Raw genomic sequence first — 115343 nt, forward strand, 5'->3', positions numbered from 1 at the left:
TATAGCGATCTTTTTTTTCGACAGCTTTTCCTATCTTGCGCAACTCTTTAATCATATCGCTCATATAATGAAAAGTAGGTGCTGTGGAAATCGATAAAAAAGAGACATCCGTTGTCGCTGTAAAATAAACTTCTTGCTCTAAGTTTTTTGCCGAAAAGCAATCATGTGCTTTAAGTAACCGTTTTTCGTTATCTATCTCTACTTCCATCTGTCCCTCTAGAATATAGTAGAATTCTTGGACAGTATCGTTCTCTCCTGGAAAAAGAATAATTAGCGTATCTTTTAAAAAGGCTTGTTTCATCAGTTCAATTCCTTCACCACGACCTAATAGGCTAAGCGTCGTACTTCCGTTATTAACTTGTTCAAGAAACCCATTCTCTAATATTTCCAAGCCTTTCATAAGTCCACTTCCTTATATATAAAAAATAAAAGCATAGAAAGCTCTATGCTTTTATTTTACACTTTTATTAATTTTTTAGGAAATAATTTTCACCAACCAACGCCGACCATTGGATCAATATTTGCTTCGCGATCAGCAAATTGTACTGTAATCCATACTACTTCAACTGTAACTCCTGCACTTTTAGCTTTTTCTACTTCTTTTTTCGTAATGCTTTGTGTTTTTGCATCTAAACTTTTAATCATCTCATTAATTTTTTCATCATATTTTTTCCACAACATTGCTTTTTGTGTTTCATCTTGAGTAGCCTCTAAGTCTTCAAGGTATTTTTTGTACAAACTGTTAGTCTCACCTTGTACTTTATAGATTTCTGTATAAATCTTTACATTCGCTTTTTCGATACTTTCAATAATTGCAGCAATTTCTGGTGTCATTTCTTTTGAAGTATCGTATTCAACAGGTGGTACATTCAGTTCTGCAAGTACGTTCATGCCCATTCCCATTGCCATAAGTACAGAAAGTATTGCAACGATTAAACCTTTTTTAAACATATTTATTCCTCCTAATTTCTATTTTGTAAGAGAGTGTACAATTTCAGTTTGCCTTCAAGTAAAATAATGTATATTATTTATATTTTTTTACTATAAATTCCAACTCTTTACTCATATAGTATATACATTTTATCGAATTTCTACAACGACTTATTAAATATCTTGGCTTAAAACATATTTTCTGTAAAAAAGCTGCGAATAACCTCGAAGTCGAAGTTATTCACAGCTTAAAAATGTGTAATTAGTTGTTTAAGGTAATACAGTGGTACCCATTAAGAATCGATCACATTCTCGTGCAGCTTCTCGGCCTTCGTTTATCGCCCAAACAATTAAACTTTGACCGCGACGTACATCGCCTGCTGCAAAAATGCCTTCTACACTCGTATTGTATTTGCCATACTCTGCTTTTGCTCGTGAATTCGGTTCTGTTTCAATCTCCAATTGTTGTAGCAGTTCTTGTTCAGGACCGCTAAAGCCAATAGCAATCAACACCAAATCTGCTTTCCAAACTTTTTCAGTGCCTGGAATTTCTTCACGGATTCGATTGCCTTGCTCATCAATTTTCAATTTCACATTGACGGTATGCACTTCTTTCAATTCACCTTGTTCGTTGCCAACAAATTTCTTAGTCATAACCGCATAAGCTCGTGGGTCTTCTCCGAAAGTTGCCGCCGCTTCTTTGTGACCATATTCAATACGGTGAACTTTTGGATATTGCGGCCAAGGATTTCCTTTTTCATCACGAATAGCGCCTTTTTTATCATATACATCAAACTGAACCAGGCTCTTACATTCGTGACGGACGGAAGTAGCCAAACAATCTGTTCCGGTATCTCCGCCTCCGATAACGATAACATTTTTGTCTTTTGCAGAAATATACTTGCCATCTTCAAAGTTTGAATCTAGCAGACTTTTTGTACTAGCGTGTAAAAAGTCCATTGCAAAGTGAACACCCTTTAATTCGCGGCCTTCCACATCAATATTTCGGTGCACAGTCGCTCCTGTACACATAATAACTGCATCAAAGTCTTCTTTTAGTTTAGCAGAAGGGTAGTTTTTCCCTACTTCTACACTTGTTATAAACGTAATGCCTTCTTGCTTAAGAATATCCACACGTCTTGTCACCATGTCATATGGCAGCTTCATTTCCGGAATGCCATATGTTAGCAAACCTCCAACACGGTCACTTTTCTCAAAGACTGTTACTAAGTGGCCTGCCTTATTTAACTGAGCTGCGGCAGCAAGACCTGCGGGACCCGAACCAATAACGGCAACTTTTTTGCCAGTCCGTGTTTTAGGTGGTTCTGGCACTACCCAACCTTCTGCAAATCCACGCTCGATAATTGAGCGCTCAACCGTACGAATCGCTACAGGTGGTTCGTTAATGCCTAATACACAGGCACCTTCACAAGGTGCTGGACATGCTACTCCGGTAAACTCTGGGAAATTGTTTTTCAAATGCTCTCGGTGCAATGCTTCTTTCCACTGGTCACGATAGACAAGATCATTCCATTCCGGAATGAGATGGTTTACAGGACATCCTGTCGTTACATTATCCAGTTCCATTCCCGTATGACATGTTGGCACGCCACAATCCATACATCGTGCACCTTGCTTTGCGACTTCTTCATTTGATAAAGGGATGGTGTAATCGTTCCAGTCTTTTGTCCGTTCAGCCGGTTGGCGCTCTTTAACCGTTTGCCTATCGTATTCCATAAATCCTGTTGGTTTCCCCATAGTTTCCCTCCTATACACAATTGCTCATTTTAAAAATCATTGGGTTAAATCATTTTTGAGCGGGAACAGACTTACTTCCCTGCTCCGGCCATTTTACTTTCTTCAAATGCCGCCATTTCAGCTTCGTCTCTTGTCATTCCGCCGCTTTGCAACTTATCGATTCTTTCATTGATTTGAAGATAAGCTTTTGGAATAACACGTACAAATTTAGCCGAATAAATATCCCAATTTGCTAATAAACGTTCTCCGTTTCGACTGCTAGTATAGTGCACATGTTTTTTAATCATTTCGCGTAACTCTTCAATTTCTGCTGGTTCAGCAAGCGGTTGTAAATGAACCATTTCCGCATTGCATCGTTCGCTAAATGTTCCTTCTTCATCAAGGACGTATGCTACGCCTCCTGACATACCTGCTGCGAAGTTTTTGCCGGTTTGTCCTAAAATCGCAACTCGACCGCCAGTCATATATTCACAGCCATGGTCACCAACACCTTCTACAACAATGTTTGCTCCACTGTTTCTAACTGCAAAACGCTCGCCTGCTACCCCATAAATATATGCTTCACCGGCAGATGCTCCATAAAACGAAACATTCCCGATAATAATATTTTTTTCTGGGAGGAAGGTTGAGTCTAATGCTGGGTAAACCAGTATTTTACCACCTGATAATCCTTTTCCAACAAAATCATTGGCATCTCCGATTAAGTTCATCGTCATTCCTTTTGGAATAAATGCTCCGAAACTTTGTCCGGCTGATCCTTGGAAATTCAAATTGATGGTATCTTCTGGCAACCCTTCCGCACCGTAACGCTTAGAAATAGCACTACCCACAATAGTTCCAGTTGCTCGATGAATATTTCGAATTGCTGTTGCCACTTCGACACGTTCTCCTGTTTCAATTGCTTTTTTACAACGCGGCAATAATTCTTGATAATCTAAAGTTTTTTCCAATTCGTGGTTTTGTTTGATTGTTGCATAGCGCCCTACTTTTTCCGGTAAGTCTGGCTGATACAACAGAGCCGTTAAATCAATGCCGCCCGCTTTCCAATGATCAATCGCTTGGTTCGCTTCGATAACATCTGTGCGGCCAATCATTTCATCAATTGTACGGAAACCAAGCTCTGCCATTAACTCGCGTGCTTCTCTTGCGATAAAGCGCATAAAGTTAACGACATGCTCTGGATCTCCGCCGTATTTTTCACGCAACTCAGGATTTTGAGTGGCAATACCAACCGGACATGTATCTAAGTGACATACGCGCATCATGACGCAACCAAGCACTACTAAAGGCGCAGTCGAGAATCCAAATTCTTCAGCTCCAAGTAGAGCTGCTGTTACAACATCGCGACCCGTCATCATTTTGCCGTCTGTTTCAACAACAATGCGATCACGCAAGCCATTTAACAACAGCGTTTGATGCGTTTCCGCTAAACCGATTTCCCAAGGCAAGCCGGTATGCTTCAAACTTGTTTTAGGTGCCGCTCCAGTTCCTCCGTCATAACCACTAATTAATACGACATCCGCACGACCTTTTGCAACACCCGCTGCAATCGTTCCGACACCGACAGCCGATACCAATTTAACGCTAATACGTGCCGTAGGATTAGCATTTTTCAAGTTAAAAATCAATTCCGCTAAATCTTCAATTGAATAAATATCATGATGTGGTGGAGGTGAAATCAGTTCTACACCTGGAGTAGAACCACGAACTTCTGCAATCCAAGGATAAACTTTTTTCCCTGGTAAATGTCCGCCTTCTCCTGGTTTAGCTCCTTGTGCTACTTTAATTTGAATTTCATCTGCGTTCACTAAATAATGGCTTGTTACGCCAAAACGACCAGAAGCGACTTGTTTAATCGCACTACGACGGTTATCTCCATTTTCATCCTGGATAAAACGTGAAGTTTCTTCTCCGCCTTCTCCTGAATTACTTCTTCCCCCAATGCGGTTCATCGCAACCGCAAGAGCTTCGTGCGCTTCTTTACTAATAGAACCATAAGACATGGCACCCGTTTTAAAGCGCGCACAAATTTCTTCAACCGTTTCGACTTCGTCAATCGGTACTGGCGTTCGTTTTTTAAAGGACATTAAGCCGCGTAATGATTGAAGATTTGCTTTTTCATCAGTTAGTAAATTCGTATATTTTTTAAAGACATCGTAGTTATTTGTACGACATGCATGTTGCAGTGTATGAATAGTTTTCGGGTTGTATTGATGATTTTCTCCATTTTCACGGTATTGGAACTCATCCCCCGATTCTAGCGCTTGATCGTCTCCTTGAGCTACAGGATAAGCTGCTGCATGTCTCATAAGAACTTCTTTTGCAATAATATCAAGACCAATTCCGCCTAAACGTGAAGACGTACGAGTAAAGTATTTGTTAATAACATCCATATGGATACCGATAGCTTCAAAAATTTGAGCCCCTCGATAACTTTGAATCGTTGAAATTCCCATCTTAGACAATACTTTGATAATGCCATCTGTAACAGCTTTAACGTATGTCGTTTCTGCTTCTTCAAAGCTAACATTCGGAATATCGCCTATCTCGATTAAGTTCTCAATCGTATCAAAAGCTAAATAAGGATTAATGCCTTCTGCACCATACCCAAGAAGAGCCGCAAAATGATGCACTTCACGAGGTTCTGCAGATTCTAGCAAGATGCTCATTTGCACACGCGTTTCTTGACGAATCAAATAATGATGTAAACCTGAAACAGCTAAAAGTGCAGGAATGGCTGCATATTCTTCATTTACGCCACGGTCAGACAAAATAATTAGTTTTGCGCCTTCTTTAATGGCTTGATCCGCTTCTTTAAAAACAGCTTCTAATCTTTCTTCCATCGCTGCTGTGCCTTCGGATTTTTTGAATAAAATTGAAATTGTAGCAGGCTTAAAGGCCGGAAGATCTTGCTGACGCAATTTTTCAAGTTCTGCATTTGTTAAAATGGGTGTTTCTAATCGAATATGACGCGCACTTTCTGCTGTTGGTTGAACCAAGTTAGCTTCTGCACCAATAGTGGTCCGTGCAGCTGTAATAATATATTCACGAATCGCATCAATCGGCGGATTCGTTACTTGTGCAAACAATTGTTTAAAATAATTGTAAAGAAGCTGCGGTTTTTTCGATAAAACAGCTAGTGGGGAATCATAGCCCATCGAACCTACAGGATCTTTCCCTTCAGTCGCTAGCGGTTTAATGATTTTCTGAACTTCTTCCATTGTGTAACCAAAAGCTAACTGCCTTTTGATTAACGGTTCCGCATCATTAGATTTAGATGGCATTACCGGTTCTGGAAGATCTTCCATATCAAACATATTTTTCTCGATAAAATCTTTATAAGGCATTTCTGCCGCTATTTGCAGTTTGATTTCTTCATCGGGAATGATTTTGCCTTCTTCTAAATCAACTAACAACATCTTGCCTGGACGTAAGCGATCTTTGTAAATAATATCGTCAGCAAAAATATCCAATGCACCGACTTCTGAACCCATAACGATCATTCCACTTTTCGTCACATAATAACGAGCAGGGCGGAGGCCATTGCGATCCAGACAAGCCGCTATTTGCTTGCCATCTGTAAAGACGAGAGCAGCTGGGCCATCCCATGGTTCCATTAACGTACTATGGTATTCATAGAAATCTCTTTTTTCTTTTTTGATTGTTGGGTCATTAACCCATGGTTCTGGCACCATCATCATTGCTGTATGAGCAAGGGATCTTCCAGATAAATGCAAAAATTCAAAACAGTTATCGAACATAGAAGAGTCACTACCCGTTTCATCAATTACAGGCAAAACTTTTTTAAGATCGTCTTTATTAAATGCAGGTGATTCACACAGCACTTGACGGGCACGCATCCAATTGACGTTTCCTCTCAATGTATTAAATTCACCATTGTGGATTGAGTAACGATTCGGGTGCGAACGCTGCCAACTTGGGAAGGTGTTCGTACTAAAACGAGAGTGGACGAGAGCTAACGCTGATTTGAATTCAGGGTGGTTGAGGTCTATATAAAACGAATCTAATTGTTCTGGGATAAGCATGCCTTTGTAAACAATTGTACCTGCTGAAAGACTGCTAAAATACACGTCTTTAAAATCGTCTTTTCCGAGCATCGCCTGTTCGATTCGCTTCCGAATAATATAAAGTCGTCGCTCGAGATCAATTCGGTTTTCTAAACCTTGCGCCGCACCGATAAATACTTGTCGGATAACCGGCTTGGTTTTTGAAGCTACTTTACCAACAAATGAATCATTGACTGGGACCGGACGCCATCCTAAACAAATTTGTCCTTCTTCTTGGATAATTTGATGAATCATTTCTTTTGTCTTCATGCGTAACTCATAGTCTTGGGGCATAAAGAGCATACCAATGCCGTACTTTCCTTCTTCCGGCAAAGTAATTCCTTCTTTTTCACATTGCTTAAGGAAAAAACGATGTGGAATTTGAGTCAAAATTCCAGCGCCATCTCCAGTGCTAGTATCTGAGGATTGTCCGCCACGGTGCTCTAGGTTACACAGTATATTTATCGCATTCTGTACAATTGCGTGTGATTTTTCCCCATTGATATTGGCGATCATCCCTATTCCGCACGCCTCATGCTCTTGATCTGGATGATAAAGTCCTTGTGGGATTGGATACTCTTTTTTACTCATCAAACCGCCTCCTTCACAACACTCATGTGTCATAATATTTTGATAGTATATCATAAGTCTGAATATATATACAATTCCCTCGAGTAAAAAAATATTAATAATAGTACTGAATCCCCACCACACCAATGAAACCGTTTCCAATTCCTGATTATTAAACAAAATACCCCTATAATAAAACATTGCATGTTTATACAAGTCAGACAATTTAAAAATTAAAAAACCCCATTTTATATGGGGTTTTTTCACTTATATTTATTCACCTGTTATAGTCTTAAAAGAATGGATTGCATGCAAAAATGCTTCTCCGTATTTTTCTAACTTATTAGCACCTACACCGTTCACTTCTAAAAATTCAATTTCATTTTGCGGTTTTCTTGCCACCATATCTTGTAAGGTTTTATCAGAAAAAATAACGAAAGGCGGAACACCTGCTTCATCTGCCAATCCTTTACGAATAACACGTAACTCTTCGAATAAGGGGTCGTTGGTAGCAATTTGCTTTGTTACTACTGCACCTTTTCTTAGTACTTGTCGTTTACCTAACAAGACATCTCTTCCACCATCTGGAACGTAAATCGTCGGGAACGAGCCTTGTTCGACGGCTAGCAATTCTTGAGAAATCATAAATTCGATTAAATTTGACACTTCTTTTGAATTTTGATGCTTTAAAATGCCATAAGTCGAGAGTTTATCAAAACCAAAATCCAGCACTTTTTTATTGCGCGACCCTGTTAACACTTGAGCCGTCATAACTTTCCCAAATTTTTGCCCCATTCGAATCACACAAGATAGCACCATTTGGACATCTTTTGTGACATCTAAACTTTCTCGGTCATCCAAACAATTCCCGCAATGTCCACAAAGTTCAGCCGACGTATCTCCAAAATAGTGGATGATAAATTGCTGTAAGCAATTTTCAGTATGACAATAGTCCACCATCCCTTGTAATTTCACAAGTTCTCCAGGGATTCGACTAGGATCTTGCGCTTGATCGATTAAAAATCGTTGCGTTTGAACATCTTGCGACGCATACAGTACAATACATTCACTTGGCAAACCATCTCGTCCTGCACGTCCGGCTTCTTGATAATAGCTTTCCATGTTTTTTGGCACTTGGTAATGAATAACAAAGCGAATATTCGATTTGTCGATACCCATACCAAATGCATTTGTCGCTACCATAACAGTAACTTCATCATTTAAAAAACGTTCTTGACCACTTTTTCTTTCATGATCCGACATGCCTGCGTGGTACTTGGCCGCTTTAATGCCTTTTTTTATGAGCATCTCATAAACCGCATCTACTGTTTTGCGTGTAGCAGCATAAATTATACCGGCTTCTTTATCATTTTTTGCTACATACTCTTTTACAAATCGCTCTCGGTCTTGCCCTCGCACGACTGAAAAAGTTAAGTTTGCTCGTTCAAAACCGGTCATGACAGTATGTTGTTCTTCTATATTCAAAATCCGACAAATATCTTCGCGAACTTGAGGAGTTGCTGTGGCAGTCAGCGCCAATACCGTCGGATTATTTGGAAACAATTCCGTCATTCGGCTAATCAAACGGTAACTCGGACGGAAATCATGACCCCATTGTGAAATACAGTGAGCTTCATCAACCGCTATCAATGGAACATGAACTCCTTGTAATTCGTTCAAGAACATTTCTGAATCCAATCGTTCCGGGGCAATGTAGAGCAATTTAATCGCTCCACGTTGAACGTCCATTAACGTTTCGCGGACTTCATCAAAATCGAGAGAACTATTTATATAAGCAGCCGGAATACCCGCTGCTAAAAGTGCATCCACTTGGTCTTTCATTAACGAAATCAAAGGAGACACCACAATCGTGGTCCCTTCCATCACAAGCGCCGGAATTTGATAGCACATTGACTTGCCTCCACCTGTCGGCATGACACAAATTGAATTATGCCCTTCAAAAACTTGCGTAATGGCTTGCTCCTGACCGACCCGGAATGACTCATAGCCAAAGTGAGACTGTAGTAATTTTTTTGCGCTTTCCAACAAAATAGAACACTCCTAATACTCGTATCGTATGAGTTAGCTTACCACATTTCTATATCTTTTTCTGTGCCAAAAACTTGAGTAGAGCTTCTATAATTAGGGTCAAAAAAAATCGCCCTTCAAGGTTGCAGTTGAAGGACGTTTCTTTTATTCCTATTTAGTTCAAGAAATACCCTGCGCTTTAGGAGTTATTTCACACTTAATCTGACTATCCTTTTAACTCTCTCTTTTAAATTTCCATATTCCACCGTTGCTCTTGTTCTTCTTTCATTTGTTCCGCTGTTTCATCTGGGAAAACAGTACGGAATTTATGTGTATCAAGAGGAATAACTTCTACCATCTTCTCAATCATTTCAACAGGATCATATTGATTTTCTAGAGCTTGATCCGCTTCGGCCATGTCTTCTTTGCGCGTAAAGTGAATAGCTTCGTCGTACCACTTCCATTTCGCCTCTGCACTACGATCATTAAACCCTGTTGCAAAAGCACCTGGATTAATCGTAGCTACCTGAACACCGTGGTCTTTTAATTCCTTTTGCATAGTAGCTGCAATTCCTTCTATGGCATGTTTAGTTGCGGTATAAGGTCCTACATAAGGGGTTGCTGTAACACCAGCCATCGAAGACATAAAAATAATCTTCCCTTTTCCTTTTTCCACAAATTTTCGTGCAGCAATTTGCGCAGTTTCCAAAGTGCTGAAGACATTCACTTCAAACAACTCTCTGAAATTCGCCATTGGTACTTCTGCAAGAGGTCCACCTTCGTTCACTGCAGCGTTCGCTACGAAAACATCAAAATCATATTCAAGCATTTGTGCTAAATCTTGGGGATTTTTTATGTCCATTTTAAAAACTTCTAATTCTAGCCCTTTTGACGCCGCTTCCTCTCGTAAAGCTGTGACTTGTGGAGCTGTTTCAACCGGCGCGATTACTTTATGCCCTTTTTCCGCAAGGCCGAAAGCAGTTCCTTTCGCCAAACCACTTCCCGCACCTGTGATAAATACCGTCTTAGTCATCAAATCCATCCTTCCTAAGTTTGTTCTACTATGTTTTCTGTTTTCCCAGAAGAAGAGGAACTAAACACAAAGCACAATTAATCAAAAAAACCCCACTCTTTTAAAAGAGTGGGGTTTTTATATCGGCCTTTTGACAATTATGAAGTAGCTGCACCATAACTGCCCATACGGCGTTTAACTTGGATGAATGAAGCAGCCTCAGCAATCTCAGTTTGGTTTAGTGGCTGGTCATCTAGCATTAAATTGTAGTCATTTAAGAAACTAGTATTTTGAAGATCCACATTAATAGTCCGTTCGTCGCGATCCAACAAACTGTCGACCGAAATCTCAAAATAATCAGCAAGTCTTTCAAGATGTACTACAGAGACCTGTTTTTTCCCACTTTCATAAGCCCAAACCGTGCTTTTCGCAAAGCCGATTGCTTCTGCCAATTCTTCAGTAGATAGTCCTTTAGCTTCTCTTAAGTCCTTGATTCGTTTGCTTAACTGTTTCATTTACATTCCTGCTCCCTAAATAATATTCTAACTATTTTAAATATACTGCACTTTGAGTTTTTTCGCAATATATTTATGGTTATTATTTAAAAAAATTGTGAATAATTAGTGAACAACAACTAAAGATTACTAAAAATGGTAATTTTATAGGTTATATTATTTACTTATTTTAACATTATGAAAATTATTTCAAATAACAGGTAAATAGACACTTTAAAGCAAAAACCTATCCTTCAAACCAAAATCACTTTTTGTAAAACACTTCATATTTAATAAATTGAAAGCAAATATAGATTTAAAAGATGAAGAAACTGCCCGTAATGACTTTCTTCTATATAAACTAATTGCCAGTGAAATACCTTAAATCAGTAAATGATCCTCTACAAAAGAATAACAGAAAGCTTCCATATTCCGAATTTAATAATTATTTTAAAAAAACAAAAAGTAAAATTAAAAGACTAATAGAATTGAAAAAAAGCTATTTTTGTTGATTATAAAATTAATTTTGATTTTTTTAACCAAAAAAAGTATTATGTTAGAATAAACAAATTGGAGGTTAGTACGATGTCTGAAAAATATTCTCGTCAAGAGATTGTTAAAAGCGTTCCACAAAAAGGCTTTTTTGGTCATCCAAAAGGGTTGTTCACACTATTCTTCACTGAGTTCTGGGAACGGTTCTCTTATTACGGAATGAGAGCCATCCTCGTTTTCTATATGTATTATGAAATGTCTGAAGGTGGACTTGGTCTTGATCAGACGACAGCTTTATCGATCATGTCTATTTATGGATCACTGGTTTACATGTCTGGAATTATCGGTGGTTGGTTAGCCGACAGGATATTTGGTACTTCTAAAGCTGTATTTTACGGTGGAATACTTATTATGCTTGGGCATATTGCTCTAGCAATCCCTGGAAATCTTGCTTTATTCTTTGTTTCAATGGTCTTAATTGTACTGGGTACCGGTTTATTAAAACCGAACGTATCGAGTGTAGTTGGTGAAATTTATGCCGAAAACGATGACCGCCGTGATGCAGGCTTCAGTATTTTCTATATGGGGATTAACATGGGTGGTTTCTTAGCTCCTTTAATCGTTGGTACGGTCGGAATGAAGATCAGCTTCCACTTAGGTTTTAGTATTGCCGCTATTGGGATGTTCCTTGGTCTAGTAACCTTTGTTCTTACAAAGAAAAAAAATCTTGGCTTGGCAGGAACTGTTGTGCCAAACCCATTATTGCCTTCAGAACGTAAAGCAACGATTAAAACTTTCACTATTGTTGCGTTGGTAATTGCAGCAGCAATCGCAGTTGGGATTCCAACAGGGTTGTTAACATTTAATAGTTTTGTTGGGATTGTCGGGATTTTCGGTATCTTAATTCCAGTTTTGTACTTCACCGTCATGTATCGCAGCAAAAAAACAACAGATGTGGAACGCTCACATCTATTGGCTTATATTCCGCTATTCATCGCTTCAGTAATGTTCTGGGCGATTCAAGAGCAAGGTTCTACGATTCTTGCTGCATACGCAGATACGCGTACAAATCTTGAGTTTGCAGGAATCACCATTTCTCCTGCTTGGTTCCAATCATTAAATCCATTATTCATCATCATGTTAGCACCAGTTTTTGCTTGGATGTGGGTTAAGCTCGGAAGCAAACAGCCTTCAATTCCGCAAAAGTTCTCTCTTGGATTGCTATTTGCCGGTTTATCTTTCTTAGTTATTTTGTTACCAGCTTATTTCGGAGGACCATCAGCATTGGTAAATCCACTTTGGCTCGTTCTTAGTTATTTCATCGTTGTATTAGGTGAACTCTGCCTATCTCCAGTTGGATTATCTGCAACAACAAAGCTGGCTCCTACTGCTTTCTCAGCTCAAACAATGAGCTTATGGTTCCTTTCTAACGCTGCCGCTCAAGCAATTAACGCGCAATTGGTTAAGTTCTACACAGTTGAAAACGAAATGATGTATTTCGGAATCATCGGTGGTGTATCAATCGTTCTAAGTATTGCGTTGTTCGCCTTTGCACCACGCATTCAAAGCTTCATGAAAGGTGTTCGCTAATAGTTAGAAGAGTAAAGACAAAACCCCGACAGTTTTTTAAACTGTCGGGGTTTTGTCTTTACTTGAAAAAATCTTCTCATTTCATTTCGCATCATGCAGCTTCATTTAAAAAAACCGCTTACTCGTCAAGTGTGCTATAAAAATATGCCTCTTTAAAAGTTTCTTCTATAATATTAGCCATTTGCTATAATCATTCCCATTTGACGGGCGAAAGCGATTGCTTGGTCTGTGGAGACGGTACATCCTTGAAGTTTGTCTATCGACACTTGAATACTTTCAAACGAATTGGTGCTAAGATCGATTCCATTAAGACTCGTTTGCGTAAAGTTAATCTCATTCATATCGCATAACCGGAATTCGCTACTCTTTAGTTCCATCTCATAAAAGTCTGCAAATCGCATAGCAGAAGAAACAAAGCTCACCGTATTACATAAAGTAAAACCAAAAGTGGCATAATTTAAAATACACTCTTCAAAAAGCGTATGGCGAATTCCTGCTTCGGCGAAATTTGCGCCCATCAATTTGGAGTTCCGGAATTCCGTTCGGTGGAAAACTGCACGACTCATGTCCATATTGGATAAATCACAATTTAGAAAAATTACGTCTACAAACTCGGAACGCGGCCAACTAGCTTCTACAAACTTAACGTTTTCAAATACAACTCTGTCGATATGTAGCGCTTCTTCTGTAGTAAAATCAATGGTTTCTTGGGAAATGCGGCAATTGCTTATGTAGTGATCATCTAACGCCTCAACAAAAGAGCGCGTCTCTAACTTTTTTGGGAGTATCGGTATTAACCTTTTCATTTTCTTCATTATATATCCTCTCCTCTTAAATAGATAAAAGACTGCTTCCATGACGAAGCAGTCTTTTATTGTACTGTATTTATTTTTTCACTAATTCTTTACCCAAACATTCATCAATAATTTCAGGCAATTCGATTCGATCTTCTGTTACTTCAACTTGGTATATTTTATTGTCGTGCATGAATTTAAAGATTCCGTTATCAAAATCGGTACCAATTTCTTTAAAGAAAATCCCTTCAAGCTGACAATTTTTCGATTGTGTAAAGTTGACCTTGTAGGTATCGCCGTCTTTCATCAAGTAACAGCGGACCCCTTTTTCAAATTCATCACCTTCAACGCCTTTAACTGTGCGCGCTACAGAAACAACGTGCAAGTCTACAAAAGGAATTTCACGAAGCAACAAGTTCAAGAACGAACCTTTGGTAATTTCTTCCCATCTACTTCTCGCAGTCTGCCCCATGACAATTTGCGTAATGTTGCAATCATGTGCAACATCTCCGATGACTTTTGCAGTCGGGCGCTTTTCATTATCACGAACAATAAATTCCTCCGCACCATATTCTTCAGCAAGTTCTCTCCATCGTTCAATATATGAGGCTTTTTCAGCATCAAATTCATCAACAGGCCTCGAATCTACCGTTAAAATATACAACGGACAATCCAGCATAGTAGCAAGCTTATTACCCCGATTGATCAAACGTTCACCATTCGGTCCGTAAAAAACACATACCAAAATACTTTCATCCATTCGTCCTCTGATTTTCTTCATTTATGTTCACCTCACTGAAAATATGATCTATATACTGACATTCAAAACTATGAAATTATACTTCTTCCTATAGAGAAAATCAAGTTCTGCAAGCTTCTTTTGGAATTATCATCCAGTCTTCACATTATAGATCTCCAGTCGCCATGAGCTGACAAATGAAAATCACACTGATTTCCTGTATAATTTAGATTGATTGCTTTACGAACTCCTTACTATAGTACAAGACGGGACAAGCGTAAACCTTTTGTCCTCATTATATACCCGCTTTGTGACTTTTACATTCAAACATACTTAACTAGTCTATTAACAGGAGGTTTTGCTGTGTATCTATTGATTTTAGCCATTCTTATCCCTTTTTTCTTTACTGCCCTTATTCCACTTATACATAACCGAGTTGGATCAATTCACCTTGGCTGGCTCGTGCTAATTGTGCCATTAACCTTGTTTAGTATTTTCGCAGTACATATCCCCGCTATTTCTAATAGTGACACATTAATGCAAACTGTTCATTGGATTCCTTCACTAGGCATTAACTTTACTGTTTACCTTGATGGCCTCAGTTTAATTATGGCTTTACTCATTACAGGTATGGGAGCTCTTGTCGTTCTCTACTCCATCTACTATTTGTCATCATCCGATTCTTTTCCGCATTTTTACGCCTACCTATTGCTCTTTATGGGCGCAATGCTAGGGGTTGTTTTATCCGATAACCTTCTTGTATTGTATGTCTTCTGGGAACTCACGAGTATTTCTTCTTTCCTGTTAATCGCTTTTTGGTACCATCGTAAAAATTCACGCTATGGGGCACAGAAATCATTATTAATTACAGTGTTCGGTGGATTGGGTATGCTCGCTGGTTTCTTAATGTTGCACACTATCACCGGAACTTTCAGCATTCGGGAAATTATCGCGACAATCGGTCAATATACAGATCATGCCTTGTTTTATCCAACGATGTTTTTAATACTGCTTGGCGCATTTACTAAATCAGCACAATTTCCTTTTCATATTTGGCTGCCTGATGCAATGGAAGCACCGACACCGGTTAGCGCTTATTTGCATTCAGCCACAATGGTGAAAGCCGGTATTTATCTAGTTGCTCGCTTTACTCCCATTTTCGCTGGCAATGCAGCATGGTTTTGGACCGTTACACTTGTTGGACTTGTGACCTTATTCTGGGGGGCCTATTGCGCTGTCCGGCAAACCGATTTAAAAGCGTTGCTGGCTTATTCAACAATTAGCCAATTGGGATTAATTATGAGTTTGTTTGGTCTTGGTTCAGCAGCGTTGCATTTTGGTGATGGTGAGCAAGGTGCTCTCTACGGTTTAGCTATTTTTGCTGCTTTATTCCATATGGTTAACCACTCTACATTTAAAGGTGCTCTTTTTATGGTAGTTGGTATTGTCGATCACCAAGTAGGAACACGTGATATACGGCGCTTAGGCGGACTAATGGCCGCTCTGCCAATCACTTTCACATTTGCTGTAATTGGAAGCTTTTCAATGGCTGGTCTACCATTTTTAAATGGCTTTTTAAGTAAAGAAATGTTTTTTACAGCTTCAGTTAATGCGGCTAGACTACCTATATTTGGCGCTTCAACTTGGGGATTAGTGATTCCGATTATCGCGTGGGTCGCTTCGGTATTTACTTTTGTTTACTGCATGATTTTCGTATTTCGCACTTTTTTCGGGACACCTCAATCGAAAAAGGCCGATAGAAAACCGGTAGAACCTACGCTAGGTATGCTTGTTTCTCCAGCTATACTTTGTGTATTTATTATTGGCTTGTTTTTTGCTCCGAATTTATTGGGTGATCATTTGCTAAGACCTGCATTAAACGGCATCATTCCAGAAATTTCTGGAGCTACCCCTCACATTTATGCATGGCATGGTTTTAATACAGAATTATTTATGACATTAGGCATTGTAATGGTTGGAACCGTTCTTTTCCTTACTTTCCGCAGTTGGATTAAAATCATCCGCTTTCAACCAGCAGGATGGACTTTCACTGCTATTTACAACTCATTTCTGAAGAATTTAAAAAGAGTATCTAACTGGATTACCACACATTATATGACAGGACACTTACCTTCATATTTTGCTTATATCTTTATATTCTTTACCTTAATAGCTGGTGGTGTGCTGATCTATACAGGAGCATTATCCATTGATGTAACTTCAGACTCACCTGTTAGTGTTTATGAAGGGTTGTTGACAGCCGTAATGGTGATTGCGGCAATTAGCATCTTGTTTGCCAAGTCACACCTTTCCGCCGTTTTATTAAATGGGGTTTTAGGATTTTCCATCGCTATTTTCTTTGTTCTCTTCCGCGCACCCGATTTGGCACTGACACAACTTGTGATCGAAACCGTGACCACTGTACTATTTCTGTTATGTTTTCTTTTTTTACCGGAATGGACGGCAGAAGATTCGTCAAAACGAACAAAATTTCGAAATGCCTTGATTGCGATTGGTGCTGGCGTTACCATCACGTTGATTGGTCTGACCGTCAATAGCGGAAAGTTATTCGAAAGCATTTCAGGTTATTTCGAAAATTCCTATGAACTTGCGGGCGGAGACAATATTGTCAATGCGATTCTTGGAGACTTCCGGGCTTTTGATACAATGCTTGAATCTCTCGTGTTGTTTATCGCTGGTCTCGGGGTTTACACACTGATTCGCCTTAAGCTTGGAAAGGGGTCCGGAAAAGATGAACATCAATGATGTGATATTAAAAACGGTATCAAAAGCTGTTGTTTTGATCATTTTAACGTTCGGCATTTATTTGTTTTTTTCCGGACATAATCATCCAGGCGGTGGATTTATCGGTGGCTTAGTGATTGCCTCTGCTTTTGTATTGATGTTCTTATCCTACGATTCTGAAACCGTTAGTGAGGCATTGCCGATCGATTTCAAAAAGCTTTCTGGGCTTGGCGTACTTCTTGCCATGACAAGTGGAATAGCGCCAATGTTTTTAGGTGGCGCTTTTCTAAGTCAAAGTTTCGGTTATTTTGATTTGCCGATTTTCGGTAAAACTGAATTGGCCACTGTTACCATATTCGAAGCCGGCATCGCATTAACTGTCATCGGCGTTGTCGTGAATATTATTCTTAGCATAAGTGAGGATGAGTAGCCTGTGGAATCATTGATCATTATTTTGGTCGGCGTCCTTACCACGGTCGCCATCTACCTTGTTTTATCAAAAAACGTGGTTCGCGTCATACTAGGAACAGCCATTTTATCTCATGCAGTCCACCTTCTCATTCTATCAATGGGTGGTTTAAAACTTGGGACTGTCCCTCTCCTTGGGGAAGAAGCCGTCAAGTATGCAGATGCCTTGCCTCAAGCTTTGATTTTAACGGCTATTGTCATTAGCTTTGCTGTTACCGCATTTATACTTGTTCTTGCTTATCGTGCCTATCAGGAATTGGGAACTGATAATTTAGGGGCTATGCGAGGTTCTGATGATGAATAATCTATTAGTTCTTCCAATGCTACTGCCGATTATTGTAGGTGTGTTGCTTATTTTCCTTCGGACTTTCGGTCGGATTCAAGCTTGGATCAGTTTAACCACCATGGCATTAACCGCTGGTATTTCAGGCTATCTTCTTCAAAAGGTTCAAACGGATGGCATTATCCGATTAGACTTTGGAGGGTGGAAACCGCCTTTTGGTATTTTGTTTGTCGCTGATTCTTTTGCTATTTTGCTCGTACTGACCTCTAGTATTATTACAGCTATCTGTTTGAGTTACGCACTTATTTCTACTAGCAAAGAGTTACAAACCATGTATTTTTATCCTACCGTGCTGTTTTTGATAGCCGGTGTTAATGGATCTTTCTTGACTGGAGATTTGTTTAATTTATTTGTTTGTTTTGAAGTTATGTTGCTGTCTTCGTATGTGTTACTGACTTTGGGCAACTCCAAACGCCAACTACGCGAAGCGATTAAATATGTATCCATCAATATTGTTTCTTCATGGTTTTTCTTAGTCGCCTTAGCCTTTCTTTATGGAGCTGTCGGTACTTTAAACATGGCACATTTGGCTGATCGTGTAGCAGAAGTAGGACAAACTCCATTACTCACTACCATCAGCATCGTCTTTTTAATTGTGTTCAGCTTAAAAGCTGGATTGCTTCTTTATTTCTGGTTGCCAGGCTCTTATAGTTCACCGCCTATCGTCACTTCTGCACTTTTCGGTGCACTGCTGACAAAAGTCGGGATTTACGCTTTGTTCCGTGTTTTTTCACTGATTTTTCACCACCAGCCAGAAATCACACACACCATCATCGGAATTATGGCTGCATTAACGTTAATCGGCGGAAGTCTCGGTGCGATTTCCTTTAATGATCTGCGTAGCATTGCCGCTTATAACGTTGTCGTTGCAGTTGGATTTATATTGGTCGGTTTAGCTATTGCGACACCCGCCGCAATTGAAGGATCTATTTACTACATCATCCACGACATGGTTGCAAAAGCACTGCTATTTCTACTTATCGGGACGATGATTACGTTGAGCGGCACATCAAAAATGGCAGGAATGAGTGGCCTTATGAAAAACTACCCCCTACTAGGATGGTCCTTCTTTATCGCCATGCTATCACTTACCGGAATTCCTCCACTCAGTGGTTTTATCGGCAAAGTCCTGATTTCAAGTGCTGCTATCGACAATGGTTCGTATGTGTTGTTAGCTTTATCTTTGCTTTCCAGTATTTTTGTCCTTTACTCTTTGCTTCGCGTCTTTAAGAATTGCTTTTGGGGCGAAACCATTGTTAGTAAAGAAGAACAATTGCCATTACGTAGAGGCGTAGTAATCCCATGCTTAGTATTAGTCGGTTTAACGATTCTTATCGGCTTAGGTACAGAAAGCATGACTCCTTATGTGACCAATGCTGCGGAAACATTAGTAAACCCTAGCATTTATATTGAGGCAGTCTTAGGTAAAATTCAGTGATCCACTTTCTATTGAAAGGAGTGAAGTAAAGTGCCGGCACAGTTTTTATTAAATATGACGATTGCCTTTTTATGGACATTGTTGATGGATGAAGATGCTTTTTATGTCACAACTTTTTTAACAGGTTATTTGATTGGAATCGGAATTCTTTTCTTGATGCATCGTTTTTTTGGCACAAAGTTTTACTTATTGCGTTTATATTCCACCATTAAATTATTATTGATTTTCATTTCGGAACTTTTTCAATCGAGTCTGCTAATTATGAAACAAATTTTAAGCCCTAGATTAAAAATCAAGCCCGGCATCTTCACTTACGAACATAGCATGGAAGGTGATTACGAATTAACGACACTTGCACTTTTGTTAACCTTGACCCCTGGTTCTGTTGTGATGGAAGTATCACCTGACGGAAAAACGTTCTATATTCATGCAATGGATGTGGAAAGTTCTCGAGAAGCTGTATTAAAGTCGATTAAAGTATTTGAAAAAGCAATTATGGAGGTGACGAGAAATTGATTGAGACGATATTGACGATTGCCCTCTCTCTTTTTATCCTATCTATTATTTTGGCTTTGTATCGTATTATCCGTGGTCCTTCTATGCCAGACCGTGTAGTAGCCCTAGACATGATAGGCGTGAATCTAATTTCAGGTGTAGCGGTGTTTTCTGTCGTTCTCAGTACGCACGCATTTCTCGAAGTCATCTTAATTGTTGGCATTTTGGCCTTTATCAGTACTCTTGCGTTAGCGCGCTTTGTTGAAAGGGGCGATATCGTTGAGCATAAACGCAATCGGTGAATATTTTGGTGTTTTTCTTATTTTAATCGGTAGCATCATGGCGGTTATTAGCGCGATTGGCATTCTTCGTTTGCCAGATGTTTACACGCGTTCCCATGCAGCTACTAAAAGTTCCACCTTGGCTGTATTGTTGTCACTATCGGGCACGTTTATTTATTTTTGGGCAACGGAAAACTTCATCAGTGTCCGACTTCTACTCGGAATAACGTTTGTTTTTTTAACGGCTCCTGTCTCAGGCCATTTAATCACCCGAGCCGCTTATCGATCGAACGTTAAATTAGCCAACGCCTCCACAGAAGACGCATTGGAAAAGTTATTTAAAAAATAAACAATTGCTCTACCTATAAACTATAAACACATTCGATTTATTCGAGTTGTTTGTAGTTTTTTATTTAGAAAACTCGCCCTGAACATTTTTTTATCACTAAATCAAAAGTTTATCAAAAACAACGATAGGGAATAATGAGAGAAAAAGCAGTTAAGAAGGGATAATCGATGGACAATGTGAGAGACACTTTTAAAGAAGTTGCCGCCGCAATCCTTCCGGTTACCACCGTTGTTATTTTATTACAGCTTATTTTTATCCGAATTCCTTTTGAAGCGCTAATCCAATTTCTTGTTGGTGTCGCGTTTGTTAGCGTTGGATTTTTCTTATTTCTTCTTGGTGTGAATGCCGGACTCCTGCCCATTGGTGAGATGATCGGTAGAAAACTTCCCAGCACGAAGAATGTCGGATTAATTATCGCAACGGGGTTTTTGCTTGGGCTTGTAGTAACAATTGCAGAACCTGACGTCCGTATCCTCGCAAAACAAATCGACCAGACTTCTGAAGGGACTGTTAGTGCCACAATCCTTATTTGGTCGGTCTCACTTGGACTCGCTATTTTCGTAGCATTAGCCATGATTCGCACCATTTTCAGAATTCCCCTCCATTACTTGCTTATCGGTGGTTACACTTTGGTTTTTCTATTATCTTTTTTTGTTCCAAAAGATTTTATCGCTATTTCATTTGATGCAGGAGGTGTAACTACAGGCCCAATGGCAGTTCCTTTCATTTTAGCGCTCGGGATTGGTGTTGCATCTGTTTTGCGTCTAGAGACTGAGAACTCGGGCGAGAAATTCGGGTTAATCGGACTGGCATCTATCGGTCCTATTTTGGCAGTGATGTTGCTGGGGGTGTTATTCAGGTGAACATCCAAGTTTTCGAAGGATTTCAAACGGTCATGCTCGAAGTTAGTATTGCACTACTTCCTTTGATAGCATTTTTTGCCGCTTTTCAAATTTTCTTATTAAAGCTACCTATGCAACGTGTCCTTCAAGTGGGAATCGGGTTTATTTTGACCTTTTTTGGTCTTTCTTTTTTTATCCAAGGCGTTCATGTCGGATTTATGCCGATTGGAACAATGATTGGCGAAAGACTTGGCAGTCGAGATTATAAGTGGGTGTTGATCCCGATTGGCTTTGTCCTTGGATTTTCCGCTACTTTTGCAGAGCCGGCCGTGAGCATTATGACAGATGAAGTTGACCAAGAAACAGGTGGCTATATTTCTCGCAAAATGATGCTTTACACCTTGTCCATGGGTGTCGGAATTTCTATCGCCTTATCCATGTTGCGAATTTTGACGGGTTGGTCGCTTTGGTATTTCATCATTCCTGGTTATTTACTGGCTTTTATCCTCGTATTTTTTTCAACCCAAACTTTTATCGGCATTGCTTTTGATTCAGGAGGAGTCGCAACGGGTCCAATGACAGTTACATTTCTCGTTGCTGTTTCTGTAGGGATTTCATCTGTTATTGAAGGGAGCAACCCTTTGACTGACGGTTTTGGCATGATCGCTCTTGTTGCTCTTACTCCAATCATCGCGGTACTTATATTGGGTATCATTTTCACTAAAAAAGGTGGGAAAAGCAAATGATTCTTAATCATAGATTAATGATCGCCATCGTTAAAAGGGGGCAATCGCGTGATGTAATTGCTGCGGCTAAAAAAGCGGGAGTAGACGGGGCGACTATTATATATGGAGAAGGAATAGGACGAAATGAAAAACCAACGTTTCTTGGCTTACCAGTGACGCATGAAAAAGATATTATCTTATTTGCATTGGATGGTGGCAGTGAGCACGCTGTGGCAGATGCTGTATGTAAAGCCGGTAGCTTAGGCAAGTCTGGTCATGGTCTTGGATTCACTATTCACTTGAGCAAATTGCTCGGTGTCCCCCATCTTTCTCACCGAAAAGACGATCGGAAAAGAAAGAGAGGTTTAACCAATTTGGATTCTGAAATGACAGCTTTCCAACTAATCGTAACCATAGTAAATTCAGGAGATTCTGCAGCTGTTGTAAAAGCTGCTGCAGAAGCCGGTGCAGAAGGCGGAACCATCTTAAATGGCCGTGGTACAGGCGTCAATGAACAACAGAAATTTTTAAATTTCACAATTGACCCTGAAAAAGATATTGTGCTTACATTAATCCCTACTAGCTATGCGGAACAAGTGGTTAAAAGTATCGAACAAGCGATTGATTTAAACGCACCTGGGAAAGGGATTTCTTTTTTAATTGATGTTGAAAACGTATTTGGCGTTAACCACTCTTCTTTAAGAAATCAGAATCCGGATGTCTAACTCACTAATTTAGACGCCCGTTAATATAGCTTAAAAGCCGACAAGCCAAGGGTGGCTCGCCGGCTTTTTCCAGCATGTATTTGATGGATTAACTGGCCACTCATACTCAATAATTTGCGTGAAGTCAAAATAGACAAAGAGCACAATATATGAAAAACTAAAGAGATGATAACTAGCAGAAAGCAGGGTTTTAAATGAGTGTAGAATTAAAGGATAAAGGCCGCTTAGATGCCTTAACTATATTTTTCAAAGTATCAGCTGCCTATACCCTGTCTTTGTTTACCAAAAAGAAAGACAGCAAGAAAATTGTATTGGTTGGAGGAAATCTAGGAGAGAAATACGAGGATAATGCCGCGGTTTACCACAACTACTTAATAACCAATCATAAAGAACAAGTAACCGCTTATTGGATGTATGATCCGAAAACTACATATGCCAAAGATCAAAAAATCGAAAATGCAGTACCGCTTGGAAGCTTTAAAAACTACTTACTGTTTTTCCAAGCTGATTACACATTTCATGGCCATTCTCTTCTTTACGATATTGCTCCAGCAGCGGATAAATTTCTTTTTCTTAACCGCAAAACAATCATTACTCACATTAGTCATGGTATTGAAGGATTTAAGAAAATACTTATCCAAAAAGAAGATGTTCCTTTATTAAAAAGAACCGATTATTTTAATTGCGCTTCTCAGTACGAATACAATTTGAAGCTACATGAATGGAAAATGCCTGAACATAAATTGATTGTTACAGGTTTTCCTCGGTTTGATCGTTATCCCCCTCAACAACCCGTTAAAGAAGTTAAAAATATTTTGATGATGATGACTTGGCGTGAATGGCTTTTTGACTTAACAAAAGAGGAATTTATCGACAGTCCTTATTTTAAAAGCATGACGGGTATATTGCAGCATGAAGGTATTAAAAAACTATTAACTGAACATGATATTCATTTAAATATCGCGTTGCATCCTTTTATGAAAAAGTTTGAAAACTATTTTACCAATCTGACGAACGATGAACAGCGTGTTCGATTCCTCGATTTCAACAAACAAACAATTGCACAATCTATTGATAAAAACGATATGTTATTAACCGATATCACAAGCGTCTCATGGGATTTTCTCTACTTAAACAAACCGATTATTTTCTATATGTTTGATCAACAAGAATATTTAGAGAAACGTGGATCCTATTTAAACATGGATACCGACCTTTCTGGATACAAGGCAAATTCCATCGAACACGTTTATGAATATTTGAAAAAAATAGTTGAAGAAAAAATTACTTGGAATGAATGGTATCCAAAAGCAACCGATTATATCGACTACTTCGATCAAGACAATTGTAAACGTTTGACTCATCGTGTCATGAGTTTACAATAGTTCCACGTGAAACGATTAAACTAAAATAAAAGGACGTAGAAAAGCGACAGGCTTTTCTGCGTCCTTTTAACATTCTATTTGTAACTCAACAGGGCAATGATCAGAACCCCATATATCTTTGTGTATTTTCGCATTTTGAAGTTCTGGCACTAGTCGTTGAGATGCTAAGAAATAATCGATTCGCCATCCGACATTTTTCTCACGACAGTTAGAACGGTAAGACCACCAAGAATAATGTCCTTCTTCTTCTGGGTAAAAATAACGGAACGTGTCGACAAATCCACTTTCTAAAAACTGTGTCATCTTGCCTCGTTCTTCAGGTGTAAACCCAGAATTCTTTTTATTAGCTTTTGGATTTTTCAAATCGATTTCTTTGTGTGCCACGTTTAAATCTCCACATAACAATACTGGCTTATGATTGTCTAATGTTTTTACGAATGACAAAATAGCCTCTTCCCACAATAACCGATAGTCCAATCGCAACAAGCCATGCTGAGAGTTTGGTGTATAAACAGTGATCATATAATGGTTCTCAAATTCCAATGTAATAATTCGCCCTTCTTTATCAAGTTCCTCTACCCCGAGACCATATTGAATCGATAAAGGCTCTTTTTTCGTAAAAATGGCTGTTCCTGAATAGCCTTTTTTATGAGCGTAATTCCAATATGTATAATAACCAGGAAGGTCCATTTCAATTTGTCCTTCTTGTAATTTTATTTCTTGTAAACAAAAAATATCCGCATTTACTTCCGTAAAAAAATCCATAAATCCTTTTTTCATAACCGCCCGAAGGCCGTTTACATTCCACGAAATTAACTTCAACAATTACCCCTTCTTTCTCTTTCTCAATTCTAAACGAAGCTTTACTCAGACTCAACAAATCGCTAGTCGCTACTCTAAATATGTAAAATTTCTGTATTTTCTTAAATATTCTGCATCATTCATATGGAACTTCTTGTACAATAAAACTATCTTACAAAGTACAGTGTCAGTCGTCGCAAATTTGCGTCTCTTGAATGTTGCGTGTTCAATCGAGCTCTTTAGAGACAAAGGGGATTAAACCATGAAAAAGTATTCAAAAGAAGAGAAAAGTTGGGCATTATACGATTGGGGAAGTTCTGCTTATTCTATTATAATTACGACAGCCGTTTTCCCGATTTACTATAAAGCTTCAGCTACTGGAGCGGGTGTCAGTTTATCCGACTCGACAGCTTATTTAGGGTATACGATTGCGATCTTCACGTTCATACTGGCGATGATTGGACCTATATTAGGTACGATCGCTGATTACGAAGGTATGAAAAAGCGCTTTTTTGTTGGCTTTTTCCTATTAGGAACCATTTCAACAGCTCTACTCGCTTTTATACCAAACGAAAATTGGTTATTGATGTTAATTTGTTATGTATTTGCTGCTCTTGGCGCGACCGGTGCTAATTTGTTTTATGACGCATTTATTGTGGACGTAACGACAGAAAAACGAATGAACAGCGTCTCTTCTTTCGGTTACGGATTAGGATATATCGGCTCAACAATTCCATTTATCTTGTCAATTGCCATTATTCTACTCTCCCAAAATGGGGTGCTTCCCATTTCTGTAACCATTGCTAGTCGAATCGCCTTTTTAATCACAGCCATTTGGTGGGGTGTTTTCTCAATTCCAATGTTCCGTCATGTGAAACAAGTTCACTTTATTAAACGAGAACCACGTCTTGTCCGTCAGAGCTTTAAGCGCTTAGGTAAAACAATTCGAGAAATCCGCCAGTACCGTGCATTAGTGTTGTTTTTAATCGCGTATTTCTTTTATATTGACGGGGTCGGAACGATTATTGCTTTATCAACTGCTTATGGAACCGACTTAGGTTTGGATTCATCAAGCCTGTTAATTGTCCTGTTTGTTACACAAGTAGTCGCCGCTCCATTTGCTATTCTTTATGGTCGTTTGGCTAACCGATTTACAGGTAAAAAGATGCTTTATGTCGGCATTTGCGTTTATATCTTTATTTGCATTTACGCCTTTTTCCTAGAAACCATTACAGATTTTTGGATTCTCGCTATGCTAGTAGCAACGAGTCAAGGAGGCATTCAAGCACTCAGCCGTTCTTATTTCGGCAAGCTTGTTCCGAAAGAAAATTCCAATGAATTTTTCGGCTTTTATAACGTTTTCGGGAAGTTTGCTGCTATTCTAGGACCATTGCTTGTAGCCGTCACTTCTCAAATAACGGGTAAATCCAATATGGGCGTGTTCAGCCTCGTCGTGTTGTTTGTAATCGGACTTATCGTTTTGTCCCGCGTACCGGAACCAAAACCTCATGAATCCATAGATGAAGTATCCAGCATCTAAATTTATTAGCTTAAACTTAAAAAAGGTGCCTTCCAACTTAGTTGGAGGGCACCTTTTAATGATTATTTTTTATTAGGATCTTCAGCTTTTACGGTTACGTTGCCTGCATTGTCTTTTGTGACAGTCGCATCTTTTAAATCAACAACTTCCGTTCCGCTTTCTTCTTTGCCTGCTTCTTTATTAGCTTTTTTAATTTCTTTTTCTACTGTTTTTTCAGCTTTTTCATGTTCTTTTTCAGCTTTTTCTTCTTGTTTTTCTTCTTTTTTCATAGCTTTCTCTTGCTCTTTTACTTCTTTTTCAATTGCTTTTTCTTGTTTTTTCACTTCTTTTTCTTCTTGTTTTTCCATCCGTTTTGCTTTAAGTTCATCAGCTTTGCCTTTAGCTGTTTCTTTAATATCATTTGTTCTTTCTTTTAGTTGAGTGGCTTTTTCTTTTACTTGGTCTATTGCGCCACCTGAACCTTCAGCATTTTCTTCTTTTAACGCAACCGCTTTTTCTTTAACGATTTCTTGAAGTTCTTTGCCGCTTTTCGGTGCTAATAATAGTCCTGCTGCCGCTCCGATAACTGCGCCCGTTGCAGCACCGATTAGGAATCCGCCACCTCCGCCACTTTCTTTGCGCTCGGCTTCTGTAGGTTGTGGGTTATCGATTTTCCCACCGCGCACAAGACGTTCTTCTACTTCTTCTACGATTTCATATAATGTACGTCCTTTAGCTTCAACAAGCGATACGCTCATGTGATAATCAGCTAAATCTTCCTGATCTCGTACAACGATTACGTCATAATCAGTCGAATCTGCTTTATCCTCTAGCATATCTGCCTGATAACCCTTTTTCTCCAATGCTTCACGTACTGATGTAAATGGATGCTCAACTGCAACTTTTGCCATATTCTGTCCACTCCCTTTAATAAAGTCTATATCTATTCAGTTTCCCTAATTGGAAAATAATAAACATTCACTTAAATCCGGATCCCCATTGCCAGACTTCGAGTGTATTGACTTTGCGCAATCGCACGATCAATACCATACCTAATAGGGCCCCCGTCAAACTAGAGATGAAAAAAGGAGGGATAAAAAACAAAGCTCCAAATTCTGTGCCTAATAAAAGTCGGGCGTATGGTACTGCGATGACAGAAGCAATCAGACCTGTCCCTATTACTTCACCGAGTGCAGCGAACCAAACTTTTCCGAACTTGATATACAGAACGCCTGCCAAAAATGCACCAATCATGCCTCCAGGAAAAGCTAACAATGAACCTGTACCGGTTAATACGCGAACAACACCGGTCAAAAAAGCGATTAATACCGCAGGCCCTGGCCCAAAGAGAACTGCCGCAATCACATTAATTGCGTGTTGAATTGGATACGCACGGGCAATACCCGCAGGAAAATATACAAAAGCAGAACCCGCCACACCTATCGCAACAAACATAGCCATTAAGATTAGTTTTTTTGTGTTCATCTTCCAATCCCTACTTTACAAGATAGTTGAAAAGCCTTTACTTGCTCGACAACATCTTTTGCGTTCGCTATAGCTGAAATAACCGCAACCCCTGATACACCTGCTCGCCACACTTGATCAGCGTTTTCTGGAATAATCCCTCCAATTCCTACAATTGGCAATTGCGGATATTCACGTTTGACTGCTTTAATCTCCTCTACTCCTGCAGGCTTTTTTGCATCCGCTTTAGACGTCGTACCAAAAACTGGGCCCATTCCAACATAATCAGCACCCGCTTGAATAGCCAGCCTTGCTTCTTCTACAGAATGAACAGAAACACCTAACAACTTTTCTTCTCCAATCAATTGACGAACTTGAAAAGCTGTTTCGTCATCTTGACCTACATGAACGCCATCAGCATCGATACTACACGCTAATTCCACATCATCATTAACGATAAATGGCACTGAATAGTTTTGGCATACTTGCTGACACCTCAATGCGAAATTTCGTAAAGCATAACCCGTTAAAGCTCCCGATCCTTTTTCACGCAACTGAAAATGTGTGATGCCTCCTTGGAGCGCTTCTTCTAATATTGTGAAAGGGTCTTTTGTCTCCGAATTTCGAGAACCCATTACAAAGTAAATGGCGGGTTTATTGGAAAACTTCAATTTTAGTTACCTCCATCTTTTCACTTCTTCTCAGTTGGTAAGCTCCGTGATTTGTAGGACCGTGCCCATTACCAATATTCAGTGGATCGCTAAGCGCCGCTTGGATAAATTCCTTCGCTGTCAAAATTGCTTTTTTAAGGTCCTGACCTTTAGCAAGCTGTGCCGTTACTGCCGCTGCGAATGTGCAGCCTGTACCATGTGTTTGGTTTGTCGAAATGCGAGCGGCGCGGTACACTGCCGATTCGCCGTTCACATGCAGAAAATAATCTTCTGCATGTTCTGGATCAGTTGCATGTCCGCCTTTAATGACCACCGCTTGTGCTCCTAATGATAAAATCTTCTCGGCTGCTCGGCGTCGACTGAAAACATCTGTAATCGAAATACCAGTTAATGCTTCTGCTTCCGGAATGTTCGGTGTGACAAGAAATGCTAAAGGCAATAAATAGTTTTTTAATGCTTCTACTGCGACAGGCTGCAATAAATTTGCACCCCCTTTAGCAATCATGACTGGATCGACGACTAAATTTCCCCACCCATAGTGTCGGATTGCATTAGCGGTTTCTTGAATAATTTCAGGATTAAATAGCATGCCTGTTTTCAAAGCGCTGATGTCAAAATCATCACCTACTGCTGCTAATTGAGTTTGAATCGCTTGTGTCGACATCGGATAAATTGCGCTAATACCCATTGTGTTTTGAGCTGTGACCGCTGTGATGGCAGAAGTCCCGTAAACACCTAGTTCTTGAAAGGTTTTTAAATCGGCTTGAATGCCAGCTCCTCCTCCTGAATCTGAACCCGCTATTGTCAAAGTTTGTGGTGTTTTCTTCATACTGTCTCCTCCTGTAAAGAAATTCGCGCGCTTACTTCCCTGTCGGTCAAGCTAGCTATACGATTCATAAAAGCTTGCTGAAAATCTCCAGGGAGCTGGGCCTCTCGACGAGCTTGTTCTCCCGCAATTGCGTAAAAACGTAAAACATCACGAACAGTTTCTATCGGTTTTTTAGTAGAAACAGCTAGACCTGCAGCAACTACACTACTCAATAAACAACCTGTACCTGTGATAGACGCCATAAGTGGATCTCCATAAGGAATTTCAATAACAGATTCTCCGTCCGTCACAATATCTATTGGCCCTGTGACCGCTATGACCACTCCTAATTTTTTTGAAGTGACAACAGCAAGCGCTTTAACGTCTAAGAGCCCTTCTCCTGCGTCCACACCTTTTGACTTCCATTGTTCCCCAGCTATTGCCGCAAGCTCTCCTGCGTTGCATCGAAGCACATTAACGTATACTGTACCTAAAATTTCACGAACTGCTTGTAGACGAAAGCCACTTGCCCCTGCTCCAACGGGATCTAACACAACTGGAATGCCCAATTGATTGGCTCGTTTTCCCGCAAGCAACATGCTTTTTAATGACTCTGTATGCAAGGTTCCGATATTTAATGACAGCGCTTGAGATAATGAAGCCAGTTCTGCTGCTTCTTCTGGTGCTTCTCCCATAATCGGCGACGCACCAATTGCTAAAAGGCCATTCGCTTGAAAATTGGATACCACATGATTGGTAATACAATGCACCACTGGATTTTGCTCTTTTATCAGCTGAATCATATTAGACACCTACTTTTTCAATCGCATCTATAGACCACGTTTCTTTTCTCCATGCTTGGTCCCAAAAATTTAATTCGTAATAACTGCTCTTTAGAAAATGGTCTTTTAGTTCTTTGCGGCGAGCTTCTGGCAGTTCTTCAGCCAAACGATTCATCCGTTCGATTTGTTCATTGACAAGTTCCCCAAATTCCTCGGAACCGTAAGTTTCAATCCAACGGTCATAAATCGGATGATCCGGTTTGGCATTTTTCAACCGTTCGCCGATTTCATAATACAGCCAATAACAAGGCAAAATGGCCGCTAGGACGTCTGCTAAATCCCCTGCAGATGCTCGGTACATATGAGATACATATGCATATGCAGTCGGAGAAGGTTGAAATGCTAACCAATCTTTTTCCGTAACATCTAACATTTTCATAAAGGATTGGTGTAAAGATAATTCAGCCGTACTTGTATGTGATGCATGAATCGCAAAACGTTGCGTTGTTTCTAAGTCTTTTGCTTTTGATGCACCAAGTGCTTGAATTTTCGCGAAATGTGATAAGTAATAAGCATCTTGCATGACGTAAAAACGGAATACATCGACCGGCAATGTCCCATCTTCAATTCCTTTAACAAATGGATGATCAAAACTCGCCTGCCATAGGTGGTCACATTCTTTTCTTACTTCTTTACAAAAAGTCATTTCTCCATCTCCCTTTTCCTATTCATTTACACAACATAAAAACGCCGCTCCCCAATAAAGGGAAGCGGCGTATGCAGTCGATAAAAAATAGCAGACAATCCGCCACTTCCCTCCGCTGGTATGATCCAGATCAGGTTCAAAGGGTCCGAGCTTATGCTCGTCTCAGCCGATATCCGGCTCCCCTAGTGGTGTTTTTATTTATGTTTTCGAAATCACTATATCACAGATTTTGTTAATACTATAGTCTTTATAAAATTCTTCTTAAAGATAAAAGGTACAAAACTAAATTTTATCGCTAATACTCTACCATCGATTTTACTAGATGTTAATCAAGTAACACTTCTATTTTTTCTTTATTTTCTTCTACCAATTTTTCTATTAAATCATTGTATTCTTCTCCAAATTTCTCACTCCATTTTGGATCGTTAATGTCCCCTCCACCTAATTTCTCTTCAAGATATGTATTGATATAAGCATTTTGGTGATTGAGTTTTTTAGCATACTGCTTTTGAAATTCTTCGGGTGTCATACCTAATTTTTCCGCTTGAGCGATGGCATATTTACGAACTTGCTTACTGCCTTCATCTTTTGTGTTTTCAGGAGGAAGTTTTTCAAAATCATCCTGATTTTCTTCAGCCATTAAATGCGGGGAAATATCGAGATTCATTTCTTGTACTTGTTGTTTGATCAGTTTTGCCACTATTACCGAATCCAGATAATCTAATGCCGTTTCATCAGCATACAAAAAACGCAAATCACCTATTGTAATCTCATGACCGTCTACAGTAGCCGCTACTTCATTATCACCGTATGTTGAAACATCGCTGCAACCAGCTAAAACGATTGTTCCAAGTAAAAGTACTATGAACAGAATCTTCTTCAATCCCTCACTCCCCTTATTAGCTTAAAGTTAACTAATTCATCCTATAAAGCTGAATACGCTCTTAACGTTCGATAAGTTTCATAAATTAAATAAAAAAGACCACAAACAACTCGAGTTGTTTGTGGTCTGAGGTTCCTAATCATTAGGAATGCGGTTATTTATTAAACTGTTACTTCTTTTTTATCTTTTTTGATTTGTTTGCTTCGTAATTGACCACAAGCAGCATCGATGTCTGCGCCTTGTTCGTGACGTACGCCACAGTTGATGCCTTTTTTCTTCAATGCATCATAGAAAGCACTGATTGCTTCTGGTGTACTTTGTTGATATTGATCGTGCTCATCAACAGAATTGTACGGAATCAAGTTCACGTATGACAAGTGACGCTTATCTTCTAGCAATTTCGCCAGTTGATTTGCTTCTTCAACATGGTCATTCACATCACGCAATAAAATATACTCAAACGTGATACGACGGTTCGATTTCTCCAAATAGTAATCGATAGAAGCCATTAGCTTCTCGATTGGATATGCTTTGTTAATTTTCATGATACGCGTACGCAATTCATTTGTTGGCGCATGAATTGAAATTGCAAGGTTTACTTGCAAGCCTTCGTCTGCATAGTCATAAATTTTCGGCACAATCCCACTAGTAGAAACCGTGATGTGGCGAGCTCCAATAGCCAAGCCTTTTTGAGAATTGACAACTTTTAAGAAGTCCATCAAATTCGTATAGTTATCGAATGGTTCACCAATCCCCATAACTACGATATGACTTACACGTTCTTCTTTTTGTTGTGCATCAAAATGCGCTTGTACTTGCATAATTTGCTCAACAATTTCGCCCGCGTTTAAATCGCGGCTCTTTTTCAATAATCCGCTGGCACAGAAACTACAGCCAATGTTACAACCAACTTGCGTTGTTACACAGACAGAATTTCCGTATTTAAAGCGCATCAATACCGTCTCGATCAAGTTGCCATCTTGCATTTGGAAAAGAAACTTGATCGTACCGTCTGCAGATTCTTGTTTAACCGTTTCTTTTAACGTACGAATCACAAAGTTGTCTTCAAGTAGTTGAATACAATCTTTCGAAAGATTGTTCATTTCCGCAAATTCAGTGACACGTTTAATATACAACCAATCCCATACCTGCTCCGCACGGTACTTTTTCTGGCCGTTTTCTAAAAACCATTCTTTTAACTGGTCTATCGTTAATCCATAGATGGAATTTTTCATTTTAGAACCCTCATTTCAAATTTCACAATTGCTTATTATAATACTAAAAATAACGCTTGACAACAACTATTTTTGTTTAGACAGAAAAATCTGATTAAATAATCGAGTCATATCAAGGGTTTAAGAAATAACTTGGGTAAAAAGAATTGAACTCCCTGAGCTCAATTTCCTATTTTGAGCATACATGTTGAATGTGGATCTAATGTTCTATAGGATGCACATTGGCGCTAAACGATTCTTGGAGAATGAAGTTCAAAATTTTGAAATGAGTTTTTATTTGTTCCAGATTTTTTTGTGATGGACGTTTGTCAGAGTTACCGAAATTTCATCAGAAAACAATTCTCCCATGACAGCCAGTAGCGAACCCAGTGTAAAGCTTTCCATCATAACCCTCGCGTTTCGAATCTATGCTTCGATTATACATGAAAATATTTTTCTACATAAAAAACCAGCCCCAAAAGGCTGGTTTTAACAGTTATTCTGATAGCAACATACTGCCGTTAGTTGCTAAATTCGCATGCCACGAAAATGCTTTTTCTAAAACGTGCGGGGTTTGACCACCACGCAATAATGCTTCGGCATAGTAAGCACGCATTTGTTCACGATACATCGGGTGAACACAATTTTCAATAATAACAGGCACTCGCTCACGCGGAGCCAGTCCACGCAAATCTGCATAGCCCTGCTCAGTCACCACAATATCTACATCGTGTTCCGTATGATCGACATGCGATACAAATGGCACCACACTTGAAATAATGCCTTCTTTAGCAATCGACTTTGTGACAAAGATGGACAATCGTGCATTCCGCGCAAAGTCTCCGGATCCACCAATACCGTTCATCATTCTTGTACCAGACACATGTGTGGAATTTACATTGCCATAAATATCAAACTCTAGCGCCGTATTAATCGAAATCAATCCAAGTCGACGAATAAGTCCGGGATGATTTGTGATTTCTTGTGGTCGTAAAAGAATTTTATCGCGATATTTTTCAAAATCTCCAAATACTTGTGCCATTTTTTCTTTTGATAAAGTAATGGAAGAAGCCGATGCAACCTTCACTTTCCCTGCATCAATCAAATCAAAAACGGCATCTTGAAGCACTTCTGAATAAACTTCCATATCGTGAAACTCCGAATCAACCAACCCGTGGAGAACTGCGTTCGCTACTGAACCGATACCGGATTGTAAAGGGGCAAGCTGGTTAGTCAATCGCCCTGATGCTACTTCTGCACGCAAGAAATCCAACAAATGTCCGGCCATCGTTTCCGTTTCCTCATCTGACGGTAAAATCGTTGAGGGTGAATCGGCTTGATCAGTAAACACAATCCCTTTTACTTTTTCCAAGTCCACCGGTATACCGATTGTTCCAATGCGGTCATTCACACCCGTTAACGGAATCGGCGAGCGTTGTCCTTGTTTTCCAGGTTCATAAATATCGTGAACTCCTCTAAATAGCTCTGGTTGTGAAAGATTAATTTCAATAATGACGTTTTTCGCATGCTTCACGAAAACCGATGAGTTCCCAACTGAAGTTGTGGGAATAATCATGCCATCTTCTGTTATCTCCAATGCTTCAATCACAGCAAAATCGATGGGTTCGATGACGCCTGCTCGAATCCATTCAGCTGTTTGAGACAAATGATGGTCGACAAACATGATGTCGCCATTGTTTATTTTTCTACGCATGGCGGGGTCGGCCTGAAATGGTAACCGCTTATGAACGATTCCTGCTTCTGCCATTAATTTATCAACGTCTGAGCCTAAAGAAGCTCCCGTAAAAACATTTACTTTAAACTGCTCTGTTTCGGCACGTCGAACCAACGCATAAGGAATTGCTTTTGCATCTCCTGCACGCGTGAATCCACTTAATCCAAGGGTCATTCCGTCTTTGATCCAAGAAGCTGCTTCATCCGCAGATACAACTCGGTCCTGTAATTCCGTGACTTTAATACGATGAAGTTTATTGTCCATCCTTATCACCTTTCGAAGGCTTGAGTTTTTGTTAGCCTATACATTAATTATATCTTATTGGTCTCATTTTCAAGACTAGCTAGACTCCACCAAACAGGTTTCTGTTCATTTTTCTTCACATTCCTGCAACAATCTAATACGCAAGCCCCTGAACTGAAACCTTATTTCTTGCAATAGATGTGGGAGCTATCTCTCTTTAATTCTAACTGGAAAAAATATCAAGTCTATTCTATTGACAATCGTTTTACAGCTGAAATAATATAGAAAAGTTGTAGAAAATAAATTCGAATAATTTTATATAGAAGAAAAGAGGCTAACTGCCATGTCGCCAGACCAAAAGAAAAAGATTTTTATTTTGATGATTAATATGTTTATTGCGGTTGCAAGTTTCGGAATTGTTATACCCATTATGCCTTCTTATCTTGTATCCATTAACCAAGGTGGTATGGCAGCCGGTTTAATGATTGCTATTTTCGCCGCCTCTCAATTTCTTTTTTCGCCGATTGCTGGAAAATGGGCCGATCAATACGGTCGTCGAAAAATGATTATTTATGGGCTGCTCGGCTTAACTCTTTCCATGTTTGTTTTTTATGCTTCTGATTCTATTTGGATATTGTATTTCTCTCGTGTTATAGGTGGTATCGGAGCCGCTATGCTAATTCCCGCCATTTTTGCTTATATCGCAGACATCACGACTTTTGATCAGCGCGCAAAAGGCACAAGTCTCGTTTCTGCCTCGATGTCTCTCGGCATTGTTGTGGGGCCTGGTATTGGTGGATTTTTAGCAGACTACTCGTTGAAGCTGCCTTTTCTTGTTTCTGCACTGGTCTCTTTGGCTGCGGTTATTTTTTCTGTCTTATGGTTAAAAGAATATGATGCAACTGATGCCAACCCTGCACTTGCTGCTAAGCTCACAGACGAAGAATCTATGTTTACTAAAATCGGACGCTCTACGAAAATGCCGTATTTTATTCCATTGATTATTACGCTTGTTATGAGTTTTGGTTTACTCGCATATGAATCCGTCGTTGGGCTGTATTTAGACAATCAATTCGATTCTACCGCGAAAGATATCGCCTTTATGATTACCGCAACTGGAATTGTCAGCGTGATTGTGCAATTGTTCGTGGTGGACCGCATCGTTCGTCGTTACGGTGAAGTGGCGATTCTTGTCGCATTTCTTGGAGTCGCAGCATTTGGTTTCTTATTATCTCTTTTTGCTGGAAACTATGCGATGTTCTTCGCTGTTTCGCTTGTGATTTTCTTAGCTACTTCAATTTTACGCCCTGTTTTGAATACGTTAATCTCAAAAATGGCTGAAGGCGAAGTTGGCTTTGCGATGGGGATGAACAACGCCTATATGAGCATTGGCAATGTCGTCGGTCCTTTACTTGCCGGAATTTTATACGATGTCAATATCGTCTTTCCGTTTATTTTAGGATTGGTGATGTTGTTGCTGACCCTATCAATTACAGTTGTTTGGCAACGTTCGCTTGCTATAAAAGCATCTACTATTGGGTAGTCACGGGTTCTCTCAGGAGAACCTGTTTTTTTTATCTATCAAAGATAATTTTGAAAAATTTTCTATTTTCGGAAGCTTAGCTTGCGTCCAGCTTTACGGGTCTATTTATCCGTTGTATAATATTTGTACAACATCAACTATAAATCTATAGAATGAAGGTAATGCTATGTACAACATTAAAGCAGCTGCCAAAATCTTAGATATGCCGAAAGTGACAATTCGTTCGTGGGAAACGCGTTACAGTGCGATCACTCCAGCTCGTACAGAATCTGGACATCGCTTGTATTCGGATCAAAATCTGGAAGATTTGAAATGGCTTAAAATACAAGTACAGAACAACGGCATGAAAATCAGTGAAGCTGTAAAAAAATTACACGCTTCACGTAAACAATTTATTACTCCTACAGGAGATTTTTCTCAAAGCAATAACTCGGAATATAGTGAACAAATAAATCAGCTTTTTCAAGCAGCAGCCGAAATGGATGCTGAACGCTTTAATTATTTATTGGATTTGCACTTTTCTTTGTTTCATCACCAAAAAGTCTTTTTCTCAATTATCGCACCGTTGATGATTCGCATCGGAGAAGCTTGGGAAGATGGAGTCATTAGTGTTGCTCACGAGCACATGATTACACATATTGTTCAACAACGTTTTAACCAGTTTTTCCGTGTGTTTCCAACTTCACCCACCTTACCAAAAGTCATGGCGCTAAGCCCAAGTGGCGAGCAACACCAGTTAGGATTGCTTTTGTTTACTTTGTTCTTGAGAGAAAATGGTTTTTCCGTTGTTTATATTGGACCTGATACCCCACTTGATGGGTTAGAGGAAATGGTCGTTAAACACAATTTTAAACTCATGTGTCTATCAATTGCTTCTCCTGCCTTGATGGGAGTCGCGAATCAGTATATGGACACACTTTCAAAAGCTAAGCCAGAAATGCAATTTATTCTTGGAGGTCAAGGTGTCGTCGAGCAAAAGAACAACTCCAATCGTTGGTATCTGGGTACCGATTTAAAAGTTTGGCAACAGTGGCTCGCTGAACAAAATTTTTAATCTTTCATAAAAACGCCCTCAATAATTAAATTGAGGGCGTTTTTATATGCTTTTATTGCCAGTCAAGATCTTGGTAGTCTTTTTGGTAAGGTCCATTGTCTGTGACTTCTGAGTGATAAAGCGCTTTTAACGCAAAGCCTTTTTCAAGCTCCATGTCTTTCATCAGCACTTTCAACCGTTTCTTCAATTCCGGATGATCACTGACCAATTGCTCCATTTTGGATTTGGTGTATTTCATCTGTATCCGCTCCTTTTGAATCTTCTTGTCTTTATTGTACACTGCTGCAGAAAAAATCGCACTTGCTCAGCAAGTGCGTTACTGTGTATCGATTATCCTAAATAATGAAAAATGAAGTTCGCTAAAAACAAACTAGCGATAACATAAAGCGTCGGAGAAACTTCGCGTCCTCTACCGACAGCAATTTTTAAAATCGGGTACATAATAAAACCGATCGCGATTCCATCAGCAATGCTGTACGTAAACGGAATTAACGCTACAATCAGCAAAGCCGGAAAGCTTTCGCTCATGTCTTTCATATCGAGGTTTTTAATGTTTTGAAGCATCAAAAAGCCGATGATGATCAAGATGGGCGCAATTGCACTATCTGGAATCAGTTTAATAACAGGAATGAAAAACGAAGCAATAAGAAATAACAGTCCAGCCGTAATCGACGTTAATCCAGTACGACCGCCCGCTGTCATGCCTGCTGCACTTTCAACTGTTGCTACAGTTGGACTCGTCCCAAAAATACCAGACGTCATTGCAGACACAGACGTCGCCTGAAAAGCCCGACTGAACTTTTCAGGACGCTCGATAAACGCCACTTGCCCATGAACCAGTCCAATGTTTTCAAATACCAGCACCATAGTCAGAGAAAATACCGCCACCCAAAACGTTGTGGACAGGATATTGCCAAAAGACAAAGCACCAAACACCGCAAAAGCTTCTGTCGCATTGATCGAAGACTCGTTCATACTGCCAAAATCGATAAGTCCGAAAAATGCGGCAATGATGGTTCCAACAACAATCGTAATCAGGAAATTCCCTGGCACGTTGCGAATAAACAACACAACCGCAATAATGACGGTCAGCACGGTAGCTAGTACGTGTGCATCAGCTAGTGAACCGAGTGCCAAAATCGAACTCGTGCCACGCTCAACAATGCCGCCCTTTTCTAGACCAATCAGCATTAAAAACAAGCCCAGTCCAACAGTGATGGCTTCTTTTAGTGAATGTGGTACTGCAGCGCTCAGCATTTTTGCAAAACGCGTAAATGCTACTGCCACAAAAATCACGCCGGAAACAAATACAACCGCTAGCGCTTCTTGCCAAGACAAGCCCATTGACTGAACCATCGTGTACGAAAATAGCGCATTAATGCCCATACCCGGCACTAACAAAATCGGTGCATTGCCCCAAAAGCCCATAAGCAAACAGCCAAAAACCGATGCCACAATCGTCGCAACAATCGCTGCTTCAAGTGGCATGCCCGCTTCCGACAAAATCAGTGCATTGACGGCAATAATGTAGACTACCGTAAAAAAGCCGATCAAGCCCGCTGTCATTTCACGCTTAACTGTCGTGTCATTTTCCTGAAGACCGAAATACCGATCCATCCAATTAAACATAGTCATAACCTTCTATTAAATTAGCCCTCTCCCTACCCGCTCTGCCTATCGAAATAGGTAAGCCAAGCTAGGAGTGTAATCTAAAAAGAAGGCGCTGTCAAGATGGCTCGCTTTATGGTTCTTTTCTGTGCGTGCGTATTTGGCGTGGAGCGTGCATATTTCCTCTTTACCGCGCGTATCTCTCGCGAAGCGTGCGTATTTTCTCTTCACCGCGCGTATTTCTCACTGAGCGTGCGTATTTCCTCTTCACCGCGCGTATCTCTCACTGAGCGTGCGTATTCACCACCGACCGTGCGTATTTCCCGGGAAACGTGCATAAGGCAACGCCGTTTGATTTTGTCGCTTTTCGCTAGCGAAAAGCCGGTAATTAAGGTCTTCAAAATAAACTTTTGCAGGACCGCTGTGAGTGCTATAATTTTGGTAATTCATACAAAGGAGGAATTCATATAACAAAAACAATTGATTTATTGTCACAAACAGAAGCTTTAACATTATTGCTTACTAGGCTTAGCCCTCAACATCCACAGCGTCAATTTCTTGAGCAACAACTCTCCCGGACGACCGCCGGTAAACGTGGCGAAGAACGCATTAAAAGAAAGTTTAATGAGTTTTACATGGAGGAAGATTTCCGTATTTTATGGGATGTAAATTTGAAAATCGGTACTTGGTCTGTGCAAATGGACGGACTCTTGCTTACTGAAAAAGGAGCAATTATTATCGAGTCCAAAAACATTAGTGGACAGCTACATTTCGATGAGAAGACGGGCGAATTTTCTCGCGTTAATTTAGCAGGCGAACGCTCCGTTATGGAAAACCCAAAAATCCAACTCCGGAAACACATTCGCTTCCTCACACATTATTTTAAAATGAAAAAAATTAATTTACCCATTTCTGGACTGATCGTTTTTACTGCGAAAGATTGTGAGTTTATTTCCAAGCCGCATGGCGTTTATGTATGCAAAACCTATCAAATGATTGAATACTTGTTAAGAATTCTACAGGCTTTCCCCCTTGAAGCCGAAGATTGCAAACTGGCGAAAATCCAGAAAATGATTTTGACCACTCAAACCCCTTATGAACAAACCCCTTTATGTAGCTATTACTTTATTGATCCCAAAGAATTGCAGTCTGGTATATTTTGCTCTTCTTGCCAATCGCTCAGTATGCAGCGACTAAACAAAAGCTGGCTGTGCAAAAATTGCGGCTTTCAGAACCCTTTAGCTCATATTTTAGCGATTCAAGAATACTTCAGCTTTGTCGAAACCACTATCACCAATCAAAAACTTCGCGCATTTTGCGGATTCGAATCCAGATCCGTGGCGACAAGGTTGTTATGTCAGCTCGATTTGAAAAGAGTGGGACAATCAAAATCTCGCTCTTACCAATTGCGCAAATAATGAGGAAGCCTCTCACTTAGGTGGGAGGCTTTTTTGCGTTTCATCGACCGTTCGTGCGTATTTTTTGTGGAACGCGCGTAAACGCCTCTCCACCGCGCGTAAGTTTATTCCTGCGCGCGTATCTACCCCCGGAACGCGCGTATTTCTCTAGAACCGTACGTAAGTGTGCGCCCAACGTGCGTATACCGCCGCGCAGCCTACACCAAAACCTAAACTCTCTTCCCACCAAAACAAAACCACCAATTGCCCCGCTTTTCGCGAGCGAAAAGCACTAACACCTACACTTCGTCGGTTGTCGCTACGCTCTATGCAGAAAAAATTCTCATCGTGAGAGCCGTTCGCGCGTATTTTTTGCGGAACGCGCATAAACGCCTCTCCACCGCGCGTAAATTTTTTCCTGCGCGCATATCTACCCCTGGACCGCGCGTATTTCTCTAGAACCGTGCGTAAGCACACGCTCATCGCACATATGCTGCCACCAAGCCTACTCCCGCCCCCTAGTCTACCCTCGAAAAACAAAAAAGAGACCTGCATTTTCTGCAGGTCTCATCTCATCTTATGGTTAATTTCTTAAACGAACATTCCTGCGATAGCTGCACTCAATAATGACGCAAGCATACCTGCTGCAACAGCACGAATACCGAGGCGCGCGATGTCAGGACGACGGTTTGGTGCAATGGCACCAAGTCCACCAAGTAAAATGGCTAACGAGCTTAAGTTTGCGAATCCACAAAGTGCAAAACTGATTACAATTACAGTTTTAGGAGACAGGTTTGCAATTTCTGGTGCAAACGCTGAGTACGCTACAAATTCGTTGAGTACTAATTTTTGTCCGATAAAGCTACCTGCTTGTACAGCTTCAGCCCACGGCACACCGATTGCCCATGCAAGTGGCGCGAAAATAACACCTAAAATACTTTGAATAGTCAAGCCACCGAATCCGAACCAGTTGCCAATACCACCAAGCATACCATTTAACAATGCGATTAATGCGATAAATGCCAGTAGCATCGCACCAACGTTTAATGCCAATTGCAGACCGTCAGCTGCACCACGTGCTGCTGCATCGACAACGTTAACTGAAGTTTGATCTTTTTCCATAACGAAGTCTTTTTCTTCGACTTCTTCTGTTTCTGGAATCATCATTTTAGCCATGATTAAACCAGCTGGCGCAGCCATAAAGCTTGCTGCCAATAAGTATTCAAGAGGGACACCCAAAAGCGCATATCCTGCCAATGTTGAACCAGCTACTGAAGCCAGTCCACCAGTCATAACTGCGAACAATTCCGATTTCGTCATCCCCGCAATAAACGGACGAATAACAAGCGGTGCTTCTGTTTGACCAACGAAAATATTCGCTGCTGCTGAAATCGACTCTGCTTTACTTGTTCCTAGAAGTTTTGCCAAAGCTCCTCCAAGAAGCTTGATAATAATTTGCATAATGCCTAAGTAATAAAGTACTGAAATTAAAGAAGAAAAGAAAATAATAACTGTCAATACTTGAAAAGCAAAGACAAATCCAAAACCGCCTATATCAGCCGCAGGACCGAATAAGAAACCAATCCCTTCGCCCGCATAATTGATTACGTTCTGGACTTTATTCGAAATAAATAATAATATTTTTTTCCCGAATTCCCATTCCAACACCATAAATGCAAACGTAATTTGGATGGCTAATCCGCCGAGAATTGTCCGTGGCTTAATAGACTTCTTGCCGCTTGATAACAGGAAGGCAATTCCAAGAACAACGAATATACCAAAGATGCCCCACAATAAATTCACAACTTCACCTCATCGATAGATTTTTATCAGAAAATTAAGCAAATAATTTGTTTAACTCAACTGTCGTCAGACATCTTACCAAATCTAAAAGGAGAAGTAAATGGCTATTGTGTGAAGAAATGAGAACGCATTCACAAATACTACTTTGTACCTTTAACTCTGATTTTTTAACTTCCATCCTATTCCACTAAAGGTTTTATTGTCCTGAGAATAAAGATTAAAAAAACAACAAAAAAACGCAACCCGAAGGCTGCGTAGTTGAGAATTATGCTGTAATTTTATTTCTCCGACGATTCACTCGATAAAATACTAAGTAAAGCGCTGGAATCATCACTAAGGTGAACAAACTTGAGAACGCGAGTCCGGCGATGATCGTAATCGCCAATGGTTCAAATAACGGATCCCCTGAAACTGCGATTGGGACAAGGGCAATAATCGAAGTAATCGACGTTAACAAGATTGGTTTGATACGAGCATAGCCTGATTCGATAATGGCTTCCTTAATATCAAGCTCTCCTGATAAACGACGAACTTCTACAAAGTCGATCAAGACGACTGCGTTTCGAACAACAATCCCTGTGAGTGAAACAATCCCCATTACACCTAGGAAACTTAACGGTGTTTGCGTTAAGAATAGTCCAAGTATCGCACCGGAAATACCTAAGTACACGGCAATCAATACTAAGAACGGCAAGCTGAACGATTTAAACTGGAAGGCAATAACTAAATACACCAGTAAAATGACGACTAAGAACAATACACCAATTTCCGCAAAGAAAGCTTCTTGATCTGAGTTTTCTCCACCCGTCGATAATTCATAGCCTTCAGGCAATGAATCACGTGCTGCATCGACGACATCTAACATTTTGTTTTCAAAGTCATCCGCATCGCCAAATGCGCGAAGAGTAATGGAACGATCTCCTTCTTTATGCGGAACTTGCGCCAATTTCGTCGTATCTTCTGCTGTTAACAGTTCATTCATCGGCACCAATATCGGTGGTCCTTGTTCACTAAGTGCCGGAACTTCAAATTGAGACAAATCAATTGATTGTCCTTCATCAATTCCGGATTGCTTCAAGAACACTTGGTACGGCATTTGACCTTCGTAAATGGTGTATAAAGGAACACCCTGCGTCAACAATTGAAGCTGATTCGTGACTGAGCTTAGTGCAATTTTGTTTTCTTGTAATGCCTCTTGGTTTGGCACATACTCAATTGCCGGAACCGGATCACCTAAATTATCCGTGACAATCGTTGCGCCACTCGCAAGCATTTGCTCTTTTAGTTGATCGCGAAGAGTAGCTAATTCTTCAATATCTTCGCCTGTAATGTCAACCGTAACTGGAGCTCCTACAGGTGGCCCTTGAACAATCGTATCTAAGAAAATTTCAGCTTCTGGGAAACGCTCACGTAACTCAGGCTGCCATTTCTCGATAAAATCTGCGGACGTCGTCTTATCCCGGTCAATTCGGAAGACAACTTGGCCCGTGTTGCCACCTGTATTATTCATTGAAGAAGCAAACAAATTTGGTAACCCTTCTCCGGAGAAAATAGAGATCTCAGCGATATTGTCATCTTCAGATCCAACTTCCTCTGTTAAGTTAGCAAGAAATTCGTCGGTATCTTCAATTGTTGTGCCTTCTGCAAGACGGACGTTCATCGTCACTTCTTGACGATCAGCTGCTGGGAAAAATTCAAACGGCGTAAAGAGCGCAAGCGATAATAACCCTGTCGCGATTAACAAACCGCCGCCCCCAACAAGTATTGGGCGTTTTAATACACTACGCAAAACTTTATTGGAATAAAACAAAGCCATTTTCTCGAGTGGCTTCCCTAAAAACCCAGGAGTTTTTGATACTTTGTTTGCTTTTCGTTTTGTTTTTAAATATTGCATCATTGGGACAAGAGTAATCGACAAGATTGTTGATGCAATGATTGTGGTGATTAAAATACTTGGTAAGGCTTTGATAAAAGCTCCATTGCCACCTGATAGTAACAATAGCGGTGTAAACGTAACAACAATCGCCAAACTAGAAGCAATGATAGATGGATACACCTCGCGGACTCCTGTAATCGCGCCATTGAGGGCGGAATCCCCTAGTTTATATCTTCGTTGGATATTATCGTTTACAACAATACTGTCATCGACTAAAATCCCGATGGCAATAATGAGACCAATCACGGAAATTTGGTTTAAATCGACACCCAACCACGGAATGGGAATCATCCCGATTAACACGGAAGCCAGTACCGTCAATGCAACCGCAAACGAACCAAACAACGTCAATCCGGCTGTCGTGACGATCAATACGGCAAGTACTGCAATTGCCAATGAAACATACAAGCTGTCAAAGATGTTATTGACGCTTTCTGCTTGAGATACGTATTTTTCAGCTTGAACGCCCGCCGGTAATTCTGTGGTAAATTCGTCAATGATGCTAGAGACTTTTTGATCAACTGCAGGAACATCTTGGGCTGTTTGCAAAAACACGGTGTATGAAATAGCGTTTTCGCCTTCAAATGTTACAATATCTTTCGTTTGTTGATCGACTATTTCAATCGTTGCAACATTTGCAAGTGGCACTGCAGCAGTGCCGACTTGTAATTCTTTTAGTTTTTCAATGCCTTGACCTTGTTGCACAGTTAAACTGATTTGCTCATTGCCGTTATCATGCGTACCAAGAGACAATGGCTGATTTGCTTGTTGCAGAGATTCGAGCACTTCAAATGGTTGAAGCTGATTAGCTGCTAGTTCTTCACTATTCAACTCGATTAACACTTCTTGTGAATTCAATCCTTTAACAGTCGTTCCAGCAACACCAGAAACGGTCTCTACTTCTTTAGACAATGCTGACAAAGCTTCTGCCATATTTGCCAACTCTTCTTTATCTCCATAAAACATATACGATACTAAAGGAGAAGTGAAGCTTAGTTTTTCTACATTTGGTTCTTGCGCGTTATCGGGGAACCCTGAAGTTGCGTTAATCGCTTGTTGCTGGAGGCTATTCACCACTTCATCCGGGTTTTCGCCATCCTCTATTTCTAACGTAATAATAGAAGCGGAATTAGAAGAAATCGATTGCAATGATGCAATGCCCTCAACTTTTTGAATTTCACGCTCGAGCGGGTTCGTAATAGAAGTTTCAACTTCCTCAGGTCCCGCACCTGGCAAAATTGTTGATATTAATACGAGGCTTGACGGTGTTTCGGGAATTTCACGTTGTGGCAATGTAATGAAAACATACGCTCCCACAATCGACAGAATTAAAATTAAAAATATGAATAATTTGCTTCGTTCTAGTATGTAGTTCATTATTCTGCCCCCCTAACTTTTGTATAACAATTGTATAACTTCGAGACTGAAAACACTAGTGGAAAGCTCGAAAAAAAACCAGATGGATCTCTCCATCTGGTTTACAAACTTGGCATTTGCTGTTGCTTCATCCAATAGGCGGCTACAAATAACAACAGCGGTAGTACAATGGATACTCGGAACCAAATGCCTTCTCCACCCCAAAAAATCAGCGCCATCGGGGCCAAAAGTGCAATTCCGCTCCAAGCCAGCGCTTTCCATGATCGTTTCCACAGACCGATAATCGCCAAGACAACTGCCCCAATCACCAGAGACCACAGCAAAATTCCAACTAGAAAAAAGCTCATGTTTATGCGCCTCCGTTCATCCTATTCCTCAATTAATCTATACCCGATTTTCAAAATAAACATACGTCCTCACAAAAAAAGACAGCCTTTTAGGCTGCCTTCTCACATACATTTTATAGGTTTTGGAAAAACAATCGAATAACATCTAAGCCGCCAATAACGTTCCCAGCTGCCGTGCCTAAATTCGTCAGTACCACAACCAATAAAACACGTGTTACTTTATTGTCCCAAAATCCTTTGAGCGTAAAAACGTCTTTCGACAAGGTTTGGAAATCTCCAACATTGGGACGACGAACATAGGCTTGGGCCAGTCCCGAAAACCATCCGGCAGCCAAAAGAGGATGTAAGGCGCCAATTGGCCCGCCGACAAACGCTGTTAAAATTGCTAATGGGTGACCAAAAGCAATTGCTGCACCAATTGCGCCAAGACAGGCTGTCCACAAAATCCAACTAACGGTTTGGTCAATTCCTGCTGCTGGGTTGTTCATGAACGTAATAGCGATCATCGCAACCAACGCCAATGGAATGGCCCACCCAATAACTTTTGGCCATTTCGATTTAGGTGGAACTTCTGAGAGTTTCTTTAAATCGTGGTCGTTATGCACTTCTTTAATGATTCCTGGCACATGAGCGGCACCCAAAACAGCGACGATTTTTTTACCAGGAGCTTCTTTTATTTTTTGTGCCAAATACTGATCACGTTCATCAATAAGTGGTGTTTTTAGTTTTGGAAAAACTTGGGTAAAATCATCCATCACCGCGTTCAACGTATCTTGTGACTTCATCTTTTCCAAGTCTTCTTCTGAAATAGTTTCTTTGCTAAAAATGCTAAAGAATACAGAAGTGAGCAGTTGCGCTTTTCCCATAAAGCCGATATTGCCCCAAATACGTGAAAACGTCACTTGAATATTGCGATCCGCTAATACAAGTTCTGCTCCAGCTTCTTTAGCAGAGGCAATTCCTTGAATCATTTCTTGACCAGGTTTAATGCCAAACTGATCGGCTAACCGATTTTGAAACGAAGAAATCGCTAAGTTCATCAACAATAAACTCGCCTTTTTGTCTTTGATCACTTTAAAAATATCGGTTTCTTTCCATTTGCTATCTTGCGTTACCGATTCATAGCGTTGTGCATCCAATTCGATACAAACCGAATCAGGCTGTTCTGCTTCAATAACTGCCTTCACCTGTTCAGCACTTGCTTTAGAAACGTGTGCCGTCCCGATTAGGATTAATTCTTTTTCGCCGTATTCTATGCGTGTAATATTATCCTCAATCATGTTGTACTTCCTTCGTAGAACTATATTTCCCCTCATCTCAGATGAAAAGACTGTCTATTCTTTATAATGAATCAGAATTGCAAAAATATCAACGTTGCACCCTTTTGTTTCACGGAGAAAAGCAGAAAAAGATCACAAATCAGGCGCATTGAACGTATCGCCATCTTTTAAATTACCGGATTGAAATCCTTTTTTAAACCAGCGTTGTCGTTGTTCTGAACTCCCGTGTGTAAAACTTTCAGGAACGACGTACCCACGCGCACGTTGTTGAATGGTATCGTCTCCTACAGCACTTGCTGCCGTTAATGCTTCTTGCAAGTCACCTTCTTCTAAATATCCCATGCCTTGCGCATGATGAGCCCACACACCTGATAAATAATCCGCTTGAAGTTCTAAGCGAACCTGCACTTTATTGTATTCTTCTTCACTTAATTGATTGCGCAGCGGTTGTACTTCTTCCATCACGCCAAGTAAATTTTGAACATGGTGACCAACTTCATGTGCCACGACGTATGCCATCGCGAAATCGCCCGGTGCTTGGAATTGCGTTTGTAATTCATTGTAGAAACTTAAATCGATGTAAAGTTTGTAATCGCCTGGACAATAAAACGGTCCAATCGATGCTCCCGCTGTTCCGCAAGCCGATTCAACACTGCCTGTGTACAGGACGAGTGTTGGTTCTACATATTCCATGCCTTCTTCAGCAAAAACTTCTGTCCAAACGTCTTCCGTATCTGCAAGGACGACTGAGACAAATTCAGCCAACTCTTCTTCTTCGGGTGTGGCTTCGTAAGGCTGATTGGAAGTAGTTCCTGAAGATCCACCTAATTGATCCATAATAACTCCTGGGTCGCCACCTAAAAAAGCGACGAGTAGGACGATTAGAATACCCCCGATACCTCCTCCGGCTACAATCGCTCCACCTTTGCCTCTTCGATCTTCAACGTTCCTGCTGGCTTTTCTGCCTTTCCAGTCCATAAAAGGTCCCTCGTTTCACTATGATTTTATAGTTAAGCATACCCGTTATCGACTTAGTTTAAATCCATTTTACATAGGCGATAAATTAAAAATCGTTCACGCGGTTCTTTATGGAAATCGGGCAACTGAATTTCTTTTACTAATAGAAAAGCTGTGCTCGTTTCTAAGTACTCGCTATACTCTTGTGGGGCAAAAAATAAAACGATATCGACTGTTCGCGGAGCCTCTTCAGCAGAGCGCAAAACATTATTGAGAAAAGAGATGAATACTTGCACTGAAAAAGGATTAAAAAAGTAAAATTTATTGTCTTGGTCTGCGACTTGGTAGTCTTGTGCTAAGCAATTATAGAAGCTAATGCTCGACTCAGCGTCTTCGTGCTGCTCAAGATACCTTTTTTTATTTTCAAGAGCTTCAGCGTAAAATACCGGATTCATCTCAATTCCAGCACTTTTTGTTCCAAAGAAATGATAAACATAAAAGTTTAAACGTCCTTTGCCACATCCAACATCGACAAGTTGATCTTCTGAAATCACCGGATAATGTGTGAACAACACATCGAGTAAATCATACGGAGTTGGCTCATAGCGATGATGATGTAGAGAATCGGTAAATCCTTGTTGGTGCCCCACAGTTATGATGTTTAGGTGATTGTCATACACTTGCTCGTCCATTTCGTCCCACTTCCTTCCTCACTAAAATTTTACGTTTTCATCTTGCAATTAACAGAGATATTTGTTATAGTACAGCTAATTCAATATTTCTTGCTCCATTTTTATGGAGTAGGATAGAGGCGCAAAAACCATCAGTACGCAAAATGAGGACGATGAGGTCCATTGACGTTTGCCGAAAGGGGGATTTGCCGAAGTGACGGAAAGCTCATATTTCCGTGCGCTGGGTCTGTATTTAACAAATGCAGGACTGTCATATAGGTAACTATATGGAGGGCTATCTGATGCACAGGAACGAATGGTAAACATTGTTTCTACTGCAGCAACAGGACCCCCTGTTGCTGCTTTTTTGTTTATTCCTGACTGGCCCCTCACCTCTAAGCTACGAAAAAAATTAGAAAAGGGTGTGTTGTTTATGAATTTCGGCCAAATTATTACAGCAATGGTAACACCGTTCGACCAACAAGGAGAAATCGATTTCCCAGCAACCAAAAAACTAATCGAGCATTTAATCGCGAACGGCTCTGATGGCCTTGTTGTTGCCGGTACAACAGGTGAATCACCTACCTTATCAATCGAGGAGAAAGTAGAGTTATTCCAATTTACCGTAAACACAGTCGCGGGTCGAATTCCGGTTATTGCAGGAACGGGATCGAATAATACGCGTGCTTCTATTTCATTGACGCAACAAGCAGAAGAAGTCGGTGTTGACGGCGTCATGCTTGTAACGCCATATTACAATAAACCTTCACAAGAAGGCATGTACCAACATTTCCAAGCGATCGCCGAGTCTACGAATTTGCCTGTGATGCTTTATAACATTCCTGGTCGCAGCGTAGTTAATTTGTCTCCTGAGACAATCATTCGCTTATCCCAAATTAGCAATATTGTTTCCGTTAAAGAAGCGAGTGGCGATTTAGACGCCGCAGCACAAATTATCGAAAATACGCCTGACTCTTTTACTGTTTACAGCGGTGATGATAGCTTAACACTGCCAATGCTATCAATCGGTGGAACTGGAATTGTTTCGGTTTCTGCACACATTATTGGCAACGATATGCAAGACATGATCACAAGCTTTAAAACAGGTGATGTAAAAACAGCAGCAGCTATTCACAGACGCTTAGTGCCTACGATGAAAGCATTGTTTGCTGCACCAAATCCAACTCCAGTTAAAGCAGCTCTTAACATTACGGGCGTTCAAGTAGGCGGCGTTCGCTTGCCAATGATTCCATTAACAGTAGAAGAAACCGTGACGTTACGTGCATCTTTACCTGATTTGCATTCAAAAGCAGTAACAAACTAAAGCCGAAAAAACGCTGAAGTTCATCATGAACTTCAGCGTTTTTTTGATTTGATTTATATTAGTCCGTAAGCACAATTTCTGCCGTCTGCTTTTGCTTTGTAAAGGTAACTGTCTGCCCGCGACAGCCAGCTGCTAGTATCATCACCAGGCAAATATACCGCGACTCCAATACTGACAGTAACCGATACACTCTGCCAATTAGCTACCTCCATATGCTTGCATATGGCATCGCCTGTAGCCAATCCTTCTTCTGCACCCATATCTGGCATAATAATCACAAATTCTTCTCCACCAAGACGTGTCACAATGCCAGTTGATCCGACAACTTCTTCTAAACGTCTAGCTAACTCTTGTAACACTTCGTCACCTGTTTGATGACCATGGGTATCATTAACTCGCTTGAAATGATCGATATCTAACAGGAGAATAGTAACTTTGCGCCCTTTTTCTGCTTGCACTAAAAAATGAGTTAGCCGTTCTTCCAGATAGCGCCGGTTTTTTGAACCGGTTAGTGAGTCTGTAATAGCTAACTGTTGGAGTTCTAAATTTAAAGCTAACAACTCTTGCTGCTTGTCTTCAACTTCATGCATTAAATTTTGTAATTGATCGTAAGCATCTATTGTCTCGCGATTAATTTCTTCAGCATTGCGTTTAGCACGCAATAATTCTTTTTCATACTCTCCCCGAACGCTCATCTGTATTAAAGCGCACTCGTAAAATCCATCGTACTCTACTGCATTCATTAACGCCGGCATAGATCCTGTTGAGCTTTTCAAGGTTAAAAACATCTCATTGACAGTGCCGTGCATTTTAATAGAAGGAGTAAAGTAAGTTTGAAAATACATTCGTGATGCGATTGTTAGCAACTCATGAATATGTTGCGGATTTTCTACACCTGTTAAATTCCGCAATGTGCTGTTGATTTCAACTATACGCAAGTCCCGGTCCAGAACTAAATACCCGCAAGGTGCTCTATCGAGTTGCTGTTCCATTGTCTTCACTCCTACTCCGCCAAGTACCCCTTGATGCATGCTACGGTCTCCTCAACATCGCTTAAATGCGGGTTATGTCCCACCGCTTCCATTATCACCAAACGACTGTCAGCGATTTTTTCGTGAATGTACGCACCAATTTCTACAGGTACAATCGCGTCAAATTTCGGCTGAAGAATTAAGGTTGGGATTGTTACTTTATCCAATTGATCGCGAAGATCTGAAGTAAAAGTCACTTCAGCAAATTGGCGTGCAATCATCGGATCATTAGAGCATAATATCTCCTCAAAGTTTTCCGCCAGTTGAGGTCGCTCCTCATTTAACATCACTACAGGAGCCAAATATTTTGCCCATTCTTTATAATTTATCTCCATCATGTCTAATAATTCATCAATGTCCGATCGCTCAAACCCTCCATTATAGCCAGGTTCGTTCATATAATAAGGCGATGGCCCAATCATAATCATTTTTTCCATCAACTCCGGTTGTTCAATCGATGCGAGCAACCCAATCATCGAACTAACGGAATGTCCAACAAAAATCAGCTTTTCAAGTTCGAGTGCAGCACACACTTCTAATAAATCTTGCTTATAACCATCTAGCGTACTGTAACGCTCTTTCGAGTAGGCCGATTTATCACTATTTCCTGATCCAACATAATCAAACGTCACAACGCGATAATTCATTTGAAATTTCATAATGGTATTGTTCCAAACTTGTTGGTCACACCCAAATCCGTGACCAAATACTAGCGTTTTTTCGCCTTGTCCCGTCACTCGTACATTGTTACGCTTTAAAATATCCATTTTCACTGTTGCTCCGCCTTTTTTTGCTTCTCATGATGAGAAAAATTAGATTAGTTAAAAATTAAATATACTTAATCATAGCATCAATACATGAATTTTAAAGAGCTTGAACTAAAAAATATCTTGGCAAAAAGCACTAATCACCAACAATAAATTTTATAACAAAAAAAATACAGCAGACAAAAGTCTGCTGTATGGCATATTTTCACAGTATAAACTAATAGAAATTAAATGAACAACTACTTTTTTGCTCTGCCTAACGACAGATATTTCAATACCTACCAGCTTGCCTTTTTAACACCCGGAATCTGCCCTTTATGTGCCAGTTCTCGGAAAGTGATACGTGAGATCCCAAATTTGCGCATAAAACTACGCGGTCTTCCTGTCACTACGCAACGATTGTTCAAACGAGTTGGCGATGAATCTTTTGGTAACTTAGCTAATGCTACAAAGTCGCCTTTTTCTTTTAATTCTTGTCGCTTTTCTGCAAATTTGGCAACTAGCGCTTGCTGCTTCTTGTGACGTGCCACTTTTGATTTTTTAGCCATTTATCCACCTCTTCAAATTAGTAATGATTACGATTTATAGAACAAAAAAATTATTTCGTTTCACGATGAAGCGTTACTTTTCTCAGACGTGGACTGTATTTCTTTAATTCGATGCGTTCGGGATTTGTACGCTTGTTTTTTGTTGTACTGTAATTCCGGTCCCCAGTTTCTGTACACGCTAATGTTATGTTGACTCTCATCTTTTTTTCCTCCTAAACAAGTAATTGAAATTTTGGTAGTGGATCGTTAAACTTTGTCCAATCCTGTTCTTTTTCCTCATCAGTCAGCAAACAAAGGTCTAGTTCTTTTACGATGGATGACTGATCCATGTCAATTCCAATCAGCACTAGCTCCGTCATTTTTATGCCATTTTCTAAATCCCATTGTCCCGCATATTCAATCCCTAGTGAAGGTCCTGCTTGTGACAATAGAACAGCTGTCTCACTTCTTGTGGCCAACCACAAAAATCCTTTAGCACGGACGATTTCCGCTGGCCATTGCAAAATCCAATCCATCAACCGCTGCGGATGGAACGGCTGCTGACTTCGGTAAACAAATGACGCAATGCCATATTCTTCAGATTCCGGAATATGCTCTTCATTCAATTCCTTTATCCAGCCCGCACTTTGGCTTGATTTTTCAAAATCGAACAAGCCTGTATTGATCACTTTGTCTAGAGCTACTTTTGAATGAATCGTTTCAATAATTTCGGCATCCGGATTTAAAGTTGCTAGCAATTCTTTCAACTGATTTTTTTCTTTTTGTGGGATTAAGTCGAGTTTGTTTAATAAGATAACGTTGGCAAACTCTATCTGATCAATTAGCAAGTCTGATATATCACGAATATCGTCTTCGGTCGCTTCTTGACTTCTATCAAGTAACGACTCACCTGACGCAAAATCCTTCCAAAAAGCATATCCGTCAACCACAGTGACCAAAGTATCCAATCGGCAACTTTTCGATAAATCGATTCCTACTACCTCGTCTTGATATGTAAAAGTTTGCGCAACGGGCAGCGGCTCACTAATTCCCGATGATTCAATAACGATACAATCAATTTCACCACGGTTTACCAGCTTTTCAACCTCTATCATAAGATCTTCTCGCAACGTGCAACAAATACAACCATTCTGCAGTTGGACTAGCTTTTCAGTAGTTTTTGAAAAACCACCTTGTTCTATTAAACTTGCATCAATATTCACTTCACTCATATCGTTAACAATTACAGCCACTTTCAAGTTTTCTCGATTAGAAAGTAAATGATTTAGTAAAGTTGTTTTACCGGCTCCTAAGTAGCCACTTAGCACCGTAATTGGAACTGGACTCCTCATGCATCCACCAGCTTTCTTTTTTTAAATAGTAATGATTACGTTTTACATTGTATAAAAAAAGAAACAAGAACGCAAGCTTTTATTTTAAGACCTCTAGGTTTGCTTCTAAAACCAACAGGGTACATTATCATTACCTTGCTTTACAGGTGATTTATCACTATTTAGGAGGAACTTGAAATGACTAACGAAGGAACTACATTAATTCAGTCATATGATGTCCAAGCAGAAGTTTTGCACAAAATTAACGAATTAAAAGCACAAGGCTTTAAAGAAGAAGATATGTACGTAATTGCCAAGTATGACAATCAATTATCGATGGTTCAAGGGCAAACGAATGTTCATTTGGATGCACAAGAAGAGGAAAACATTATGAGTAAATTCAAAGCATTTATTTCTGGCGAAGATTCTACACGCCATGCTTTTACACAAATGGGATTAGCGAGCACCGAAGCAGACGATTACTACCAACAAGTAGAAAATGGCAAACTTGTTCTTTATGTAAACAGTGAATATAGTGCATCTTATGAGCCTCAAACGAACACATCTACAACTGCTCGAATGACAACTGCCGAAGAAGTACATCTGCGTTCTGAACCAGAGTCACTTAATCGCAAGCAAGAAACTAACCCTAGCAAACGCAATATTCAAGATACAGAAGCGATCAATACAAACCATCACCGAAATGAATCAGATATTACAAACATGGTAGAAGCCAAAAAGAACCAACATCATTTATATTAGATACCAAAGACGTATCCGAATGAGTATTCGGATACGTCTTTTCTCCTATCGACAGGTTTATTTTATACGTGCTAAAGGGTAAATAACTTTTAGCAAACTGAATTGGCACATTTAATATAGGAGGAATTAGGCATGGAGAAAAAAGAAGGTAAACTCATCGGGCTTTTTGATGCACAAGCACCACTGTTAATCCAAGTCGGCCAATTAAAAGCAGCGGGATACGAAGAAGAAGAATTGTTTGTAGTATCAAAGCACGATGAACAAATTGACTTGCTAATTGCTCATACCGCCGTTCATATCGACACACAAGACCGAGATAACTTTAAAGGCAAACTTATTTCGTTTCTAGCGGGTGATGATATCACAAAAGATGCTTTTAACCGAATGGGATTAGGCGAAGAGGCCACCGATTATTATTTCCAGCAAGTCGAACTCGGTAAACTCCTTCTTTACACGAGCAGTCAACCAGTAGCCGCAATTCACTCAGAAACCGAGTTACAGGCGGAACCTCAAGTTGATACAGAAGAACAATCTCTTGCTTTACACGAAGAACGTTTGAGCACTGACAAAAACAAAACTCAAACAGGTGAAGTCCAAGTTCATAAACAAATGGTTGAAGAAGATAAAGAGATCCAAGTACCTGTGGAACGCGAAGAAGTTGTTGTTGAAAGACGAAGTGCTTCAACTTCCAAAACTGATCATGAAGAACCAGAACTAACTCCAGCACAAGTGTATGAAAAAGGTGATGCCATCCACATTCCACTTACTGAAGAACGCCTTGACATTGGCAAAAAACAAGTGGTCCGTGAAGAAATTGTCATTGGTAAACGTAAAGTTAAAGATGTTCAAGTGGTAAACGAAACTGTGCGTCGCGAAGTTGCGGACATTGAAGAAAGTGGAGTCGTCAATCGCGTAGATAAATAAACAAGGCAGCCAAATGGCTGCCTTGTTTTTTGTACATCTTATAAAATGGCCATCGTAATTGCGACAATTATAGCCACAATAATTCCCACAAACAAAATTGCTGGAATAACGATAACAAAAAGCCCTTTCCAAGCAGAAAATCTATGGGCTTGACCTACTGCATTGCTTTGAACAAATAGCGTCCAAATAGACACCCCCCCTATAATAAGGCTAAAAATAATTGTCAGTATGTCCATGCCTTCAACTGGCAATTGGCCAGACTCTGCAAAATAAGTTTCCGGCAGTAGCAATAGCCGTACTTACAGCCGCTCTGATCGGCCCTAAGAAAAAAGCGAGCAACAACATGCCTCCTATTGGTAGAAAATGCTCAGAATTCAACGCTAAAATTTAATATTCCCTTTTTATCTCCGGCATACTCTTTATATGCAAGTCACGCTGCGGGAATGGAATTTCGATGTCCTGCTCAGCAAACAGTCGGTTAATGCGGAAATTCAATGCGCTTTTTGTGGTGATGATCTGGTTAGAGTTAGCAATCCAAACCATCAATTCAAAATCAAGCGATGACTCACCGAAGGCCGAAAAATTGACGAACGGCTCAGGATCCAATAGCACAACGCCACCTTCTTGATGCTCTTCTTGTGCTGCTTGCAACAACACTCTTTTAACCTTTTCAGCATCTGTTCCATAGGCCACACCGACTGGTACCACAAGCCGCATGCGCGGATCGCCATACGAGCGATTAACCACTTGCTCTTCGAGAAAATAGGAATTCGGGACGATAACGTGTTCGTTATGAATCGTCTTGATGACGGTCGAGCGCAGCGAAATCTTGTCGACATCGCCGATTAAATCATCAATAATTACCCGATCACCGACTTTTATCGGTCGTTCGAACAGTAAAATAATACCCGAGATAAAATTCGAGGCAATGTTCTGCAAGCCAAAGCCAATTCCTACACCAAGCACACCAGCAAATACTGTCAAAGCGCTCAAGTCCAAGCCAACCGTCGTCAAACTGACGAGTATAGCGATGGCCATCACGGTATAATGGAACATGCGATCGAATGTATAGCTCAGGCCTCGATCTAAATGGTAGCGTTGATAGACATTCGGCAAAATATAGCGCGTGATGATTTTTGCTGCGCGGTTCGCGAGCGACACGATCAAGATAACCAGAATCAGTAGAAATGCCGTAATTTCGACATTGCCAAGGTCAAATAACCGGTTGAACATCCAGCCCGACTCGGAAAAATAAAAAATCATAAAAAGCAAAATCCCGTAAGTCGTTGCCCAGTTTAATATGCTTCGCAAAATCGAATCGACGTGTCGAAACATCCGTTTTTTGCTTAATCGACGAGAAATTGCAAGAACGACGGCCCTCACGAGAAAAATGCACGCTACGTAAAACAAAAACAGGAGCACTTCGGTCCATTCGATTTGCTCAAACACCTCATACCAATGTTTGGTCAGTTCTTCCGGTTGTATCGTCAGCAGCATGCCTATCCTCTCCCTCTTCAACTTCGTATGGTTTACTCACTCTTCGCCCAATATTGACCTTTCCGGTTCGTAATGTCGAGCGTTGTGATTATATTCTCTACCTGACTTTTTCTATATAGTTTCTATTCAAACATACCCCTATAACAATGTATATAACAGGAAGTAATTGGCCTCCATCAACTTTCCATCTCCCTTTTTCACGTCATGCTATACTGAAAGCATCCACTACCGAAAGGATGATTTTTTTGTCAGAACTAACTCATTTTAATGCTCAAGGTCGTGCCAAAATGGTCGACGTCTCCGATAAAAAAAACAGTGTACGCACTGCTCGTGCAACTACTTCTGTTTTATTAAACAAAGCGATTTACCAACAAATTAAAGAAGGTACTAATAAAAAGGGCGATGTTTTTGCAGTTGCTCAAGTGGCTGGCATTATGGCAGCTAAAAATACTTCACAAATCATCCCGATGTGTCATCCATTAGCACTTAGTGGCGTGGACATTGAATTTCAATGGAATGTCGATGAAGAAAAAAATCACTTCGAAGTTTTGTTGACCGTTTCCGTAAAAACAAAAGGACCTACAGGAGTCGAAATGGAAGCTCTTACCGCGGCTTCTGCTGCAGCACTGACAATTTACGATATGTGCAAAGCTTCTGGTAAAGAAATGGTCATCGGACCGACGATGTTGCTTGAGAAAACTGGCGGAAAATCCGATTACGCACGTGATTAAACCTTACTAGTTACTGATCGAAGTTTATATCTTGTACGCATATAAAAAAGCCGGAGAAAAAAATTTCTTTTCTCCGGCTTTTTGTTTGTCATAAACTATTGTACAGGTCTTGTTGGCATTTCGATGCCTAGTTCTGCCAGTTGCTCTTGAGCTTGTTCTTCCGTAATGGTTCCCGCCATTTGCTGATCTCTAATTTCTTGCACTTTTTGCTCTGTTTCCTCATCCATTTCTGGCATGTCAGGTGGGAGTGCCCCTGCCTCTCGTGGCATTCCGCCACCTCCACCTGCTCCACCGCCAGGGTTTTCAACACTTGCTTCTGTAATCCCATCTTCGTTTAACCAAGTAACCGATTCGGTAATCGTAAAGTCTACAAGTTCTGTTCCGCCTTCATATCCGCCATCTGCGTAAAGACCCGCTGTTTCTTCAGCTGATGAAGTACCTCCTGAAGAAAGCGTATAAGAAGAGCCTATCTCCAAGTCCGGTGTGCTAATAAATATAGCCGAAAACTCTCTCGACGGAGCATATGTCGCGATCGTTGTCCCTTCGCTATCTTGCAAGTGAACAATGGTTCCTGCCTCTTGAATTTCAGGGAACGTCATGACAACAGATTCTTGAGCTGTTTCTTCTGAAGTGGCTTGCACCATGCCTGTGCTACCGGCAGCGATTATTACCCCTCCCGTAAGGTCAAAGCCATTATCATAATCAATCGAACCGTCCATTGTTCTTGTTGGACCTTCAACGAGTACTGTACCACCTGTCATGACGATTGAGCCGTTGGCGTCGAGACCATCTCCAAGACCATCAACTGTTATAAATCCACCGTTAATCGTCATCACAGGTTCTCCGCCTTCGCCTATTTCAACTTTATCTGCTTCATCCACTTCTACCGGTGGACCTGTTGTCACTGTTGTGCCGTCGCTGACGTTAATGCCGTCATCCGTTGCAGTTACATCAATTGTTCCATCATCAATTGTGATGAAGTTACCTTCTAAACCTTCGTAACTTCTTGTAACCGTAATTTCACCGTTTGTGATCACAAGTGAATCGTCTGCGTGAACGCCATCTTCTCCGGTTGCAATTTCCCACTGTCCTCCAGCAATCGTAATATCACTATTGCTATTTACTGCATCGTCAAGCGAATCAATAATGAAAATACCACCGCTTACGTCAATAGCACCACCTGCTTTAAGACCTTTTGTGCTTTCTGCTTCTTCAACAACTTCTGTTTCTACAGCTGTGCCTGGTGCGGCATCTCCTGCTTCTTTAATCGTTTCTGGGCTACCGCCACCTGCAAGTATTGTATACGTTCCATCTGTCACCACTAAATCAGTTTCCGCTTGAATGGCATCCTTACCAGATGTAATATCGAATGTTCCACCTTCTAAAGCAATGCTACCTTTTGTTGCATCTTCATCGTTTGTCGATTTGATACCGTCACCACCCGCTTCAATAACAAATGCACCGGTCTTTATCGCGACAAGATCTCGCCCTTTCAAGCCATCATCAACTGCCGTGACTTGAATATTACCTCCAGTTACTTTGAGCTCATCTTTGCTGGCGATGCCATCTTTATAGTTACCTGTTACGGTGAGTTGTCCGGAACCGTTAATCGTTAAATCAGATTTACTGAAAATAGCTGCGTCTAGTTCATCATCAGATGAATCGTCCATTACATAGTTCGCACTATCAGAAATACTGTTTTCGGTACCGTCCGCTAAAGAAATTACGGCTTTTTCTGCATCTTTAATATAAATTGCTGAGTTTTCCGATGAGTTGATTTCCACTCCGTTCAAAACCAATCGAACTGTTTTTTTATCTTCGGAATCGACTACAATCTGACCCTCGTCTAAATTCCCTGTAAATACATATGTGCCTCCAGCTTTGATCGTTAGTACATTGTCTTCAAAAATAATTGCAGCTGATGATGCAAATTCTGCGCTGTCGCCGCTGAGTTCGACTTCGAAAGGATTTTCATCCTGCCACTCTGTATATTCATCTTCATCCGTGTAAGTTACCACGTTATTTACCAAACTTGTCATTTGTTCTGCCACCACTAGATCGGAAGTTGCTGCTGTTGATTGTTCGGTGTCAGTTTTTTTATCCGTTTCATTTGTACATGCAAACAACAAACTTGCACTCAATAATGTTGCGGCTAATTTAAACATTCTTTTATTTTTGGGCATCTTGTGCTCACTCCTTAAGTTGTTGAAAGGCTTGTTGCCCTCTCGATAATTCTTATTATTCATCTTCAACCTTAACCAAACCTTAAAAAAGCGAATCTATATAAAAATTTGCAATTTCAAAACTTAGTCCTATAATCAACTTATTCTTAAAATTCCTGAAGGGGCGCTCAAAATGAAATTATTAATCATAGAAGATGATCAGCATCTCTCAGATACAATTAAAGAAACAACACAAGATATGTTCCATACACAACAAGCTTTTGACGGCGAAGAAGGTTTGTTTTTAGCCGAACAAAATATTTTTGACTGCATCATTTTGGACATTATGCTTCCCTACTTAAATGGCTATGAAGTGTTAAAAAAACTAAGAAGCCAAAATATTACGACTCCTGTCATTATGTTGACCGCTAAAGATGGCATCGGGGATAAGATTCAAGGATTTAAAGCAGGGGCTGACGATTATTTAGCAAAACCTTTCCACCGGGAAGAGTTACTTTTGCGTCTTGAAGCCATTGTTAGAAGATCCGGTGGCGAACTCAAGCAAAACACACTGTCTTTTAAAGAACTGAAGTTGAACATCAAAAACAAAACCGCTCAACTTGGTGAAGAAACGGTCAAACTAAACGGCAAGCAATTTGATTTACTCGAGTATTTAGTGAACAACAAAAATATTATTTTGACGAAAGAACAGATTTTCGACCGTATTTGGGGATTTGAATCCGATACTTCGACAACTGTGGTTGAAGTATACGCCAGCAACTTGCGAAAAACACTTAAGAAATTCAACTACGACCAATATATTAAGACTTTCCGCGGCTTAGGCTATATGTTGTCAGATGCAGGTGAACAAGATGAATAGGCAACCCATTTTTCGCAAGCAGCAATTACGTTTTATGATTTTGAATTTGATTGCTTTTAGCATCATTTTCACTATTTTTGGGGTAATCATTTTTCAACAAGTCCAAAATACACTTTTTTTAAAAACCGATGATGACTTGCTTCAAGCAAAAGAATTCGTTTTAAGCGAAGACTTTACAACTATCCGTTCACCTTTAGAGAATGGTCCAGAACTTGGTCCTCCCGGCGGCATTAACCCACGAATTATCGTACTTAATTGGAATGCCGCAGGCGACATCGTCAACGAAGACCAGATCGGAACGTGGCTTTATGAGAGTTTCTCTCAAGAATCCATATTGAATATCGAAAATCTCAACACCATTACAAATTTATCCGTTGACGCTGAATATACGTATCGTTCACTACTTATCGAAAACGACACAGCGGACGGGGAAATCGCCTATACGCAGCTATTGATCAATATTGATGGTGAGCAGACGATTCTTGATAATTTTGGTCAATTGTTAATTATTTGTTCATTGATTTTCATTGTTTTATCGATTTCTGCTAGTTACATTTTGTCTAAAAAAATGATGGAGCCGATCATTAAATCATGGAACAAACAGGCAGAGTTTGTTGAAAATGCCTCTCATGAATTGCGAACACCTTTAACCATCATCCAAAACAAATTAGAGCTTTTACTAATGGAACCGCAACAAAAAATCATTCAGAAATTCGAAAATATTGCACTTAGCCTATCGGAAACGAGACGCTTGTCTAAATTGACATCTGACTTACTAACTTTAGCGAGAGCTGATTCTGCTGAAATCCAGCTTGATAAACACCCTCTTCATGTCGACGAATTTATCGAACGCGTGAGTGTGCCTTATATCGAAATTGCCGAATCGCAAAACAAAACTTTGCAACTCGATTTACATTGCAAGACAGAAATTCAAGCAGATGAAGTACGCCTCCATCAATTGCTCGTTATTTTATTGGATAACGCGCTGAAGTATACAGATGAAGAAGAACATATTTCTGTCAAAACCTATACAGAAGACCAAAAAGCAGTGATAGAAATAAGAGACACCGGCCGTGGCATTCAAAAAGAAAACCTTCCATATATTTTCGACCGTTTTTACCGGGAAGATAAAGCCCGGTCGAGAGAAAATGGCGGCATCGGTCTTGGCTTATCAATTGCCCAGTGGATTGTTACTCATCACGGCGGTACCATCACCGCCTCTCAGAACGGACAAGCCGGTACGCTATTTAAAGTGAAATTGCCGCAATAACACCCGTATAGTTTGCGGGTTTCAGACTGTAGAAAAAGTCTTATTAAACTGAATAGTAATGTATAATTTCCAACTGGGCTGGCCACTTCGCTTTCCGTGGGCTCAGCTTCAGCCTCCTCGTCACTGAAAACCCATGCTCCTGCATCGCTGCGCTAGCTTCGTCGCAAAAGCTTGTCCTCGCAGGCTTCGGCCAATGCTATTCCTGCGGGGTCTTCAGCTTTCGCTGTCCCACAGGAGTCTTCGTGGACCAGCCCAGTTGAAGGCTTCTTGCTGCAAACAAAGTGAGATTCTATAGTGCGCTTTACCGTATAAATAACGTGTTAAAAGATTTTTCCCTACTCACTCTAGGATTCGGAGCACCTAGTGGCGAAGGGCAAAGATATGCTCCTGCATCGCTGCGCTAGCTTCGTCGCAAAGCCACTGCCCGAACTCCCTTCGGTCACTGACTTTCCAGCGGAAAAACGAAGTGATGAGACCCCGCAGGAGCTTGCGACGAGGAGGCTCAGCGCGGAGTCCGCGGAAAGCGTCCACTAGGTGTGGAGAATCCCATATGCATACAAAAAATGAGTAAATATTCTTTTGTCTTCAAGCTAAACCCGCATATATTTGCGGGTTTTTTGTTTGTTTAAAATTTTTAAGGTTTGTTTAAGGTTGCCCGTCAATAATAAGGTTAACAAAAGGAGTGAGTGATGATGAAAGCACAAAGTTTGAACGGCATACAAGGTCGCAGAGAAATTAAACATGAAATGACCAAAATGGATTGCTACTTGCTACGAAACAAGTTAAAACACTATATGGAAATTGATCCTCATGCTAAAGAAAATGGAACGTATTCTATCCGAAGCGTTTATTTCGATAACTTTGATAACAAAGTGATGAACCAGAAAAAAGAAGGACTTTTCGAGCGGGATAAGTTTCGAGTTCGACTATATGATTCAAATGTTACCCTTCTCAATTTGGAGAAAAAAAGCAAACGCAACAATCTTACTTATAAGCAAAAATGTTCAATCACAGCTGCAGAATACGAAAAAATACGAACGGGCGACATAAACTGGATGGAAACCGATGCCCGTACACTCATGCAAGATTTGTATTGGCAAATGACGATGCTGCAGCTTAAACCACTTACAGTTGTTGACTATGAACGGGAAGTATTTATCTACAAACACGGCAATGTGCGAGTCACTTTTGACAGCTCGATTAGAACGAGCCTACGAAACAATGATGTTTTAAATCCACATATTGCAATGGTTGATACGGAACCGGATGTCGTGATATTGGAAGTGAAATACGATGAATTTCTACCGAATGTCATCAAGCAATTGCTGCAAGTTAGCGATATGCGAGCTGGGGCTTATTCAAAATACCAAATCAGCCGGATGTACGGTTGATTGTCACATTAGTTTATAAAACATACTGGAGGAATAAAAAATGGAAAGTATTAATTTCAGCGACATCTTCAAATCAAGCTTTTTGGAAAACACGAATAGTAGCTTTTCCCTTATTGATTCACTAATTGGCTTGGTGGTAGCATTTGCCATCGGGTTGTTCATTTATATGATTTACAAAAAAACGTTTTCTGGGGTCATTTATTCCCATAGCTTTAACATCTCTTTAATTGTTATGGCGATGGCTACTGCATTAATCATTATTGGGATTTCCACCAACGTTTTGTTATCACTCGGAATGGTCGGCGCATTATCGATTGTTCGCTTTCGAACACCTATTAAAGATCCGATGGACTTGGTTTATCTATTTTGGACAATCATTTCAGGAATTCTGTGCGGCGCAGGATTTATTTTACTAGCCATTGTCGGGGCACTTTTGATTGGTCTTGTATTGATTGTTTTCGTTAATAAAATCAAAATCGAAAATCCTTATTTGCTGATTGTTAAATATAGCGATAACCAAATCGAAAACCCTCTCGACAAACTGCTTTCAGCAAGTGTTAAAAAGCATTTGATCAAATCAAAATCTGTTTCATATGATAATGACTACGAAGTGACGTATGAAGTGCGTGTTAAAGATACGGATATGGGTTTCATCAACCACATTTCTGAAATGGTCAGTGTGAAATCTGCTATTATGTTGAGCTATGATGGGAACTTTACTGCTTAATAAACTATATTCAAAAAAGCGTATGCGTCTGTCAGTTTACTGACAGACGCATACGCTTTTATTTGTTGTACGATATGCTCAATGTTTCGTTAATTCCGAATAAATATGCTGAATCTCTGGCAAAATCAATCGCTCCATTGCTAGCTTTATAGCGCCGCGCGACCCCGGTAAAACAAAAATGGCTTTATCATGAGCTACTCCCGCTGTCGCTCGGCTGAGAAGCGCCTTGGTTCCGACATCTTCAGTGAAGCTAACGTAACGGAAGAGTTCTCCGAATCCTGTTATTTCTTTTTCAAACAGTGGCTGGACAGCTTCTAAAGTGACATCGCGTTTCGCGATTCCCGTTCCACCTGTGGTAATAATCGCATCTATATCCCCCTGCCCCAACCAGTCAGAAATCGTTAGTTGAATAATCGTAACGTCGTCCGGAACTATCGCATAATCACTAACTATGAACTTATGATCTTTAGCCATCTTCTGTATTAGCTGACCCCCAGTATCCGTTTCTTCTGTCCGGGTGTCACTAACAGTTAACACCGCAATGCGTACTTGATGATCTGTATGAAACGTTTCCGACATACACTCGCCCCTTTCTGACTAGCCAAATACTTGGTGATATAATTTGCGACCTTCTGCTAGATTGTGAACGCCATGAATTAGCAAGCGACCGTTTCCGAACAATACCATACGATGATTGAAAACTTTCAGTTCAACAAAATAAGGTGTTCTTTTCACACTAGCTTCTAATCGTTTCCCGACCCTTTCAGCGTCATCTAACGTAATCGGACGGTTCGCATCAGGCAAAATTTGCACAGCATCACGTCCACATAAAACCGCATAAGAACTTGCGGCTGTTTCATTAAGTGACGGAAATACCGCCTCTTCTCCGCACGTTTTACAGTTAGGATCTTTAATGCGCGAAACCCCAATATCCATTTGACTATTGTCCCATAAATTGAAATGATGAATTTTTTTACGCATTGCCTCTCGGTTGCCACTTAACCATTTTAAAGCTTCTGTGCATTGAAGCGCAGCTGTCACTTGAACAGCTGGTGAGATAATGCCCACCGTATCACATGTTTCGTTGATGGCAGGAAGAACCGGGATTAAGCAACGAAAGCATGAGCTTTCTCCCGGTACAAATGGAAACACGACTCCTGAACTGCCCACGCAAGCACCATATATCCAAGGCACGCCAAATTTCACAGAAGCATCGTTGATCAACAAACGCGTTTCAAAATTATCCGTCGCATCCAATATCAAATCACTGACTGCTGCTAATTTTTCCATACCGGTTGCATCGAGATGTTCTAAATACGTAAATAACTGCAAGTCGCTACGGATGGCTTTTAGTCTTTGCTCAGCCGCTGCCACTTTTGGCATCATGTGACGCGCATCTTCTTCCGTGAATAATTGCTGACGCTGCAAATTGGATCTTTCTACGTAATCGCGATCAACTAAATGAATCGTCCCAATACCCGCTCGTGTTAAAGTTTCTGCAATCGCTGAACCTAAAGCTCCGCAACCAACAATGGTAACGGTTGCACGTGATAAGTGTTGTTGGCCCGACTCCCCAAGCGGTTTGAATAAGACTTGTCTTGAATAACGTTCATCCACTGTGATTCCCACTCTCTATCCGTTTAATCTTTCAAACGATTTTATCTACCCTCAGAATTATTAGCGTGTAGCTTCTTCGGTCATCTGCCCTTTTTCAATTCTCATAATACGATCCGCTAATTTTTCAGCATCCGCAATGCGATGTGTCACGAAAATAATTGGAATTTGCCACTGTTCGTGGATCCGCAACAGTTCATTTTGACACCGATCACGATTGGCATCATCCAATGCTGAAAAAGGTTCATCTAACAATAAAATATCGGGTTGCGCTGCTAACGAACGAGTCAAGGCAACACGTTGCTTTTCACCACCTGAAATTTGATGTGGGTATTTGCCCAACAAGCCCGTAATACCAAGAATTTTCGTTAATTCCGTAATATGTGCAATGTTGCTGCCCTTTGGCACTGCGTAAAGAATATTTTCTTCTGCGGTCAAGTGTGGAAATAGCGCATAATCTTGAAACAAATAACCCACTTTACGCTTTTGTATTTTTAATGGCTTTTGCTCTTCACTATAAAATATTCTACCATTTAATGAAATTTCACCAGCATCTGGGTGAACGATCCCTGCGATGCAGTTTAGTAACGTCGTCTTACCCGAACCCGAAGAGCCAACCAATGCCAGAATTTCTTTATCCAATCTAAATTGCATCGATAAACGAAAATGATCTAATTGTTTTTGAAAATCCACTTGCAGCATTTGCTCATTCCCTTCCGATTCGTATGGCGGTCTTTTTACGCCAATAGTTAACCCACGTAATGGCAGCTACTCCGAGTGACGACACAATCAATACCCAAAACAACGCTTTTTCCATATCGCCTGCTTCATAAGCAAAGTAAATAGCTAAAGGAATAGTTTCTGTAACCCCCGGAATATAGCCGGCAATCATTAATGTCGCTCCAAACTCGCCGATACCACGAGCAAAAGCCAAGATTAATCCGGCCAAAATCCCCGACCAAGCAAGAGGGAACGTAATGGTTCGAAAAATTCGCCATTCGGAAACGCCCATCGTTCGCGCTACGTTTTCCCAGCGTGGATCTACTTTTTCAAAAGCAGCTAAAACACTTTGATACATGAGTGGCAACGACACAACAAACGAAGCAATTGCTGCACCAATCCATGTAAACACTACGCGAAAGCCAAACCACTGTTCAAGTAGAATTCCAAAAGGTCCATTTACGCCGAACAAGACAATCAACCCAAAACCAATTACGGTTGGTGGCAATACTAAAGGCAATAGAATCAACGCTTCTAGAAAACTTTTACCAAAAAAATCACGTCTTGTCATAAAGCGAGCCAGCGCAAGACTTACCACAAACACAAAAAAAGTAGAGATCACTGCGACTTTAAGAGATAACCAAAGCGGAGACAAGTCATAAACAATCATGGTGTTTCTCCGGCTACGGGCATAAATCCGTATTCCTTGAGAATGGCTTGTCCTTCTGAGCTCGTGACAAATTCCCAAAAAGCAGTTGCTGCAGGTTGATTTTCTGAATCCGCGATGACTGCTCCTGGATAGATAATAGGTTTTGTCTGCCCTGGTACTTCAAGTGTCCCATTAATTTCCCGGGAAATAACGGCATCTGATGAATAAATAATTCCGAGTTCTGCATTTCCGCTTTCCACATAAGTAACAACTTGACGAGCATCTTTCGCATAAATGAGACGATTACTAAGAGAATTCCATAAGTTGTCGTTTTCTAATGCTTTTTTTGAATAGGCACCAAGCGGAACACTATCCGGTTCACCTATCGCAATTTTCTTTTCTGTATTCAATACAATTTCTTTAAAATTTGCCGTGGCTGAAAATTCTTCTAACGACGCCAAAACAAGCTGGTTTTCAGCAAACGGTTCGATGCTATCTGTATTTATTAATTGTTGAGATTTGAGTAATTCCATATCTTGTTCACTCGCTGATAAAAACAAGTCGGCCGGTGCGCCTTGTTCAATTTGGCTTCTCAACTTACTAGATGAGCCATAATTGAAAGTTAGCTCAATATTCGGTTCTACTTCTTGAAATTGTTGTTCCATTTCTTTCATGACCTCTGTCAGACTAGATGCCGCCGAAACTAAAACTTCTTCGGGATTTGCAGAATGATCGCTACAGCCGCTCATGAACAAAGTTAAACTTATTAGACCCAGCAATTTTTTCATTTAAAGGACTCCTCATGCATTAAAGTAGAGCTTAGCTATTCTAGTGAAGCTTCTGTGTACTTACAGTATAACTTCCGTCGCAGAGAAGCTGAATCATTTTCCAAACAAACTTTAGAAAGAACACAGTCCCCGCTCTTTTTGGAGATATTTAGGTTAGAATAGAAAATAAGAATCGTATTTATACAGGAGGAATTGCAATGAAGTTTGGCATTGTCGGCACGAATTGGATTACCGACCGATTTATTAAAGCCGCTAAAGAACACCCTGACTTTACAATCGGGGCCTTATATTCTCGGAAACTAGAAACGGGCAAGGCGTTTGCGGAAAAATACGCAATTGAAAACGTCTATACCGATATGACGGTCATGTTCAGCAGCGGAGATATTGAAGCGGTTTATATCGCATCACCAAATGCCATGCATGCCGAGCAAAGCCTACTGGCGATGAAACACGGCATTCATGTTCTTTGTGAAAAACCGGCTGTCACGTCAATTGAAGAAATGAACCAAATTATTGAAGCTTCACGAACTTATCAAACAACTTATATGGAAGCGATGAAATCCACGTTACTTCCTTCTTTTTTAAACTTGAAGGAAAATATCGCTAAAATCGCACCGATTCGTCGCTTTGTGTTTCATTACAATCAATATTCTTCACGGTATGACAAATACAAAGATGGCATTGTCGAAAATGCCTTCAAACCTGAACTTGGCAATGGCTCAAAAATGGATTTAGGCGTTTACTGCATCGCGCCGATTATTCATTTGGTTGGTGCCCCGGAGTCAACGATGAAAAATCAATTTTTATTATCGACTGGTGCCGATGGCCAAGGCAGTATGATTTGGAATTACGCTGATATGGAAGCAATTATTATGTACTCGAAGATTTCGGATTCTTTTCTGCCGAGTGAAATTCAAGGCGAGAATGGAACGATTGAAATCGACCGCATCAGTGATCCGAAAAATATCCTCATTAAGTATAGAAACGGACAGACTGAAGACTTGTCTGTCGCGCATGATTTTGACTCGATGTATTACGAGTTGGCAGAGTTTATCAACTGTGTGAAAAACGGGCAGTTGGAATCCACGATCAATACACATGCTATTTCACGTGAAGTAACGAAATTGTTGACGTAGGGGGCAAAGAAGAAAGCGCTCCAAGCGGACACTTTTCGAGGGGCCGACTTTCGCACTTTCTTCTGAGTATGTTGTATTTAGCCATATAGCAGAAGAAATAGAATATCTTTAATTTTGAAGAATAGCTTATTCAATTAAACAGCAAAGGACGTGCCTTATGATAAAAGGGATTATATTTGATTTTGCCGGGTTGATTTTTGATACGGAAACACATCAATATCATATTCTTCAAGAGATGTTTAGCGAATACGGTAGCGAATTGCCGCTTGGGTTGTGGCAAAACGAAGTAGGTACGGACGGTGGCTTTTCGCCGTTTCATTATATGGAGCAGCAAATTGGCAAACCGGTTGAACATGCGTTGCTCAATAGACAATATGAAGAAAAGTTTCTTTCGGTATTGTCTAAAGAAAAACCTCGCGATGGTGTGGTTGAGTATTTGCAAATGGCCCAAGAGTTAGGTTTGAAAGTCGGATTAGCGTCGAGTTCGAGTTATCGCTGGGTTTCAGGTCATTTGAAAAACCTAGAGTTGTTTGATCACTTCCATTGCATTCGCACTTCGGATCATGTTGAAAAAGTAAAACCTGATCCTGCTTTGTATCTTCAGGCAGCCGAGGGTTTAGAGTTGTCTCCTGAAGCCTGTCTTGTTTTTGAAGATTCGGCTCACGGAGCAACAGCTGCCAAGCGCGCAGGTATGAGTTGTGTCATTGTGCCGAACAAAATCACGAGCACAATGCAGTTTGGTCACGTAGAGCACCGGTTGGATTCAATGGCGGACATGCCATTGAATGACCTCTTGAGTTTTGTAACGGCCATAAAAATAAATCAATCCTAATTACAAAGATGGTTCAGGAACAATACCTGAACCATCTTTTATGTTTTCGCCGTATATTTTCGAATCGCTGGCAAAATTTCTGTCCCGATCAAGTCGATATTGCGTTTTAAGCGGTCGATCGGCACACCACCAAAATCTATTTGTGCAATATAGCGTTGATGACCAAACAATTCATGTTGGTATAGAATTTTTTCGATAATTTGTTGAGGACTGCCAACGTTCATGACGCTATCCATTTGCGCGCCGTGCATGAATGCGGCTTGTGGGTAACCTTGACCGTTGGTTTTTCGCATCCCTTTATCCACATGTGGATAAACTTCTTCTATAGCTTGTTGAGTCGTTGCAGCCACGTTGAACAGTCCAGCGGTCGCGACAGGTAACGTAGAGGGACTAAAACCACTTTCTTCAGCTGCTTCGCGGTAAGCATCAATCGTGTGCTTGAATGTTTCTGCCGGACCACCAAGCGTTGCAAGCATCATCGGCACACCGGCATGCCCCGCTTTAATCGCACTTTCTGGATGTCCGCCAACCGCACGCCAAATTGGCAGCGACCCTGTAAGCGGTCGCGGTATAACTTGCGCACTACGTAGCGGAGCACGGAACTTCCCGCTCCAATCGACCGTTTGTTCTTTATTGATTTGAAGTAACAACTCAAATTTCTCTTCATACAATTCTTCGTAATAACGAATGTCGTAGCCGAGTAAGTCAAATAGTCCAACGCGCGACGCGCGCCCCGCAATGATTTCTGCACGACCATTTGAAATCAAATCAATCGTCGCGAAATCTTCAAATACGCGTACCGGATCTGAGGTGCTAATAATGGTGGAGGAACTAGAGATTTTAATGTTTTTCGTCGCTTGTGCAATAGCAGCAAGCACAACGGTATGCGCTTGCGTAGCGAAATATTCTTGATGGCTTTCTCCAACACTGAAAAAGTCGAGCCCGGCTTGGTCTGCTAGTTCAGCGAGTCCAATAATTTCTTGAATGCGTTCTCCTGCTGAAATTCGCTGTCCAGTATGCGGGTCTGGCAGATGATCCCCCAATGTGTATATTCCAAATTCCATGCCTTTGTCTGGATTGATGCGGTACTGTTCCATATCCACTGTCCTTCCTGTTCTACAAATTGGGCTTAAGATTTTTCTTTATTTTATTTGCGTAGCTGCAATGGCAAAGTAAGTACCAGGTTCTTCTGAAAAAACGATGCGTTCAAAATGGGCGTTAAAGCCTGCTTCACTTAGCAGTTCTTCCCATTCTGGCATGGAAAACAATCCGCATTTGGCACTATCGGATTCGTGAGTAATCTTCCCATCTTTTTCCCGCATCACGTAGGCGTACTCGACTTCCGTTACGTGATCTTCCGGATCTAAGTCATAGCTCCACTCTAAATAGCGCATGCCTCGTCCATCTTTATCGATGCCGCCATCGCTCGTTCGTGCTTCAAACGTTTCTGTATAGTGATCTGGCATGATAAATAACAGGCCTTCAGGGTTTAAATGCTTTTTAGCATTTTTCATCACTGCTAGTAAATCGGTTTTATCGGTAAAGTAAGAAATCGCATCATGAATAAACACCAAATCAAACTGGCGTCCTGCATCAATCGTTCGCATATCGCCTTGCATATGAAGACAATCTGGATTCAACTCTCGGCTGACTCTCAACATATCTTCTGACAAATCCGTCAAAGTCATTGAAAAAAACTTTTTTAAATAGAAAGCATTGCTGCCACCACCGGAACCAAACTCAATTGCATCTTGGATATCGGGATGATACTGCAACATAATGTTCAAAAAAAGATGGGCTTCTTCCTCATATTCCGTATGCGGGGACAGTAATGGCCACCAGTTGGCTAATTCCTTATACAGCTTCACGCGAATCACCCTTTCGCTTTTTTATCATTATATAACTTGGAAAGAAAATTGTAGAAGAATGTAACTTCATTTTCCCCATAAAATAAGACTTTCCTTATGACCGGAAAGTCGAATGATAAAAGCTTATGCTTCAGTTAAATGCTGTCTGCCAATTCTTTTTTACTTTTTTTAGCTCGTTCTGATATTGTTCCTTCTTTACCGGACACAATACCTGCAAGCAAAATGATAAGAGAGACAAACAGTAAGAATAACAGCGGCAATGTCCAGCCCCCACCTATGTCGTAAAGAACACCTGCAAAAACAGGTCCAATAGCCGCTAACATATATCCAAATGATTGAGCCATTCCTGACAGCTCCACTGCTTCTCTTCCATCTTTCGTTCTTAATGTAAAGAACACCATTGAAAGACTAAATCCACTTCCTCCGGCAACTCCGAGCAAGATTGCCCATAATGGGACAAGCAACATACTGCCAGAAAGCAACCCTAAAAACCCAGTTGTAAACAACAGCGCCGTTCCGACAGCGAGACCTACTTGGCTTTTTAGCTTTTCAGCAATAACTGGCACCACAAAGGTGGTCGGAATGATGGCCGTTTGCATTAAAAAGACCATCCAGCCGGCAGAACGTGCATCGTATCCGATCGTACTCAATATATCCGGCATCCAAGCGATTAACGTATAAAAGACTAAAGATTGTCCACCCATGAAAAGCGTGACACTCCAAGCGAGCGGTGAACGCCATAACTTGGTTTTTTGTTTTGGTTTGATCGTTGCTTTTGATGGTGCCCTTTGTTGTTTGCGCAACTGTGGAAGCCAAACAACAAAGGCAACAATGGCAAGTAAGCCCCAAATGCCAAGTGCGCCTTGCCAGCCCATGTTACCGATACCTGAAATTGGTACGCTTAAACCAGAACCTAAAGCACCGAAAATATTCATGAAAACAGCATATATACCCGTCATAACCCCAATTCGATAAGGAAAATTCATTTTGATAATCCCTGGAATCAAGACATTGCCAATGGAAATGGCCAAACCGATCAAAAGTGTTCCTATAAACAAGAAACCGATTCCTGTTACAGATCGTATGGCAATCCCGATAATCAGTACTACCATGGATAAGGCAATGGTCCATTGCATACCAATTCGATTTGCGATTTTTGGCGCAAATGGAGAAAGTACAGCAAAAGCGATCAAAGGTAATGTCGTAACCAATCCTGCAACCGCATTGCTAATGTCTAAATCTTCTCGGATAAACGACATAAGTGTGCCCACTGACGTAATAGGAACCCGTAAATTGGCCCCAATCAACACAATACCGATCAACAATAACCACCCAGCTTTTTCGGTATTGTTTATTTCTATTTGTTTCTTCATTCTAATCCTCCAACAACTTACTTATCTATTCTTTTAAAACCTCTATATCAGTTTTGATATACGGTGCTGCACTTTTTGAATTGCTTCTCTTCCTATATTTCATCTCTTCAAAAATTTTCAGGGTGATTGGCACCTTGGATATTGTAGCGTTAAAGAATAGTTTTGTATATCACTATACTTTTTATAAACCATAAAAAATCCCTCCTTTTCTAAAGGAGGGAAAGTTTTTAATCTACTTTTTTAACCACAGTATGTGCGTAAAGGTCATTCGGGTATTTTTCACCTTTGTACTTATCGTAGCGGCTACGGTCTTTTGCATACATGAGAAGGCCTATCGTATCTCGGTAGACAATGTGTTTTAGAATTTGCTCTGAGCTCAGCTCTCCACCAGATTCATCTTTTAAGGCAATGCCCATCATTTTCTGACCAGCTGTTTGACCGTTCATTCGGAGCTGTGCATACTCAAGTCCCCAGAACACTAAATGCGGAGAAACCATTGCATGGAAAAATGGACTTTTTATTTTCTTTTTCAATAGCGGTTCTAACGAAAATGATACAGTAGTAGCAATCGCCGAATCGATCAACAACGCTTTGGCACGTTTTTTCGTCAATTCATACATGATTTTCAGCCTCCTGTTAAAAATAGTAATCCAAGTACTAATCCCACCACTATCGTTTCGGACCATTCATACCAATATCGCTTTTTATCTCTGTACAATACCCACTCTTCAAGCCCCGCAACAAATGTTTGGAGAATCAAGAGACCTAGCGGACTGATACGGGTAGCTAAAGAAAGCTCTGTAAAATCTAGCTCTACAAATATATACAGCAACGCGTAAACAAATCTTACGAAGATAACTCCTTGCAACATTATTACATAGCGATTTTTGTCTTCGTGAAAAATACTTTTCGAATCTCTTTTTATTCCACGCTTTTTCTTCAAATATAAATTTGCGAAAAGAAAATACACGATCGCAATGATGAGCAATCCAATCCATGCAACAGTCTCCATAGATACACTCCTTTAAATCAAATAATTCTACATGCGAAACTTGTTTCCCTCTAAACTTTGGATGAATCATTTTCCCGTTTGCCAATTTCTTCATTAGGGAACTTATAGTGTAATGAAATAAGTGATAAAAGGAGTGAACACCATGGTGTTTTTTATTATTTGGCTGCTGTTAATTGGCTATGCTGTTTTTTTGGCACCCGGCGGCGAAACAGATCCGATTTTGTCGAACATTTTTAGCGGCGACCTCGGTGCAATTGATCCACTCGTACTTGCCGTCTTTAATTCACTCGGCTTGTTTCCGATGATGTTTCTCACATTGCTGTTGCTAAATGACCGTCAAAAATGGCCGGCGTGGCCTTTTGCCTTGTTGTCTTTTGGCATTGGTGCTTTTGGACTTCTTCCTTATTTTGCGTTCGGCAATCGAAAGGCAGATAGAAGACTCAGAACTCCTGCATGGCTCGTTCGGTTTCTCAGTTCACGGTTTTGGCTTATTGTTTTTATGCTGTTTTGGGTCGGCAATGCATTAACGTTGTTGCAAGGATTTTCGCTCGCCGCTTATCAAGAGGCGTTCTTTTCGTCAGGTCTTGTTTCGGTTATGACGATCGACTGGTTTGTGTTATGGGGATTATCTGTTTACACCGTTTATCATTTTTACCCACAAGCCAAACGTAAGTCGCTTGCTTGGATTCCAATTCTTGGGCCAATACTTGTGCTATATCTAAACAAAAAAGCAGCTACGCGGAAATCAACGTAACGGCTTTACCTTTTTACTAACTTGTTCATCCACCATCGTTGACGAACTATTTCTGATTGAACCCTCCTATCTTACGCGATACTTATAGGCTATTGAAGACATCATCTACTTGTTCATATCGAAAAGTTAATGTCATACTTACTATAGAATTCTGTCCATTTTCAAGACACATTAGGAGGAAAACGAGATGCCTAGCACAGAAGATCGCCGTATTCTTCGAACTCAAAAAATGCTAAAAAATGCTTTACTACAGCTATTAACTGAAAAAGAACTGTCACAACTGACCATTACAGAAGTTGCAAAGCAAGCTGGGTGTAATCGCGTGACGTTTTATTCACATTATAAGGACTTGAACGAATTGCTTGCGGCTATCGTTGAAGATTACTTGAGTGGCCTTGCTGACTATTTCCGAAAAAGCTTCCAAGGGTTAGAGCGTTTTTCTTCGACAGACGTTCAGCGGCAACTGCCGATTTTTGAATACATTTATCAGCACCAATCGATTTTCACATTGATTATCACAGGAGAAATACTTCCTGGCTCGCAAAACCAGTTTTGTGAAGCCCTTGCACAAGTAGCCGCAACCGAACTGCGTCTCGAAGAAGAAAGCGATTTGGAAATTCCAACACTCAATTCATTCATGACTTACGGAACATTAGGGTTCTTTCTCTATTGGATCAAACAAGATTATAAGGATTCTCCAGAAGTGATGGCAGCTAAATTAGCCAAGTTACACAGCAAAATGTATGACGGATCGGTTGTATTAGATAAATAACTATAACGAATAGGTCTTGAATGATCGTATTTTTCGAAGCTTATCGTGGGGCGGGCATCGAGCAAACGCTTCTTCAAATACAGAGATTACTTACTATTTTTAACTAGTAAAAGTATCTGATTCCGATGAATTATAAGAGGGGATAAACTTATTCCACATTGTGAAAAAGGCATTTCCCTAAAGGAATGCCTTTTTTAGATAATAAATCAATTCATTTGAGTTATGGCAACTGTGATAAAAATAATAATTGCGAGTCCACTAAGCACTGAGTTAATGAGAGACACTTGATATTTTCGTGAACCTTTCAAATACTTCCACTCTAAAGAAATTTGCGTGGCATTTCCTACAAAGAAAATCACAAATATCCAAAAAAAGAATAATTCTAATGAATCTTGCATGTTTACCGCTAAAACAATTATCGCCAAGATCATTAGCCAATTATTCCACCGTTCAAACTTCTTCACTGGAATCCCTGCTTGTTCTTCTTGATCAATGCCAAAACGTTTTTTCAAAAACATTCTCAAAAAAGCGAAACCAATAATAATGACAAACCATAGGAAAAAGACGATTTCCATTTACCACACCTCCAACACCTTTTTCTATTCTACGAAGAAAAGGGGTAAAAGTTCCGCTTCAAAAAGAAGGTTATCCCCAATCGACATGCGATATTCAAAAGAACCTCTATTTACCCACCATTCCATTGAATATGTGGATGGTTTCACATTAAAACGGGGATAACTTTGTCGTTCCGTTATACTTTCACTCTTATCCACATGTGGATAACAAATAGTTTAGCAAAACCGTTTTTCTTCCGTTTCTTAGAGGAAGTAAAACGGGTCTGCTGGTGTGAAAACATTCGGATACGGGTATTTTATAGTTAATAAATTATAGACGTATTGGAGGGTGTAAAACAGCTTGAGCAGAAAGAGGTGTGGACGGTGGAGCATGAGAAAAATAAACGGACGTTAAGCCAAGCTGCTTCTTGGTTTGTTAAATGGGTACTAAACAACAAAGCGGTATCTGTACTGATTATTGTTTTACTCGTTTTGCTGAATTTGTGGCTCTTACCTAAGGTCAGCTTTGTTTTCCAGCCATTTATCGCCTTTTTTGACGTCATGGGAGTGCCGCTGATTATGGCCGGTATTTTATACTATTTGTTGAATCCGCTCATTGACTGGATGGAGACCAAAAATATCCCACGAACCGTCAGCATCTCGATTGTCTTTATCATAATTGCTGGGTTATTGGCATGGGGCATTGCGACGCTAATCCCGATTATTCGAGAACAATTGATGAGCTTGATCGATAATTGGCAAGACTATTTGAATACGTTTATCTCACGAATCGATAATTTTTTCCAAAATGATTTGCTGTCACGCTTGCAAACACAATTGATGGGAGGTACAGAGCCACTGTCTACGTCAATCACCGGCCAAACGGAAAACGTCGTTGGTTCGACTGTTACTGGACTCGGCAGTTTTTTTGGTGTACTCTCCACCACTTTACTGGCTTTAATCACAACACCTTTTATCCTATTCTATTTACTAAAAGACGGTCATCACTTGCCTTATCATGTTATGAAACTTGTTCCGTCAAAAATGCGTGAACATAGCTATTTGTTGCTGCGCGAGATGAATCTACAAATTAGCCAGTATATTCGCGGACAATTACTCGTGGCATTTTTTGTAGGCTTAATGTTTTGGATCGGCTTTAGCATCATTGGTCTGAAATACGCGTTAACCCTCGGCATTATGGCGGGGTTGTTAAACTTAATCCCTTTTTTAGGCTCTTTTATCGCTTTTATCCCTATCGTTATTATCGCCATCGTGGTCCATTCGCCGATTATGTTGGTCAAAGTGCTTGTGGTGTTCTTTATCGAACAAACATTGGAAGGCCGTGTTTTTCAGCCGCTTATTCTCGGCAGTAATTTGCAAATTCACCCAATCACCATTATTGCTGTTCTTTTGACTGCAGGAAATCTGTTTGGCGTTGTCGGAGTCATTCTCGGCATTCCCGCATACGCGGTTATCAAGGTCATTTTTAGCCATCTATTTAGCTGGTACCAGCGCTATACCGGATTGTATGACGATCCATTTAATCCCGCACCAAAACCACCTGTCTCTGAAAAGAAAAAGAAAAAACAATTAAACTTGAAAAGAAAACTACGCCAAACCAAATAAAGCCGCAAAATCTACTGATTCTGCGGCTTTCTAATCGTTAATTAAAGTCTGATTGTATAATCGTACTCAATAATTCTTTTAACTTCTTTTGGTCACTATTTGATAAGTCTTGAAGAACCGTTTGGTTTAACCTCTCTGTCGTTGCTTCTACATCTTTTTGAATGGCTATTGCTTTTGGCGTCGGAACAACTAAAATATTGCGTCGATTTTCAGGATCAATCGACCGTTCGATAAATCCAGCTTTTTGCATCTTATCCAAAATTCCAGAAACCGTGGAAGCTTCTAAATGCATCATTCCGCCAATTTGCTTTGGAGACAATTCACCTTCACTCCACAAACAATTCAATACGCCATATTGAGCTGGCGTTAAATTATGTTCTTCTAAAAGTCCGCTAAAGTATTTAAACACCTTATTTTGACTAACACTTAATAAGTAGTTGATACATTGGTTAATATCCATAAAATCTCCTCCATATTGACATTTTCTATCTTAACATGTTAGGTTTTGTATGAAAATAGTTTTGTCGCAGAACTATTTTGTATTCAAACATACTGAAAGGGGCAATCAATTTGAATTCATTTAATGCCATTCGCGTGAAAGAACAAGAAGACCAAATTATTTATGGGGTAGAAGAGGTCAATATCGATCAACTTTCTGAAGGTGATGTGTTGATTAAAGTCGCTTATTCCTCGATTAACTACAAAGATATGCTAGCTGTACAGAAAAATACAGGCGTTATCCGCAATTATCCGATGATTCCTGGCATCGATTTGAGCGGTACGGTGGTTTCTTCAACAGACGCTCGGTTTACCGAAGGACAAGAAGTGATTGTCACAGGATTTGACATGGGCATGAGTCATACAGGTGGATTTTCGGAATATGCACGTGTTCCTGCAGAATGGATTGTTCCGTTGCCTAAAAACTTAAGCTTAAAAGACGCAATGGTTTTTGGAACAGCTGGATTTACAGCCGCCCTTTCTATTCATGCATTAGAGCAAAACGGCATGGACCTTGCGAAAGACCCTGAAATTTTAGTAACTGGTTCAACAGGTGGTGTCGGCAGTATCGCATTGCAGATTTTATCCAAAATGGGCTTTACGAACATTTCCGCATTAGTACGAAAAGAACATCAAGAAGAAGTTGCAAAATCACTCGGCGCAACAAATGTCATTTTTGCAGATGATTTAGGTGAATTGAAAAAGCCATTAAACAAAACACGGTTTGATTATGTATTAGATACGGTTGGTGGAGATGTTGCTTCTGTCTTGATCCCACAAATTTCATATGGTGGCAGCATGAGCATGTGCGGAAACGCCGGCGGACTCCAAATCACGACGACCGTCTTACCGTTTATTTTACGTGGTGTAAACTTACTCGGAATCGATTCCGTCAACGTGCCGATCGAAAACCGAGGCGCAATTTGGGACAAAATGGCCAACGATTGGAACATCACACAAACTACATTAGTAAACGAAATTGCACTGAGTGAACTAACCCACACCATTGATGCGATTAAAAACGGGCAGCATTTAGGAAGAACGATTGTGAAGTTATAAGATTTTCTAGGCTCCCATGTAAAAAATAGATAGTCTGTCGAGAAATTTTTAATAAGTTATGGTTTTCTTTCTTACATGTAGCTTCAGTTAGCGAAGACTACAGATTTACTTCTGCATAGGTTCACTAACTACATTGCAACTCAGATAACATTTTCAAAAAAGAAAAAAAGCGGAAAAACTCATATGAGCTTTTCCGCTTTTTTTCACTTTATTTATTACTAGCTGCTTTCCAATCGTGTGAACCCCTTACCCAACCACCAATTACTGCACCCATGGCCATCATCGGCGAATCAAACTCGGTATCTTCCATCAACAACAATTGGTGCTGAAACGGTACAAGCAATTTATCGAGTACTAAGTTCTCACGTAGCTTTACATACTTTTTTGGACATTTCGGCGAAATTGTTGCTGCAAACTTGGCACCTCGTTGCACAACAAATTTATCCTCTCGGTAAAACCCTGTTGCATCTGCTCCGCGTTTTGAGGTGATGAAAAACAACTCAGGCACTTCTTCTCGGGGTTCGTGCAAATGTAGCATGCCCGATTCAAACGGATCGACAATTTGTTCCTGCCCTGTTTCAGTATCCAACTCAAGAAATTGATAAAGCTCGCCATCTTGTGGGTGTTGGATTTTCTTTACATAGTATTCTTTCATTGCTTCTTCCTCCTCTAACGTAAGTTTCGAACCCTTACAATAGAAATAGAGAAAGAGCTAAGAAATGGATACTTGTTTTATCTACAAATCATTCTTCGCTCGCAATATAATGATATAACTTGCTATTTACCGCGTTTTGCAAAGCTAAATGCATATGAACGACTGGAATTTCTTTTGAATTTTTGTCTTTCATTAACGCTTGCTCAATGTTTTCTTTATCTGGCAACGCTTGACCTAAATAATAAAAATCGCCACCTTCATCGTCATCTTTTTTGATGAACAAGTGAAGGTCAATATTGTTTTTAGCTGCATCAATAATGGTTTTCACTTCTGCAGATTCAAGTGTACGATTGCTTCTTGTGGACCATTTGAAAATTTCTGGACTGACAAAGCCTTCTGTGTACGCTACACTCGATTCAACTTCGTCCGCTTTATGATACGTAACGAAAATCGGACACGATCCATGCTTGGTTTTGTATCCGTAAATGGTTGAACTTTCATCACTCGACCAATTCAGTAGTCGACAAGCGTCTTTTCGTGTGTACTTTTTGTAAAGGGTTAATGGACGGTCGCATTCATAGTTTTTACTGAGCTCTTTTGCGCTTACAACTACATCAATCATCATGGCTTTAAAGTTCGCATTTTTTCTTAAGCTTTCTTTAATATTTTCATTAAAGTGAATTCTAGTTTCTCCAAACACCACAAGTGGTTTATCTCCATACTTTTTCCGCGGACCTTGATTGAAAAAACGCAAATCCAGAACGCGTTGCACAGAAGTTAAGGTTGCCGCATCAACCGTACAGTTATGAGCTGATACGTACTCGATGTACGCTTCTATCGTAGTTTGCTCTTTTTCCAATAACAACTCTAGCAACAATATTTCATGCAGTCGTTTGCCATTTAAAATCTCTAGCGAAAGCATCGTCAAAACTTGCTCCTCGTAGACCGTTACAAGTGGATCCGCTTCTTTCAGTTTCAGTAAAAACTGATGATACGTCGTGTACTTCTGAACAATGACTAATGGATCGATTGAATTATGATGGATAAAATCTTGAAGTTGCGGAATATGACCAATTCTATTTTTTAATTCGATATACGCTTCTCGCAAAATTTTCATATCACTTAAATTGCTCTTTTTAATCGCTGAGAATACACGGTTTTTAGCGATCTCTTCAAAATTCACCGTAGAAATTCCTTTAATATAACTCGTATCTTTCATGCGACGACGAATATTGTCTTTGTTTTGCGAGCGCTCTCCAGACAAGGCGACGGGAATCAGGTAGTTATTTTTATAATTCCCAATAAAATCAATGATTGTCACAAATTCTTTAGAGCCATGTTTACGCAACCCACGTCCAAGTTGTTGAATAAAAATAATGCTCGACTGTGTTTGTCTTAACATGACGACTTGGTTCACACTTGGAATATCAATTCCTTCATTGAAAATGTCGACCGTTAAAATATAATCCAACACACCATTTTCCAATCGATCGACTTGCAACACGCGCTCTTCTTGCGAATTTTGACCCGTTAATGCGACTGTCTTTAATCCGCGTCGATTCAATTCTTCGGAAAGCTTGATTGCTTCATCTTTTCGACTGCAAAACATCAGCCCTCTTACTTTTTCGCCCGAGTGACCGTAATATTGAATTTTTTGCATAATGTGGTCGACACGTTCTGATGTGATAAGCTTTGAAAAAGCCGTTGCTTCATCAATGACACCCTCTTCGTACTCCACATCGGTTACTCCAAAATAATGAAACGGACAAAGCATGTCTTCTTCTAACGCTTCTTGCAAACGAATCTCATACGCTACGTTATAGTCGAATAGCTCATATATATTAAAATCATCGGTCCGTTCAGGCGTTGCCGTCATGCCCATTAAAAATTGAGGTTGAAAATGCGCAATCACTTTTTGATAGGATTTCGCCCCTGCTTTATGTACTTCATCAATTAAAATATAATCAAAAGCTTGTGGATCGAGTTGCTTGAGCGTTTCTTCCTTTGAGATCGTTTGAATCGTCGCAAACAAATAGCGCGCTTGAGTTTCTCTTAAATTCCCTGAAAGAATCCCAAAGTCGCTTTCCACGCCACCCAATATTCGAATAAAGTCAGATTTCGCTTTTTGAAGAATTTGTTCGCGGTGCACGATAAACAACATGCGCCTTGGCGCAACACTCCGCACGTCAAATGCGGATAAATAGGTTTTTCCCGTACCCGTCGCTGAAATTACTAAGCCTTTATCGTTTCCTGCTTCACGCACTGCTTGTATTTCTTGCAGTGCTGCTTTTTGCATTTTATTCGGTTCAATTTTAACTGCAACTTCTAATGGATTTTCCGTATAAATTTCAGGGAATTCTGCAACGTTTTTTAACTCTTTGCGGTATTCCATTGGCACATAAGACTGTTCATACTTTTCAATCCATTGTTCTGATAGCGCTTGTGCATTGTCCCAAACTTCTTCGAATTGTCGATAGAAATGAGAAACCAATTCGCCGTTTTCGTGCGAACTTAGTTTGACGTTCCACTCATAATTCACTTTTAACGCTTGTGCCGTTAAATTAGAGCTCCCGACAATTAAAGTTTGGTGTGTTTCATGAGAAAATATATAACCTTTCGAGTGAAATCCTTTCATGCTCGACAAACGAACTTCTATGTTATTGATTTTTAAAAGTTCTTTAAAGACTTTCGGCTGGTTAAAGTTTAAAAAAGTCGAAGTTAAAATTCTGCCTTTAATTCCTTTTCGTTCAAGATCCGATAAGTGGGTTTTTAACGTGGCCAGCCCGCTTTCCGTCACAAAAGCAACAGAAAAGAGAAACGATTGGCAGCTATCTAACTCCTCAGTAATCGAGTTCAGCACTGTTTCATTCGTTTTTGTATTATTGATCAGCAAAGTCGGCTTGAAACGTTCACCGCTTGGTTTTGCTTGATCGATAAAACCTTTGTATAGTGATTCCTCTAAATTCTGCAGAAAATTCATCTCTACCCCTCGTTTCTCTCATCTAACTCTGTTATTGCTGCGCTTGATATGTCTTTTTCAACTTCTTGATTGCTGGGATATCAGCAGGGGCCCATTCTAATTTCTCTAAGTCATGCGCTTCTATCCATTCAATCGCAATGTGTTCTGTTAACACAGGGGTCCCTTTAACTAAGCGACAATAAAAAGTCGTCAAATGGACAATGCCAAAGTCGTATTCATAAACAGTATGCTCGACTTGCTCCCCGATCTCTACGTGACAATGCATTTCTTCTTGAATCTCTCTTTGCAATGCCGATTGCGGTGTTTCCGTTTCTTCTATTTTGCCGCCAGGAAATTCCCAAAGCCCGGGCAAGCTTTTTTCCATTCCACGCTGTGCACATAAAATTTTATGACCGTCTGTGATGACTGCTCCAACTACGTGTATGTTTTTCTTCATTTTTACTCACCTTACTTTTTTAGAATTTAATTTTTATCCTAAGTTACTTTATTGAACTTTTCAATGATCTATATATTAACATGAAATTCTTACCAATTAACTTTCGATTTTGTCTACAATGCTGAATTTGATGAAGAATGATAAAATGTCACTATATTTAAAAAATTACTATTGCAATAAGCCCGAATGATGACACTTACTATTTTAAGATGGGAGAAGATCAGATGTTCAACTTGCAAAATTCCATACCAGAAGAAATCCGCCAGAAGATTCGAGAGGGCAAGTTGAAAAGCCCTACTGCTGGGATGGCGAACGGCTTTTTGCAAGCAAACCTTGTTATTCTTCCGAAAGACATGGCATTTGATTTTCTGCTGTTTTGCCAACGAAATCCGAAGTCTTGTCCGTTAATAGATGTTACGGAAGCTGGATCATTTACACCTGTCCAAGCTGCACCCACAGCAGACCTCAGAAGTGACATTCCACTATATAACGTTTACCGCGATGGTAAACTGACGGAAACGCTTAGCGACATTACAGAACTTTGGACTAACGATATGGTGGCCTTTCTTATCGGGTGCAGTTTTACGTTCGAAGAAGCCCTAGTCAGAAATGGCATCTCAATGCGCCATAACGACGAAGGGGTAAATGTACCAATGTACAAAACTTCGATTCCAACTGTCAAAGCTGGCATATTCGAAGGCCCCACTGTTGTCAGTATGCGCCCTATTGCTGAACAAGACATTGTGCGTGCTGTCCAAGTAACTAGCCGTTTCCCGACCGTTCACGGGGCACCGCTCCATATTGGCCACCCTGCAACGATCGGCATTACCGATTTGGACAAACCTGATTACGGAGACCGTGTGACGATTAAGGAAGGGGAAGTTCCGGTATTTTGGGCATGTGGTGTTACGCCGCAAGCAATCTCCGCGCATGTTAAGCCACCCTTTATGATTACTCACGCTCCTGGTCATATGTTTATCACCGATATTCCAACAGAAACCGTTGGGGTTATGTAAGTTTGTTTTTTATGTAGAAAACTGCAAGCTCTTTCACTATCTATCACAAAAAGATCGTCTTTCTCAGGAATCCCTCTGAGAAAAGACGCCCTTTTTCTATTCTCTACTAACTCACACTTAAAAGTAGGTAATTAGACTTCATCTAAACCAGTCAATAGTAATTCTTTTTTTACTTTTAAATTACATTATCTGTATCTTTATGTTTCTTTATTTTAAAAACCTCTTTATACTAAGGTTATACCAGATAAATTCATTAAATTGAAAATCTTTGTAATTATCCTATTTCCTAAAAAGAGGTGAAGCGTATCACTTTTTCTAATATCAAGAACGTTTTCTTACTCTATATTGGCGTATATATGATTGTTTATTATTCGTGGACTATTTTTGGAAGCTTTAGCAGCTACCATGAATTAGGGCTTAATCTGCTTTCCTTGTCAGCTCCTGTAGTGGCTACAATAACAATTTCATTTGTTTATTTGAACCCGAATAGTCGAGATCGCTATTTTTGGTTATTGATTGCTTTGGGGTGTTTTAACTATGCGATCGCAGAAGTCATTTGGCTGTATAACTACAGCATCGCTCAAATTCCAGTCATCTCCCCAGAATGGTCTGATTTGTTTTACTTTCTTCAAATCTTCTTTTACATAACGGCATTTATTTATCAGCTTTGGCGAAAAAAAGAAAATGCTTACCAAATTAAGTTTTTTTGCGATGTGGCCATTATTGTCACCGTATTTACAGCCCTTAGTTGGCATTTTCTCGTTCGACCGTTGTTTTCATCAGATGAGTTAACGCCCCTATTACTCGCTATTTCAGTAGGTTATCCAGTGAGCGATTTACTTTTATTGCTTGGAGCTATTGGCTTTTATCTAGGGACTGCTCAATTTTTTGCGCGCAGTGTTCTGACATTAATCATTATGAGTTTGTTGCTCCAAGTATTCGCAGATACTGCTTATCTTTTCTCAATAGCGGAGTCTAGCTATGTAGAAAATAATTTAACTAATCCATTATGGTCTCTTGCTTTACTGTTAATGGCTCTAGCAGCTTTACTGTCACTTACACCTACAAAAACATTTATTCCCGCTGTTCTACCTGAACCACCGAAAGAGCGAATTACATTTCAAATGTTGCTTCCTTATTCCACGATCATTTTACTTTTTATCGTTATTGCGTTTGAACAAAACAAAGACATACATGGTTTAATCGCTGGAGCTGGTCTTTCTATTGGCTTAATCATTGTTAGACAGATTTTCACTTTATTGGACAACCAAAAGCTCATGTATAATTATGACCACCTAACTTCAGTGCTTGAGCACAAAATTGAAAACAGAACAGCCGAGGTAACAAACAAAAACCAACAACTAGAAAAAGTGATTCAAAAAATGGAAGAACTGGCCTATTACGATGTTTTAAGTGGTTTGCCTAATAGAAGATTGTTTTTAGAAAAACTCGAAGACTCGATACGAGATGCGAAGCAACATTCAGAAAAAGTTGCGGTCGTGTTTATCGATTTAGATCGTTTTAAAAACGTTAACGATTCTTTCGGACATGAATTTGGTGATTTGTTGTTGCAAGGTTTTTCCGAAAAAATAAAAGAAAATCTGCGCTCAGACGATGTGATTTCGCGACAAGGCGGAGACGAATTCACAATCATTCTCAATAACATTTATGATGAGCACGATATTTCGCCGCTCATTCAACGTCTACAAACTGCTCTAGCAAAGCCCATGATGATCAATGGACAAGAATTGCATATCTCGATGAGCATTGGCATCGCCGTTTATCCGAAAGACGGAGAGACTTCAGGAGAGCTCTTGAAACACGCCGACAGTGCCATGTATAGTGCAAAAGCAAAAGGCAAAAACAACTTTCAGTTTTTCTCAGATGACATGGCCTTGATTGCTTCTCGAAAAATCGCGCTTGAGAATGACATGCGTCGCGCTATCACCAACAAAGAATTTATGCTTTATTACCAACCACAAATTCAAGTTGAAACTGGTGATATTATTGGGATGGAAGCATTAATCCGTTGGCAAACTGTCGGTGGAGATGTAGTATCTCCTGGAGAATTTATCCCGTTAGCAGAAGAAACTCGGTTGATCCTGCCGATTGGCGAATGGGTTCTTTATACCGCATGTGAGCAAGCAAAAAAATGGCATGATGCAGGACATTCCCATTTAAAGCTTGCTGTCAATTTATCTCCCCTCCAGTTTATACACGATGATTTGATGGATGTGGTGGAATTCACGCTTCGTAAAACCGGTTTTCCTGCCTCTTCACTAGAGTTAGAAATAACAGAAGGCGTTGCTGTAGAAGATGCGGAAACAGCGTTAACCCGGATGCGCGAATTGAGAAAAATCGGCGTCCGAATTGCGATCGATGATTTTGGAACCGGGTATTCTTCACTCAACTATTTGAAACGCTTCCCACTCAACAATTTGAAAATCGCTCAACCTTTTGTACAGGACATGGCAACCAATCCATACGATAAAGCGCTGGTTGAAGCAATGGTGTTTATCGCTCATAATTTAAATATGTCGGTCATTGCAGAAGGTGTAGAAACAGACGAGCAACTATCCTTACTAAAAGAACTTGGTTGTGATGAAATACAAGGTTATCTTTATAGCAAACCGTTGTCTGCCGAACAATTTACAGAGTTGCTCGTTCATGGCGAGATTTCGACGAAATTGGTTAACTAACTTTCTCAAAATTCTTCTATACAAAATGCTAAAACCGGAATCTGGGTTTCACAGATTCCGGTTTTTTGTCTTTTTTAAAAGATTTTTTTGCCCACTTCTAGCTTTCTTCCCTTTTTTTCTCCCTTCTACTAACCCTTAACTTATTTAGTTTCTATCTCTTCAAAGATAAAGATAAATATTTGTAAAAAAATGGGATTATATGTAATATAGCTATTTCTTTATTATTAAAAAATCTTTATAATAAAGAAAAACTCCATAAAAAAGAATTTTGATAATCCTAAAAATTTTCTATTTCCTTAGATGAGGTGACATACATTTTGTTTTCCAGCACTAAAAATCGCTTTTTCATTTTTATCTTACTTTATATCGCTACCTACTATTCGTGGATTTTGTTCAGCGATACTAGCAACGAAATTTACAAAGTAGCCAATCAATTTCTTTCCTGGCTAGCGCCTCTTGTCGCTTTTACCATTCTCTTTTACGTGTACCGAAAAACGAGCGGCAGAAACCGCACGTTTTGGTTGCTACTTTCGCTCGGGAGTTTGAGTTACATTATCGCTGAAAGCATTTCGACAATTAGTTATACGGTTTTCAATGTAGTAATGGGCTATCCTGGACCGCCTGATCTCTTTTATTTTCTGCAAATCGTTTTCTACTTAGCTGCTTTTGTTTATCAGCTAAAACAAAGAGAAGAAATTTCTTATCAGATTAAATTTCTTTTCGATATGATGATTCTGATCACGGTATCGACGGCTCTTAGCTGGCATTTTCTTATTCAACATGTTCTTCCAGGTCAATCGGCATCACCACTACTCATTGTTGTATCACTCGCCTATCCAATCGGGGATTTACTGTTAATGTTTGGCGTAATTAGTCTTTATATTGGGTTTTCTCACCCGTTACCGCACCGAGTTGCCACATTAATCATTATTGGATTAATCTTTCAAGTTTTCGCGGATACGGCTCATCTCTATTCCACATTGTCGGATACTTACAGTTCGGGCAATTTATACGATCCGCTGTGGGCGCTTAGCTTACTACTAGTGGCACTTGCCGGGTTGCATGCTTTAGAACCATCAGCGAAACGCAGTTCAAAATTAGCGCTAGCACCAAATGATGAACGCATATCGATTCGTATTTTACTTCCTTATTTTAGTTTGATGATTTTGTTCATCGCGATGACAATTGAACAAAAAGAAGACATGCAAGGCTTGATCATTGGGGCCGGCATAGCCGCATTCCTCATATTAACTAGACAAATTTTCACATTGGGTGACAACCGGCGGTTATTATCCAAATACAATCAACTAACTTCAGTTCTTGAACACAAAATTGAACAACGAACAGCGGAAGTCACTTCGAGTAACAGCCAACTAAAAGAAACAGTCCAACAAATGAAACATATGGCTTACCATGATGTTTTGAGCGGCTTGCCAAATAGACGCTTATTTCTTGAAAAATTAGAAGACGCTATTGCTAACGCGAAGCAGAAATCGCATAAACTGGCAGTTGTGTTTATCGACTTAGACCGTTTTAAAAACATCAATGACACGTTTGGTCACGAATTTGGCGATTTACTGCTTCAAGCATTTTCGCAACGAATACTAGATAACTTGCGTTCTAGCGATACACTGTCCCGGCAAGGCGGCGATGAATTCACGCTTCTTTTGAACAATATTAAAGCAGAAAAAGATATTGCTCCCATGATCCATAAGCTTCAAAAAGCACTCGAAAAACCTTTGATTATTAAAAACCAAGAGTTATACATCTCCATGAGTATTGGTATTTCAGTTTATCCAAAAGATGGGGATACTACTGACGAATTGCTGAAAAATGCTGATAATGCCATGTACAGCGCAAAAGAAAAAGGCAGAAACAATTATCAATTTTTCTCTAAAGATATGGCCTTTGTCGCTGCACGAAAAACAGCACTTGAAGGCGATTTAAACCGCGCCGTTATCAATAAAGAATTCACTTTGCACTACCAACCGCAAATCCTGGCTAAAACAGGGGAAATTATTGGCATGGAAGCTTTAATCCGCTGGCAAAAAAATGATGGCAGCATTGTTTCGCCAGGAGAATTTATCCCGTTAGCAGAGGAAACTCGATTAATCCTGCCAATAGGTGAATGGGTGCTTTATACAGCGTGCCAACAAGCTAAAAAATGGCATGATGATGGAAATTCCCATTTAAAGCTAGCAGTCAACTTATCTTCTTTGCAATTTATGCATGATGATTTAATAACAACTATCCAAAAAGTTCTGAAAACAACGGGGTTCAAAGCCTCCTCTTTAGAATTAGAAATCACAGAAAGTGTCGTACTAGACGATGCTGAAAAAGCCATATCCCGGATGCAAACATTACGAGAAATCGGCGTTCAAATCGCGATCGATGATTTCGGTACCGGCTATTCGTCGCTAAGTTACTTGAAGCGCTTTCCACTCAACAACTTAAAAATTGCCCAACCTTTTGTTCAAGACATGGCGACAAATCCACGAGACAAGTCATTAGTCGAAGCTATAATTTTCATCGCGCATAGTTTGGATATGTCCGTTATTGCAGAAGGTGTGGAAACGGAAGAACAACTAGCCTTGTTACAAGACCTAGGTTGTGATGAAATCCAAGGCTTCCTTTTCAGCAGACCATTGCCCGTTGCTCATTTCACCAAACTTTTGATGACCGGAGTTACTCCGGTGAAAGTGATTTAACCCTTTCTCAAAAAATCAGTCCACGTAAAAACAAGGCAAGACGCTATGTAACAGCGTCTTGCCTTGTTTTAGTTTTACAGAAAACAGCTTATCGAATTGTTTTCAATGCGGTTGACCACGGAATGACTTGATCTAACATTTGGTTTACAGAGTCTACTTGAACCGGCGCTGCTTTTAGTTCTGCGCCGTTTTCAAAGTCGGTGAATAGCGACAGAGCTGGGTGAACCCGAACATCCGCGACAGACAATTCACCTAAAATACCCCGTAAGTGTTCCGCTGCACGTGCGCCGCCTACTGAGCCGTACGAAACAATCCCCGCTGCTTTGTTGTTCCATTCTGCACGCAGGTAATCCAATGCGTTTTTCAATGAACCGGTAATCGAGTGATTGTATTCTTGTGTGATAAAGACAAAGCCGTCTTGTTTGGCGATGGCTTCAGACCATGCTGCCGCACCTGATGCGTCTACTCCATTTTCACCAAGTAGCGGTAATTTATAATCTGCGATGTCGATGACGGTATAGTTCGCGTCTCCGCGTTGGTCTGCTAACTCTTTTACCCAGTTTCCTACTTGCGGGCTTAAGCGCCCTTCACGTGTTGATCCTAAAATAATGCCGATGTTTAAGTTTGTCATGGTTATTTCCTCCTCAAATGTGATTTTGCTTAATTTACTAGATCTGTTTATAAATATTCTTTTTCAAACGTCCGAGTGCTTCGTACGGTATCAATTGGGCGAACCAATTCCTCGATTTTCTCGCGTTTGGTTTCTAAGAATGGAGGTAACGATAATTTTTCTCCCACTGTCTCGTATGGCTCGTCGCCTAAGAATCCGGGACCGTCTGTTGCCCATTCAAACAAGATACCAGGTGCCACACGTACGTATAACGATTCAAAAAAGAAGCGGTCGACATAGCCTGACGTATGGAAACCGTGGTTTTGCATGCGGGTGATCCATTCTTCTAAGACGTTTCGATCGGCTACACGGAATGCTGCGTGGTGAACGGTTCCAAAGCCTTGACGACCTTGTGGCAATAATTTGTTGTGCTCGACAATCACTTGCGCGCCGTTGCCTCCTTCACCGATTTCAAACAAATAGAATGAACCTTCTTTAGCGATTTGACGCATCAACATCGCTTTTTCCAATACTTCTTTGAATGCCTCAATATCAGCGATGCGGATATGAACAGGGCCCAGTCCAGTAATCGCGAATTCTAGTGGTACCGGACCGTTTTGCCATGGTGTACCCGATGCCACGCCTTTGTTTGTTTCATCAGAAATCAGCATGTATTGCTGATCGTCAAAGTCAACGAACGAAATGCTTTTCTTGCCAAATACTTCTTGAATGCCTTTATGGGCCACCTTGTATTGATCAAAGCGTTTGATCCAGTAATCGAGCGCTGCATCAGTTGGCACGCGGAATGCCGTTTTGTAAATTTCGTTCGTGCCGTGCGATCCTTTCGGGATGTTCGGGAAGTCAAAAAATGTCATGTCCGTTCCTGCAGATCCTTTATCATCCGCGAAGAACAAGTGATAGGTTTGGATATCGTCTTGGTTGACCGTTTTTTTCACTAAACGCATCCCTAATACATAGGTGAAAAATTCATAGTTTTTTTCAGCTGAGCTGGTTATCGCGGTTACGTGGTGGATTCCTTTTAATTCGTTCATGGGTTATTCTCCTCTTCGGTTTAATTTTATCTCGAATTCGAGATAAAAAGTTAAAAAAATTTAACTGATATTTTTTGAAACTCAGTTAATGATTGTTAACTATTTTCCTTTAATTCATTTATCTTTAATTCAAGATAATATTATCACGTAATTTTTTTGATGTCAACTGCTCGGAATCATTTCTCTTTTCGTACTTATGAAAAGAAAGCCCGGTTTTGGTTTTGCGCCATAACCGGGCTTTCTTCTCTAGTTAATGATGACTACTTGATTTGGACTCTTCCGATTCCCCTTTCTCGTCATTGGTTTCTGCCATTTCACCCACCACAATTTGTCGAATCGGTTTTATCGTTTGATCAGTTGTTTGCATTGTTGAATACAAATTATAGATCCCATCCTCGGCAAACTTGGTTTGGATTTTAACATTTCCCTCTTCGTCTTGACTAAAAGGAATATTTTTCATTTCTTGGTCTCCTTGCTTTTGCAAAACAAATGACACTGCTTGTAATTTTTCCGTCGCTTCACTTTGTAGAGAAATGTCGATGTCTACGTTTTGATCTACCTCAATATTCTCTGGCACATTCCACACTAGTTCCGGTGGTTTTAACATCGTATCGGCATATGTGCACCCTGATAACAAAAGCGTTAGAAAGACGATTAGTTGAAGTTTCTTTTTCATCACGATTCCTCCTTTCTCTACAACCATTCTTTTAGTTTCGGTATGAACGGCAAAATAAATTTATCAAAGATAAATACTACGACCAAACTAACCCCAACTAGTGGCATTAAAATACCCAGTACAATCATAATTCCCCAAACAATCCGTGTTACTTTAGGATTGTCTACTTTTGACGGGGCACCCGATGCGCCGGAAGGCTTGCGTTTACGCCACATAATAAAAGAACTAATAACGATCAAGATGATGCCTAAACACACAAGCGTTCCAATAATTTGGTTGGCTACACCGAACAATCGTCCTTCGTGAAAAGAAATACCCGCAGTCATCGCTTGCGCTAAAATACCATAATCCTTAAACCTTGTATCGCTCAATTTAAAACCTGTATACGGGTCAATGTGAAGAGTTGCTTCATCTAATACTTGCCCATTTGACGAAGTGATTGTGAAGACACCAGTGTCGTCTGCAGGAAGCGAGATGGTATACGGTTTTGCAATGTTCTCTTGAAGTGCGATCGCATTGATCTCGTCAATTGACAGTGCCACAAAACCATTCATATCAGTTGAAGGAACACTCAAATTTTGAGTTGCCCAAGGGACATCTGTAGCAATATCTTCTGTTGTGATCGAAGTTATTGGTTTCTCGCCATAAGCCGTACTTAAAGGTTCATTTCCTGTATTTGTTGATGTCGCCACTTTGTTAATAATGTCACCTGAAACAGTAGACCAAGCAAGACCGGACAACAAAATAACGATAATTGCACCTGATAACCAAAAAGCTGTAACGCCGTGCATATCACGCCAGAACATTCTTCCTTTTTGGCGAAAACGTGGCAACACAGTTCCCCAAATCGAAGGCTTTCCTCTTGGCCACCAGACATACAGTCCGGTGATCATTAAGACAATAGCCCATCCTGCTGCAAGTTCAACCAACAAGTTTGCTGCTACTCCCCCAACTAATAATTCACTATGTAGTTTCACTACTTGATTCATAATCAAGTCATTGTTGTTCATTTCTCCAATAACAGTGGCATCATATGGATTAACATATACTGTTTTTGCCACGTCTTCATCTATTACACGAATTTCCGTAGTTCGATTTGTTTCATCAAACTGGCGAATCGAGGTCACCACAGCATCATCCATACTAGCCGTCACTGTATCGATTAATACACTAGGTTCTGGTCGCTCTGTTTTTTGTGAAGGGATTTCATATAAGTCCTGATAAAGAGTTGCTTCGATTTGAGGTTTAAATAGATAAATTCCACCACTTATAGCTAAACTGATAAAAATAGGGGCAAATACTATTCCTGCATAAAAATGCCATCGCCAAACTGTTTTGAACCAATCTCCTTTTGTTTTTTTCTTTTGTTTGTTCATCCTGCCCACTCTCCCATTCATACGTTTCGGCTACTTTAATGACGACAAGCTTGGCCGGTCATGGCTTGTTTCAATTCAATTAATGCTTCATCAAATAACATGAGTTGTCCACCAAATCCATACTGAAACTGTTGTGCTTGTGGTTGTGACGCAAAAGGCAAAACTTCGGGTCGGCAACAATTAATCTGAGCAGTTGAGTCTATTAAAAAAGTCGCTTTTTTGGCATTGATGGTCGTGTCTGTTAAAAAATCTTGGCAAATCAGTTGGGCGACTTTAAATTCAATTTTGCTATATCGTAGCAATGCGCAGTGCATGCAACAGGTTTGTTCTATTTGATCGTCTGTCAAAATGAGTTGCACCGTTAAGCGAGTATGTATCGGCTTCGCGCAATAAACGCATCCTTGAAAATCAGCTGTTGCACCAGCAACCGCAATCCCATTTGACGTTTTGAGCACTTTGCCTTCTTTCACCAACGCTGCAACATCCCGGTAAACGGTCATTTCCGAAACGTTTAAACGCTTACTAATTTCTGTGACACGAAGAAAGTCTACTTTCTGAAGCCATGTTAAAATTTGTTTTTTTCTTTCAATAGGTAACATAAATTCACATCCTTATTAAATAAAGAACGCAAACTCTTTTGCTTTAGATCATTGTATTGTGTGAACAATCAATAATATTCACTGAATTTCTCATCAAAAAAAGAGCTATCCAGAAGGATAACTCTTTTTTGATCATTTTATTTGTTTCTCAAAGGTTCAAAAGCATTGGTCCATGCGTTTACTTGATCTAGTAAAGTCGTCACCGATTTTTCGTGAAAATCAGCTGGCTTGAATTCATGCATTTTCACAAAATCTGTAAATAGCGACATCGCTACGTGCGTTCGAACCGTAGCGACTTGCAACTCGGCTAAAATAATACGCAAAGCTTCGGCCGCCCGGACCCCTCCTGACGTACCGTAGCTGACTATTCCAGCCGCTTTGTTGTTCCATTCTGGATACAAATAATCGATGGCATTTTTTAAAGCTGAGGTGACCCCATGGTTATATTCCGGACAAATAAACACATAGCCGTCTAGCTCTTTAATTTTTTTCGCCCATGGAATGGCTTCAGGGGTTTGGTAATCTTGACTAGCTCCAGCCGGAACCGGTTCTGCGTACATCGGTAAATTGAACTCAACCAAATCAACAATCTCATATTCAGCGTCTCCACGTTTGTCCGCAATGTCTTTGACCCACTGAGCAACTTGTAAGCTATTGCGCGCCGGCCTTGTGCTCCCAGTAATAATACCGATCTTTGTCATGACTAATTCCCTCCTCGATTTGTGATTCTGCCTTAACGTAATCATCCACTTCTTGATACCTCTTCATCATAAGGCAAACAAATTTGGAGTTCAATTAATAAACAGATTATTCTAACAATAAGTATCCTGAGAATTTATCGTGCAACAAGAAATGATTTATTAGAAAACTCTATCTTGTTTTAGCATTATCCACTAAACTTATAAAAAGATGTTAAATACTAACTTTTAACTTATAATGTAGTGACAAATAAAGTGAACGAAGATGCTTCATATGTATATACCGAAGGGAGGGTTATCGTTTTGGAACATTATATAGACAACTCACCACATCCTACTTTAGCTTCTGCGGAATTTCTCGACTTGATCCCCGATCCGGTTTTTTTGATAACGGAAGATGACGAAACATTCCGTTATGCTTATGCAAACCCAGCCGCTTTTCACTTGTTCGCCCTCGAACAAACCGATATCGGAAAAAAGTTAGAAGAAGTCTTATCCTCTGCACATATTCCGCTTCACTACTATCGTGAAGTCCAGGCTTCAAAAACAAAACTAGAAGTGATGGAAACCATTCATACAGAGGACAGCGCTATTCTTGGAGACATTGTTCTTAATCCCATCCTGTCTGACGATGGACATTGCACATCTATTTTAGTGACATGTAAAGAGCAGACAGAGCGGACAAAGACAGCTCGTCTTTTACAAGAAAGTGAACAACGCTACCAGTCATTAGCCTCAAATCATCCATATGGCATTTTTGTATTTGACGAAAATGGTCATTTAAAGAGCGGAAATATCGGAACCGAAACGATTACCGGGTACTCCGCGGAAGAACTACTAGAGACTTCGTTTTTGTCCATGATTGTCGCAAGCGAAATCGATAAAGTGAAGCATCATTTTTACGAAACTTTACACAAAAATCGCTTGGAGCGTTATGAGTTCGCATGCCATCATAAAAATAATCAGCTCCTCTATCTTCAAGCAACCAATATACCGATACTCCTCGATGGGCTATTTGTTGGGATGCATGTCTTAGTGACCGATATCACTGAAATCATTCATGCGAAAAAGAATTTAAATGAAACTAAAGCAAAACTAGAGATTTTTTGGGAAAACTCTGCTGTTCCCATCTTTTATATCGATGCGAAAGGAAATATCGTAAAAGTAAATCCAGCATTTGAAGAACTGTTTGAATATACCGAAGAAGAAATGATCAACAAAAAAGGCACCCTTATTCCACCAGCGATGAAACCCGATCAAATAGCTATTTTGGAACGGATTTTACAAGGGGAAACAATCCAATCACACGATACTGTTCGAATAACCAAATCCGGAAAATTGCTAAATATCATATCTTCCTACTCCCCTGTACGCAATGAGAAACACGAAGTGATTGGTGCAACAATCATCTCCAAAAATGTAACCGAATTGAAAAAAGTAGAAAGAGAACTACAGAAAAGCCAAGAAAAATACAAACTGATTACTGAGAGTACGTTGGACATTATTACCTTAATGAACTTGTCTGGAGAAATTGAATACGTCTCACCTGCAAGTGAAAAAGTTTTAGGATTTCCAGACCACGTATATATCGGAAAACTTTTCACGCACAATATTCATCCAGAAGACACCTTCAAGTTAATAGACAATGTAACCGCTCTTATAAACGGAGGACAGCCAACCCCACTAGATGTTCGTTATTTGCACCGGGACGGTCATTATATATGGATGGAAGTTTCACCTACTCCCGTTTACGCAAACGGAAAAATGACTCAATTGGTTACATTGGCTCGAGATGTGACCGAACGAAAAAGACTGCAAAGTGACATCGCCAAAATGGCGTTTTATGACCACTTGTCCGGTATACCCAACCGCCGTAGCTTTGATGACACGTTAGAAAAAGCGGTTGTTCAAGCCAGTCGCACAAACAAAAAAATCGCTGTCTTAATGCTAGATGGCCGGAAGTTCAAAAAAATCAACGATCAATTTGGTCATGATGCAGGAGATGCTGTTATTAAAGAAATGGCCACTCGTCTCCAAGCCTCTATCCGTCCTGGGGATACAGCAGCACGTTTAGGCGGAGACGAAATGGGCGTTATTTTACCTGAAATCGACTCTGTAGATATTGCCATCGCTACTGCTAAACAAATTCTCAACTCTTATGAAACTCCCGTTTTCTTTAACGGTCACAAAATCACGATGGGGGCAGGCATTGGTATTTCCATATACCCTGACGATGCCGCAAATGAAAAACAACTGATCAAACACGCCGACTTAGCTTTGTATGAAGCCAAAAAAACGAATCGGGACGCGTATTGCGTTTACGAAGAAAGTCAGCGATAGCCTGCACGCTATTCTCGATTCACAAAAAAATCCTTTCATTGATTTGCGATGCAAGCCAGCGAAAGGATTTTCTTAATGTTCATTTTTTCAACTTTCTTTACAGTTGATCGCCATTTGTGCGAATCACCGTTTTATACCAGTCAAACGAATCTTTTTTAAACCGTTTCATGGTGCCATTTCCTTCGTTATCACGGTCGACATAAATCATGCCATAGCGTTTTTTCATTTCACCTGTTGTGAATGACACGATATCAATAATTCCCCACGGTGTATACCCCATCAAGTCAACGCCGTCATACAGAACCGCTTTTTTCAACGCTTCGATATGAGATTTTAAATAATCGATTCGTTGCGTGTCGTGAATGTCACCATCTTCTTCTATTGTATCAATGGCACCAAAGCCATTTTCCACGATAAATAATGGAATTTGGTAGCGATCGTACAGTCGATTCAACGTATACCGTAAACCGGTAGGATCAATTGACCATCCCCAATCGCTCGATTGGATATAAGGATTTTCGACGCCATTCGGCAATCCACCGTTGACGATATTGCTGAGGTTGTCATTGTGCACATCACTCTTTACGGTCGTCGACATGTAATAACTAAAGCCTAAATAATCAACTTTGCCGTTCTTTAATATTTCTTCATCGCCCGGTTCCATCTGGATATTATAGCCTTCTCGTTCGAATTCTTTTAATACGTAATTCGGGTAGTAGCCGCGTACGTGGACATCAGGGAAGAAATAACGCTGCCTCATTTCTTCTTCTGCTAACATGACGTCTGCTGGATTTGAAGAATACGGATAAACTGGCACATGGGACACCATCGCGCCAATTTTAAAATTAGGGTTAATCGCTTTTCCTTTAGCTACAGCCAAGGCACTTGCGATTAGTTCGTGATGTCCTGCTTGGTACATCACTTCTTTTGCATTCTCCCCTTCTGTAATCACTACACCTGAGTTTGTCCATAAAAATATCGGGTTATGGACATCCATTTTATTGTTGATCTCGTTGAATGTCATCCAGTATTTCACTTTGTCTTGATATCGGACAAAGCAAACTTCCGCAAACTTCACAAAATAATCTACGACTTTGCGGCTTCTAAATCCACCATATTCTCTTGCTAAATGCAGCGGCATTTCAAAGTGCGAAAGCGTAATTACCGGCTCTATACCGTTCTTCAACAATTCATCAAATAAATTGTCATAGAAATTCAATCCTTCTTCGTTCGGCTCTGTTTCATCGCCTTTCGGGAAAATTCGGCTCCATGCAATCGAAGTCCGTAAACACGTTAACCCCATTTCAGCAAACAACGCTATGTCTTCCTTATACTTGCTGTAAAAATCAATCGCTTCGTGATTCGGATAAAACTTGTCTCTTTCAATTGTAGCAGTGATTTGTCTTGCGACTCCATGTGCCCCGGCCGTCATCACATCGACAACGCTCGGGCCTTTTCCACCTTGGTCCCATCCACCTTCAAATTGATGCGCAGCTAATGCGCCGCCCCATAAAAAATCGTTTGGTAATTTCTCCATTTGATCTCTCTCCTTATTTAACAACTGTTAGTAATTTGTCTCCTACGATGCCATCTAAAATGTTTTCGATAATAACTTCTTTATAAGATTGCGTATTGGTAATGATTAACGGTGTGGTGATTTTAATGCCTTCGTTTTGGATAAATTCCCGGTCAAATGTCATTAGCAAATCGCCTTTTTTAATACTCGCCCCGTCTTCAACGTGCAATGTAAATGGCTTTCCATCCAACATAACCGTATCCAAACCAATATGAACTAACAGTTCTACACCTGAATTTGAACGCAATCCGATTGCATGTTTCGTTAGTGCAATCATCACTACTGTGCCATCAAACGGCGCATACAATTGGTTATCTAAAGGTTCTATTGCTACACCATGCCCCATAGCACCCGAACTAAACACCTTGTCTGAGACTTCGGAAAGAGGAATGACTTGTCCTCTTAGCGGTGCATGAATCGACTCTTCGTTTAAGTTGATCTTTTCCACACCCGGTTCAGGTTGTTTTTTCGTAGAATCTATAAGACCTTCTTTTTCTACTACATTCTCACCAAATCCAAAAATTTGGATCAAAACGATAGGGAGAATAATCGCAATCGCACAACCAATTAAAATTCCCCAAATCGATGAGGGTGATTCAGAACCGATGCCATTTACGACGGTTAAAGGTCCTGGCAATCCTGCGTAAGCAAAGTAATAAGGATTAAAGAAACTGGCCGTTATCGCACCGACAGCTCCCGCAATACTCCCAAAGATAAACGGCTTTTTAAATTTTAACGTAATTCCGTATATGGCTGGTTCCGTAATCCCAAATAGTCCCGTGACCCCAGCTGAAACACCTATTTTTTTGGTTTCTTTGTTTTTTGTTTTAATGATAACGCCTAAAACAGCACCAATTTGCGCGATGACGGCAATCGTTTGATATGCCTGGAAAGAATCGCGACCATACAAATCAAAATTCGCGATAACCATAGGTGTGACGCCCCAATGAATACCGAAGATGACGAGTACTTGCCAGAACCCACCAATGACCGCCCCAGCCAAAGCCGGTGCATTTTCCGCTAGGAAATTATAGCCATTTGCGATTCCGTTGGCGCCTATCGTAGACAGAGGACCAATTAGTAGGATTGTCAGTGGAACCATAATGACTAAGCTTATAAATGGAACAAATAGAGGACGAATAACCTCGTGTATGCGCTTGTTTAAAAATCGTTCCAAGTAAGACAAAATCCATACTAGAAATAACGGCGGCAATACAGAAGATGTGTACACCGTCTGGGTTAACGCCATTCCAAAAAACGAAATGGTTTCTCCTTCTGCAATTCTGCTAGCCATCGCTGCCCAAGTCGGACTGACTAACGCTGCAATCGCCGCAACGGCAATATAAGGGTTGGACTTAAAATGATTCGAGGCAGTAATCGCGATGAAAATAGGTAGAAAAGTAAACGGCGCCCACGAAATAAAACTAAACACTTCATAAGTCCCTGTTTCCGCAAAACTAGGAAATAGTAAATTAATTAAGATCAATGTTCCTTGTAAAATACCGGCAGCCGCTAAAATATAAATAAATGGTGCAAAGACAGCTGACATAGTGGCGATAATCCGATTTAAAACGGTTTCTTTGTTATCGCTAACAACGTCGGTGGAGTCGAGCTTTATCAAATTTGAAAATTCCTCAAACACTTCGCCAACATGCTGACCGATAACCACTTGAAATTGTCCATTGTTTTCGACGACCGTAATAACCCCTGTCATTTTTGATACCACTGTTTTAGCTTCAGGTTTCGATCGTTTCAAGACAATGCGAAGCCTCGTGGCACAGCGAGTAGCATTTACGATGTTCTCTTCCCCACCCACAGCTTCGAGTATGTCTTTTGCAAGTTTTGAATAATCCCTGATTTTTTCTCCCATTTGTTTCACCCCTTTATTTGAATACTCTATTATCTTAATTGTACCGGTCTAATTAATCAAGTACCTAATAAAATTATTATTCATTATAAATCCAACTAGAGGAGTCACCATTTATTTTATGCTATAATTTAGTTATCTTTTCAGACATTAAAGTAAAGAGGTATGCATATGTTAAAATATCAGCACATCGCAGACGAACTGGAAAATTACATAGAAGAACACAAGCTGCAACAAGGCGACAAACTGCCGATCTTGCAAGATTTAATGATTCAGTTTGACGTGAGTAAAAGTACAGTTACAAAAGCTTTGGATTTACTTGAGAAAAAAGGCGTGGTTTTTCAAGTAAGAGGAAGTGGCATTTTTGTCAGAAGACATAAACGCCAAGGCTATATTAGCTTAACTTCAAATCAAGGATTTAAAAAAAACTTGGAAGAGTTTCACATCACTTCAGAGATCATTACGCTGGATATACGAAAACCGACAAAAGAAGCCGCTGTAAACTTAAATATTGGTCTTGACGATGATGTTTACTACGTAAAAAGAATTCGGTATATCCACGGACAAACGCTTTGTATTGAAGAATCGTATTTCAACAAATCCATCGTCACTTACTTGAACAAAGAAATTATTACGGAATCTATTTTCAACTACATTACTGAGGGGTTAGGATTGAACATTGGATTTGCTGATACTTACCTTCATGTCGACAAACTGAATGCGGAAGAAGCGGAGTATTTAGGGTTACAAAAAGGCGATCCTAAACTTGAAGTTGAATCTGTTTTCCACTTAACAAATGGTCAGCCATTCGATTTTTCAAAACTAACTTATAACTATGTGCAGTCACAGTTTTTTCTCCAAGCTGTTTTATAAGATGCAACAAACTCGCCCTCTTTTAAGAGAGCGAGTTTTTTCGTTCGTGCAGATTCACTGTATAATACAATTCAAGGAGGCTGATTGGAATGATTCGGATATTAGCAGTAGATGACGATATACATATGTTGAATTTCATTGCAGCTGAACTTCGGCAAGCAGGATACGAAGTGACAGAAGCCCTTTCAGGTGAGCAAGCTTTGGAGATATTGGAAAGTGAAACAATGGATTTAGCTGTTGTGGACGTCATGATGCCCGGCATCGACGGCTTTGAACTGACACGAATTATCCGAGGGGATTACGACCTTCCCGTTATTTTGCTGACAGCTAGACATCATATTGAAGATAAAGAACGTGGGTTTTTAGCAGGATCAGATGATTATTTAGTCAAACCTTTTGAAGCGAAAGAATTGTTGTACCGCGTCAAAGCGATATTGCGAAGATACAATCATCCGGAAGATGACTTAGTCGTTATCGGGTCTTTACGAATTGACTTGAAGAGCTATGAAGTAAAATCACCGAATGGCATTTTGTTTATTCCCTTAAAAGAATTTGAACTGCTAGCACTCATGGCGTCCAAACCTCGACAAGTGTGGAGCAGAGACTCTATCATTGAAAAGGTTTGGGGAATTGACTTTCAAGGGGACGAAAAAACCATTAACGTTCACATAAAACGACTGCGTCAACGATTAGAACGATTTGCGCCTGACGTGAAAATCGGTACGGTAAGAGGTGTCGGATACAAACTGGAGGTTGTCACATGAGTCTTTACGTGAAATTCATTTGGTTTACGTTTGCGACCATGTTGATCAGCAGCCTAATCGCTTTTTTCGGGATGAATACGTATTACCACAGCCAACTTAAAGGTGAAAATAACGATAAAAACATGACCATTGCCAAGTCTTTTGCAGATTTCCTAGAGGAACTCCCAGCTGATCAGACAGGTGATGCATTGACCACATTAGGTGATGCTGGTTATCAGCTTTATGTGACAGACGGCGCCACGGTCGAGCGTTATGGCGGCAACTACCGCGATGAAACGATTAGCCCCTCAGAAGTTCAACAAGTTTTGGATGGTGCAGAATTTAACGGCATCCGCGATTTTCCGAAAGAAATTTTTGTTACTGGCTTTTTTGCCAATGAATTAAAAAACACAGTCGGCGTTCCGGTTGAATTAGATGGCAAACCACATGCTTTGTTTGTGCGACCCAATATCGGGCTGTTGTTTCAAGAACTTCACTTGTTATTTGGTGGTTTGGCAGTGGCGATTATTTTATTGAGTTTTGTGGGCATGTTGGTTGTTGCACGGTTACTGATTCAACCCATTACGAAATTGACCGAAGCGACCGAAAAAATGGGGACAGAAACGTTTGATGTCCCCCTAGCTATTCACCGAAAAGATGAAATTGGCCGTCTTGCAGATCAATTTTCAACGATGCGTTCTCGAATCGAGCAGTCTACATTAAAACGAAAAGAATTCGTCCACAATGTCTCACACGATATCCAATCACCCCTTCATACCATTCAAAGTTATTTAGCCTTGCTTGAAAAAGACGGCATTGCCAAAGAAGAAAAAGAACAGTACACAGCGGTTATTCAAGACGAAACAACGCGTTTATCTTTACTCACAAAACAACTGCTGACGTTGGCGTCATTTGATGCGGAAGCAGCAGAATTGACCGAAACCGTATCTGTGAACCAGCAGCTTCAGCAAACTTTGTCGCATTTACGGTTTGCTTTTGAAGAAAAAGAACTTGGCATATCAGCGCAACTCGCAGAAGGCCAAGTTAAAGGCAACGGTGTCCTTCTGCAAACAGTGTGGGAAAACTTACTAACCAATGCGATTAAATACAGCGAACCCGGCAGTTTGATTGACGTTCGGCTAAGATCTACTGCAGAACACGTGATTTTGGACTTGCAAGACGAAGGCATTGGCATGTCCCCGGCTGAAGTGGAACACGCTTTTGACCGTTTCTACCGAGCAGATCACGCTCGGACACGTTCGACAAAAGGCTCTGGCCTTGGCCTCGCAATTGTCAAAGAAATTATCGAGTTACACGGCGGAACGGTCGAGATTTCTAGCAAGCTCGGTGAAGGTTCAATTGTTCATGTAATACTCCCGCGTGTTTAAATTTTAAAAAGCTGTACTAAACGTTTTTTATTGCGTTTAGTACAGCTTTTTTCTTAGGTAAATATATTTTTCGTAATTGTCACCCGTCGTTCATCTTCCGTTCATGTTGAAAGCTTAAAGTAAAGTTATTAAAGAAACCGGAGGCGTTCCCATGAACATCGCGTGGAAAGAAATTAAGAAAAATAAAGTGAGATTTGCTATTTTAGGGTCGATTGTTTTTCTTGTTAGCTTGTTGACGTTTATCATATCAGGCCTAGCAAATGGCTTATCACAAGACAATGCGGCACTTATTAAAGATTTACCAGCCGGACAGTTTTACATGACTGAAGATGCGGTAGGCACACATAATTTGTCGCGCATCGACCTTGAAATTCAAAATCAAACATTAACAAAGACACAAGATGCTGTTGCTTTGTCGATTCAAATGGGCTTTTTAAATGACGAAGAAGACAAACAACGCAGTGTTGCCTTTGTAACTGCTACAGACTCTTCCCTATTTGAAACTGTCGAAGTAGGCGAAGTTGTATTAGACCGTTCATTAGAAGAAGACGGCTTGAAAGTTGGGGATGTGTTAACGAATGATCAGTTTAGCGGCGAGTTTATCGTTAAAGGGTTTGCTGATCAGCAAAAATACAGCCACGCCCCTGTTGCGTTTATCAACATGGAAAACTACAAAGAAATATACCGTACCGATGAAATGCAATTGCTCTTTGTACCGGAAAGTGACGAGTACCCAACCATTGCAGGACTCGAATCTTACACTAAAAAAGAATTTTTATCTGCTATTCCAAGCTATAGCGCAGAACAACTCTCACTTAACATGATTGTTTGGTTTTTAGTTGTGATTAGCGCTTTACTGTTTGCGATTTTCTTTTATATGATGAACGTTCAAAAAATTGGCTTGTATGGCATTTTAAAAGCTATTGGCGTAAAAACAAGTACGCTATTCAAAATGATGTGGACGCAAATGTTCTTTATTACGACTATCGCGCTCGTCTTTTCAATCATATTGAGCCAATTGTTCAATCAATTTGCCCCAGCAGGAATGCCGTTTAGCTTAACCGCTACTGTGACGATTCAATTGTCAATTGTGTTTTTAGTCATTGGGTTTATCGGCGCCACTTTATCTGGTATTCAAATTAAAAAAGTCGAACCATTACAAGCAATTCAACAAGGAGAGGTTTAAGATGACGATTTTCACAGCTCTAGAAGTTCGAAAAACGTTTACTAACGGTGAAGTCGCAGAGGAGATATTAAAAGGAATCGACCTGTCTCTTCACGAAGGCGAAATTACAGCATTAGTTGGCGCTTCAGGTTCTGGGAAAAGTACGTTATTAACTATTGCAGCAGGTTTACAACCCACTTCAGCCGGACAAATTATCTTTAACGGACAAACCATGACGGAAATGTCTTCTGAACAAATTCGGCAAATTCGGGCAAGTGAGTTCGGTTTTGTTTTTCAAGCCGCTCACTTAGTGCCGTTTCTAACGGTAGAAGAACAATTACTCCTTATGCTCGATGTTGCTGGAACTAAATTATCGAAAAAACAACAACAAAAAGAAGTGGACGAATTGCTCGAACAAGTAGGTATGGACCACCGAAAAGGTGCCTATCCCGCTTCGTTATCCGGCGGTGAAAGACAACGTGTTGCTATTGCCCGGGCAATAATCCACAAACCGAAAATGTTGTTTGCTGACGAACCAACAGCAAGTCTCGATTCAAAACGTTCAAAAGAAGTCATGTCGTTAATTCGTGAGTTGACGAAAACTTTGCGTATAACCACGTTAATGGTGACGCACGATGAAGAAATGCTGTTCTATGCGGATCATGTGATTACGATGAAAGATGGATTGGTGGAGTAAGTTCCGGTTTAAAAGGATCCGGTTTAACAAAGTTCTTTATAAATTATTTTCAAAAAAGCCATCTTAGAAATCAACTGATTTCCAAGATGGCTTTTTCATATACAATTAATTAATGAGTTACTGTTTTAATTCCCTACCTTATTCAACAACCATTTCTTTTCCGTCTTTAAGAACAAGTTGTTGGCTGCCGTGAGTAATGGTCAATTGATTTCCACGCAAAAGCGTATAACTAGTCGTCTCTCGGTCTTTACGTATTTTTAGCAGTCGACCTTGGTACTGTAGTCGGAATTCGTAGGAATTCCACTCCGCCGGTAAAGTTGGAACAAAGGAAAGGCCGCTCTCTTTCAAGCGCAATCCAGCAAATCCATAAACAATTCCGAGCCACGTTCCGCCCATATTCGCCATGTGTAGCCCGTCTTTCGTGTTACCATGGGTATTTTCTAAGTCTAAACGCGCGGTTTCGTTAAAGTACGCATAGGCCTTGTCATGGTAACCCAATTTAGACGCCATGATGCTATGAACGCATGAAGACAGCGACGAATCGTGTGTGGTAATCGATTCGTAATAATCATAAGAATTTTTCATCGTTTTGAAATCCTGCTCATCTTCTAGTAGGAAATGTGCAAGTACTGTATCGGCTTGTTTAAGCACTTGAGAGCGATACAAAGTCAACGGATGGTAATTCAACAGCAATGGGAATTTTTCAGCCGGTGTGCTTTTCAGATCCCAACGACCTTTTTTCAAGAAGCTATCATCTTGCGCGTTGATTTTAAGCGTGTCATCGTAAGGCAAATACATGTTTTCTCCTGCTGTTTGCCAGCCGACAACTTCCGTTTCCGTCATTTCAAGTTGACCGGTCAGTTGCTGTAATCGTTCGCTATCGTTTTCTTTTAAGTGGTTATAAACTTTGGCTGCCCACAGTAAATTGTGTTTTGCCATAACGTTTGTATAGTAGTTGTTGTTGACGATGCACGTGTATTCGTCAGGGCCCGTAACACTATCAATACGGAATTCGCCATTTTGCATATGACCAGTTTCTGCCCATAATCTGGCGGTTTCGAATAACACTTCCGCCATATAATCTTTCAGGAATTCTTCATCTTGAGTCACCAAATAATATTGGATATAGCTATAAGCGATATCGGCGCTAATGTGGTATTGTGCCGTACCTGCCGGGAAAAACGCTGAACTTTCTGGCCCTGTAATGGTTCGCCAAGGAAATAACGCGCCTTTTTCATGGCCCATTTCTTTTGCTCGTTGCCGCGCACTATCTAGGATTGAATAGCGATGGAGCAGCAGGTTTTTAGCAATTTTCGGGTTAGTCATTAAGAACACTGGGAAGATATAGATTTCCGTATCCCAAAAATAATGTCCTTCGTAACCTTCACCTGACAAGCCTTTCGCAGCGATATTGCTTGCTGGGTCTTTACCTACCGATTGAAGAAGTTGATACAGATTGAAACGAATGCCTTCTTGGACGTTTTCATCTCCATCAATTGAGATGTCAGAAATTGCCCAATAGTCATCTAAATATGCTTTCTGCTCACCCAACAATTCTTCAAATGTTTTGCTCTCCACTTGTTTCAGCAGTTTTATTGCTTTGCTAGTAACGTCATCGCCATGGCGCAACGTATCTGTATAAACCGCGAATTTCGTGAAATGTACTGGCTTTTGATCTTCAATGATAAATGTTTCTTCTACAGCGACGTCGGTCACGTTGTTGCTATATTCCCCGTTATCTGACTGGATGATTGCTGTAGATACACAAGCTACATCTAATTTAGTTTCGTAAGTTGTATCTTTCACTACACTGTAACGGTCTTCTTGGCGCACATCTGTAATGTGAAGACGTTTTGTATGGCCAGAAGCAAGACGTGGGTCTTCTTTGTCGACATAGTTGGACACGTCTCCATTTAAAGTTGAAATGATTTCTACTTTATTTATAGGCGTAATCGGTTCTATTTTAATATCAATCGCAAACAATTCTTTTGTGACGAATGATACAAGCCGTCTAAAATGAATTTTAACTTCTTTTCCTTGTGGCGATATCCAGTGGACAATCCTTTCAGCAAAGCCCGCATCCATGTGAAGCTTTCGTTCACAGAAAACCAACTCTCCTTCAAATACCGAAAACCGTTCTCCGTCTAAGTAAATTTGGACAGTTTGCGCATCGATGATGTTCAACACTTTTTGCTGCTTTGTTGGAAATCCATACAATTTTTCTCCGTACGTAATCTCGGTCTCATCATGAAACGCATTGATATAGGCTCCACGGATCGATTTAAATCCTTCTGTGTATCCTTCTTCAAAGTTTCCTCTGACTCCTAAATAGCCATTTCCTAAAGACAGCAAACTTTCGTTTATCAATAGATTAGGATTATCAAGTTCAAATTTCGTCAATGTCCAAGTCATGCTTTCACTCCTCTACAAACTAGCTTTTTTCTTATGAAATTGGCTGAGCACATCTTCAAACTTTAGCTTTAACGTGTCCTCCACTAAATAATCTGCATGTGAAAGATGTGCGCTATCACCAACCCCTACCGAAAACATGCCAGCTCGATTAACAGCCTCTACACCCGCGCTGGCGTCTTCTATACCAATGCAGTTTGAGTAGTCAATCCCTAATGCATCCGCAGCGGCAGTGAATGTTTCTGGATCCGGTTTTCCTTTTTTTACTTTTGCAGCATCTACTATGTAATCAAAATAGCTTGTAAGTCCCAGCTTTTCTAAAATGGCGGGCGCATTTTTACTGGCTGAGCCAAGCGCAATTTTAGCATTTGTTTTTTTATTGGCGTCCAAAAAATCTACCATTCCTGGAAGAATATGAGCAGGTGTAATTTCCTCAATCAATGTTAAATAATAATCATTTTTTTGACTCGCCAGCTCTAGTTTTCTGTCCGTCGACAATTGGCCTTTGGAAGGGTCTAGCGCTAAAATGCGATCCAATGAATCCATGCGATTAATGCCCTTCAGTTGTTCATTAAATTGGCGATCAAATGAAATACCAAGCTCTTCAGCCAATTTATGCCACGCCAAGTAATGGAATTCAGCTGTGTCGGTCAGGATGCCATCTAAGTCATATATGAATAGTTCCGGTTTTTGTGTCATGTAATTTCCCTCTTTTCATGTTCCACTAACGGATCTATAGGCAAAAGCTTTACGCTTTCTCGATCCATCAATTGATGCGGAACCCAAATATGTTGTTTTTCCAACTTGCCCTCAATAATGTCTTGAAGTAAACGAGCGGATATTTTACCTATTTCCGCAAAATCTTGCCGAATCGTTGTAAGCAGCGGTTGTGTATAACGGCTGAGCACCAGATCATCAAAACCCGTTATTGAAATGTCTTCAGGAATCCTTAAGCCGGCTTCTTTTACGGCTTTCATAACACCAAAAGCCATTAAATCACTGAAACAAAGAAAAGCAGTAGGTTTTTCTTTCTGTAAGTAGGTACGTGCAAGTTCAAATGCTTTTTCTTCTGAAAATGATGCTTCTAATACATCAATGTCACTTAAGTTCATATTGTATAAATCGAGAGCTTCCCGAACACCTGTCATGCGCTCTGTATTGACATAAGTTTCCCGTGTACCTGACATGACTACTATTTCGCGATGATTCCGTTCTAGCAGATGGATGGCTATTTCTTTGGAAGCCTCTGCATTATTAATAGACACGCTGCCGATTAAGCCATTTTCCGTTTCAGCTTTGATATCAAGAACCACACAAGGCATGCTAGAGTCGATCAACTCCTTGTAATACTGATCATCTGTTCGAATTCCTTGTAAAATCGCTCCACCAATATGACGTTCTCGGCAATAACGGACATAACTTTGACGTTTTTGTTGCTGAGAATCGATTAAGTAAATGGATAATTCAAACCGGCTATTTGAAACTTCCTGGTAGACACCTTTGAAAATGTTAAAAGCATTGCTATCATTTTCATTGTTATTAAGTACACCAGAGGAAATCAGCCCCAGTGTCATTTGTTTTTTCGAGGATAAATTTTTGGCATTGATATTCGGTGAATAATTCAATTCTTGCGCAATCGCTAAAACACGTTGACGTGTCTCTTCTTTTACGTCTGCATAATTGTTAAAGGATTTCGAAACAACACTAACGGATACGCCCGCTTTTTTAGCAACATCTCTTATTGTGGACATAAACAGTTTCACTTCCTATATGAATTCGTCGAGTTAAGTATTGCTTTCAAGCGGAGGGTTTGGCCTCATATTTATTTTTGACACGTAAGGTTAAACGGTAAAATACCGAAAATGACAGAAAAGCGCCCAATGAACAAATCAAAAGCGGGAAAAGCCATAACAACTTTACTCCAGTAATCCAAATAAGTACGCCATTGCTCACTAAAATAAACACACTTAACAATGGACTTCCAGCGGAAACAAAAAATGCATTTTTCAAGCGTTCTTTGCTGTTCATACGGTAATGGACACTGATAGAAAAGAAGTTCACAGTATACACAAACAACGCAAGACCTGTTAGTAGAAACAGTAAGTCGATAATGCTGCTTCCTGACCGGAGATAAAAGTATCCGAAATACCAACTCAACCACATGGCAGCAAAAGGCACACCCATTTTAGAACTTTCTTTATAATTTTCTTTTAAGGAAATTACGTATTGCTTCACTAAGGAAACATCTTGATCAAGTAGCCAATCCCTAGCAGACGCAAACACAGCAGTCGTTGCTGGAAAAAACAACAGGGGCACAAATACCAAAACTGCCAAACCAAACAAGATGAGTCCGGTTGCATTGGTGATGTCGAAGATCATAAACGCAGCAAACAATGGCAAGCTCATTAAAAACCACATGAAATTGACTATCGTCATTTTCAAAAACCATTCGCTCGCTGTATAAATCACACCCATTAGTCCATTCATTTCTTGCATGTTTACGCCTCCTAGTAAGAAGAGCTTATTTGACAGCACCTTCCCCAATTCCTTTAATGATGTATTTTTGTGCCAGTATATAAAAAATGACTACTGGAATAATTGTCAATGTCAATCCAGCCATGGCCAAATTCCATTCGATGGTGAACTCCCCGAAAAAGTAGAAGACAGACAATGGAATTGTCCGTAGCTCTTTGTCTACTAATGTCAAAGAAGGTAACAAAAAGTCGTTCCAAATCAAAATAACATTTAAAATCATCACGGTGGCGGTAATCGGTGTCAAAATCGGGAAAATGATTCTCCAGAAAACTCCAAACTTCGAAGCACCATCAATCGTTGCCGCTTCCTCTAATGAAATCGGAATCGATTTAACAAAGCCGTGGTAAAGAAAAACAGACAGAGCAGCGTTAAAACCAATATTCATGAAAATTAGGCCACTAAGTGAATTATATAGTGGAATTCCTAAGTCTCTAGTAACCCCTGTAACTAATTGCATCAGCGGCATCATTAATGTTTGAAACGGAATTAACATTGTCGCAATAAGGGTCATGAAAATGATGGTACTTATTCGATTTCCAGACCTAGCTAGCATCCAGGCAGTCATAGATGACAAAATGACAATCAGCACGACTGAAACGATTGTAACAACCATTGAATTGGTAAAAGCATTTACAAAATCCATCTTCTCCATCGCTTCCGTATAGTATTGGAAACTGAATTCTCCAGGAAGAGCCAATGCATTTTCATATAATTCCTGTCTTGTTTTGAACGAGTTTACAAAAATAATATAGATGGGAGACAAAAAGATCAAAGCAGTCAGAGCGAGTAAAATTTCTTTCGACCATTTGCTTAGTATTCGCATTACATTTCAACCTCCCGTTTTTTCGTTATATAAACTTGGGTCAAAGTAACGGCTGAGATAATTATGAAGAACAAAATAGCTTTAGCTTGTCCGTACCCATAATTTCCGTAACCGAAGATTTCATTATAAATGTTCATGGCAAAAAGTTCTGTTGCATTCGCTGGCCCACCACCCGTCAGTGATAAGTTGACGTCATAGATCTTAAAGCCGTACGAAAGGGTAAGAAACAGACTGATGGTAAATGCGGGCATAAGCAAAGGAAATGTAACTCTCGTCAATCGTTGCCATTTGCTAGCACCGTCCACTTTAGAAGCTTCAATTAGTTCTCCAGGTACTCCTTGAATCCCAGCAATATAGACAATCATGACGTAGCCTGCCATCTGCCAAGTAAAAACGAATACAAGAGCAAACAAGGCAAAGTTCTCATTGATCAGCCAATTGAAGAAGATATGTTCAAGTCCGGTCGCTTTACCAATTGCTGCAAAAACATCTAGAAAAACAAACTGCCAAATATAGCCTAAGATAAGACCACCGATTAAGTAAGGCATGAAAAACATGGTACGCGCTAAATTTGCCAGTCGTAATTTAGAAGTGACTAGTAATGCAAATGCTAGTCCTACTATATTCACTGAAATGACGGACAGTACCGTAAACAAGATAGTAAGCCACGTCGACTTCATAAACCGACCATCTGAGAACAACGTAAGGAAATTTTCGAAACCGACGAATATTTTTGGATTTGCGCCAATTCCATCCCATTCAAAAAATGCATAATAGATTCCGATCAAAAACGGAATTACGACGATGATGGTAAAAATAATAAGCAATGGCAATGTAAATAACAGATACCAACCAACGTTCTTCTTGCTTGTCACATCCATTCCCCTCTTTTCTTTGATTAAAGGTTCTTTAACTGATAAAAAGCAGAACACGCCTGACTAGGCGTGTTCTCCTCCTTTACTGTGAAACGATTATTTTGTTGCGTTCTGCCATGCAGCATCCAAATTGCTAATGAATTCATCACCTGTGACTTTTTCATTCGCAAAGAATTCTTCTGTAGCTGGTGCAAAATCATTCGGTACTAAGTTTGCAGGATAGTAATTATGTGACCATGGAATTGTTTCACCATTATTTGAAGCTTCAAATACTGCTGTCGATAACGGATCCAAGTCATTAGCTTCAATATTCGTCATTGCTGGGATAAAGCCAAACTCTTCAACAATAATCTGTTTACCAGTTTCACTCGTATGCAACCATTCTAAGAAATCAATAGCTGCATCGATTTCTTCTTGTTCTTTTTCTGAGTTTACTGCCCAGTTGCTACCAACGCCTACTGCAAGCTTATCATTTCCTTCAAGTGGGAATGGCGCCATACCTACTTCAAAATCAACGTCGAAATCATTCAACAAGCTTGATGCCCAGTTTCCTTGATGAATCATCGCAGTTTTACCAGCTGCAAAATCACCGACTTGTTGGTCATAAGAAACACCAAGTGGGCTTGGAGTATTCGCTCTAATCGACTCCATGAATTTACCAAATTCAAGGAACTCTTCAGTTTCCGCCATTGTCGCTTCCCCACTAGTCAAGCTATCCATGAATGCTTCTGGATCTTCTTGAAGTGAAAATGGATAGTTACTAATATGGCCAATCAAGAAGTACGCTTCTGACGACAACCCTAATCCATTGATATCTTCTGATTTAAATTTTTCTAACGTGCTATTAAATGACTCGTAATCTTGAATATCTTCTGGGTTCACTAAATCTTTGTTGTAAACAAGGCCAAATCCTTCTACGCCGTAAGGAATCCCTACTAATTTATCATCAACCATTAATGCCATATTCGGTGCGATATCTTTTACGAATTCTTCTCCACTCAAGTCATATACATACGATTCTACCCGTTTTGCCACTGTTGAATTTTGGAGGCTCATAATCGATGGTCCTGTACCATTATTAAGACGAATTTGAAGCTGTTGGAAATAATCATCCCCAGTTGTACCGATAACTTCCACTTCTACGCCAGTTTCTTCCGTATAGGTTTCTGCAGCTGCCTCTAGTTGATCAGAAATCTCAACCTTTGTCTGGAAAATCGTGATTTTCTCAGAACCACCTTCTTTTGCTTCTTCTTCTCCCCCGCTACATGCAGCTAATCCAGTCATCAGCGTAGCAAATGCTACACCCGTCATAAACTTTTTGTTAAATACCATCTGTAATGCCCCCTTTGATTTGGTTGTTTTATTGGAAATAAAATGAGTAAATCATTTTATTAGTTCCCTAATTAATGTGAATTAATCTCGATTTCACGGCCAATTTGTATTTCAATTTCCCCGTTTTGGATGTGATAAGTTTTGCCGTCTGTTTCAAATGTGACCGCTCCGTCATACGCGGTAACTTTGAGTGATTGATGGGTGATTTCTAGCGTTAACGCTGTTCCTTGCCAGCAAATTGCAAACTGCATCCTGCGCCATTGTTTCGGCAATCGGGGATTAATCTGCAAGGTCGATTCCGAGAACCTAACCCCACCAAATCCAAAAACAGCAGAAGTCCAAATGCCGCCGATTGCTGCAGCATGTATGCCATCATCAGAAGTGTTCATTTGTTCTCCAAGATCGATTTCACATGCTTTCCGGAACAATGAATAAGCTGTATCACTTTCTCCCAAATCATTTGCAATAACAGCGTGCACCGCAAGACTTAGAGAAGAGTCATGCAAGGTTCGCGGTTCATAAAATTGATAGTTTTCCTGTTTGACAGCACTTGATAAACGGCTGTCTTGCTGAAGAAAGGTTTGCTCTAGTAAGTAAAATAGCAGCAATGTATCCGCTTGCTTAGTTACTTGGATTCCATTGATTTGTTCTGAATTATAGTCTCGGTAAATCATTCTTACCTTGGATTGATTTTTGTATTTTGCAAGATCAATTTCTGGAAGTTGCAAATAAGTATCATCTTGCGGGATGATCAAGTCCGTAGTTCGCGGTTCCGGTAAATAAAGCTTTTCCGCTTTGGTCTTCCAATCCAAGTTAGCATCTCCCAAGTCAAAGGTTTCTAAGAATTGCGGATTTTGAGCTGATAGCTGTTCGGCATAGCGTTCGGCAAGCTTCAAATTGAAATACGCCATATAGTTGGTAAATGCATTATTGCTTACGTGCTCTTTATATTCGTCAGGTCCAATAACGTTATGGATTTCATATCGTTCACGCTCTTCGTTCCACTCCAGTCGACTACTCCAGAATTTTGCGGTTTCAAATATCATTTCATACCCGCAACGTTCCATGAATTCTTTATCGCCTGTAACTTGCTCGTATTGATAAACTGCAAAAGCAATGTCAGCGGAGATATGTTGTTCGATAAAACCCGACCAAATTTTCGACTGGGCTCCTGTTACTATATCGATATCTCCCCATATAGGTGTAGTTTCTCCATCTTCTGGCCAAGCCATCTCCCAAGGATACATCGCGCCTGCATAACCGTTTTCTTCTGCCTTTTTTCTGGCTCCTGCAAGACCATGATACCGATAAGTAAGCAATGATTTGGCAGCTGTAGGATTGGAATAGATGAAGAATGGCAAGATGAAAATCTCAAGATCCCAGAACGTATGACCTTTATAGCCTTCTCCACTCATCGCTTTTGCTCCAACTCCCAAATGCTCGTAACCGGAAGGCGGTTGCATGGCCGTTAAGTGATAGAGAGAAAATCTAAGCGCTAATTGATCGAATGCATGATCACTTTCCACTTTAAAGTTGTAGTTTTTCCATACTTGGTCATGCCACGCTT

At 40.2% G+C, this 115343-nt stretch carries 105 protein-coding genes and 2 riboswitches (2 of these 107 running past the window's edge); of the genes, 39 read left to right on the forward strand and 66 right to left on the reverse strand.

Going from position 1 to position 115343, the window contains the following annotated elements:
- The 7 genes from BCM40_RS14495 to BCM40_RS14525 form a co-directional block, all read right to left on the reverse strand.
- A protein-coding gene (locus BCM40_RS14495) for an HD domain-containing phosphohydrolase (RefSeq protein ID WP_065525260.1) crosses the window boundary here: on the reverse strand, positions 1-400 show its 5' portion. The gene continues 509 nt to the left of window position 1, outside the view; 400 of the gene's 909 nt are visible here — the first part of the coding sequence; it begins with the start codon at positions 398-400; its stop codon lies beyond the left edge, outside the window.
- 89 nt (positions 401-489) lie between these two features.
- A complete protein-coding gene (locus BCM40_RS14500; RefSeq protein ID WP_065525259.1) occupies positions 490-951 on the reverse strand; it encodes a hypothetical protein in 462 nt (153 codons plus the stop codon).
- 249 nt (positions 952-1200) lie between these two features.
- Positions 1201-2688, reverse strand: coding sequence for a glutamate synthase subunit beta (locus BCM40_RS14505; RefSeq protein WP_065525258.1), 1488 nt, complete (start codon positions 2686-2688; stop codon positions 1201-1203).
- Between the two features lie 71 nt (positions 2689-2759).
- Entirely contained in the window at positions 2760-7346 is a 4587-nt protein-coding gene (gene gltB, locus BCM40_RS14510; RefSeq protein WP_065525257.1) for a glutamate synthase large subunit, read from the reverse strand.
- A 252-nt stretch (positions 7347-7598) separates the two neighbouring features.
- On the reverse strand, positions 7599-9374 hold the full coding sequence (gene recQ / locus BCM40_RS14515; protein ID WP_065525256.1) for a DNA helicase RecQ: 1776 nt from the start codon (positions 9372-9374) through the stop codon (positions 7599-7601).
- Positions 9375-9600: 226 nt separating this feature from the next.
- Positions 9601-10386 (reverse strand): SDR family oxidoreductase, encoded by a 786-nt coding sequence (locus tag BCM40_RS14520; RefSeq protein ID WP_065525255.1) that lies wholly within the window; start codon positions 10384-10386, stop codon positions 9601-9603.
- A 137-nt stretch (positions 10387-10523) separates the two neighbouring features.
- Positions 10524-10880 (reverse strand): helix-turn-helix domain-containing protein, encoded by a 357-nt coding sequence (locus BCM40_RS14525; RefSeq protein ID WP_058384189.1) that lies wholly within the window; start codon positions 10878-10880, stop codon positions 10524-10526.
- A gap of 564 nt (positions 10881-11444) precedes the next feature.
- Between BCM40_RS14525 and BCM40_RS14530 the strand changes: the two genes are divergently transcribed.
- Positions 11445-12941, forward strand: coding sequence for a peptide MFS transporter (locus BCM40_RS14530; protein WP_065525254.1), 1497 nt, complete (start codon positions 11445-11447; stop codon positions 12939-12941).
- Positions 12942-13114: 173 nt separating this feature from the next.
- Here BCM40_RS14530 and BCM40_RS14535 read toward each other — a convergent pair whose 3' ends face one another.
- Together BCM40_RS14535 and BCM40_RS14540 are read right to left on the reverse strand one after the other, a co-directional pair.
- Positions 13115-13756 carry a pentapeptide repeat-containing protein gene (locus tag BCM40_RS14535; RefSeq protein ID WP_065525253.1) on the reverse strand — a complete coding sequence of 214 codons (642 nt, stop codon included), beginning with the start codon at positions 13754-13756 and terminating at the stop codon, positions 13115-13117.
- A gap of 70 nt (positions 13757-13826) precedes the next feature.
- Positions 13827-14516 carry a universal stress protein gene (locus BCM40_RS14540; RefSeq protein ID WP_065525252.1) on the reverse strand — a complete coding sequence of 230 codons (690 nt, stop codon included), beginning with the start codon at positions 14514-14516 and terminating at the stop codon, positions 13827-13829.
- Positions 14517-14837: 321 nt separating this feature from the next.
- On the opposite strand from BCM40_RS14540, the gene BCM40_RS14545 reads away from it, so the two are divergent.
- From BCM40_RS14545 to BCM40_RS14595, 11 genes are all read left to right on the forward strand, one after another.
- Positions 14838-17240: a Na+/H+ antiporter subunit A gene (locus tag BCM40_RS14545; protein WP_065525251.1), complete on the forward strand. Its 2403-nt coding sequence runs from the start codon at positions 14838-14840 to the stop codon at positions 17238-17240.
- Positions 17227-17649, forward strand: a complete 423-nt coding sequence (locus BCM40_RS14550) for a Na(+)/H(+) antiporter subunit B (RefSeq protein WP_065525250.1) — start codon at positions 17227-17229, stop codon at positions 17647-17649. The genes BCM40_RS14545 and BCM40_RS14550 overlap by 14 nt, the downstream gene beginning before the upstream one ends.
- Positions 17650-17652: 3 nt before the next feature.
- The gene (locus BCM40_RS14555; RefSeq protein WP_065525249.1) at positions 17653-17991 is read left to right on the forward strand and encodes a Na(+)/H(+) antiporter subunit C; all 339 of its coding nucleotides are present in this window, start codon (positions 17653-17655) and stop codon (positions 17989-17991) included.
- Positions 17984-19468, forward strand: a complete 1485-nt coding sequence (locus BCM40_RS14560; protein ID WP_065527654.1) for a Na+/H+ antiporter subunit D — start codon at positions 17984-17986, stop codon at positions 19466-19468. Before BCM40_RS14555 ends, BCM40_RS14560 begins: the two co-directional genes overlap by 8 nt.
- Before the next feature lie 30 nt (positions 19469-19498).
- Positions 19499-19984 (forward strand): Na+/H+ antiporter subunit E, encoded by a 486-nt coding sequence (locus BCM40_RS14565; protein ID WP_065525248.1) that lies wholly within the window; start codon positions 19499-19501, stop codon positions 19982-19984.
- On the forward strand, positions 19981-20265 hold the full coding sequence (locus BCM40_RS14570; RefSeq protein ID WP_065525247.1) for a Na(+)/H(+) antiporter subunit F1: 285 nt from the start codon (positions 19981-19983) through the stop codon (positions 20263-20265). Before BCM40_RS14565 ends, BCM40_RS14570 begins: the two co-directional genes overlap by 4 nt.
- Positions 20243-20593 (forward strand): Na+/H+ antiporter subunit G, encoded by a 351-nt coding sequence (locus tag BCM40_RS14575; RefSeq protein WP_065525246.1) that lies wholly within the window; start codon positions 20243-20245, stop codon positions 20591-20593. The genes BCM40_RS14570 and BCM40_RS14575 overlap by 23 nt, the downstream gene beginning before the upstream one ends.
- A 167-nt stretch (positions 20594-20760) precedes the next feature.
- The gene (locus tag BCM40_RS14580) at positions 20761-21456 is read left to right on the forward strand and encodes a DUF1538 domain-containing protein (RefSeq protein ID WP_065525245.1); all 696 of its coding nucleotides are present in this window, start codon (positions 20761-20763) and stop codon (positions 21454-21456) included.
- Positions 21453-22181 carry a DUF1538 domain-containing protein gene (locus BCM40_RS14585; RefSeq protein WP_065525244.1) on the forward strand — a complete coding sequence of 243 codons (729 nt, stop codon included), beginning with the start codon at positions 21453-21455 and terminating at the stop codon, positions 22179-22181. The genes BCM40_RS14580 and BCM40_RS14585 overlap by 4 nt, the downstream gene beginning before the upstream one ends.
- Positions 22178-22885: a P-II family nitrogen regulator gene (locus BCM40_RS14590; protein WP_065525243.1), complete on the forward strand. Its 708-nt coding sequence runs from the start codon at positions 22178-22180 to the stop codon at positions 22883-22885. The genes BCM40_RS14585 and BCM40_RS14590 overlap by 4 nt, the downstream gene beginning before the upstream one ends.
- A 194-nt stretch (positions 22886-23079) precedes the next feature.
- A complete protein-coding gene (locus BCM40_RS14595) occupies positions 23080-24270 on the forward strand; it encodes a CDP-glycerol glycerophosphotransferase family protein (protein ID WP_065525242.1) in 1191 nt (396 codons plus the stop codon).
- A 66-nt stretch (positions 24271-24336) separates the two neighbouring features.
- Here the strand turns inward: BCM40_RS14595 and BCM40_RS14600 are convergent, their stop codons facing one another.
- Positions 24337-25092 carry an exodeoxyribonuclease III gene (locus tag BCM40_RS14600; protein ID WP_065525241.1) on the reverse strand — a complete coding sequence of 252 codons (756 nt, stop codon included), beginning with the start codon at positions 25090-25092 and terminating at the stop codon, positions 24337-24339.
- Positions 25093-25333: 241 nt separating this feature from the next.
- Between BCM40_RS14600 and BCM40_RS14605 the strand changes: the two genes are divergently transcribed.
- Positions 25334-26611: an MFS transporter gene (locus BCM40_RS14605; RefSeq protein ID WP_065525240.1), complete on the forward strand. Its 1278-nt coding sequence runs from the start codon at positions 25334-25336 to the stop codon at positions 26609-26611.
- A 62-nt stretch (positions 26612-26673) separates the two neighbouring features.
- Here the strand turns inward: BCM40_RS14605 and BCM40_RS14610 are convergent, their stop codons facing one another.
- The 9 genes from BCM40_RS14610 to BCM40_RS14650 form a co-directional block, all read right to left on the reverse strand.
- Positions 26674-27501: a YkuS family protein gene (locus tag BCM40_RS14610; RefSeq protein ID WP_065525239.1), complete on the reverse strand. Its 828-nt coding sequence runs from the start codon at positions 27499-27501 to the stop codon at positions 26674-26676.
- Positions 27502-27568: 67 nt separating this feature from the next.
- Complete coding sequence (thiW, locus tag BCM40_RS14615; RefSeq protein ID WP_065525238.1) at positions 27569-28075, reverse strand: energy coupling factor transporter S component ThiW; 507 nt, start codon at positions 28073-28075, stop codon at positions 27569-27571.
- Positions 28072-28725 carry a thiamine phosphate synthase gene (gene thiE, locus BCM40_RS14620; protein WP_272947691.1) on the reverse strand — a complete coding sequence of 218 codons (654 nt, stop codon included), beginning with the start codon at positions 28723-28725 and terminating at the stop codon, positions 28072-28074. The genes thiW and thiE overlap by 4 nt, the downstream gene beginning before the upstream one ends.
- Positions 28709-29554: a bifunctional hydroxymethylpyrimidine kinase/phosphomethylpyrimidine kinase gene (gene thiD, locus BCM40_RS14625; RefSeq protein ID WP_065525237.1), complete on the reverse strand. Its 846-nt coding sequence runs from the start codon at positions 29552-29554 to the stop codon at positions 28709-28711. The genes thiE and thiD overlap by 17 nt, the downstream gene beginning before the upstream one ends.
- Entirely contained in the window at positions 29551-30336 is a 786-nt protein-coding gene (gene thiM / locus BCM40_RS14630) for a hydroxyethylthiazole kinase (protein ID WP_065525236.1), read from the reverse strand. The genes thiD and thiM overlap by 4 nt, the downstream gene beginning before the upstream one ends.
- 1 nt (position 30337) lies before the next feature.
- Positions 30338-31021 (reverse strand): thiaminase II, encoded by a 684-nt coding sequence (gene tenA, locus BCM40_RS14635; RefSeq protein ID WP_065525235.1) that lies wholly within the window; start codon positions 31019-31021, stop codon positions 30338-30340.
- Positions 31022-31111: 90 nt separating this feature from the next.
- Positions 31112-31215: riboswitch (TPP riboswitch) on the reverse strand.
- Between the two features lie 131 nt (positions 31216-31346).
- Entirely contained in the window at positions 31347-31904 is a 558-nt protein-coding gene (locus tag BCM40_RS14640) for a SurA N-terminal domain-containing protein (protein WP_065525234.1), read from the reverse strand.
- A 161-nt stretch (positions 31905-32065) separates the two neighbouring features.
- Entirely contained in the window at positions 32066-33139 is a 1074-nt protein-coding gene (rlmN, locus tag BCM40_RS14645) for a dual-specificity RNA methyltransferase RlmN (RefSeq protein ID WP_065525233.1), read from the reverse strand.
- Between the two features lie 475 nt (positions 33140-33614).
- On the reverse strand, positions 33615-35117 hold the full coding sequence (locus tag BCM40_RS14650) for a succinyl-CoA:acetate CoA-transferase ScpC (RefSeq protein ID WP_065525232.1): 1503 nt from the start codon (positions 35115-35117) through the stop codon (positions 33615-33617).
- A gap of 322 nt (positions 35118-35439) precedes the next feature.
- Between BCM40_RS14650 and BCM40_RS14655 the strand changes: the two genes are divergently transcribed.
- Both BCM40_RS14655 and BCM40_RS14660 read left to right on the forward strand, forming a co-directional pair.
- Positions 35440-36639: an MFS transporter gene (locus BCM40_RS14655; protein WP_065525231.1), complete on the forward strand. Its 1200-nt coding sequence runs from the start codon at positions 35440-35442 to the stop codon at positions 36637-36639.
- Between the two features lie 166 nt (positions 36640-36805).
- Positions 36806-37693 carry a MerR family transcriptional regulator gene (locus BCM40_RS14660; protein ID WP_065525230.1) on the forward strand — a complete coding sequence of 296 codons (888 nt, stop codon included), beginning with the start codon at positions 36806-36808 and terminating at the stop codon, positions 37691-37693.
- A gap of 52 nt (positions 37694-37745) precedes the next feature.
- Here BCM40_RS14660 and BCM40_RS14665 read toward each other — a convergent pair whose 3' ends face one another.
- Positions 37746-37931, reverse strand: a complete 186-nt coding sequence (locus BCM40_RS14665) for a hypothetical protein (RefSeq protein ID WP_008432215.1) — start codon at positions 37929-37931, stop codon at positions 37746-37748.
- Positions 37932-38023: 92 nt separating this feature from the next.
- Positions 38024-39322, reverse strand: coding sequence for an NCS2 family permease (locus BCM40_RS14670; RefSeq protein WP_065525229.1), 1299 nt, complete (start codon positions 39320-39322; stop codon positions 38024-38026).
- Positions 39323-39789: 467 nt separating this feature from the next.
- Between BCM40_RS14670 and BCM40_RS14675 the strand changes: the two genes are divergently transcribed.
- A complete protein-coding gene (locus BCM40_RS14675; RefSeq protein ID WP_238323734.1) occupies positions 39790-40719 on the forward strand; it encodes a nuclease-related domain-containing protein in 930 nt (309 codons plus the stop codon).
- A gap of 570 nt (positions 40720-41289) precedes the next feature.
- Here the strand turns inward: BCM40_RS14675 and BCM40_RS14685 are convergent.
- From BCM40_RS14685 to BCM40_RS14710, 6 genes are all read right to left on the reverse strand, one after another.
- Positions 41290-42501, reverse strand: a complete 1212-nt coding sequence (locus BCM40_RS14685; RefSeq protein WP_065525227.1) for a NupC/NupG family nucleoside CNT transporter — start codon at positions 42499-42501, stop codon at positions 41290-41292.
- A 265-nt stretch (positions 42502-42766) separates the two neighbouring features.
- Positions 42767-45814: an efflux RND transporter permease subunit gene (locus BCM40_RS14690; protein ID WP_083394539.1), complete on the reverse strand. Its 3048-nt coding sequence runs from the start codon at positions 45812-45814 to the stop codon at positions 42767-42769.
- 101 nt (positions 45815-45915) lie between these two features.
- Positions 45916-46161, reverse strand: a complete 246-nt coding sequence (locus BCM40_RS14695) for a hypothetical protein (protein ID WP_065525225.1) — start codon at positions 46159-46161, stop codon at positions 45916-45918.
- A gap of 113 nt (positions 46162-46274) precedes the next feature.
- Positions 46275-47441: a TraB/GumN family protein gene (locus tag BCM40_RS14700; protein WP_065525224.1), complete on the reverse strand. Its 1167-nt coding sequence runs from the start codon at positions 47439-47441 to the stop codon at positions 46275-46277.
- A 132-nt stretch (positions 47442-47573) separates the two neighbouring features.
- Positions 47574-48419 (reverse strand): KPN_02809 family neutral zinc metallopeptidase, encoded by an 846-nt coding sequence (gene ypfJ / locus BCM40_RS14705; protein WP_065525223.1) that lies wholly within the window; start codon positions 48417-48419, stop codon positions 47574-47576.
- A 53-nt stretch (positions 48420-48472) separates the two neighbouring features.
- Complete coding sequence (locus BCM40_RS14710) at positions 48473-49090, reverse strand: class I SAM-dependent methyltransferase (RefSeq protein ID WP_065525222.1); 618 nt, start codon at positions 49088-49090, stop codon at positions 48473-48475.
- Positions 49091-49196: 106 nt separating this feature from the next.
- Positions 49197-49375, forward strand: a riboswitch (Lysine riboswitch).
- Between the two features lie 127 nt (positions 49376-49502).
- Here BCM40_RS14710 and dapA point away from each other — a divergent pair.
- Positions 49503-50393, forward strand: coding sequence for a 4-hydroxy-tetrahydrodipicolinate synthase (gene dapA / locus BCM40_RS14715; RefSeq protein ID WP_065527651.1), 891 nt, complete (start codon positions 49503-49505; stop codon positions 50391-50393).
- 53 nt (positions 50394-50446) lie between these two features.
- On the opposite strand, the gene BCM40_RS14720 is transcribed toward dapA, so the two are convergent.
- From BCM40_RS14720 to BCM40_RS14740, 5 genes are all read right to left on the reverse strand, one after another.
- Complete coding sequence (locus BCM40_RS14720; protein ID WP_065525221.1) at positions 50447-51424, reverse strand: GGDEF domain-containing protein; 978 nt, start codon at positions 51422-51424, stop codon at positions 50447-50449.
- Positions 51397-52197, reverse strand: a complete 801-nt coding sequence (locus BCM40_RS14725; protein ID WP_065525220.1) for an alpha/beta fold hydrolase — start codon at positions 52195-52197, stop codon at positions 51397-51399. Before BCM40_RS14725 ends, BCM40_RS14720 begins: the two co-directional genes overlap by 28 nt.
- Positions 52198-52469: 272 nt before the next feature.
- On the reverse strand, positions 52470-52739 hold the full coding sequence (rpsN, locus tag BCM40_RS14730) for a 30S ribosomal protein S14 (RefSeq protein WP_065525219.1): 270 nt from the start codon (positions 52737-52739) through the stop codon (positions 52470-52472).
- Positions 52740-52789: 50 nt separating this feature from the next.
- Positions 52790-52939: a 50S ribosomal protein L33 gene (rpmG, locus tag BCM40_RS14735; RefSeq protein ID WP_065525218.1), complete on the reverse strand. Its 150-nt coding sequence runs from the start codon at positions 52937-52939 to the stop codon at positions 52790-52792.
- Positions 52940-52951: 12 nt separating this feature from the next.
- Positions 52952-54070, reverse strand: coding sequence for a GTP-binding protein (locus BCM40_RS14740; protein WP_065525217.1), 1119 nt, complete (start codon positions 54068-54070; stop codon positions 52952-52954).
- A 177-nt stretch (positions 54071-54247) separates the two neighbouring features.
- Between BCM40_RS14740 and BCM40_RS14745 the strand changes: the two genes are divergently transcribed.
- Both BCM40_RS14745 and BCM40_RS14750 read left to right on the forward strand, forming a co-directional pair.
- The gene (locus BCM40_RS14745; protein WP_065525216.1) at positions 54248-54811 is read left to right on the forward strand and encodes a YflT domain-containing protein; all 564 of its coding nucleotides are present in this window, start codon (positions 54248-54250) and stop codon (positions 54809-54811) included.
- A 132-nt stretch (positions 54812-54943) separates the two neighbouring features.
- Entirely contained in the window at positions 54944-55735 is a 792-nt protein-coding gene (locus tag BCM40_RS14750; RefSeq protein WP_065525215.1) for a DUF2382 domain-containing protein, read from the forward strand.
- A 38-nt stretch (positions 55736-55773) separates the two neighbouring features.
- Here the strand turns inward: BCM40_RS14750 and BCM40_RS16415 are convergent, their stop codons facing one another.
- Positions 55774-55929: a hypothetical protein gene (locus BCM40_RS16415; RefSeq protein ID WP_156851302.1), complete on the reverse strand. Its 156-nt coding sequence runs from the start codon at positions 55927-55929 to the stop codon at positions 55774-55776.
- Between the two features lie 193 nt (positions 55930-56122).
- Positions 56123-57232 (reverse strand): mechanosensitive ion channel family protein, encoded by a 1110-nt coding sequence (locus tag BCM40_RS14755; protein ID WP_065525214.1) that lies wholly within the window; start codon positions 57230-57232, stop codon positions 56123-56125.
- A 245-nt stretch (positions 57233-57477) separates the two neighbouring features.
- Here BCM40_RS14755 and moaC point away from each other — a divergent pair, with 245 nt between their 5' ends.
- Positions 57478-57963: a cyclic pyranopterin monophosphate synthase MoaC gene (moaC, locus tag BCM40_RS14760; RefSeq protein WP_065525213.1), complete on the forward strand. Its 486-nt coding sequence runs from the start codon at positions 57478-57480 to the stop codon at positions 57961-57963.
- A gap of 95 nt (positions 57964-58058) precedes the next feature.
- On the opposite strand, the gene BCM40_RS14765 is transcribed toward moaC, so the two are convergent.
- Positions 58059-60146 carry a carbohydrate-binding domain-containing protein gene (locus BCM40_RS14765; protein WP_065525212.1) on the reverse strand — a complete coding sequence of 696 codons (2088 nt, stop codon included), beginning with the start codon at positions 60144-60146 and terminating at the stop codon, positions 58059-58061.
- Between the two features lie 172 nt (positions 60147-60318).
- Between BCM40_RS14765 and BCM40_RS14770 the strand changes: the two genes are divergently transcribed.
- From BCM40_RS14770 to BCM40_RS14785, 4 genes are all read left to right on the forward strand, one after another.
- A complete protein-coding gene (locus BCM40_RS14770; RefSeq protein ID WP_065525211.1) occupies positions 60319-61005 on the forward strand; it encodes a response regulator transcription factor in 687 nt (228 codons plus the stop codon).
- Positions 60998-62275 carry a sensor histidine kinase gene (locus tag BCM40_RS14775; protein ID WP_065525210.1) on the forward strand — a complete coding sequence of 426 codons (1278 nt, stop codon included), beginning with the start codon at positions 60998-61000 and terminating at the stop codon, positions 62273-62275. The genes BCM40_RS14770 and BCM40_RS14775 overlap by 8 nt, the downstream gene beginning before the upstream one ends.
- A gap of 692 nt (positions 62276-62967) precedes the next feature.
- On the forward strand, positions 62968-63666 hold the full coding sequence (locus BCM40_RS14780; protein ID WP_156851304.1) for a polyphosphate polymerase domain-containing protein: 699 nt from the start codon (positions 62968-62970) through the stop codon (positions 63664-63666).
- A 40-nt stretch (positions 63667-63706) separates the two neighbouring features.
- Positions 63707-64393 (forward strand): DUF4956 domain-containing protein, encoded by a 687-nt coding sequence (locus tag BCM40_RS14785; RefSeq protein ID WP_065525208.1) that lies wholly within the window; start codon positions 63707-63709, stop codon positions 64391-64393.
- Positions 64394-64471: 78 nt separating this feature from the next.
- On the opposite strand, the gene BCM40_RS14790 is transcribed toward BCM40_RS14785, so the two are convergent.
- From BCM40_RS14790 to modA, 5 genes are read right to left on the reverse strand one after another with little or no spacing between them, the layout of a single operon-like run.
- Positions 64472-64972, reverse strand: a complete 501-nt coding sequence (locus tag BCM40_RS14790; RefSeq protein ID WP_065525207.1) for a MogA/MoaB family molybdenum cofactor biosynthesis protein — start codon at positions 64970-64972, stop codon at positions 64472-64474.
- An 18-nt stretch (positions 64973-64990) separates the two neighbouring features.
- Positions 64991-66010, reverse strand: coding sequence for a ThiF family adenylyltransferase (locus tag BCM40_RS14795; protein WP_065525206.1), 1020 nt, complete (start codon positions 66008-66010; stop codon positions 64991-64993).
- Positions 66011-66070: 60 nt separating this feature from the next.
- Positions 66071-66709 carry an ATP-binding cassette domain-containing protein gene (locus tag BCM40_RS14800; RefSeq protein WP_065525205.1) on the reverse strand — a complete coding sequence of 213 codons (639 nt, stop codon included), beginning with the start codon at positions 66707-66709 and terminating at the stop codon, positions 66071-66073.
- Between the two features lie 4 nt (positions 66710-66713).
- Entirely contained in the window at positions 66714-67397 is a 684-nt protein-coding gene (gene modB, locus BCM40_RS14805) for a molybdate ABC transporter permease subunit (protein WP_065525204.1), read from the reverse strand.
- Positions 67394-68164, reverse strand: coding sequence for a molybdate ABC transporter substrate-binding protein (gene modA / locus BCM40_RS14810; protein ID WP_065525203.1), 771 nt, complete (start codon positions 68162-68164; stop codon positions 67394-67396). The genes modB and modA overlap by 4 nt, the downstream gene beginning before the upstream one ends.
- A gap of 197 nt (positions 68165-68361) precedes the next feature.
- Between modA and BCM40_RS14815 the strand changes: the two genes are divergently transcribed.
- Both BCM40_RS14815 and BCM40_RS14820 read left to right on the forward strand, forming a co-directional pair.
- The gene (locus BCM40_RS14815; protein WP_065525202.1) at positions 68362-69300 is read left to right on the forward strand and encodes a Gfo/Idh/MocA family protein; all 939 of its coding nucleotides are present in this window, start codon (positions 68362-68364) and stop codon (positions 69298-69300) included.
- A 157-nt stretch (positions 69301-69457) separates the two neighbouring features.
- Complete coding sequence (locus BCM40_RS14820; protein WP_065525201.1) at positions 69458-70132, forward strand: HAD family hydrolase; 675 nt, start codon at positions 69458-69460, stop codon at positions 70130-70132.
- Positions 70133-70170: 38 nt separating this feature from the next.
- Here the strand turns inward: BCM40_RS14820 and BCM40_RS14825 are convergent, their stop codons facing one another.
- The 5 genes from BCM40_RS14825 to BCM40_RS14845 all read right to left on the reverse strand — a co-directional run bounded on the left by BCM40_RS14825 (position 70171) and on the right by BCM40_RS14845 (position 74385).
- Entirely contained in the window at positions 70171-71229 is a 1059-nt protein-coding gene (locus BCM40_RS14825) for an LLM class flavin-dependent oxidoreductase (protein WP_065525200.1), read from the reverse strand.
- A gap of 45 nt (positions 71230-71274) precedes the next feature.
- Complete coding sequence (locus BCM40_RS14830; RefSeq protein ID WP_156851306.1) at positions 71275-72000, reverse strand: class I SAM-dependent methyltransferase; 726 nt, start codon at positions 71998-72000, stop codon at positions 71275-71277.
- Positions 72001-72134: 134 nt separating this feature from the next.
- Positions 72135-73373, reverse strand: a complete 1239-nt coding sequence (locus tag BCM40_RS14835) for a CynX/NimT family MFS transporter (protein ID WP_065525199.1) — start codon at positions 73371-73373, stop codon at positions 72135-72137.
- Positions 73374-73600: 227 nt separating this feature from the next.
- Positions 73601-73993, reverse strand: a complete 393-nt coding sequence (locus BCM40_RS14840) for an RDD family protein (protein WP_065525198.1) — start codon at positions 73991-73993, stop codon at positions 73601-73603.
- A 5-nt stretch (positions 73994-73998) separates the two neighbouring features.
- Positions 73999-74385, reverse strand: a complete 387-nt coding sequence (locus BCM40_RS14845; protein ID WP_065525197.1) for a DUF4181 domain-containing protein — start codon at positions 74383-74385, stop codon at positions 73999-74001.
- A gap of 142 nt (positions 74386-74527) precedes the next feature.
- Here BCM40_RS14845 and BCM40_RS14850 point away from each other — a divergent pair, with 142 nt between their 5' ends.
- Positions 74528-75139 carry a hypothetical protein gene (locus tag BCM40_RS14850; protein ID WP_065525196.1) on the forward strand — a complete coding sequence of 204 codons (612 nt, stop codon included), beginning with the start codon at positions 74528-74530 and terminating at the stop codon, positions 75137-75139.
- Between the two features lie 187 nt (positions 75140-75326).
- The gene (locus BCM40_RS14855; RefSeq protein WP_065525195.1) at positions 75327-75911 is read left to right on the forward strand and encodes a TetR/AcrR family transcriptional regulator; all 585 of its coding nucleotides are present in this window, start codon (positions 75327-75329) and stop codon (positions 75909-75911) included.
- 206 nt (positions 75912-76117) lie between these two features.
- Here BCM40_RS14855 and BCM40_RS14860 read toward each other — a convergent pair whose 3' ends face one another.
- A complete protein-coding gene (locus tag BCM40_RS14860; protein ID WP_065525194.1) occupies positions 76118-76486 on the reverse strand; it encodes a DUF4181 domain-containing protein in 369 nt (122 codons plus the stop codon).
- Between the two features lie 363 nt (positions 76487-76849).
- On the opposite strand from BCM40_RS14860, the gene BCM40_RS14865 reads away from it, so the two are divergent.
- Positions 76850-78091 carry an AI-2E family transporter gene (locus tag BCM40_RS14865; protein ID WP_065525193.1) on the forward strand — a complete coding sequence of 414 codons (1242 nt, stop codon included), beginning with the start codon at positions 76850-76852 and terminating at the stop codon, positions 78089-78091.
- A gap of 37 nt (positions 78092-78128) precedes the next feature.
- Here the strand turns inward: BCM40_RS14865 and BCM40_RS14870 are convergent, their stop codons facing one another.
- Entirely contained in the window at positions 78129-78551 is a 423-nt protein-coding gene (locus BCM40_RS14870; protein ID WP_065525192.1) for a MarR family winged helix-turn-helix transcriptional regulator, read from the reverse strand.
- Between the two features lie 110 nt (positions 78552-78661).
- Between BCM40_RS14870 and BCM40_RS14875 the strand changes: the two genes are divergently transcribed.
- Positions 78662-79648, forward strand: a complete 987-nt coding sequence (locus tag BCM40_RS14875) for a YhdH/YhfP family quinone oxidoreductase (RefSeq protein WP_065525191.1) — start codon at positions 78662-78664, stop codon at positions 79646-79648.
- A 208-nt stretch (positions 79649-79856) separates the two neighbouring features.
- Here the strand turns inward: BCM40_RS14875 and BCM40_RS14880 are convergent, their stop codons facing one another.
- The 3 genes from BCM40_RS14880 to BCM40_RS14890 form a co-directional block, all read right to left on the reverse strand.
- Positions 79857-80303: a DUF4357 domain-containing protein gene (locus BCM40_RS14880; protein WP_065525190.1), complete on the reverse strand. Its 447-nt coding sequence runs from the start codon at positions 80301-80303 to the stop codon at positions 79857-79859.
- A gap of 88 nt (positions 80304-80391) precedes the next feature.
- Positions 80392-83283 (reverse strand): DEAD/DEAH box helicase, encoded by a 2892-nt coding sequence (locus BCM40_RS14885; RefSeq protein ID WP_065525189.1) that lies wholly within the window; start codon positions 83281-83283, stop codon positions 80392-80394.
- Between the two features lie 31 nt (positions 83284-83314).
- Positions 83315-83719, reverse strand: a complete 405-nt coding sequence (locus tag BCM40_RS14890) for a (deoxy)nucleoside triphosphate pyrophosphohydrolase (RefSeq protein WP_065525188.1) — start codon at positions 83717-83719, stop codon at positions 83315-83317.
- 224 nt (positions 83720-83943) lie between these two features.
- Between BCM40_RS14890 and BCM40_RS14895 the strand changes: the two genes are divergently transcribed.
- From BCM40_RS14895 to BCM40_RS14905, 3 genes are all read left to right on the forward strand, one after another.
- Positions 83944-84735, forward strand: coding sequence for a putative hydro-lyase (locus BCM40_RS14895; RefSeq protein ID WP_065525187.1), 792 nt, complete (start codon positions 83944-83946; stop codon positions 84733-84735).
- A gap of 446 nt (positions 84736-85181) precedes the next feature.
- Complete coding sequence (locus BCM40_RS14900) at positions 85182-87434, forward strand: putative bifunctional diguanylate cyclase/phosphodiesterase (protein WP_337590158.1); 2253 nt, start codon at positions 85182-85184, stop codon at positions 87432-87434.
- Between the two features lie 317 nt (positions 87435-87751).
- Positions 87752-90142 carry a putative bifunctional diguanylate cyclase/phosphodiesterase gene (locus BCM40_RS14905; protein ID WP_065525186.1) on the forward strand — a complete coding sequence of 797 codons (2391 nt, stop codon included), beginning with the start codon at positions 87752-87754 and terminating at the stop codon, positions 90140-90142.
- 88 nt (positions 90143-90230) lie between these two features.
- Here BCM40_RS14905 and BCM40_RS14910 read toward each other — a convergent pair whose 3' ends face one another.
- From BCM40_RS14910 to BCM40_RS14935, 6 genes are all read right to left on the reverse strand, one after another.
- Positions 90231-90773 (reverse strand): NADPH-dependent FMN reductase, encoded by a 543-nt coding sequence (locus BCM40_RS14910; RefSeq protein WP_065525185.1) that lies wholly within the window; start codon positions 90771-90773, stop codon positions 90231-90233.
- Positions 90774-90820: 47 nt separating this feature from the next.
- Positions 90821-91804: a ring-cleaving dioxygenase gene (locus BCM40_RS14915; RefSeq protein WP_065525184.1), complete on the reverse strand. Its 984-nt coding sequence runs from the start codon at positions 91802-91804 to the stop codon at positions 90821-90823.
- Positions 91805-92054: 250 nt separating this feature from the next.
- Positions 92055-92480, reverse strand: a complete 426-nt coding sequence (locus BCM40_RS14920; RefSeq protein WP_065525183.1) for a hypothetical protein — start codon at positions 92478-92480, stop codon at positions 92055-92057.
- Between the two features lie 17 nt (positions 92481-92497).
- A complete protein-coding gene (locus tag BCM40_RS14925) occupies positions 92498-93856 on the reverse strand; it encodes a PepSY-associated TM helix domain-containing protein (RefSeq protein WP_065525182.1) in 1359 nt (452 codons plus the stop codon).
- Between the two features lie 35 nt (positions 93857-93891).
- Complete coding sequence (locus BCM40_RS14930) at positions 93892-94455, reverse strand: DeoR family transcriptional regulator (protein WP_065525181.1); 564 nt, start codon at positions 94453-94455, stop codon at positions 93892-93894.
- Positions 94456-94592: 137 nt separating this feature from the next.
- Positions 94593-95156: an NADPH-dependent FMN reductase gene (locus BCM40_RS14935; protein ID WP_065525180.1), complete on the reverse strand. Its 564-nt coding sequence runs from the start codon at positions 95154-95156 to the stop codon at positions 94593-94595.
- A gap of 300 nt (positions 95157-95456) precedes the next feature.
- On the opposite strand from BCM40_RS14935, the gene BCM40_RS14940 reads away from it, so the two are divergent.
- The gene (locus tag BCM40_RS14940) at positions 95457-97493 is read left to right on the forward strand and encodes a PAS domain S-box protein (protein ID WP_065525179.1); all 2037 of its coding nucleotides are present in this window, start codon (positions 95457-95459) and stop codon (positions 97491-97493) included.
- A 97-nt stretch (positions 97494-97590) separates the two neighbouring features.
- Here the strand turns inward: BCM40_RS14940 and bglA are convergent, their stop codons facing one another.
- Together bglA and BCM40_RS14950 are read right to left on the reverse strand one after the other, a co-directional pair.
- On the reverse strand, positions 97591-99030 hold the full coding sequence (bglA, locus tag BCM40_RS14945; RefSeq protein WP_065525178.1) for a 6-phospho-beta-glucosidase BglA: 1440 nt from the start codon (positions 99028-99030) through the stop codon (positions 97591-97593).
- Positions 99031-99043: 13 nt separating this feature from the next.
- Complete coding sequence (locus BCM40_RS14950; RefSeq protein WP_065525177.1) at positions 99044-100939, reverse strand: beta-glucoside-specific PTS transporter subunit IIABC; 1896 nt, start codon at positions 100937-100939, stop codon at positions 99044-99046.
- 168 nt (positions 100940-101107) lie between these two features.
- Here BCM40_RS14950 and BCM40_RS14955 point away from each other — a divergent pair, with 168 nt between their 5' ends.
- From BCM40_RS14955 to BCM40_RS14975, 5 genes are all read left to right on the forward strand, one after another.
- A complete protein-coding gene (locus BCM40_RS14955) occupies positions 101108-101809 on the forward strand; it encodes a GntR family transcriptional regulator (RefSeq protein ID WP_065525176.1) in 702 nt (233 codons plus the stop codon).
- A gap of 89 nt (positions 101810-101898) precedes the next feature.
- A complete protein-coding gene (locus tag BCM40_RS14960) occupies positions 101899-102573 on the forward strand; it encodes a response regulator transcription factor (protein ID WP_065525175.1) in 675 nt (224 codons plus the stop codon).
- On the forward strand, positions 102570-103940 hold the full coding sequence (locus tag BCM40_RS14965; protein ID WP_065525174.1) for a sensor histidine kinase: 1371 nt from the start codon (positions 102570-102572) through the stop codon (positions 103938-103940). Before BCM40_RS14960 ends, BCM40_RS14965 begins: the two co-directional genes overlap by 4 nt.
- A 151-nt stretch (positions 103941-104091) precedes the next feature.
- Entirely contained in the window at positions 104092-105126 is a 1035-nt protein-coding gene (locus BCM40_RS14970; RefSeq protein WP_065525173.1) for an ABC transporter permease, read from the forward strand.
- Position 105127: 1 nt separating this feature from the next.
- Positions 105128-105802 (forward strand): ABC transporter ATP-binding protein, encoded by a 675-nt coding sequence (locus BCM40_RS14975; RefSeq protein ID WP_065525172.1) that lies wholly within the window; start codon positions 105128-105130, stop codon positions 105800-105802.
- A 138-nt stretch (positions 105803-105940) separates the two neighbouring features.
- Here BCM40_RS14975 and BCM40_RS14980 read toward each other — a convergent pair whose 3' ends face one another.
- The 8 genes from BCM40_RS14980 to BCM40_RS15015 all read right to left on the reverse strand — a co-directional run.
- Complete coding sequence (locus BCM40_RS14980) at positions 105941-108214, reverse strand: glycoside hydrolase family 65 protein (protein WP_065525171.1); 2274 nt, start codon at positions 108212-108214, stop codon at positions 105941-105943.
- Between the two features lie 12 nt (positions 108215-108226).
- The gene (pgmB, locus tag BCM40_RS14985) at positions 108227-108910 is read right to left on the reverse strand and encodes a beta-phosphoglucomutase (RefSeq protein ID WP_065525170.1); all 684 of its coding nucleotides are present in this window, start codon (positions 108908-108910) and stop codon (positions 108227-108229) included.
- Positions 108907-109962 carry a LacI family DNA-binding transcriptional regulator gene (locus BCM40_RS14990; protein WP_065525169.1) on the reverse strand — a complete coding sequence of 352 codons (1056 nt, stop codon included), beginning with the start codon at positions 109960-109962 and terminating at the stop codon, positions 108907-108909. Before BCM40_RS14990 ends, pgmB begins: the two co-directional genes overlap by 4 nt.
- Positions 109963-110008: 46 nt before the next feature.
- On the reverse strand, positions 110009-110707 hold the full coding sequence (locus tag BCM40_RS14995; RefSeq protein ID WP_065525168.1) for a YesL family protein: 699 nt from the start codon (positions 110705-110707) through the stop codon (positions 110009-110011).
- Between the two features lie 25 nt (positions 110708-110732).
- On the reverse strand, positions 110733-111569 hold the full coding sequence (locus BCM40_RS15000) for a carbohydrate ABC transporter permease (protein ID WP_065525167.1): 837 nt from the start codon (positions 111567-111569) through the stop codon (positions 110733-110735).
- Positions 111569-112450 carry a carbohydrate ABC transporter permease gene (locus BCM40_RS15005; protein ID WP_065525166.1) on the reverse strand — a complete coding sequence of 294 codons (882 nt, stop codon included), beginning with the start codon at positions 112448-112450 and terminating at the stop codon, positions 111569-111571. The genes BCM40_RS15000 and BCM40_RS15005 overlap by 1 nt, the downstream gene beginning before the upstream one ends.
- 90 nt (positions 112451-112540) lie before the next feature.
- Positions 112541-113776, reverse strand: a complete 1236-nt coding sequence (locus BCM40_RS15010) for a sugar ABC transporter substrate-binding protein (protein ID WP_065525165.1) — start codon at positions 113774-113776, stop codon at positions 112541-112543.
- A 71-nt stretch (positions 113777-113847) separates the two neighbouring features.
- On the reverse strand, positions 113848-115343 hold the 3' portion of the coding sequence (locus BCM40_RS15015) for a glycoside hydrolase family 65 protein (RefSeq protein WP_065525164.1). Its footprint extends 883 nt past the window's final position; only the last 1496 of its 2379 coding nucleotides appear in the window; the start codon falls outside the window, past its right edge; it ends in the stop codon at positions 113848-113850.

It is taken from the genome of Planococcus donghaensis (assembly GCF_001687665.2).
Taxonomy (GTDB): Bacteria; Bacillota; Bacilli; order Bacillales_A; family Planococcaceae; genus Planococcus; species Planococcus donghaensis.

What these genes read in the sequence shown, in the direction of transcription:
- BCM40_RS14500 (WP_065525259.1), bottom strand. Translation starts at nt 951, where the DNA reads ATGTTTAAAAAAGGTTTAATCGTTGCAATACTTTCTGTACTTATGGCA.
- BCM40_RS14505 (WP_065525258.1), bottom strand. Translation starts at nt 2,688, where the DNA reads ATGGGGAAACCAACAGGATTTATGGAATACGATAGGCAAACGGTTAAA.
- gltB (WP_065525257.1), bottom strand. Translation starts at nt 7,346, where the DNA reads ATGAGTAAAAAAGAGTATCCAATCCCACAAGGACTTTATCATCCAGAT.
- BCM40_RS14520 (WP_065525255.1), bottom strand. Translation starts at nt 10,386, where the DNA reads ATGACTAAGACGGTATTTATCACAGGTGCGGGAAGTGGTTTGGCGAAA.
- BCM40_RS14525 (WP_058384189.1), bottom strand. Translation starts at nt 10,880, where the DNA reads ATGAAACAGTTAAGCAAACGAATCAAGGACTTAAGAGAAGCTAAAGGA.
- BCM40_RS14530 (WP_065525254.1), top strand. Translation starts at nt 11,445, where the DNA reads ATGTCTGAAAAATATTCTCGTCAAGAGATTGTTAAAAGCGTTCCACAA.
- BCM40_RS14535 (WP_065525253.1), bottom strand. Translation starts at nt 13,756, where the DNA reads ATGAAGAAAATGAAAAGGTTAATACCGATACTCCCAAAAAAGTTAGAG.
- BCM40_RS14540 (WP_065525252.1), bottom strand. Translation starts at nt 14,516, where the DNA reads ATGAAGAAAATCAGAGGACGAATGGATGAAAGTATTTTGGTATGTGTT.
- BCM40_RS14550 (WP_065525250.1), top strand. Translation starts at nt 17,227, where the DNA reads ATGAACATCAATGATGTGATATTAAAAACGGTATCAAAAGCTGTTGTT.
- BCM40_RS14560 (WP_065527654.1), top strand. Translation starts at nt 17,984, where the DNA reads ATGAATAATCTATTAGTTCTTCCAATGCTACTGCCGATTATTGTAGGT.
- BCM40_RS14580 (WP_065525245.1), top strand. Translation starts at nt 20,761, where the DNA reads ATGGACAATGTGAGAGACACTTTTAAAGAAGTTGCCGCCGCAATCCTT.
- BCM40_RS14590 (WP_065525243.1), top strand. Translation starts at nt 22,178, where the DNA reads ATGATTCTTAATCATAGATTAATGATCGCCATCGTTAAAAGGGGGCAA.
- BCM40_RS14595 (WP_065525242.1), top strand. Translation starts at nt 23,080, where the DNA reads ATGAGTGTAGAATTAAAGGATAAAGGCCGCTTAGATGCCTTAACTATA.
- BCM40_RS14605 (WP_065525240.1), top strand. Translation starts at nt 25,334, where the DNA reads ATGAAAAAGTATTCAAAAGAAGAGAAAAGTTGGGCATTATACGATTGG.
- BCM40_RS14610 (WP_065525239.1), bottom strand. Translation starts at nt 27,501, where the DNA reads ATGGCAAAAGTTGCAGTTGAGCATCCATTTACATCAGTACGTGAAGCA.
- thiW (WP_065525238.1), bottom strand. Translation starts at nt 28,075, where the DNA reads ATGAACACAAAAAAACTAATCTTAATGGCTATGTTTGTTGCGATAGGT.
- thiD (WP_065525237.1), bottom strand. Translation starts at nt 29,554, where the DNA reads ATGAAGAAAACACCACAAACTTTGACAATAGCGGGTTCAGATTCAGGA.
- thiM (WP_065525236.1), bottom strand. Translation starts at nt 30,336, where the DNA reads ATGATTCAGCTGATAAAAGAGCAAAATCCAGTGGTGCATTGTATTACC.
- tenA (WP_065525235.1), bottom strand. Translation starts at nt 31,021, where the DNA reads ATGACTTTTTGTAAAGAAGTAAGAAAAGAATGTGACCACCTATGGCAG.
- rlmN (WP_065525233.1), bottom strand. Translation starts at nt 33,139, where the DNA reads ATGAAAAATTCCATCTATGGATTAACGATAGACCAGTTAAAAGAATGG.
- BCM40_RS14650 (WP_065525232.1), bottom strand. Translation starts at nt 35,117, where the DNA reads ATGGACAATAAACTTCATCGTATTAAAGTCACGGAATTACAGGACCGA.
- BCM40_RS14655 (WP_065525231.1), top strand. Translation starts at nt 35,440, where the DNA reads ATGTCGCCAGACCAAAAGAAAAAGATTTTTATTTTGATGATTAATATG.
- BCM40_RS14660 (WP_065525230.1), top strand. Translation starts at nt 36,806, where the DNA reads ATGTACAACATTAAAGCAGCTGCCAAAATCTTAGATATGCCGAAAGTG.
- BCM40_RS14665 (WP_008432215.1), bottom strand. Translation starts at nt 37,931, where the DNA reads ATGAAATACACCAAATCCAAAATGGAGCAATTGGTCAGTGATCATCCG.
- BCM40_RS14670 (WP_065525229.1), bottom strand. Translation starts at nt 39,322, where the DNA reads ATGTTTAATTGGATGGATCGGTATTTCGGTCTTCAGGAAAATGACACG.
- BCM40_RS14690 (WP_083394539.1), bottom strand. Translation starts at nt 45,814, where the DNA reads ATGAACTACATACTAGAACGAAGCAAATTATTCATATTTTTAATTTTA.
- BCM40_RS14695 (WP_065525225.1), bottom strand. Translation starts at nt 46,161, where the DNA reads ATGAGCTTTTTTCTAGTTGGAATTTTGCTGTGGTCTCTGGTGATTGGG.
- BCM40_RS14700 (WP_065525224.1), bottom strand. Translation starts at nt 47,441, where the DNA reads ATGATTGAGGATAATATTACACGCATAGAATACGGCGAAAAAGAATTA.
- ypfJ (WP_065525223.1), bottom strand. Translation starts at nt 48,419, where the DNA reads ATGGACTGGAAAGGCAGAAAAGCCAGCAGGAACGTTGAAGATCGAAGA.
- BCM40_RS14710 (WP_065525222.1), bottom strand. Translation starts at nt 49,090, where the DNA reads ATGGACGAGCAAGTGTATGACAATCACCTAAACATCATAACTGTGGGG.
- dapA (WP_065527651.1), top strand. Translation starts at nt 49,503, where the DNA reads ATGAATTTCGGCCAAATTATTACAGCAATGGTAACACCGTTCGACCAA.
- BCM40_RS14720 (WP_065525221.1), bottom strand. Translation starts at nt 51,424, where the DNA reads ATGCATCAAGGGGTACTTGGCGGAGTAGGAGTGAAGACAATGGAACAG.
- rpsN (WP_065525219.1), bottom strand. Translation starts at nt 52,739, where the DNA reads ATGGCTAAAAAATCAAAAGTGGCACGTCACAAGAAGCAGCAAGCGCTA.
- rpmG (WP_065525218.1), bottom strand. Translation starts at nt 52,939, where the DNA reads ATGAGAGTCAACATAACATTAGCGTGTACAGAAACTGGGGACCGGAAT.
- BCM40_RS14740 (WP_065525217.1), bottom strand. Translation starts at nt 54,070, where the DNA reads ATGAGGAGTCCAGTTCCAATTACGGTGCTAAGTGGCTACTTAGGAGCC.
- BCM40_RS14745 (WP_065525216.1), top strand. Translation starts at nt 54,248, where the DNA reads ATGACTAACGAAGGAACTACATTAATTCAGTCATATGATGTCCAAGCA.
- BCM40_RS14750 (WP_065525215.1), top strand. Translation starts at nt 54,944, where the DNA reads ATGGAGAAAAAAGAAGGTAAACTCATCGGGCTTTTTGATGCACAAGCA.
- BCM40_RS14755 (WP_065525214.1), bottom strand. Translation starts at nt 57,232, where the DNA reads ATGCTGCTGACGATACAACCGGAAGAACTGACCAAACATTGGTATGAG.
- BCM40_RS14765 (WP_065525212.1), bottom strand. Translation starts at nt 60,146, where the DNA reads ATGCCCAAAAATAAAAGAATGTTTAAATTAGCCGCAACATTATTGAGT.
- BCM40_RS14770 (WP_065525211.1), top strand. Translation starts at nt 60,319, where the DNA reads ATGAAATTATTAATCATAGAAGATGATCAGCATCTCTCAGATACAATT.
- BCM40_RS14775 (WP_065525210.1), top strand. Translation starts at nt 60,998, where the DNA reads ATGAATAGGCAACCCATTTTTCGCAAGCAGCAATTACGTTTTATGATT.
- BCM40_RS14780 (WP_156851304.1), top strand. Translation starts at nt 62,968, where the DNA reads ATGAAAGCACAAAGTTTGAACGGCATACAAGGTCGCAGAGAAATTAAA.
- BCM40_RS14785 (WP_065525208.1), top strand. Translation starts at nt 63,707, where the DNA reads ATGGAAAGTATTAATTTCAGCGACATCTTCAAATCAAGCTTTTTGGAA.
- BCM40_RS14790 (WP_065525207.1), bottom strand. Translation starts at nt 64,972, where the DNA reads ATGTCGGAAACGTTTCATACAGATCATCAAGTACGCATTGCGGTGTTA.
- BCM40_RS14800 (WP_065525205.1), bottom strand. Translation starts at nt 66,709, where the DNA reads ATGCTGCAAGTGGATTTTCAAAAACAATTAGATCATTTTCGTTTATCG.
- modB (WP_065525204.1), bottom strand. Translation starts at nt 67,397, where the DNA reads ATGATTGTTTATGACTTGTCTCCGCTTTGGTTATCTCTTAAAGTCGCA.
- modA (WP_065525203.1), bottom strand. Translation starts at nt 68,164, where the DNA reads ATGAAAAAATTGCTGGGTCTAATAAGTTTAACTTTGTTCATGAGCGGC.
- BCM40_RS14815 (WP_065525202.1), top strand. Translation starts at nt 68,362, where the DNA reads ATGAAGTTTGGCATTGTCGGCACGAATTGGATTACCGACCGATTTATT.
- BCM40_RS14820 (WP_065525201.1), top strand. Translation starts at nt 69,458, where the DNA reads ATGATAAAAGGGATTATATTTGATTTTGCCGGGTTGATTTTTGATACG.
- BCM40_RS14825 (WP_065525200.1), bottom strand. Translation starts at nt 71,229, where the DNA reads ATGGAACAGTACCGCATCAATCCAGACAAAGGCATGGAATTTGGAATA.
- BCM40_RS14835 (WP_065525199.1), bottom strand. Translation starts at nt 73,373, where the DNA reads ATGAAGAAACAAATAGAAATAAACAATACCGAAAAAGCTGGGTGGTTA.
- BCM40_RS14840 (WP_065525198.1), bottom strand. Translation starts at nt 73,993, where the DNA reads ATGTATGAATTGACGAAAAAACGTGCCAAAGCGTTGTTGATCGATTCG.
- BCM40_RS14845 (WP_065525197.1), bottom strand. Translation starts at nt 74,385, where the DNA reads ATGGAGACTGTTGCATGGATTGGATTGCTCATCATTGCGATCGTGTAT.
- BCM40_RS14850 (WP_065525196.1), top strand. Translation starts at nt 74,528, where the DNA reads ATGGTGTTTTTTATTATTTGGCTGCTGTTAATTGGCTATGCTGTTTTT.
- BCM40_RS14855 (WP_065525195.1), top strand. Translation starts at nt 75,327, where the DNA reads ATGCCTAGCACAGAAGATCGCCGTATTCTTCGAACTCAAAAAATGCTA.
- BCM40_RS14860 (WP_065525194.1), bottom strand. Translation starts at nt 76,486, where the DNA reads ATGGAAATCGTCTTTTTCCTATGGTTTGTCATTATTATTGGTTTCGCT.
- BCM40_RS14870 (WP_065525192.1), bottom strand. Translation starts at nt 78,551, where the DNA reads ATGGATATTAACCAATGTATCAACTACTTATTAAGTGTTAGTCAAAAT.
- BCM40_RS14880 (WP_065525190.1), bottom strand. Translation starts at nt 80,303, where the DNA reads ATGAAAGAATACTATGTAAAGAAAATCCAACACCCACAAGATGGCGAG.
- BCM40_RS14885 (WP_065525189.1), bottom strand. Translation starts at nt 83,283, where the DNA reads ATGAATTTTCTGCAGAATTTAGAGGAATCACTATACAAAGGTTTTATC.
- BCM40_RS14890 (WP_065525188.1), bottom strand. Translation starts at nt 83,719, where the DNA reads ATGAAGAAAAACATACACGTAGTTGGAGCAGTCATCACAGACGGTCAT.
- BCM40_RS14895 (WP_065525187.1), top strand. Translation starts at nt 83,944, where the DNA reads ATGTTCAACTTGCAAAATTCCATACCAGAAGAAATCCGCCAGAAGATT.
- BCM40_RS14910 (WP_065525185.1), bottom strand. Translation starts at nt 90,773, where the DNA reads ATGACAAACTTAAACATCGGCATTATTTTAGGATCAACACGTGAAGGG.
- BCM40_RS14915 (WP_065525184.1), bottom strand. Translation starts at nt 91,804, where the DNA reads ATGAACGAATTAAAAGGAATCCACCACGTAACCGCGATAACCAGCTCA.
- BCM40_RS14920 (WP_065525183.1), bottom strand. Translation starts at nt 92,480, where the DNA reads ATGAAAAAGAAACTTCAACTAATCGTCTTTCTAACGCTTTTGTTATCA.
- BCM40_RS14925 (WP_065525182.1), bottom strand. Translation starts at nt 93,856, where the DNA reads ATGAACAAACAAAAGAAAAAAACAAAAGGAGATTGGTTCAAAACAGTT.
- BCM40_RS14930 (WP_065525181.1), bottom strand. Translation starts at nt 94,455, where the DNA reads ATGTTACCTATTGAAAGAAAAAAACAAATTTTAACATGGCTTCAGAAA.
- BCM40_RS14935 (WP_065525180.1), bottom strand. Translation starts at nt 95,156, where the DNA reads ATGACAAAGATCGGTATTATTACTGGGAGCACAAGGCCGGCGCGCAAT.
- bglA (WP_065525178.1), bottom strand. Translation starts at nt 99,030, where the DNA reads ATGGAGAAATTACCAAACGATTTTTTATGGGGCGGCGCATTAGCTGCG.
- BCM40_RS14950 (WP_065525177.1), bottom strand. Translation starts at nt 100,939, where the DNA reads ATGGGAGAAAAAATCAGGGATTATTCAAAACTTGCAAAAGACATACTC.
- BCM40_RS14955 (WP_065525176.1), top strand. Translation starts at nt 101,108, where the DNA reads ATGTTAAAATATCAGCACATCGCAGACGAACTGGAAAATTACATAGAA.
- BCM40_RS14960 (WP_065525175.1), top strand. Translation starts at nt 101,899, where the DNA reads ATGATTCGGATATTAGCAGTAGATGACGATATACATATGTTGAATTTC.
- BCM40_RS14965 (WP_065525174.1), top strand. Translation starts at nt 102,570, where the DNA reads ATGAGTCTTTACGTGAAATTCATTTGGTTTACGTTTGCGACCATGTTG.
- BCM40_RS14970 (WP_065525173.1), top strand. Translation starts at nt 104,092, where the DNA reads ATGAACATCGCGTGGAAAGAAATTAAGAAAAATAAAGTGAGATTTGCT.
- BCM40_RS14975 (WP_065525172.1), top strand. Translation starts at nt 105,128, where the DNA reads ATGACGATTTTCACAGCTCTAGAAGTTCGAAAAACGTTTACTAACGGT.
- BCM40_RS14980 (WP_065525171.1), bottom strand. Translation starts at nt 108,214, where the DNA reads ATGACTTGGACATTGACGAAATTTGAACTTGATAATCCTAATCTATTG.
- pgmB (WP_065525170.1), bottom strand. Translation starts at nt 108,910, where the DNA reads ATGACACAAAAACCGGAACTATTCATATATGACTTAGATGGCATCCTG.
- BCM40_RS14990 (WP_065525169.1), bottom strand. Translation starts at nt 109,962, where the DNA reads ATGTCCACAATAAGAGATGTTGCTAAAAAAGCGGGCGTATCCGTTAGT.
- BCM40_RS14995 (WP_065525168.1), bottom strand. Translation starts at nt 110,707, where the DNA reads ATGCAAGAAATGAATGGACTAATGGGTGTGATTTATACAGCGAGCGAA.
- BCM40_RS15000 (WP_065525167.1), bottom strand. Translation starts at nt 111,569, where the DNA reads ATGCGAATACTAAGCAAATGGTCGAAAGAAATTTTACTCGCTCTGACT.
- BCM40_RS15005 (WP_065525166.1), bottom strand. Translation starts at nt 112,450, where the DNA reads ATGGATGTGACAAGCAAGAAGAACGTTGGTTGGTATCTGTTATTTACA.
- BCM40_RS15010 (WP_065525165.1), bottom strand. Translation starts at nt 113,776, where the DNA reads ATGGTATTTAACAAAAAGTTTATGACGGGTGTAGCATTTGCTACGCTG.